General features: G+C 64.3%; 80 protein-coding genes and 1 pseudogene (1 of these 81 running past the window's edge). 44 read left to right on the forward strand and 37 right to left on the reverse strand.

The annotated features are described in order from the left end of the window. The 3 genes from mtrA to ABJ196_RS01790 form a co-directional block, all read right to left on the reverse strand. Positions 1-234, reverse strand: partial view of an MtrAB system response regulator MtrA gene (mtrA, locus tag ABJ196_RS01780; RefSeq protein WP_347304954.1) — the 5' portion only. It extends 468 nt beyond the left edge of the window; only the first 234 of its 702 coding nucleotides appear in the window; the start codon lies at positions 232-234; the stop codon falls past the left edge of the window. Positions 235-443: 209 nt separating this feature from the next. Next, the gene (locus ABJ196_RS01785; RefSeq protein ID WP_347304955.1) at positions 444-1,082 is read right to left on the reverse strand and encodes a dTMP kinase; all 639 of its coding nucleotides are present in this window, start codon (positions 1,080-1,082) and stop codon (positions 444-446) included. A 276-nt stretch (positions 1,083-1,358) separates the two neighbouring features. After that, a complete protein-coding gene (locus tag ABJ196_RS01790) occupies positions 1,359-1,709 on the reverse strand; it encodes a DUF4259 domain-containing protein (RefSeq protein ID WP_347304956.1) in 351 nt (116 codons plus the stop codon). Between the two features lie 96 nt (positions 1,710-1,805). Between ABJ196_RS01790 and ABJ196_RS01795 the strand changes: the two genes are divergently transcribed. Continuing rightward, a complete protein-coding gene (locus tag ABJ196_RS01795; RefSeq protein ID WP_347304957.1) occupies positions 1,806-2,729 on the forward strand; it encodes a hypothetical protein in 924 nt (307 codons plus the stop codon). A gap of 110 nt (positions 2,730-2,839) precedes the next feature. Here ABJ196_RS01795 and manA read toward each other — a convergent pair whose 3' ends face one another. Then, on the reverse strand, positions 2,840-4,039 hold the full coding sequence (gene manA, locus ABJ196_RS01800) for a mannose-6-phosphate isomerase, class I (RefSeq protein WP_347304958.1): 1,200 nt from the start codon (positions 4,037-4,039) through the stop codon (positions 2,840-2,842). A gap of 21 nt (positions 4,040-4,060) precedes the next feature. Next, positions 4,061-5,194 carry an exopolyphosphatase gene (locus ABJ196_RS01805; RefSeq protein ID WP_347304959.1) on the reverse strand — a complete coding sequence of 378 codons (1,134 nt, stop codon included), beginning with the start codon at positions 5,192-5,194 and terminating at the stop codon, positions 4,061-4,063. Between the two features lie 26 nt (positions 5,195-5,220). Here ABJ196_RS01805 and cobA point away from each other — a divergent pair, with 26 nt between their 5' ends. Continuing rightward, on the forward strand, positions 5,221-5,946 hold the full coding sequence (cobA, locus tag ABJ196_RS01810) for a uroporphyrinogen-III C-methyltransferase (protein WP_347304960.1): 726 nt from the start codon (positions 5,221-5,223) through the stop codon (positions 5,944-5,946). On the opposite strand, the gene ABJ196_RS01815 is transcribed toward cobA, so the two are convergent. Genes ABJ196_RS01815 through ABJ196_RS01830 form a run of 4 tightly spaced genes read right to left on the reverse strand, consistent with a single transcriptional unit; the run spans position 5,916 to position 9,633 of the window. Further along, positions 5,916-6,899: a sulfite exporter TauE/SafE family protein gene (locus ABJ196_RS01815; protein WP_347304961.1), complete on the reverse strand. Its 984-nt coding sequence runs from the start codon at positions 6,897-6,899 to the stop codon at positions 5,916-5,918. The genes cobA and ABJ196_RS01815 overlap by 31 nt on opposite strands. Before the next feature lies 1 nt (position 6,900). Next, entirely contained in the window at positions 6,901-7,686 is a 786-nt protein-coding gene (locus ABJ196_RS01820) for a CbiX/SirB N-terminal domain-containing protein (protein WP_257072036.1), read from the reverse strand. A 13-nt stretch (positions 7,687-7,699) separates the two neighbouring features. Continuing rightward, positions 7,700-7,951, reverse strand: a complete 252-nt coding sequence (locus tag ABJ196_RS01825) for a hypothetical protein (protein ID WP_257036612.1) — start codon at positions 7,949-7,951, stop codon at positions 7,700-7,702. Next, the gene (locus tag ABJ196_RS01830) at positions 7,951-9,633 is read right to left on the reverse strand and encodes a nitrite/sulfite reductase (RefSeq protein ID WP_347304962.1); all 1,683 of its coding nucleotides are present in this window, start codon (positions 9,631-9,633) and stop codon (positions 7,951-7,953) included. The genes ABJ196_RS01825 and ABJ196_RS01830 overlap by 1 nt, the downstream gene beginning before the upstream one ends. Positions 9,634-10,013: 380 nt before the next feature. Between ABJ196_RS01830 and ABJ196_RS01835 the strand changes: the two genes are divergently transcribed. Further along, complete coding sequence (locus tag ABJ196_RS01835; protein ID WP_347304963.1) at positions 10,014-11,369, forward strand: FAD-dependent oxidoreductase; 1,356 nt, start codon at positions 10,014-10,016, stop codon at positions 11,367-11,369. 211 nt (positions 11,370-11,580) lie between these two features. Here the strand turns inward: ABJ196_RS01835 and ABJ196_RS01840 are convergent, their stop codons facing one another. Both ABJ196_RS01840 and ABJ196_RS01845 read right to left on the reverse strand, forming a co-directional pair. Next, complete coding sequence (locus tag ABJ196_RS01840) at positions 11,581-12,948, reverse strand: phosphomannomutase/phosphoglucomutase (RefSeq protein WP_347304964.1); 1,368 nt, start codon at positions 12,946-12,948, stop codon at positions 11,581-11,583. A 90-nt stretch (positions 12,949-13,038) separates the two neighbouring features. Continuing rightward, positions 13,039-13,527, reverse strand: a complete 489-nt coding sequence (locus tag ABJ196_RS01845; RefSeq protein WP_347304965.1) for a DUF3499 domain-containing protein — start codon at positions 13,525-13,527, stop codon at positions 13,039-13,041. Positions 13,528-13,625: 98 nt separating this feature from the next. Here ABJ196_RS01845 and ABJ196_RS01850 point away from each other — a divergent pair, with 98 nt between their 5' ends. After that, complete coding sequence (locus ABJ196_RS01850; protein WP_347304966.1) at positions 13,626-14,096, forward strand: metallopeptidase family protein; 471 nt, start codon at positions 13,626-13,628, stop codon at positions 14,094-14,096. 109 nt (positions 14,097-14,205) lie between these two features. Here the strand turns inward: ABJ196_RS01850 and ABJ196_RS01855 are convergent, their stop codons facing one another. The 3 genes from ABJ196_RS01855 to ABJ196_RS01865 all read right to left on the reverse strand — a co-directional run bounded on the left by ABJ196_RS01855 (position 14,206) and on the right by ABJ196_RS01865 (position 17,009). Further along, a complete protein-coding gene (locus tag ABJ196_RS01855; protein WP_066485327.1) occupies positions 14,206-14,505 on the reverse strand; it encodes a WhiB family transcriptional regulator in 300 nt (99 codons plus the stop codon). A gap of 479 nt (positions 14,506-14,984) precedes the next feature. Then, positions 14,985-16,061 carry an NDP-sugar synthase gene (locus tag ABJ196_RS01860; protein WP_347304967.1) on the reverse strand — a complete coding sequence of 359 codons (1,077 nt, stop codon included), beginning with the start codon at positions 16,059-16,061 and terminating at the stop codon, positions 14,985-14,987. Between the two features lie 45 nt (positions 16,062-16,106). After that, on the reverse strand, positions 16,107-17,009 hold the full coding sequence (locus ABJ196_RS01865) for a glycosyltransferase family 2 protein (protein WP_347305023.1): 903 nt from the start codon (positions 17,007-17,009) through the stop codon (positions 16,107-16,109). A 257-nt stretch (positions 17,010-17,266) separates the two neighbouring features. On the opposite strand from ABJ196_RS01865, the gene ABJ196_RS01870 reads away from it, so the two are divergent. Continuing rightward, positions 17,267-18,775 carry an LCP family protein gene (locus tag ABJ196_RS01870; protein ID WP_347305024.1) on the forward strand — a complete coding sequence of 503 codons (1,509 nt, stop codon included), beginning with the start codon at positions 17,267-17,269 and terminating at the stop codon, positions 18,773-18,775. A 620-nt stretch (positions 18,776-19,395) separates the two neighbouring features. Here the strand turns inward: ABJ196_RS01870 and ABJ196_RS01875 are convergent. Then, complete coding sequence (locus ABJ196_RS01875; protein WP_347304968.1) at positions 19,396-20,043, reverse strand: TIGR03089 family protein; 648 nt, start codon at positions 20,041-20,043, stop codon at positions 19,396-19,398. 58 nt (positions 20,044-20,101) lie between these two features. Here ABJ196_RS01875 and ABJ196_RS01880 point away from each other — a divergent pair, with 58 nt between their 5' ends. The 5 genes from ABJ196_RS01880 to ABJ196_RS01900 all read left to right on the forward strand — a co-directional run bounded on the left by ABJ196_RS01880 (position 20,102) and on the right by ABJ196_RS01900 (position 26,439). Further along, on the forward strand, positions 20,102-21,040 hold the full coding sequence (locus tag ABJ196_RS01880) for a ribokinase (protein ID WP_347305025.1): 939 nt from the start codon (positions 20,102-20,104) through the stop codon (positions 21,038-21,040). 101 nt (positions 21,041-21,141) lie between these two features. Continuing rightward, positions 21,142-22,086, forward strand: coding sequence for an ornithine cyclodeaminase family protein (locus ABJ196_RS01885; RefSeq protein WP_347304969.1), 945 nt, complete (start codon positions 21,142-21,144; stop codon positions 22,084-22,086). Between the two features lie 175 nt (positions 22,087-22,261). Then, positions 22,262-23,434: an acetyl-CoA C-acyltransferase gene (locus ABJ196_RS01890; RefSeq protein ID WP_347304970.1), complete on the forward strand. Its 1,173-nt coding sequence runs from the start codon at positions 22,262-22,264 to the stop codon at positions 23,432-23,434. After that, the gene (locus ABJ196_RS01895; protein ID WP_347304971.1) at positions 23,435-25,690 is read left to right on the forward strand and encodes a 3-hydroxyacyl-CoA dehydrogenase/enoyl-CoA hydratase family protein; all 2,256 of its coding nucleotides are present in this window, start codon (positions 23,435-23,437) and stop codon (positions 25,688-25,690) included. It abuts the gene before it with no gap. Between the two features lie 131 nt (positions 25,691-25,821). Next, positions 25,822-26,439, forward strand: a complete 618-nt coding sequence (locus ABJ196_RS01900; RefSeq protein ID WP_347304972.1) for a cation transporter — start codon at positions 25,822-25,824, stop codon at positions 26,437-26,439. Here the strand turns inward: ABJ196_RS01900 and ABJ196_RS01905 are convergent, their stop codons facing one another. After that, the gene (locus ABJ196_RS01905; RefSeq protein ID WP_347304973.1) at positions 26,440-27,615 is read right to left on the reverse strand and encodes an acyl-CoA dehydrogenase family protein; all 1,176 of its coding nucleotides are present in this window, start codon (positions 27,613-27,615) and stop codon (positions 26,440-26,442) included. It lies immediately after the preceding gene. 114 nt (positions 27,616-27,729) lie between these two features. Here ABJ196_RS01905 and ABJ196_RS01910 point away from each other — a divergent pair, with 114 nt between their 5' ends. The 3 genes from ABJ196_RS01910 (at position 27,730) to ABJ196_RS01920 (ending at position 30,724) form a co-directional block, all read left to right on the forward strand. Then, positions 27,730-28,305, forward strand: coding sequence for a TetR/AcrR family transcriptional regulator (locus tag ABJ196_RS01910; RefSeq protein ID WP_066485294.1), 576 nt, complete (start codon positions 27,730-27,732; stop codon positions 28,303-28,305). Positions 28,306-28,431: 126 nt separating this feature from the next. Then, positions 28,432-29,910: a 3-oxoacid CoA-transferase gene (locus ABJ196_RS01915; protein WP_347304974.1), complete on the forward strand. Its 1,479-nt coding sequence runs from the start codon at positions 28,432-28,434 to the stop codon at positions 29,908-29,910. 76 nt (positions 29,911-29,986) lie between these two features. Beyond that, positions 29,987-30,724 (forward strand): DsbA family oxidoreductase, encoded by a 738-nt coding sequence (locus ABJ196_RS01920; protein ID WP_347304975.1) that lies wholly within the window; start codon positions 29,987-29,989, stop codon positions 30,722-30,724. Positions 30,725-30,829: 105 nt separating this feature from the next. On the opposite strand, the gene metS is transcribed toward ABJ196_RS01920, so the two are convergent. Both metS and ABJ196_RS01930 read right to left on the reverse strand, forming a co-directional pair. Then, on the reverse strand, positions 30,830-31,003 hold the full coding sequence (metS, locus tag ABJ196_RS01925) for a methionine/alanine import NSS transporter subunit MetS (RefSeq protein WP_347304976.1): 174 nt from the start codon (positions 31,001-31,003) through the stop codon (positions 30,830-30,832). 18 nt (positions 31,004-31,021) lie between these two features. After that, positions 31,022-32,617, reverse strand: coding sequence for a sodium-dependent transporter (locus ABJ196_RS01930; RefSeq protein WP_347304977.1), 1,596 nt, complete (start codon positions 32,615-32,617; stop codon positions 31,022-31,024). Positions 32,618-32,925: 308 nt separating this feature from the next. Between ABJ196_RS01930 and ABJ196_RS01935 the strand changes: the two genes are divergently transcribed. From ABJ196_RS01935 to ABJ196_RS01970, 8 genes are all read left to right on the forward strand, one after another. After that, positions 32,926-35,778, forward strand: coding sequence for a PD-(D/E)XK nuclease family protein (locus ABJ196_RS01935; RefSeq protein WP_347304978.1), 2,853 nt, complete (start codon positions 32,926-32,928; stop codon positions 35,776-35,778). 4 nt (positions 35,779-35,782) lie between these two features. After that, positions 35,783-39,241, forward strand: a complete 3,459-nt coding sequence (locus tag ABJ196_RS01940) for a UvrD-helicase domain-containing protein (protein WP_347304979.1) — start codon at positions 35,783-35,785, stop codon at positions 39,239-39,241. A gap of 72 nt (positions 39,242-39,313) precedes the next feature. Then, positions 39,314-39,763, forward strand: coding sequence for a hypothetical protein (locus tag ABJ196_RS01945; RefSeq protein ID WP_347304980.1), 450 nt, complete (start codon positions 39,314-39,316; stop codon positions 39,761-39,763). Between the two features lie 65 nt (positions 39,764-39,828). Next, entirely contained in the window at positions 39,829-41,196 is a 1,368-nt protein-coding gene (locus ABJ196_RS01950) for a site-specific DNA-methyltransferase (protein ID WP_347304981.1), read from the forward strand. 207 nt (positions 41,197-41,403) lie between these two features. Then, on the forward strand, positions 41,404-42,165 hold the full coding sequence (locus ABJ196_RS01955; RefSeq protein WP_347304982.1) for a 5-oxoprolinase subunit PxpA: 762 nt from the start codon (positions 41,404-41,406) through the stop codon (positions 42,163-42,165). Next, positions 42,165-43,706, forward strand: a complete 1,542-nt coding sequence (locus tag ABJ196_RS01960; RefSeq protein WP_347304983.1) for a 5-oxoprolinase/urea amidolyase family protein — start codon at positions 42,165-42,167, stop codon at positions 43,704-43,706. Before ABJ196_RS01955 ends, ABJ196_RS01960 begins: the two co-directional genes overlap by 1 nt. 4 nt (positions 43,707-43,710) lie before the next feature. Further along, positions 43,711-45,441: a biotin carboxylase N-terminal domain-containing protein gene (locus tag ABJ196_RS01965; RefSeq protein WP_347304984.1), complete on the forward strand. Its 1,731-nt coding sequence runs from the start codon at positions 43,711-43,713 to the stop codon at positions 45,439-45,441. Between the two features lie 50 nt (positions 45,442-45,491). Beyond that, positions 45,492-46,109: a GntR family transcriptional regulator gene (locus ABJ196_RS01970; RefSeq protein WP_347304985.1), complete on the forward strand. Its 618-nt coding sequence runs from the start codon at positions 45,492-45,494 to the stop codon at positions 46,107-46,109. 67 nt (positions 46,110-46,176) lie between these two features. Here ABJ196_RS01970 and ABJ196_RS01975 read toward each other — a convergent pair whose 3' ends face one another. Together ABJ196_RS01975 and ABJ196_RS01980 are read right to left on the reverse strand one after the other, a co-directional pair. After that, entirely contained in the window at positions 46,177-46,947 is a 771-nt protein-coding gene (locus ABJ196_RS01975) for a putative hydro-lyase (RefSeq protein WP_347304986.1), read from the reverse strand. Continuing rightward, positions 46,947-48,110 (reverse strand): NRAMP family divalent metal transporter, encoded by a 1,164-nt coding sequence (locus tag ABJ196_RS01980; protein ID WP_181734575.1) that lies wholly within the window; start codon positions 48,108-48,110, stop codon positions 46,947-46,949. Before ABJ196_RS01980 ends, ABJ196_RS01975 begins: the two co-directional genes overlap by 1 nt. Positions 48,111-48,353: 243 nt before the next feature. Between ABJ196_RS01980 and ABJ196_RS01985 the strand changes: the two genes are divergently transcribed. Continuing rightward, complete coding sequence (locus ABJ196_RS01985; protein ID WP_347304987.1) at positions 48,354-49,412, forward strand: RNase H family protein; 1,059 nt, start codon at positions 48,354-48,356, stop codon at positions 49,410-49,412. An 18-nt stretch (positions 49,413-49,430) separates the two neighbouring features. Here the strand turns inward: ABJ196_RS01985 and ABJ196_RS01990 are convergent, their stop codons facing one another. From ABJ196_RS01990 to ABJ196_RS02000, 3 genes are all read right to left on the reverse strand, one after another. Next, positions 49,431-50,522: a hypothetical protein gene (locus ABJ196_RS01990; protein WP_347304988.1), complete on the reverse strand. Its 1,092-nt coding sequence runs from the start codon at positions 50,520-50,522 to the stop codon at positions 49,431-49,433. An 11-nt stretch (positions 50,523-50,533) separates the two neighbouring features. After that, on the reverse strand, positions 50,534-51,046 hold the full coding sequence (locus ABJ196_RS01995) for a sigma-70 family RNA polymerase sigma factor (RefSeq protein ID WP_347304989.1): 513 nt from the start codon (positions 51,044-51,046) through the stop codon (positions 50,534-50,536). Positions 51,047-51,111: 65 nt separating this feature from the next. Continuing rightward, positions 51,112-51,501: a hypothetical protein gene (locus ABJ196_RS02000; protein WP_347304990.1), complete on the reverse strand. Its 390-nt coding sequence runs from the start codon at positions 51,499-51,501 to the stop codon at positions 51,112-51,114. Between the two features lie 235 nt (positions 51,502-51,736). Here ABJ196_RS02000 and ABJ196_RS02005 point away from each other — a divergent pair, with 235 nt between their 5' ends. Further along, the gene (locus ABJ196_RS02005) at positions 51,737-51,901 is read left to right on the forward strand and encodes a hypothetical protein (protein WP_347304991.1); all 165 of its coding nucleotides are present in this window, start codon (positions 51,737-51,739) and stop codon (positions 51,899-51,901) included. 359 nt (positions 51,902-52,260) lie between these two features. Here the strand turns inward: ABJ196_RS02005 and ABJ196_RS02010 are convergent. The 5 genes and pseudogenes from ABJ196_RS02010 to ABJ196_RS02030 all read right to left on the reverse strand — a co-directional run. After that, positions 52,261-52,431: pseudogene (locus ABJ196_RS02010) on the reverse strand (bile acid:sodium symporter family protein); the annotation flags it as partial. A gap of 128 nt (positions 52,432-52,559) precedes the next feature. Then, a complete protein-coding gene (locus ABJ196_RS02015; protein WP_340711931.1) occupies positions 52,560-53,015 on the reverse strand; it encodes a YdcF family protein in 456 nt (151 codons plus the stop codon). Between the two features lie 91 nt (positions 53,016-53,106). After that, the gene (purE, locus tag ABJ196_RS02020; RefSeq protein WP_068801577.1) at positions 53,107-53,607 is read right to left on the reverse strand and encodes a 5-(carboxyamino)imidazole ribonucleotide mutase; all 501 of its coding nucleotides are present in this window, start codon (positions 53,605-53,607) and stop codon (positions 53,107-53,109) included. A gap of 27 nt (positions 53,608-53,634) precedes the next feature. Continuing rightward, positions 53,635-54,822 (reverse strand): 5-(carboxyamino)imidazole ribonucleotide synthase, encoded by a 1,188-nt coding sequence (locus ABJ196_RS02025; protein ID WP_347305026.1) that lies wholly within the window; start codon positions 54,820-54,822, stop codon positions 53,635-53,637. Positions 54,823-54,865: 43 nt separating this feature from the next. Further along, positions 54,866-55,327 (reverse strand): hypothetical protein, encoded by a 462-nt coding sequence (locus tag ABJ196_RS02030; protein WP_347304992.1) that lies wholly within the window; start codon positions 55,325-55,327, stop codon positions 54,866-54,868. A 187-nt stretch (positions 55,328-55,514) separates the two neighbouring features. Between ABJ196_RS02030 and ABJ196_RS02035 the strand changes: the two genes are divergently transcribed. The 3 genes from ABJ196_RS02035 to ABJ196_RS02045 are packed head-to-tail and all read left to right on the forward strand — an operon-like array spanning position 55,515 to position 58,628. Next, positions 55,515-56,123: a DUF4956 domain-containing protein gene (locus ABJ196_RS02035; protein WP_347304993.1), complete on the forward strand. Its 609-nt coding sequence runs from the start codon at positions 55,515-55,517 to the stop codon at positions 56,121-56,123. Next, the gene (locus tag ABJ196_RS02040) at positions 56,113-56,856 is read left to right on the forward strand and encodes a polyphosphate polymerase domain-containing protein (RefSeq protein WP_347304994.1); all 744 of its coding nucleotides are present in this window, start codon (positions 56,113-56,115) and stop codon (positions 56,854-56,856) included. The genes ABJ196_RS02035 and ABJ196_RS02040 overlap by 11 nt, the downstream gene beginning before the upstream one ends. Beyond that, complete coding sequence (locus ABJ196_RS02045; RefSeq protein ID WP_347304995.1) at positions 56,856-58,628, forward strand: carbohydrate-binding domain-containing protein; 1,773 nt, start codon at positions 56,856-56,858, stop codon at positions 58,626-58,628. Before ABJ196_RS02040 ends, ABJ196_RS02045 begins: the two co-directional genes overlap by 1 nt. 70 nt (positions 58,629-58,698) lie before the next feature. On the opposite strand, the gene ABJ196_RS02050 is transcribed toward ABJ196_RS02045, so the two are convergent. Both ABJ196_RS02050 and ABJ196_RS02055 read right to left on the reverse strand, forming a co-directional pair. After that, positions 58,699-59,826, reverse strand: coding sequence for a hypothetical protein (locus ABJ196_RS02050; RefSeq protein ID WP_347304996.1), 1,128 nt, complete (start codon positions 59,824-59,826; stop codon positions 58,699-58,701). Between the two features lie 95 nt (positions 59,827-59,921). After that, positions 59,922-60,941, reverse strand: a complete 1,020-nt coding sequence (locus ABJ196_RS02055; protein WP_347304997.1) for a biotin--[acetyl-CoA-carboxylase] ligase — start codon at positions 60,939-60,941, stop codon at positions 59,922-59,924. Positions 60,942-61,214: 273 nt separating this feature from the next. Between ABJ196_RS02055 and ABJ196_RS02060 the strand changes: the two genes are divergently transcribed. The 14 genes from ABJ196_RS02060 (at position 61,215) to ABJ196_RS02125 (ending at position 73,952) form a co-directional block, all read left to right on the forward strand. Continuing rightward, positions 61,215-62,459, forward strand: a complete 1,245-nt coding sequence (locus tag ABJ196_RS02060) for an ABC transporter substrate-binding protein (protein WP_347304998.1) — start codon at positions 61,215-61,217, stop codon at positions 62,457-62,459. Between the two features lie 198 nt (positions 62,460-62,657). After that, positions 62,658-63,680 carry a sugar ABC transporter permease gene (locus ABJ196_RS02065; RefSeq protein ID WP_258531126.1) on the forward strand — a complete coding sequence of 341 codons (1,023 nt, stop codon included), beginning with the start codon at positions 62,658-62,660 and terminating at the stop codon, positions 63,678-63,680. Beyond that, a complete protein-coding gene (locus ABJ196_RS02070; RefSeq protein ID WP_347304999.1) occupies positions 63,677-64,516 on the forward strand; it encodes a carbohydrate ABC transporter permease in 840 nt (279 codons plus the stop codon). Before ABJ196_RS02065 ends, ABJ196_RS02070 begins: the two co-directional genes overlap by 4 nt. Next, the gene (locus ABJ196_RS02075) at positions 64,517-65,071 is read left to right on the forward strand and encodes a hypothetical protein (protein ID WP_347305000.1); all 555 of its coding nucleotides are present in this window, start codon (positions 64,517-64,519) and stop codon (positions 65,069-65,071) included. Next, on the forward strand, positions 65,071-65,256 hold the full coding sequence (locus tag ABJ196_RS02080; RefSeq protein WP_066485149.1) for a hypothetical protein: 186 nt from the start codon (positions 65,071-65,073) through the stop codon (positions 65,254-65,256). The genes ABJ196_RS02075 and ABJ196_RS02080 overlap by 1 nt, the downstream gene beginning before the upstream one ends. After that, the gene (treS, locus tag ABJ196_RS02085; RefSeq protein WP_347305001.1) at positions 65,253-66,770 is read left to right on the forward strand and encodes a maltose alpha-D-glucosyltransferase; all 1,518 of its coding nucleotides are present in this window, start codon (positions 65,253-65,255) and stop codon (positions 66,768-66,770) included. Before ABJ196_RS02080 ends, treS begins: the two co-directional genes overlap by 4 nt. 480 nt (positions 66,771-67,250) lie before the next feature. Next, positions 67,251-68,543, forward strand: coding sequence for an inorganic phosphate transporter (locus ABJ196_RS02090; protein WP_347305002.1), 1,293 nt, complete (start codon positions 67,251-67,253; stop codon positions 68,541-68,543). A gap of 25 nt (positions 68,544-68,568) precedes the next feature. Further along, positions 68,569-68,871 carry a hypothetical protein gene (locus tag ABJ196_RS02095; protein ID WP_347305003.1) on the forward strand — a complete coding sequence of 101 codons (303 nt, stop codon included), beginning with the start codon at positions 68,569-68,571 and terminating at the stop codon, positions 68,869-68,871. A gap of 270 nt (positions 68,872-69,141) precedes the next feature. Beyond that, positions 69,142-69,393 carry a hypothetical protein gene (locus ABJ196_RS02100; protein WP_347305004.1) on the forward strand — a complete coding sequence of 84 codons (252 nt, stop codon included), beginning with the start codon at positions 69,142-69,144 and terminating at the stop codon, positions 69,391-69,393. 225 nt (positions 69,394-69,618) lie between these two features. After that, positions 69,619-71,229: an acyl-CoA carboxylase subunit beta gene (locus ABJ196_RS02105; protein WP_347305005.1), complete on the forward strand. Its 1,611-nt coding sequence runs from the start codon at positions 69,619-69,621 to the stop codon at positions 71,227-71,229. Positions 71,230-71,326: 97 nt separating this feature from the next. Continuing rightward, positions 71,327-72,673: a carboxyl transferase domain-containing protein gene (locus ABJ196_RS02110; RefSeq protein ID WP_347305006.1), complete on the forward strand. Its 1,347-nt coding sequence runs from the start codon at positions 71,327-71,329 to the stop codon at positions 72,671-72,673. A 21-nt stretch (positions 72,674-72,694) separates the two neighbouring features. Continuing rightward, positions 72,695-72,889, forward strand: a complete 195-nt coding sequence (locus ABJ196_RS02115) for an acyl-CoA carboxylase subunit epsilon (protein ID WP_066485115.1) — start codon at positions 72,695-72,697, stop codon at positions 72,887-72,889. Positions 72,890-72,892: 3 nt separating this feature from the next. Continuing rightward, positions 72,893-73,495, forward strand: coding sequence for a nucleoside triphosphate pyrophosphatase (locus ABJ196_RS02120; RefSeq protein WP_347305007.1), 603 nt, complete (start codon positions 72,893-72,895; stop codon positions 73,493-73,495). A gap of 37 nt (positions 73,496-73,532) precedes the next feature. After that, entirely contained in the window at positions 73,533-73,952 is a 420-nt protein-coding gene (locus ABJ196_RS02125; RefSeq protein ID WP_347305008.1) for a DUF3151 domain-containing protein, read from the forward strand. A 115-nt stretch (positions 73,953-74,067) separates the two neighbouring features. Here ABJ196_RS02125 and ABJ196_RS02130 read toward each other — a convergent pair whose 3' ends face one another. The 3 genes from ABJ196_RS02130 to ABJ196_RS02140 form a co-directional block, all read right to left on the reverse strand. Then, positions 74,068-74,265 (reverse strand): hypothetical protein, encoded by a 198-nt coding sequence (locus tag ABJ196_RS02130; RefSeq protein WP_347305009.1) that lies wholly within the window; start codon positions 74,263-74,265, stop codon positions 74,068-74,070. Continuing rightward, a complete protein-coding gene (locus tag ABJ196_RS02135; protein ID WP_347305010.1) occupies positions 74,262-74,408 on the reverse strand; it encodes a hypothetical protein in 147 nt (48 codons plus the stop codon). The genes ABJ196_RS02130 and ABJ196_RS02135 overlap by 4 nt, the downstream gene beginning before the upstream one ends. A gap of 90 nt (positions 74,409-74,498) precedes the next feature. Next, entirely contained in the window at positions 74,499-75,560 is a 1,062-nt protein-coding gene (locus ABJ196_RS02140; protein WP_347305011.1) for a Cj0069 family protein, read from the reverse strand. Between the two features lie 303 nt (positions 75,561-75,863). Between ABJ196_RS02140 and ABJ196_RS02145 the strand changes: the two genes are divergently transcribed. Both ABJ196_RS02145 and ABJ196_RS02150 read left to right on the forward strand, forming a co-directional pair. After that, the gene (locus ABJ196_RS02145) at positions 75,864-76,721 is read left to right on the forward strand and encodes a sulfurtransferase (RefSeq protein WP_347305012.1); all 858 of its coding nucleotides are present in this window, start codon (positions 75,864-75,866) and stop codon (positions 76,719-76,721) included. 174 nt (positions 76,722-76,895) lie between these two features. Then, a complete protein-coding gene (locus tag ABJ196_RS02150) occupies positions 76,896-78,674 on the forward strand; it encodes an acetyl/propionyl/methylcrotonyl-CoA carboxylase subunit alpha (protein ID WP_347305013.1) in 1,779 nt (592 codons plus the stop codon). A gap of 402 nt (positions 78,675-79,076) precedes the next feature. Here the strand turns inward: ABJ196_RS02150 and ABJ196_RS02155 are convergent, their stop codons facing one another. The 4 genes from ABJ196_RS02155 to ABJ196_RS02170 form a co-directional block, all read right to left on the reverse strand. Beyond that, positions 79,077-82,508, reverse strand: a complete 3,432-nt coding sequence (locus ABJ196_RS02155; RefSeq protein ID WP_347305014.1) for a pyruvate carboxylase — start codon at positions 82,506-82,508, stop codon at positions 79,077-79,079. A 315-nt stretch (positions 82,509-82,823) separates the two neighbouring features. After that, positions 82,824-83,975, reverse strand: coding sequence for a bifunctional 2-methylcitrate synthase/citrate synthase (locus tag ABJ196_RS02160; RefSeq protein WP_066485081.1), 1,152 nt, complete (start codon positions 83,973-83,975; stop codon positions 82,824-82,826). A gap of 196 nt (positions 83,976-84,171) precedes the next feature. Continuing rightward, on the reverse strand, positions 84,172-85,101 hold the full coding sequence (gene prpB, locus ABJ196_RS02165) for a methylisocitrate lyase (protein ID WP_066485079.1): 930 nt from the start codon (positions 85,099-85,101) through the stop codon (positions 84,172-84,174). Between the two features lies 1 nt (position 85,102). After that, positions 85,103-86,626 (reverse strand): MmgE/PrpD family protein, encoded by a 1,524-nt coding sequence (locus tag ABJ196_RS02170; protein WP_070594183.1) that lies wholly within the window; start codon positions 86,624-86,626, stop codon positions 85,103-85,105. 221 nt (positions 86,627-86,847) lie between these two features. Here ABJ196_RS02170 and ABJ196_RS02175 point away from each other — a divergent pair, with 221 nt between their 5' ends. Both ABJ196_RS02175 and ABJ196_RS02180 read left to right on the forward strand, forming a co-directional pair. Next, a complete protein-coding gene (locus tag ABJ196_RS02175; protein ID WP_257072163.1) occupies positions 86,848-88,161 on the forward strand; it encodes a short-chain fatty acyl-CoA regulator family protein in 1,314 nt (437 codons plus the stop codon). 573 nt (positions 88,162-88,734) lie between these two features. Next, the coding region (locus ABJ196_RS02180) for an IS110 family transposase (RefSeq protein ID WP_347305015.1) at positions 88,735-89,271 on the forward strand (537 nt) is incomplete at its 3' end.

Consider the following 89,271-nt stretch of genomic DNA (forward strand, 5'->3'; position numbering starts at 1 on the left):
CATGACGATCGGCACCGAGGAGGTGCGGCGGATGGCGCGGCAGATATCCACGCCGTTCATGCCGGGGAGCATCAGGTCGAGCAGAATGAGGTCCGGCTGGTGCTCCTCAAAGGCCGGTACGGCCTGCGCGCCGTCGGTCACGGCAATGGGCTCAAGCCCCTCCGCTTCCAGGACGATAGTGAGCATCTCCGAGATTGCTGGATCATCGTCAACGACCAAAATCTTAGGGGCCACAGTAAACCTCGTCTCCTTCTCAAATGTGGCGCTGCCTGCACAGCGCCTCTATCCCGCACTGCCCACCCACTGTGGCACGCGAACTCCCGCCAACCGGCGTGGTCGCACACTGAGGGCATGCAGCGTTTCCTACCCAGTATGTCGGATCGGAGCGCCCCGCGCGATGAGCGGCGCGCGTGCCTTCCCCATGCTGGGACTTTCAGGGCCGCCTAGTTCGTGTCTTCACTGCCGGCGCCGAGAAGCGCCCGCACGGCCTCGATGACGCGGTCAGCATCGCTGGTCACAAGCCACGGCCCGCCCCACTCTGCGGCGGCCAGGCGCCGGTAGGCTGCGGCCGTATGCGCCTGCAGCGCGTCGTCTTTTTCGTATTCGTCCTTAGCGCGCGTCGCGTCCTGTGCGGCGCGGCCCGCGGCGCGCTGGGCCGCGAGCGCCGCGTCCGTGTCCAAGAAAATCTGCAGGTCCGGGTGCGGAAGCTCCAAACGGCCGAACTCCAGATCGTAGACCCACTGCACGATCTCAGGGTTGCCCTCGGCGCCGCCCAGGCGCGCGGAGGAGTACGCGGCATTCGACGCGACGTAGCGGTCAAGTATGACCAGCTCCCCGTCGCGCGGCGCGATGTCTTCGCGCGCGCCACAGCGGTCGAGCGCAAAGAGCGTCGCCATGGCGTACGGCGACTGTGTCATATCCCCCATGCGCCCATAGAGCGCCTCACGGGCGAGCTGCGCATGAATGGATACCTCGTAGCGTGGAAAGGCGATGACACGCGCCGGCACATCGAGTACCTCACACAGGCGACCGACGAGCGTGTTCTTGCCCGCTCCGTCGATGCCCTCGATGGCGACGATCATGGCGTTCCTTTCCCTGTTGTCCTGCACAGCTTTCCTGCACAGCTTTCGTGCGGATTCGTGCGCGCGGCATTTTCAGCGTGCGCGCGATATCCTCCCCGCACTATACGGCTCAACGACACCGCGTACAGCGATAGCCTCGAGCCACAGAGGGGTAGTTCACGAGAGACGTTGACACCCCCATGCGTTCAGCCTTCTGCCCTGCATACAGCGGTGTAATCCCCACTCCGGCGCACTCCGAGCGACTATTCGCCCTCGCGCGCCGTGTCACGGCGGCCCCTAGGACAAAGCCTCGGTGAAGGGCTCGAGATCCACCTCATCCTCAACAGATTCCAGCAGCTCCGCAGCCTTTTCATGTAGTTCCTCGTCGCCAGAACCGGCGAGCGAACGAATGAACGGGTATTCGATAATGATCTCCCCCGCCGTAAAAGGCGCGCCGGCCCAAATGGCGGCGATCGTCGCCGCAGCAAGGCCGTTGCTTTCCTCGTCACCAGAGGCATCGCCGCTGGCAGCAAGCATAACGGCGTCACGCACGGCCTCCACAATATCCTCATCTTCGAGGTCGGCCAGCTCATCGAGGAAGTCTGTATTCACGTCAGAGCTGAGGATGTGCTCATCCCAGGTACTCATATTCTCTCCTTTATCAAAGGTCTAGGCCAGACGGCGACCATGGTATTGTCGTTACCAACTTGTTACCACAGTCATGTCACGAGAGGAATACCGCAGGTGAAAGCCGATACGCGCCGCGCGCTCATCTTCATCATTGTCGGTGTGCTTCTTGCCGCCGGCATCGGTGCAGTTGTGTGGCGCCTCGGGGCCCCAGGGTCCTCTTCCTCTGATCCTGCCATGAATGAGGCCGTCGGCGCCGGTGACATAGACCTACGCAGCACCCAAGCTGCGGGTGACGATGTGCACGACCACGTCTACGCCACGGAAACCGGTGATAGCAGCAAGTCTGGCCGCAACGTGGCACCGCTGGCGGATGACCCTTTCTTGGCACCAAACGCCGTGTTCAACACGAAGAAGCTGGATGCCAACCCCACCACGTATTACCGCCCGGGCAATATCAGCGACGGCACCGTCCTGCCCACGTCAACCCGCGGCCCCTCGGCACGGACGCAGATTCCCGCCACCATGGCGCCTGGTGCGACTGCGGCCCCCACGACTGTCATCACCGCGGTGACGGGCGACCTGCACCCGGGCGCGCCGACTTCCATTGGTACCTTGCCCACCAATGCGCCGGCCCCCGCGCCTAGCCCACGCGACTCCACGTCCAGGTCTGATGACCCGGCTCCGGCACCCACCCATGCGCCCACGTCACAGCAGCCGACGCCGCGGCCCACCACTGTGCTCCCCACGGATAAGCCGACAGAAGGCCCCACGCGTGACGAGGACACGCCTGCTACCTCGACGGACGAGACCACTCCGGTCGAGCCCACGGAGACCACAAGCACGCAAGACACGCCGACGACCGCCACGAACGGCCACGACTCGTCGGCGACCGCCACGAACGGCCACACCTCGCCGGCGAACGAACCCACGAGCGCCGACTCGCCACAGCCCACGGCTGACTCCCCCACCGCTGAGACCACCGGCGTGCACACGACCACGCAGGCGGATCCGCAAGAGCCCACGGAGCTGGCCAACTAGCGCGCACCAAGAACGCATTCGGCCCCGCTGTCTCCCTCGTTGTCAACGAAGGAAAGGCAGCGGGGCCATGGGCGTGTGCGGCGCCGTACGCGACCGGAACGAGGCGCGAACTAGGCGCGCGCGACGAAGAGCTGTGCCGGGGCGGCGGCAGCGGAGTCAACGGTGACCGTGACGGGACCGTCCGTGGCGGGCAGCCACGCGGCCTCGCCCGGAGCCAGAGTGGTCTCACCCAGCGTCACGGTGCCGTGCGTGCACAGCGCGATGGCCGGGCCGGTGGGGTTGAGCGTGCCCGTGGCACCAGCCGGCAGCTCGTAGCGGTCGACGGTGAACTCGTCGGCCGGGGTGATGTATTCCTCGGCCACCGTGGCGGCCGCAGAAAGGCCATCGCCCAGCTGTTGCGGGTGCACGCGCGGCTCCTCGAGCGCGGCGAATTTGAGGACCTTGACGAGCTCGGGCACATCGACGTACTTGGGCGTCAAACCGCCACGCAGCACGTTATCCGAGTTCGCCATGACCTCCACGCCGAGGCCGTGGACGTAGGCGTGGAGCTGGCCTGCGTCGAGATAGACAGCCTCGCCCGGCGCGAGCTCGATGTGGTTGAGCAACAGCGCGCCCAGCACGCCGATATCGCCCGGGTACTGCTCGTTGATGTGGAGGACCGTATCCATGACGCGCGACATCCAGCCTTCCGGCACGCGCGGGGCCGCAGCGACGATGGCGTCGATGAGCTCGCGGCGTGCGGCAGAGGGAATGGTAATCCACGTCGTAAACAGCGCACGCAGGTTATCTTCCTCCGCGTCCGGGGTCTCCTCTGGCGAGAGCATGGACAGGTAGCGGTCGAGCTCCGGGCACTCGAGAGCGGCGAAGAGCTCGCGCGTGCGCGCCAGCGGGCGGAAGCCCGCCATGGCGTAGAAGGGGCTGAGCGCAATGATGATCTCCGGCTTGTGGGAGCCATCCTTGTAGTTACGCTTCGCGTCATCGAGCGCGATGCCCAACGCATTCTCACGGGCAAAGCCTTCCGTGGCCTGCTCCGGTGAGGGGTGCGCCTGCAAGGATAAAACGTCGTCGGCCGCCAAAATCTTCATGAGGAACGGCAGGCCGCCGGCCCACGGTGCGACGCTGCGCGGGTCCGCGCCGATGACCTCGTCAAGGCGCGCGCCGGTCTCCGCAATCGTCGAGGGATCCCCCGGGTGGGCGCCGTACCACAGCTCGGCGAGGGGCTGGCCCGAAGGCTCAGAGCCCACGAGCTCGGGGATGAGCGTCCGCGAACCCCAGGAATAGCGGCGTGCGGCAGGGACAATCTTGTCCATGAAGTCTCCTCTCAATCCGAGCTAGTGCTCGGAGGCATAAAAAGCTGTCGCGGCCAGGGCGCGCACAAGCAACTGCAAGGGATGTGCTGCGGCCGTAGAAGCCGTGACTGCGATATACGTGGGCGGCGTCGTTGACGCGCCAGAACCGGAATATTCAGCGGAATCCGGTTCTTCAACCGACGCCATAGGATAATCCTGACTCGGGGCACCCGCCAAGCCCTGCGGGCTCTCGGGTGCGCCATCCCAGATAAGCACCTTTGACAGTACCATTGGCGGACCGTCAAGGAAGGGATCGTAGAACGGGTCGGCGCGATCCGCGCCCTGTCCCGTGCTCTCCGCGGCGCGGCGCTCGAGCACCTCCGGGACCAGCTCCGGCTCGACGTAGGTGCCGCCCAATCCGCCTGCCGCCCACAGCGCCGCGGCGACCTGCGCCACGGCACCGCCAGTGTGGATAACGTGCGTTCCTTCCACGGCGTTGCGCAGCGCACGCGCAGGGTTGACCGCCGCGTCACGCTCCGGGGAGAGCGTCTCCAGTTCCTGGTCGAGCTCGTCCGCCAGCCCCACGAGGTACTCCGTGGTCACCGTCGCCGGCTGATGGAAGGCATGGAAGATAGCCTCCAGTCCCGCGATATAGCGCGCGGGCGAGGTTCCTTCGACCGTGGGCAGGGCCTCGATGATAAGCGTGCCCTCTGCGTCTCGAGCGTCCTCGGCCAGCGGGCCGCGCGCAGGGCCCAAGTACACGGTCTGCGCACCGCGCCGCGCGGCGGTGAGCAGCGCCTGCGAGGCCCAGTCACAGGAGCCTCGCTCGCCCAGCACGACCACTGTGTCGAGTGCGCCCACGAAGGCGGGCAGCTGTTGCGTCACCACAACGGGAACGCCGGTCTGCTGGTCCGCCACACACTGCGCGCACGCGCGCGCCACAGCGTCCGTGGGCAGCAGAACGACGGCGCGCGGTGTCGTACCAAAGAGCAAGGATTCCAGGGCAGGCGTCGCCCCCGCCAAGACGCGTACCTGGGCGCCTTCGTGCGCGACGTCGAAGAAGCGGACGGTTTCCGGGTCATAGTCGCTGGAACCGGACCAGTATCCCGGCTCCGCAGCCTCGTGAGAACCGTCTCCGCCCAGCTCGGGGCGGTCCTCCCAGTTCGAAGTATTCATGGTCCCCCACCCTATACTGATCTCCTATGACACATCCTGTGATTTTGGTAGGCGGCGGCCCTGGCGCGTGGGACCTCATCACCGTCCGTGGCCTGCGCGCGCTCGAGCAAGCAGAGGTCATCCTCGCCGATCACCTCGGGCCTGCCGCACAGCTCGAGGATTTCCTCGATACCTCCGATAAAGAGATCATCGATGTTTCCAAGCTCCCCTATAGGAAATCCATCTCGCAGGAGAAGATCAACGAGCTGCTCATCGAGCACGCTCGCGCCGGCAAGCGCGTCGTGCGTCTCAAGGGCGGCGATCCTTATGTCTTCGGCCGCGGCTTCGAGGAGTTGCAGGCGCTCACGAACGCGGGCCTTGCCTGCGAGGTCGTCCCCGGCGTCACCTCCGCGATTTCCGTCCCGGCGCTCGCCGGTGTTCCCGTCACCCAGCGCGGCGTCGTCCACGCCTTCACGGTTGTCTCCGGGCACCTCGCCCCCGGCCACCCCACGTCCCTCGTGGACTGGGAGGCGCTCGCCCGCTCCGGCGCCACGCTCAGCGTCATCATGGGCGTGAAGAACGCCAGGAAAATCGCCGAGGCCCTCCTGGCTGGCGGTCGTCCCGGGTCTACCCCGGTCGCCGTCATTCAGGAGGGCACGATGTCGGGTGAGCGCACCTTCCGCACCACGCTCGAGGGCCTGGGCGCGCTCATGGAGGGCGAGGCCATCGCCCCGCCCGCTGTTTACGTCATCGGCGAGGTCGCCGGGCTGTAGGCATACTCCCGCGCGCTTGCCGATGCCCCCTCGCGCGCAGCGTCGTCTTCTCCCTCGTCCGCTGCAGGCTCCACGGTCGCACCGTGGAGATCCGCGGTATCCGCTTCCTTGCGCGCCGCCCGGGAGGCCAGCGTGCCGCGGACGGTGAGCGTCACCCCCACCACGCCGAGGGCCACGAGGACCCACGCCGGCACATCGACGACCTTGGGCAGGTTGAGCACGACAATGGCCGTGCCCACCAAGCCGCCCAGCGCAACCGGGTTGATACGCGAGATAAGCCATGCTGCGATAGGCGCCGCAATAACACCACCCACGAGCAAAGCCGCGACGGCCGCAGCGTGCGCGACGAGCTCGTCCCACAGTCCCAGCACGAAGCCGAGCGTCGCACCCAAGGTCACGAGGAACTCCGAGGCGCTCACCGTGCCCACAATGCGACGAGGCTGCTCGCGACCGATGGCCATGAGCGTCGACGTGGACACCGGGCCCCAGCCACCGCCACCAGTGGCGTCGACGAAGCCACCCACGCTGCCCAGCCCAATGAGGAAGGGCGTCGAATGCATGCGTCCTGCCTGAGGGTCGCGGCGCACGCGGCCGCGCGAGAAGCGCCAGATAAGGTTGCAGCCAATCGCAGTGAGGATGGCCCCGGTCACCGGCGCCGCCGCGTCTGTGGAGATCCGCGACAGGACCGTCGCTCCGAGGAATGCGGCAATGCCGCCGGGCACGCCAAGGCGCACCACCGTGGGCCAGTGCACGTTGCCAAAGCGCCAATGGGAGGCACCAGAGACCAACGTGGTGCCCAACTCTGACGCATGCACGATGGCGGACGCCTGTGCTGGGCCAAGGCCCGCGAGCAACAGCACCGTCGTGGACGTGACGCCAAAGCCCATGCCAATGCCACCGTCGACCAGTTGCGCGGCGAAGCCCGCTAGTGCAATAAGAATAAGCGTGCGCATATTAATTCCTTACTGTGACAGAGGTGGCGTGTCCCCGCAACGGGAAGCGCACGGGTGCGCCTTGTCCGCTGTGGCGCGCATGAACGACACCGGGGGCGCCGCCGCGCGCACGGGCCGCGACAATGGGCGCAAGTGCCGCGCCGAGGGGCTCAGGAACGCCGCCGTCGTAGGTCTTTCCCATGCGATGCACGCCGCGCGGTTCGAGTAGGTCAAGCAACAGCCCCGGCGCGACGAAGAGCGGTAGCACCTCGGCGCTGCCGTGCGTCGTGCACTGGGCATCGACGCCGGCTAGGCCATACGGGGTGCCTGCGGCCTTCGTGGCGAAGATGCACGAGGTCGACTGCCCCGTGAGATCCCCCACGCGCACGGCCAGCCGCTCGACAGCGGCGTTGGCCTGCGCATTCGAGGAACCCACGGAATAGATCACGAGGTGCGCGCTCGGATCGTGCACGCGAGCTGCAAGCAGCGCCGCGATATCGGAACCCGTGCCCAGCACGGGCGCGACGCGCAGGTCCACGCCGGTGAGCTCAGAGGCCTCCGCCGCAACCGTGGGCACGTCCACGCGGGCGTGGTAGCCCTCGGTAAAGAGCAAGGGAACGACCGTTGCCTGCGTCTCGCCGGCCAAGGCGAGCGTGAGGGCGGCATCGGCAAGCGTGGGCGCGGTGAAGTCCAAGTACGCGGCGCGGGTAACCTCGCCGGTGAGCTCTTCGGTAGCCCGGGCGAGCTCCTCTACTGCACCGGCCGCGGCAGGGTGCCGCGAACCGTGGGACAAGACGATGATCGCCATGACGGGGAATCCTTTATGACTGGGGACGGGTGGAATGTCCGTGCCGGCGCAGGGAGTCCTGCAGGGCTTGGGCAGCGGACGGAGCGGCGGACGCCACCACGGGGGCGTCGTCTTGGCCGTGGAACATGACGGAGAAGACGCGCAGGCACGCGCTGCAGCGCCACGCGAAATCGCCTTCCTCATCCGGGAAGAGCGACTCGGACGCGCAGTACGGGCAGTACGCCGGGTGGTTGCGGTTCGGGTTGGGCTCGCGGCGGAAACGCATTACTTCAGCAGCTCCTCGTCGGCGCGCACGACCCAGTCACGGAACTGCTCGCCAGGCTTGCTGTTCTCCTTGAAGTTCGTGACGACGCGGGTGACGTACTCGCCCACCTCATCCGCGATGACCTTGTGGCCGCGCAGCTTGCGACCCCAGGCCTCCTCCCCCAGGCCGAGCGCGCCGCCCAAGTGCACCTGGAAGCCCTCGACGCGGTTACCCTCGTCGTCCGTGACGGTCTGACCCTTAAATCCGATATCGGAGACCTGCGAGCGAGCGCACGCGTTGGGGCAGCCGTTGAGCGAGATGGAAATCGGCACGTCGAGGTCGCCCACGCGCTCCTCGAGCTCATCGACGAGCTGGATGGCGCGCGCCTTCGTCGTCGTGTGCGCGAGCTTGCAGAACTCCAGGCCGGTGCAGGAGATGATGCCGCGGCGGAACTCGGAGGGTTCCGGGTACAGGCCGGTCTCATTCAGCGCGGCCTTGAGCGGCTCGATTACTTCTTCCTTGATATCGAGGAAGAGCAGTTCCTTCATGGGCGTGGTGCGGATGCGCTCGACGCCGAAGCGCTCCGCGACCTCCGCAATCGCGATGAGCTGCTCACCCGTCGCGTGACCCACGGTGGGTTTCACACCCACGTAGTAGTTGCCGTCCTGCTGCTTGTGCACGCCGAGGTGGTCGCGGTTGCCCAGGTGCGGGGCGACCGGCTCCGCGCGATCGAGCGGCGCGTCAAGGTACTCGGTTTCGAGCACCTCGCGGAACTTGTCGATGCCCCACTCTGCGACGAGGAACTTAAGGCGCGCGCGGTTGCGCAGGCGGCGGAAGCCATAGTCACGGAAGATGCTCACCACGCCGTGCCAGACCTCCGGCACGCGCTCGAGCGGGACGAAGACGCCGAGCGACTGCGCGAGCATGGGGTTGGTGGACAAGCCGCCGCCCACGAAGCAGTCGAAGCCCTTGCCGAACTCGGGGTGCTCGCGACCGACGAAGGCGATGTCCTGGATTTCGTGCGTCACGTCCTGACGGGCGTTGCCGGAAATCGCGGTCTTGAACTTGCGGGGCAGGTTCTGCACATCGTCGGAGAGCAGGTACTTCTCCGTAATCTGGTCGATAGCCCAGGTGCCGTCGATAATCTCGTCCTCCGCGACGCCAGCGACGGGCGACCCGAGGATGACGCGCGGGACGTCACCGCAGCCCATGAGCGTAGACAGACCCACCTTCTCCAGCTTCTCCCAGATAGTGGGAACGTCCTCGATCTGGATCCAGTGCAGCTGAATATTCTGGCGGTCCGTAAAGTCCGCGGTCGAGCGGGCGTAGTCGCGCGAAATCTCTCCCACGGTGCGCAGCTGCTCCGGGGTGACGCGGCCACCGTCGAAGCGCACGCGCATCATGAAGTACTCATCCTGCAGCTCGGTATTGCTCAGCGTGGAAGTGAGCTCGCCGCCCAGGTTCTGCTTGCGCTGGGTGTAAAGGCCTAGCCACTTAAAGCGCGGCGATAGGTCTTCGGCCGGGATGGAGCTAAAGCCCTGCTTGGAGTAAATGTCGATGACACGCTGGCGCGCGGACAGCCCCGGGTCCTGCTGCTTAATGACCTCGTCCTGGTTCAGCGGCTCGGTGCCGTCAATCTTCCACTGGCCTTCCGGCTTCTTTTTCTTTGCGCGGGGCGTGCGCTCGCGGGTCGCAGTCGTCATGGGGTGCTGTCTCCTGAATGCTCATCGATGCCGCCGTGTGCGGGTGGCGGTCAATTGCGCTGTGCTGTGTTTTTGTCGTTCCGGCGGCGTGGGATATATGGCCCACACCACAACTGGATTGGCAACCACGCTAGTGAAACAACATGGTTCAAACAATATAGACAGCTTGGTCTTTAAAATTCATACAGTACTACCTGCCACTTTGAGAAGAATGAAATTGCGGGACTTGCCCACCCACGCAAAGATGAGTTCAATAGGACGCGCATACCGTATGCGCCTAGCCTGGGCATTCGGCACTATGATGGATATATTTATGAACAGATACGTCTAGTTGCGCACCAAAGCACTAGACACGAGACCACTGTGGAAAGGGATCTTTCATGACTTCACCCCTGCGCGTCGCCGTCATTGGCGCTGGCCCTGCCGGAATTTACGCCTCCGACATCCTCGTCAAGAAACTCTCCGGCAACGTCCAGATTGACCTCATCGAGCAGATGCCGGCCCCCTTCGGCCTCATCCGTTACGGCGTGGCTCCGGACCACCCGCGCATCAAGGGCATTATCAAGTCCCTCCACCGCGTCATGGAAACCGAGCAGATCCGTCTGCTCACCAATATCCATGTCGGCCGCGACGTCACCGTCGAGGAACTCCAGGACTACTACGACGCTGTCGTCTTCGCGACGGGCGCCGTGGGCGACCGCCATCTCAACATCCCAGGCGTCGACCTCGAAGGCGTCCACGGCGCCGGCGAGTTCGTGGGCTTCTACGACGGCAACCCGCGTTTCAAGCGTGACTGGGACCTCTCCGCTACCGAGGTCGCCGTCGTCGGCGTGGGCAACGTTGGCCTCGACGTCGCCCGCATCCTCGCGAAGACGGGCGACGAGCTCCACGTCACCGAGATCGCGGACAACGTCTACCAGTCCCTGAAGAAGAACCAGGCAGAGACCGTCCGCGTCTTTGGCCGCCGCGGCCCAGCCCAGGCAAAGTTCACCCCGCAGGAGCTGAAAGAGCTCGACCACTCCCCGACTATCAACGTCGTTGTCGACCCGGAAGACATCGACTACGACGAAGCCTCGCTGGAGGCTCGCGCTAATTCCAAGTCCCAGGACCTCGTGTGCCAGGTGCTCGAGCAGTACGCCATCCGCGAGCCTAAGGAGGCTCCGCACACGCTACAGATTCACCTCTTCGAGCAGCCCGTGGAAATCCTCGGCGAGAACGGCAAGGTGACCGGCATCAAGACCGAGCGCACCGCCCTCAACGGCGACGGTTCTGTCTCCGGCACCGGAAAGTTCACCGAGTGGCCGGTCCAGGCCGTCTACCTCGCCGTTGGCTACCGTTCGGACCCGATCGAGTCCGTCCCGTTCAACGATGACCGCCACGTCATCAACAACGACGGCGGCCACGTCACCTCCCTCGACGGCGAGGTCGTCCCTGGCCTCTACGCCACCGGCTGGGTCAAGCGCGGCCCCGTGGGCCTTATCGGCAACACGAAGTCTGACGCCACCGAGACCATCGGCATGCTCGTCGCCGACTATGAGGCAGGCAAGCTCTCCCACTCCCACGGCGAGGACTTCACCGAGCTGCTCAAGGATAAGAGCGTGGACTACCTCACCTGGGACGGCTGGAAGAACCTCGATGCCGCCGAGCGCGCCGCAGGCGAGGCCGAAGGCCGCGAGCGCAAGAAGTTCGTCGAGTGGGAAGACATGGTCTCCCAGTCGCACAACTACCAGATCTAAGCTTCCCAGCCCTACACCACCGCCGCCCCGCGGTCCGCTTCGTGCGGACGGCGAGGCGGCGCTGAATTTTCTGCGGCCCGGTCGAGGGCACGGGGGTCGTCTTTGGGTTGTATGACTTCGGGCTGGCAGCGAGGGCCTAAGACGAAATACTCAAAGCACACACAAGCCGCCGGCCTGGAAACCAGGACGGCGGCGAGCGGCGCGATGCGAGCTACGCGCGAATGATGGCGAGGACCTCGTCAACGATTGCTTGGACTTCCGCGGCGGTCTTGGCCTCGACGTTGAGGCGCAGGAGCGGCTCGGTGTTGGAGGCGCGCACGTTGAACCAGGCCTCGGTATCCTTGAGCTGCACGGTCACGCCATCGAGCTCGTCGACCGACTCGATCTTGTCAGCCAGCGCGTCGAGCACGGCCTGCGTCGCTGCCTTCTGGTCGGCGACGGTGGAGTTGATCTCGCCGGAGGCCTCGTAGCGAGAGTAGTCCGCCATGAGCTCGGAGAGCGGCTTGTCGGACTCGCCCAGGGCCGCCAGGACGTGCATCGCGGCGAGCATGCCGGAGTCCGCGTTCCAGAACTCCTGGAAGTAGTAGTGCGCGGAGTGCTCACCACCGAAGACGGCCTTCTCCTTGGCCATCTGAGCCTTGATGAAGGAGTGGCCCACACGCGTGCGCACGGCCTTGCCGCCGTTTTCCGCGATGAGCTCCGGCACCGTCTTCGAGGTGATGAGGTTGTGGATGATCGTCGCACCCGGGAATTTCTTGAGGTAGCGCTCCGCGACGAGCGCGCAGATCGCCGAGGGGCTCACCGGGTGGCCCTTCTCGTCCACGACGAAGCAGCGGTCCGCGTCACCGTCGAAGGCCAGTCCGATATCGGCGCCTTGCTCGACGACGAACTTCTGCAGGTCGACGAGATTCTTCGGATCCAGTGGGTTGGCCTCGTGATTGGGGAACGTGCCGTCGAGCTCGAAGTAGAGCGGGCGTAGGTCGAAGGGTAGGCCCTTGAAGACCTCGGGGACGGTGTGGCCACCCATGCCGTTGGCGGCATCGGCAGCAATGACGAGCGGACGGGACTCCTCGAGCGGCACCAGGCCACGCAGGAACGCCGCGTAGTCCGGCAGCACCTCACGCTCGGTAATCGTGCCCAGCGTACCGTCGAAAGCGGGCACGCCCTCGATGAGCATGTCCTTGATGGTCTCCAGACCGGTCTCCTGGCCTACCGGCACGGCGCCAGCGCGGCAGAGCTTAATGCCGTTGTACTTGGCCGGATTGTGGGAGGCGGTGAACATCGCGCCCGCGTGGTTCAGGGAACCTGCCGCGAAGTACAGCTCGTCGGTGGACGTAAGATTCAGCTTGATGACGTCGAGGCCTTGGGAGACGACGCCCTCAGCAAAAGCCTGGGACAGCGCCGGCGAGGAAGGGCGCATGTCGTGACCGATGGCGACGGTGGTCTCACCCTCGCCGCGCAGGATGGACGCGTACGCCGCACCCGCGTCCCGAACGAGGTCTTCGTCGATATCCTCGCCCACGACGCCACGCACGTCATAAGCCTTAATCACTGCATTGAGCTGTTCACGAGTTCGCATAAGCCCCAAGTGTAGCCCCCATGTTCGGCGAACCGAACACGCGACGGCCCGGCGCCACACTTAGTCAGCGTCTTTGTGGCGAGCTTTCAGCTATTCCCCAGGCTGTCCAGGCTCCCGAGCGTCGTTCGCGTCCGCGTCGTCCGCATCCGGGACGACGTGGAGATGCGCGCGCCGCGCCGCCCGCACGTCCGCCACGCGCCGCATGCGGAAGACCGGGTGATTAGACCGCGCCGGATCCGCACCATCAAAGGTGGGCTCGTAGTCGATGGGATCGCGCGCGCCCTCATCGTTTACTTCATCCGTGACGCGTCCACCGGCACCAACGGCCTCGGCCAACGCCAGGAGATCATCGTCATCATCAAGCTCCACGCGGTCCACGCGTAAAAGCTCCCAGCCATGCGGCGCAGTAATCCGCGAGGAGTGGTGTTCGCACAGGTCCCAGCTGTGCGGATCTTTCTCCTCGCTCAGGGGACCCACGACGGCGGTTTGCTCCGCGTAGGCATACGTGAGCGTTGCTACGGCAGGGCGGCCGCAGCCAGGACGCGAGCAGTGTCGTTCGGCGGGTCGTTGGTGAGTCACGGTCCCTTAGTCTAGTGCCCGCCGGCCCAAAGTTGGGCAGGCCCGCGCACGGCGTGGTTGCCTCCGCGACGCGTGTGCGCCGCCTACAATCTACGGCCATGACCACCGCGCGCCCCCACATTCGCCCGTTCCGTGACCGGCGTGGACGCGGCGCGCGCGGGCCCCTTCTCCCCCAGCAGAGCCCGCGCTTCCGCAGCCGCTCCGAGCTTTTCGATGCCGCCGTGCTTGAGGCTTACGCACCCCTCCAGAATTCCTATGCCCGGGAGCTCTCCGGCGTGGACATCGCCGTCGACACCGTGCCACGCATGCGACTGCGAGCCGATATGACGGTTCTGCCGGACGAAATCATCGCTGACGGCCCAGTGCCGCTGGGACGTCTGCTTCCCGCCGGTGTCGACGCCCAAGGACGGCCCACACGCGCCCGCTTCGTCGTTTTCCGCATGCCCATTGAGGAGCGCACCACCAACCATGCCGAGCGCGCAGAGCTGCTGTCCACCGTGCTCACCGCGCTCGTGGCGACGTACCTCAACGTCGAGCCGCAGGATATCGACTCTCGGTTCAACTGGTAAAGATCGCGCTCTAGCAAGCCGCAGAAAAACCCGAAAATCCCCACTTAGGGGACCTTCACCATCACGCTCGCCGAGAGACGAGCGCTTTTTAAGCCGCGTACGCGGGCGTTTAGCCTATTTGGCGCTTGAGGCGGCGCCGTTCGCGGTCCGAGAGCCCGCCCCAAATTCCAAAGCGCTCGTCGTGTTCGAGTGCGTATTCCAAGCACTCATCGCGCACTGCGCAGGCTTGGCAGATGCGTTTTGCCTCACGCGTCGAGCCGCCTTTCTCCGGGAAGAAAGCTTCCGGGTCGGTCTGCGCGCACAGCGCCTGGTCTTGCCACTCTTGCTCAACAGCGCCAAAGAGTTCATCCAACGACAGCGCCGCCGCAGCAGCGCCACGGAGATTGGCGTTATTAGCCATGTCGTCCACGCCGCTTTCCTTTCTCCGTTGGTCGTGTCCGCCACGGGCTGCGCCTATAACGCGCCTGGGGGACCTTGTTCTAATTTCAAGGGCGGCGGGGGCTCTTCCTTCCACTGACGGTGATGTCGATGGAGGGTCACTGCTCCCGCCGCGCTTTCTTACACACTTGTGATTTAACCTGCCGGCACTAAATATCGTCAACCTGCGGGAGCTGTTTTTTACCTGAGAACCACGAACGCGCAGCTCGTTTTTAACATCCGCCACTTTGATCACAATAAAACCACCCAGGGGGCAAAAGCCGGGGGTACTACATCTAGTGGTGGCAAAGATCGGCACTCACAATTTCACACAATCCTCGGCGTGTCGCACCACTGCGCCGAAAAATTTTCCCCTCTTTCGACACGCAGCCCGCGACGCACACAAGGCCCAACCCGCAGCTACAGGATTGGGCCTTTGCATCGCCGCGCCCGCACACCGGGCTAGGCGTTTTAGGCGTCAGAGCTAAAGCGCACGCCGGCGTCCGGAATCTGTACGCCCGGAAAGACGCGCATGCCGCCCTGCAGCTCGCAGCGCGCACCAATGGTGGCGCCTTCGCCGATGACGCAATTGTCGATGTGCGCGTTCGCACCCACGTGGACGCCCGAGGCGAGGATGGAGTTCGTGATGACGGCGCCCGGCTCGATGGTCACTCCGTCAAAGACAACGGTGCCGTCGATGCGGCAGCCCGCGCCGATCTCCGAGCCGCGTCCCACCGCGGTACCCGAGAGCAGCAGCACGCCACCGGCGATCCCCGCCGAGGGATCGACGAAGGACTCGCCGGTGTGGCCCTCAAGGAGCGGCGACGGCGCAATGCCACGCACGATATCGGACGAGCCACGCACGAAATCATCCGGGCGGCCCATATCGCGCCAGTAGGAGTTGTCCACGTGGCCGAAGACGCGCTTGCCTGCCTCAAGCAACTGCGGAAAGGTCTCGCGCTCCACGGAGACCACGCGGTCGGCCGGGATGGACTCGATGAGTTCCTTCTTGAACACGTAGCAGCCCGCGTTGATCTGGTTCGTGGGCGGATCCTCGGTCTTTTCCAAGAACGCCGTGACCTGGCCGTTGGAATCCGTGGGCACGCAACCAAAGGCGCGCGGATCGGAGACGTTGAGAAGGTGCATGGTGAGATCTGCATCCTTCTCCTCGTGCGTGGCGAGGATGCCATTCAAGTCCATGCCAGAGAGCACATCGCCGTTGAAGACCATGACGGTGCCATGGCGCAGCTTGTCGTAGACGTTGCGAATGCCGCCGCCGGTGCCCAGAGCGGTCTCCTCGACGACGTACTCAATGTCGAGCCCGAGGTCCGAACCGTCGCCGAAGTATTCTTCGAAGACCTCGGCCTTAAACGACGTGGACAGTACGACGTGCTCGATGCCCGCGGACTTGATGCGCGCCAGCAAGTGCTGGAGGAACGGGTAGTTCGCCGTGGGCAGCATCGGCTTTGGCGTACTGATTGTCAAGGGGCGCAGACGCGTACCGCGGCCACCCACGAGGATGACTGCATCTACTGCAGGAGCAACCATGAAATAAAAAATCCTTGTCTTCAGGGATGTCTATCGCGAAAGAGTCTAGCCCTTTCGCGCCGTAGCAACGGCGTAGCACGCCCGCAGACGCAGTCCTATTTTGAGAGCCCAGCGCACAGGTGCCTGCCACCATGCTGGATGACGGTCCGCCTGGAAGCGATAGGCCGAGTCGTGATGAGCACGCAGCATGGCGCCCGCATGCGCCTGCGTGGAGTGCCCTTTGGCGTGCGTGATGATGGCCTCGGGACAAAAGACGTTCTCCCAGCCCGCCCGCGTAAAGCGGTCGCCCAAGTCAACGTCTTCGAGGTACATGAAGTAGCGCTCGTCGAAGCCGCCGATGGCCTCAAACGCATCCCAGCGCACGAGCACGCACGATCCCGACAGCCAGCCGGTAATGCGTTGGTGCGTCATGTCCGCGTCATTGCGGTAGGCCTTCGACCACGGATTGGACGGCCACACGGTACCGAAGAGCGCATGGCCGATGCCGGTGGTCAGCGTAGGAATGGCGCGGGCGGACGGGTAATTCGTGCCATCCGGCTCCACGATGCGCGGCCCCACCGCCGCCGCGCGCGGCCAGGCCTCCGCGCAGGCGATGAGCGCGTCGAGCGACCCGTCCCCGAAGGTGACGTCAGGGTTGGTAATGAGGAAGAAGTCATCGCGAATAACTCCCTCGGCAGCGAGCTCGCGCAGGCGCGCGGCGCCCGCGTTCATGCCGCCGCCGTAACCGATGTTTCCGCCCGTGTCGAGGAGCTCAACGTTGGGGCGCTGGGCCGCGGCGGCCTGAGGGACGCCATCGGTGGAGCCATTATCGGCGAGGACCACGACGGCATCGGCAGCCGTGGCGCCGGGCAGTGAATCCAGACATGCGGCAAGGTAGTCCCCCGGTGAGAATGTCACCGTGACTACTCCTAATGGCCGCTGCGACCCCGCGTGTGCATGTTTCACAATGCGGACAACTCTACACTGCACGGCACCGATCTAATACGTGACAATCGCCATGTCCGTTAAAAAGATCGGGTCCCACTCGCCTACACTGCTTCACAGTTCACCTTGTCTACCTTTTCTAGAGAAAGCGATCCTCCGTGAGCCCTGACACGCCACGCCCCGTGCGCGATATTAAACCCGCGCCGACTCGGGCTCGCAGCCTCACCCAAGCCGGTTCCACCTCCCTCAAAGTGGTACTAGCCGTCGTCGCCGTGCTCGTCATGCTCGTCTCCGGCACCGGCTATGCCTTCGTGGGACGCCTCGGTGGCGAACTCGGATCCATCGACAACCTGTCGCTGGGCGCCGGCGGCAAGGGATTTAAAGACGGCAATAACGCAGACGGCGCCATGGATATCCTCCTCGTCGGTTCCGACTCCCGCGTCGATGCTCAAGGCAATACGCTCAGTCAATCCGAGCTCGACGCCCTGCATGCGGGCGTCGATGATGGCGAGCACAACACGGACACCATCATGGTCATCCGTATCCCCAACGATGGTTCCCGTGCCAGCGCCATCTCCATCCCGCGCGACACCTACGTCAACAACGGGCCTGAGTACGGCAACATGAAGATCAACGGCGTCTTCTCTGCCCACGAGTCCGCGCGCAAGGATGAACTGGCTGCCGAAAACCTCGTAGCCGAGCAGGCTGGTGAGAAGCCCAAGTACACCGACAAGGAAGTCGCGGCCGAAGGCACGGCTGCCGGCCGCGCGGCACTCCTTGAGCAGGTCCGTGACCTCACCGGCATTGAGATCGACCACTACGCCGAAATCGGCCTCGTGGGTTTCGTGCTGCTCACCGAGGCCGTGGGCGGCGTCGACGTCTGCCTCAACGCACCGGTGCACGAGGAACTGTCTGGCGCGGACTTCCCCGCCGGGCAGCAAACCTTGAACGGCGCTCAGGGCCTAGCCTTCGTGCGCCAGCGCCACGAGCTCCCCCGCGGAGACCTCGACCGTATCGCCCGCCAGCAAGCCTTTACCGCCTCCCTCGTGTCCAAGCTTCTGTCCTCGGACACGCTGACGAATCCGTCCAAGCTCTCCAAGCTGTCCACCGCCGTCGAGCGCTCCGTGAGCTTCGATTCCGGCTGGGACATCATGAGTCTGGCGAGCCAGCTCTCCGGCCTGGCCGGCGGCAACGTCACGTTCAACACCATCCCCGTGACCTCCATCGACGGCCAAGGCGACTACGGCGAGTCCATCGTCACCGTCGACGTCGCCGAGGTGCACCGCTTCTTCGACGATCTTGCCAAGTCCTCGGAAGAGACAAGCGAATCCGCCACGCCCTCGGCCACCGACACGGGCGAAAAGCCCGTCGCGGATAACCTCGAGATCCACGTCCTCAACGCAGGCGACGTCAGTGGCCTGGCCGGTGGCGTGGGTTCCTGGCTGGAAGAAGTCGGCTACACCGTCGCCCGCACCGCCAACGCCGACCCGGGTATCTACTCCGAGTCCCAGGTTGTCGCCGCTGACCCCGAGTCTGAGACCGCCAAGAAGTTCGCTGAGCAGCTCGGCGGCCTGCCCATTACGGCCAACGCCAACCTCGACGAGAACACGCTCATCGTCGTCACCGGCAATGACTACAACGGTCCCTCCGACCAGGCGCAGACGGATGCCTCCGCCGCAGAAGACAGCACCGCCGAGGCGCCGGTTGGCACCCCGGGCGCCGACTTCGGTACCGCTGAGGTCTCCCCGGAGATCAGCGCTGGCGGGGATTCCCCCCGCTGCGTGAACTAACCGCATCGCGCACAAAGAAAACGCCGAAGGCGCCGAACTCCTCACGGGGTCGGCGCCTTCGGTGTCTCTATCTCTCTCAAGGTGTCCCCTCCGAGCGGCACTTAATGCCGCCCGCGCGGTGTCTCACGCCGCGTTGCCCCGGGACCGAGGTCATACGCTCGCCTCAGCGGCGAACGCATGCCACAGAGTATGGCTCTCGATTCTGGACGCGAGCTTATTCGCGGCTTCGTTTTCGTCTCCGATTCGCTGATAGAACAGTCAACATTCTGCAGAAGCTAGCCGCGGACCCAGCACAGCGCCGCTCGCTTCACTTTCGAGCGCGATAGGCCTCATTTTCATCAATCTCCCCTGCAACGCGCCCGATATTCACGCCCCCGGAAAACCCCAGTTAGGGCACTACGAAAACTAAAGGGTCCCCGTCGCCTGCCTCGGGGGGAGGGCGGCAACGGGGACCGAAATGCAAGGTGGGGCTTCCGAGCAACTCGGGGGGGGTGAATGCCCGGCGCCGCACTGCCTTGCACACACAGAATATCGCACCACTTAGAAAAGTGCGACATTGGCACTCTGAGCTGGGATTTTGTACGCTTCGCACAGCACACGTATAGAGCGCGACACCCACATTACAGGCGTGAGGTCACCTTCTCATTGTCCGCAATGACATCGAGCCGCTCGGCCTCGGTCAGCCCCGCCACGACAACGGCAGATCCGCCGCCTGCCAACGGCGCGAGGACAGCGTCGTTAAACGTCGCGTTATCCACCCACCCCGTAGACAGCAGACGATGCTCCTGTGGGATTGACACGACCTCGTCCAACGCCGGGGCGTCGCCCATGTACTGGTCCCCGTAGAAACGCACCGTCGGCCCAAAGTCGAGCGCGCCGGCGGGCAGCTCCCCGCCGGTCTCCGTGACGCCACGGCCAAAGGGGTCATCGTTGACCACTACCACGTCACCGCTATGTTCCGGCGCACGCTCTGGCGAGGCAAACGTGACCTCCGGGCCGACCTCCGTGTCGTCCGTGAATTCGTAGTTCACGCGCGCGGCAAGCGCTCCCAACGCAATGACGGCCGCCTGCCAGCTCACTGGCACATCGATGACAATCGTGTCTCCGGGCGCTAGCTCGAGCTCCTCTTCGAGCATGTTGGCGATCTTGCACGCCCAGTTGTCGAGAGTCTGGGCCGAGAAGTCCATGCGTGCGCCTGTGGCCTCGTTGTAGACCGTAAGACGCGGCGAAGATGGATCGCGTTCCAACAGAGTGTGCAGCAGTTTCATGGCCGCCCATCCTACCCGCCCGTCGCGCGCCGAGTTGTCCGGCATAATCGGTGTCATGATGTCCCAGACCAGCCCCGCTTGTGACCGCACAGGTTCGCTCACCGTCGTCGGTTCTATCAACGCCGATCTCTTCGTCCGCGCCGCGCGTCACCCGCAACCGGGCGAGACACTCATGGGCTCCGGCGGCGAGGTTCTCGCCGGCGGCAAGGGGGCCAATCAGGCCGTCGCGGCTGCACTCCAGGGCGCCCATGTCACCTTCGTCGGCGCGGTGGGCGATGACGCCTACACGCAGCCTGCCCTGCGCTACCTCGAATCCTCGGGCGTCGATCTCACCCACGTCGCCCGGCTCAAGGACACGACGACCGGCCTGGCGGTATGCACCGTCTCCGATGACGGCGAAAACACCATCATCGTCATCCCCGGCGCGAATGCCCACGTCGACGCCACTTTCGTCAATGATCGTGCCGAGGCCATCGCCGATGCTGACATCGTGCTGCTTCAAGGCGAAATCCCCGCAGACGGCTTCCACGCCGCCATTAACGCCGCTCGCAACGCCCGTGTCATCGTCAACCTCGCCCCCGTCGTTGAGGTCGACCGCGACGCGCTACTCAAAGCCGACCCCATCATCGCCAACGAGCACGAGGCTGGTCTTATCCTCGAGCAACTCGGCAGCCCAGCCACCAGCGAGGATCCCCATGACCTCGCGCAGGCTCTCCTCGACGCTGGCTTTGCCTCCGTGGTGCTCACGCTCGGCTCCCGCGGCGCCCTCGTCGCCGACTCCGAGGGACTCACGGACATCGCGACGCCGCACGTTACGCCCGTCGACACGACCGGCGCGGGCGATGCCTTCGCCGGCGCGCTTTGTACCCAGCTCCTCACCGGAGCCGAGCTTGCCGATGCCGCCCGCCATGCCGCCCGCGTCGGCGCCCAGGCCACGCTCACGCACGGCGCCCAGCCCTCCTATCCGGACCGCGACGCTGAGCTACCCAGCGTCTAATCCCGCACCCGCCTCGCCCTCCACCGCACCTCCTCTTCACCTGTCCTTAGGTACAGTGGCGGCCACATTTCCCTCCGCCTACCGTCACCCGAGGAGAGACCATGACGCCCCCGCCCGCAATCCCCACCACCCCGCGCATCATCGACGCCGAGACCATCGCGGCCCACGTCCGCCCGCGCGACGCCGTCGACACGCTGCGCCGTGTCCTGCGCGAGGGATTCGACCCTGCCGCCGACCACGCACGCACGGCAGTCCCCACGGAAAACGGCGAGTTCCTCCTCATGCCGTCTACCTCGTCCACCGCGTTTGGCATCAAGCTGCTCTCGGTCGCGCCCGAAGGCTACAACCCCGATCTGCCCCGTATCCAAGGCACCTACGCGTTCTTCGACGGCGAGACGTTGAGTCCCTCCGCGTTCATCGACGGGATTACGCTCACCAATCTGCGCACGCCCGCCGTGTCTGTCGCCTGCATTCTTGACCTGCTCACCGCTTCCTCGGAGCCCCTCGATGCCGTCATCTTCGGCGCCGGCGTGCAGGCCGACGCACATGCGGCCACGCTACGTGACACCCTCGAGGACACGCGTCCCGTCCGCACAACTTTTATCAGCCGCACCGATCCCGGTGACGGACGCGCCTGGCACGCTGCCGGGTCCGCCGAGGCCCAGTCCGCCACCGCCGGCGCTGAGCTTATTATCACCACGACCACGGCGGCCGAGCCCATCCTCGACGCCGCCGACGTGCGCCCCGATGCCCTCGTCGTCGCGGTCGGTTCTCACTCTCCCGACGCCCGCGAGCTGCCCAGCGAGCTCATCTCCGCCGCCCAAGTCATCGTCGAAGACCACGCGGCCACGCTGCGCGAGGGCGGCGACGTCATCCTCGCCATCGCGGACGGTGCTGCCGACGCTTCCGAGTTCCATACCTTCGCCGAGGTCGTCCGCGGCGATGTCGAGCTCCACCGCGACTCCCCCATCGTTTTTAAGTTCACCGGCATGCCGTGGGAAGACCTCGCCGTCGCCGAGGCCATCGCTGCCGCCGTTCCTTCCTAAACGCCCCCCGTTTCCTCCAACGCTCAATTCGCACCACCAAACCCGGCCCGCCCCAAGGCCGGGCTTTTCACGCATCTCGTCCCCTCCTTCCACGGAATCATTGCACACGCACGCATTGTGACGTAGGCTACTCTTCAAACTAATAGCCATTCGCTAAATGGGAGGATTGACCACCATGACTGACATCCATTTCGTCTCCGCCGCACGCTTACCCATTGGAAAATTCGGCGGCTCGCTGGCACGTTTCAGCCTGGAGGACCTCGGAGTCACGGCGGCCAAAGCTGCGATTGAGCGTTCGGGGTTTGCGGCCGCGGATCTCGACTCCGCCGTCATCGCCAACGTCCTGCCCGTCATTCCCAGCGACTTGTACATCTCCCGCAAAATTGCGCTGGGCGCGGGCATGGAGGACTCCTCCATCGCAATGAACGTCAATCGTCTCTGCGGTTCCGGCGTCCAAGCCATTATCTCCGCGGCGCAGCAGCTGCGCGACGGGGACGCCACGGTCGCACTCGCGGGCGGCGTCGAGTCCATGTCCAATGCTCCGTACTCCGTCGAAGGCGCACGTTTTGGCAAGCGTATGGGCGAGGGCAAGCTCTATGACTGGCTCACCGGAGCACTGTCCTGCCCGTTCGGCACCGGACACATGGGAGTCACAGCCGAGAACGTCGCCTCTGACCATGGCGTCACCCGCGAGCGCCAGGACGAGTTCGCGGCCGAGTCGCAGCGCCGTGCGGCCGCCGCGCGCGACGCGGGACTTCATACCGAGGAAATCGTGCCCATCGAGACGAAGAAAGGCACGTTCGACCACGACGAGCACATCCGTGAGACCACCCCGGAGGCACTCGCTGGACTCACACCCGCCTTCCAGAACGACGGCACTGTCACCGCCGGCAACGCCTCCGGCATCAACGACGGCGCCGCTGCGGTCGTGCTCACCACGGGCGAGGAGCTCGAGAAGCGCGGACTGAAGTCGTTTGGCAAGCTCGTAAGCTGGGGCATCGGCGGCGTCGATCCCACGCGCATGGGGCTGGGCCCTGTCGCGGCCGTGCCGAAGGCCCTGGAGAAGGCAGGACTCAGCCTCGACGACGTTGATCTCATCGAGTCCAACGAGGCCTTTGCCGCCCAGGCGCTCGCGGTCCAAGACCAGCTGGGCTTTGACCCCGCCAAGACGAATATCTACGGCGGCGCCATCGCCCACGGCCACCCCGTCGGCGCCACGGGTGCCATCCTCACCACGAAGATGCTCTACGCGCTGCGCCGCGAGGGCAAGCGCTACGGCCTGGTCACCATGTGCATCGGCGGCGGTCAGGGCATCGCCATCATCATCGAGAATGAGGAGGTCAAGTAAATGGCTATCCAGAAAGCCGCCGTCCTTGGCGCAGGCTCCATGGGTGCCGGCATCGCCGCGCTCTTAGCCTCCGCCGGAATCGACGTCCTACTCTTCGACATCACGCGCGAGGGCGCGCAGAAGGGCATTGACATCCAGGTAAAACGCAAGGGCTTCTACCACCCGTCGCACGTGGAGAATATTCGCCCGGCCGTCACGGGCGAGGACCTCCAGCTCCTCGAAGACCGGGACTGGGTCATCGAGGCCATCTTTGAAGACTTAGACGCCAAGCACGACCTCTACGCGCAGGTCGAGCCGCACCTCAAAGACGGCGCGCTGCTCACATCGAATACATCGACGCTGCCGCTGGCGCGACTTCTCGAAGGCATCACTCGCCCCGAGACCTTCGCGATTACGCACTTTTTTAATCCGCCCAAGATCATGCGCCTGGTCGAGCTTGTCGCCACTAACGACGACACGGCTGCGACGCTGCGCCTGGCCATCGAGCAACAGCTGGGCAAGATCGCCCTCGACTGCCGCGACACCCCGGGCTTTATCGCCAACCGCGTGGGCTGCTACTGGCTGGCCGCTGGCGTGTTTACCGCCCGCGAGCACGGCGTGAGCTACGAGCTTGCCGATGCCGCCTTTGGCCGCGCGTTCGGCATCCCCCGCACCGGAGTCTTTGGCTTGCTCGACTACATCGGCCTCCAACTCGTCGCGCCCATCTGGGGCAGTCTCGACGCTGCGCTCCCCCAGGGTGACCGCATCTTCGACGTGCCGCTGGGCCGCGACGAATTCATCGCAGGCCTCGTCGAGCGCGGGCTTACCGGACGCACCGGCGAGGGCGGTTTCTACCGCGGTCGCGACGAGTCGGTGCGCGAAGACTACTCCTATGGCCCGCGCGTGCAGCCGGACGATCCTGTCGTGGGGCTCAAGAACCCGCGCGAGGTCATGGACACCGACTCCCCCGGCGGCCGGTTCGCGCGCGATCTCTTCCTCGCGACGCTGCGCTATTGCTGCGAGGTTGCCCGGGATATCGCAGACCACGTGGGGCTTATCGACGACGGCCTCAAGCTCGGCTTCGGTTGGAAGAAGGGCATCTTCGAGCTGGCCGATGCCGTCGGTCACGAGTGGCTCGTCGCGGCTTTCGCCGCGTCGGAAGGCGGAGTGCCGGCGCTGGTGGAGGCGGCATCGGAAGGCTTTTACCCAGCTGCAGGCCAGGTGCTCTCCTCGACGGGCAATCCCGTCGAGCTGCCGGAGCGCCCCGGCGTGTTAACACTCGCGGGGCTCCGCGCGGCAGGGGCCACGGCGGTGCTCGAGCACGAGGCCGGGACCTTGCACCGCGTCGACGCCAGGGGACGCGGGATCGGCATCATCGACCTCCATACGCCACTCAACTCCCTACCCACGACAGGGCTTGCATTCCTCCGCGTCTGCGTGGAGCACGCGGCCGAGGCAGAGGATATCGACGCACTCGTGATCGGCAACGACGAGGCGCGTGCGTTTAGCGCCGGCGCTGATCTGTCTACCATCGCCAAGGCCGCGGCATCCGGGGATGCCGAACGCGTACGAGGTCTCATTCGCGACGGCTCCGAGACCATGCGGGCCCTGCGTTTCGCTCCCGTGCCCGTCGTGGGCGCGGTGCGCGGCGTGGCCTTAGGCGGCGGCTGCGAACTGGCGCTGGCCTGCGACCGCCTCCTCATTCACGCCGCTACCAAGGTTGGCTTCCCGGAACGCAACGTGGGTCTCTACCCCGGCTGGGGAGGCTCCGTCGCCATGCTCGAGCACAACCTGGAGGCTGGCCACGCCGATGCGCACCAGCGCGCCTTCGACTTCATTGCCTCCGCGACTCCCGCGCCGAACGCCTATTTCGCCCGCGACGTGGACGCCGTGCGCAAAAGCGATGTCATCCTCATGTCCCCTGACCACGTTCTTGCCCGCGCCATCGAGGAAGCCGCCGCGCTGGCTGAGGGGTACACGCCCCGCACGGACGTCTCGCTACCGCTCTACTCCGGCCAGCCGCCGCTCGACGCCGCCTGGCCGCTCGAGGACACGACGGACAATGACCACGCCATCGTGGCGCAGCTCGCCAAGGTCTACACCGCGGGCTCGCTCGACGAGCAGGAGGCCGCCGGCGACGCGAACGGCGCGGCCACGCTCTCCTACTCAGAACTCAGCGACCGTGAGGTCGAGCTCGATGTCCCCGTCCTGCTCTGGCCCGCCAACGTGGAACGCTCCGCGCACATGGCGCGCACGCGCACACCGCTGCGCAACTAAGCGGCGCGGTCCGTCTGCTCGGCGACAACGATAGCCACAACGTCCGAATAAGGCCTCAAAATTTTGAGATCCACGGTCTTATTCGGACGTTGTGGCTATTTTCGGTGGATTCGACTCGTTAGACTATCGGCGTGTCTGACTCTCCCGAAATCTCTGCATCCACGCTCTCGTCGCGCGCCAGGACCATCGTCCTCACGGTGGCGCTGCTCAACCTCGCGGGCTGTCTCGTCGAAGCGAGCATCGCCGCGGTCATCGGCTCGGCCTCGCTGTTCGCGGACGCGGCGGACTTCCTCGAGGACTTCCTCATCAATATTCTGGTCGTCACGGCGCTGGGGTGGTCGCTCGCGAGCCGCCGTAAGGCCAGCTACGTGCTGGCTGGACTCATTCTTATTCCGGCAGTCTCGGCGATCGGCATGGCCATCTGGAAGATGGTGACTCACGAGCCGCCGGAGGCCCTCGCCCTGTCGGCGACGGCCGTGGGCGCCATGATCATCAATCTCGTCTGCGCCCTGCTGCTCGCTCAACTGCGTAGCGCGGGCAGCGCGCTCACCCGCGGCGCGTGGCTCGCTGCGCGCAATGACGTGGCGGCCAACCTGCTCATCCTCGCCGCCGGCGTGGTCACCCTGTTCTGGTTCAGCGCATGGCCGGACATCGTGGTGGGCCTTGTCGTCGGCGTCATCAACCTGCGCGCAGCGAATGAGGTCTTCGAGCAGGCACGCGCCGAAGACCCCGAGTTGGAAGAAGACTAATTACTTGTACGCCGAGAAGCCCGTGATCTTCTTGCCCATAATGAGCGACTGGACGGTGTCCGTGCCCTCATAGGTGTGCATGGCCTCGATATCGGCGAAGTGGCGAGCAATGTGATTATCGAGCAGGATGCCCACGCCGCCGAGCATGTCGCGGGCATCGGCAGCAATGCGGCGCGCGGCGCGGGTGTTGTGGAGCTTAGCCATGGACGCCTGCTCTGGGGCGAGCGTGCCCTCCTCCTCGCGAGTGGAGGCCTCGCGACACAGGAGCATCATTTGGCTGAGATCGAGCGCCATGTTGGCGAGGCGCTGCTGGATAATCTGTGCCTTGGCGAGCTCGCGGCCGAATTGCTGGCGCTCGAGAACGTACTCGCGTGCCATTTCGTAGCAGGCGACGGCCGACCCCAGGGCCATCCACGCCACGCCAATGCGCGTCGCGGTGAGCACACGCGCGGTGTCTTTGAAGCTCTTTGCGTTGGGCAGCTGATTCGCGGCTGGCACGCGGCAGTCTGTGAGCGTGATGTGCGCTTGGTGGATGGCGCGCAGCGAGAGCTTGTTCTCGATGACGGTCGCTGAATAGCCCGGGGTGTCCTGCGGAACAATGAAGCCGGAGACGTCGCCGGACTCAAGGCGGGCGTAGACGATGGTGATGCCGCCAGAGGCTCCGTTGCCGATCCACTTCTTCTCGCCGTTGAGGATGAACTCATCACCGTCGCGGACGGCAGTCGTCTCCAAGGCGATGGAATCCGAGCCGTGATTCGGTTCTGTGAGCGCAAACGAGCCAAGCAGCGAGCAGTCGGCCATGTCGGATAGGTACTTTTTCTTCTGCTCGTCAGAGCCGAGCATCGCAATCGACCGCATGGCCAGGCCCGCCTGGACCGCAATGACCGTGCCCATCGAGGCGTCGATGCGCGTGACTTCCATGAGCGCCAAACCTGCCCCTAACGAGGACATATGCTCATGACCGTCGACCTTAAGACCGTCCGTCATGACGTCCTTCTCGCCCAGTAGGCGCACGAGGTCGAGCGGGTACTCCGCCTTCTGCCAGTGCTCGTTGATGACGGGGAGGCAGGCGTCGCGGAAGGAGGCCGCGCGGGACCATGTGGCGGCATCGGCAGCCGTGATGCCGTCGAAGACGCCCAGGAAATCGGTTGTAGACTCAAAAAGGTTGTGTGACATGACGCCTCCCGGCACGCTCGTGTACGAATGATTATTAGTTTGATATTGTGACGGGCACAACACACCCTGTCAAGCGCTCGACCCATTTTCCTATCCAGAAAGGCAGCCCGCGCCATGGCCAATCAGAAACGCCGCGACCAGATCTCCGCCGCAGCTCTCGCCCTCTTCGATGAGCGCGGCTACCACGCTACGGGCATGGAAGACATAGCGAAGGCGGTAGGCATGCGCGCCTCCAGCCTCTACAACCACTTCCACTCCAAGCAGGAAGTCCTCGCGGACATCTCAATCACCGCCATGGAAGACATGCTGCGCGCCAACGCGGCGGCACTCGCCGGCATCACGGGGCCACGCGAGCGACTCGCAGAAACCATGCGTACGCACATCGTTTACCACACCACGCAGGCCATGCGCGTGCGCGTGCTCACTGCGCACATTTCATCCCTCGAGGAACCGAGCCACTCCATCGTTCTCCAGGCCCGGCGCGATTATGTCGCACGCTGGATGACCGTGGTCAACGAAGGCGTGACGGAGGGAATCTTCAGCGCACCCGACGTAAAAATTGCTTGCTGGGCGCTCATCGACATGGGCCTCGGCGTGGCCAATTGGTACTCGCCAGAAGGCGCGTATTCACCAGAGCAACTGGGCGAGATGTACGCCCAGTTTGCCCTACGCCAGCTAGAAACCCCCTAGATTCAGGTCACATTTTCTGAAAAATTGTGCTTGACGCCACACCAGACTACCACTACCCTTGGCATGCAACACGCGAATAGTCATTCGCATTTCGCGGTTGAATTCAGAGCACAAGGAGCATCCCCCATGTCCACCAACAAAGTTGTATCCGACCTCTCTTCGGCACTCGACGGCCTGGAATCCGGCATGAGCATGGCCGTGGGAGGCTTCGGCATCTGCGGCAACCCCCTTGTCCTCTTGGAGGGCATCGTCGACACCGGCGTCACCGACCTCGAGGTCTACTCCAATAACCCGGGTACGCAGATCGACGACAAGCACCTGGGCCTGGCGCTGCTCTTTAACGCCAAACAGGTAGCCAAGTTTGGCGGCTCCTTCATCGGCTTCAACAAGGAATTCGAGCGTCAGTTCTTCGCTGGTGAGCTCGAGGTCGACCTCATCCCCCAGGGGACCCTCGCGGAGAAGATGCGCGCGGGCGGCGCGGGAATTCCGGCGTTTTACACCGCGACGGGTGTCGACACGGCGCGTGCGGACGGCGGCCTGCCGGTGCGCTACGCGCCGGACGGCACGCTCGTGAAGGAATCGGAGCCCATGGAAACGCGCGAGTTCACCCGCAATGGCGTCACGAAGACCTACGTGCTCGAGGAATCCCTCGTCACGGATTTCTCGCTCCTGCGCGCGTGGAAGGCGGACACAGAGGGCAACCTCGTCTTTCGTAAGACGGCGGGCAACTTCAATGCGGACGCCGCGATGTGCGGCCGCGTCACCGTCGTCGAGGTGGAAAACCTCGTCGAGGCGGGCGAGCTCGACCCCAACGAGATCGACGTGCCCGGCATCTTCGTCGACCGCATTCTAGAACTCACCCCGCAGCAGGCCGAGGACAAATACATCGAGCGCCCGACTTTCCGCACGCGTGGCGAGGGCGGCGGCCGCCCCGAGGACCCACACACCCCGGAGAAGGGCTGGTCCCGTCTCCAGATCGCGGAGCGCGCGGCGCAGGAGCTTAGCGATGGTGAGTACGTCAACCTTGGTATTGGCATGCCCACGGCGGTCTCCAATTACATTCCGGAGGGCATCAAGGTCACTCTCCAGTCCGAGAACGGCATCCTCAACACTGGTCCGTACCCGTATGAAGAAGACATTGACGCGGACCTCATCAACGCCGGCAAGGAGTGCGTCACCATCCTGCCCGGCGGCTCCGTCTTCGACTCCTCCACGAGCTTCGCCATGATTCGCGGCGGCCACGTCAACACCGCAGTGCTCGGCGCCTTCGAGGTCTCCCAGACCGGCGACATCGCGAACTGGGGCATCCCAGGCAAGAAGATGAAGGGCATGGGCGGCGCCATGGACTTGGTCAAGGGCGCCCAGCAGGTCATCGCGATTATGGACCACACCGCGCCCGGCGGCGAGTCCCGCATCCGCAAGGTCTGTGAACTGCCGCTCACCGCCAAGGGCGTGCTCACCACGATCGTCACCAACCTCTGCGTCTTCGAGGTGACTCCGGATGGCCTCGTGCTCACGGAGCTCGCTCCCGGTGTCACCGAAGCCGACGTCGCCGCCGCGACCGAGGCGGATTACGCGTCGCACCTGCCGGTCGGCGCGAGCTAACCTGCTGCGGGAATACTCGCGAGGCCCGGGGCGTCTGACTAGGTGTCATTTAATACCGAAATTTGAGAGTAACTTCATGCGCATCGACATCTGGTCCGACATCATCTGCCCGTTTTGCATCATTGGCAAGCGCCATCTTGAACTAGCGCTCGAGAAGTTCGAACACGCCGACGCAGTCGAGCTCCACTGGCACAGCTTTGAGCTCGACCCGCACTCCGCGCCCTATTCAGGAGGCAATGTCGTCGACATGGTAGCCCAGAAGTATGGCGCCACCCGCGAGCAGGCCGAAGCCAGCCAGCGCGACATCGCCCGTCGCGCCGAGGCCGTCGGCCTCACCTTCAACTGGGAGGTCGCCAAGCCCGGCAATACCCTCGCCGCGCACCGCCTCATGCACGCCGCGTGGGAGTACTTCGCAGCCCAGCCTGCCGATGCCCCCGTCCCCTCGCCCGCCGCCGTCGAAGAGGCCTTCATCACCGCCTACTTCACGGACGGCTTGGATATCTCCGACCCAGACGTGCTCCACACCGTCGCCACAGAACTCGGCCTGCCCGCGCAGCGCGCCACGGACGTCCTCAGCTCCGACGCCTACGCCGACGCCGTGCGCGCCGACGAGAACCAGGCCCACCAGCTAGGCATCAACGGTGTGCCATTCTTCCTCATCGAGAACAAGTGGGCCGTCAACGGAGCACAACCAGTCGAGCTCTTTGTCCAGGCGCTCAACCAGGTCTGGGATGAGACCCACAAGCAGCCAGAGGCGCTCAACGTCATCGGCGGCATCGACCCCGCAGCGGCCTGCGGCCCGGACGGTTGCTAGTTTCGGCCCCCTGAGGGACGGCACACGACGCAGGCGCGGGGGCATCGGAAAGCGTCCCGATGGCCCCGCGCCTGCGTATGCACAACCAGCGGTGTTCTGAGCGGTTTAAGCCACGGTATAGGCTCGATGCGACAGCGTCTCGTCATCGGTGCCCGGCGCGGTGCCGAGTTCACCGGACTCCTCGTCCTTCGTGCGGTTGAGCCACACGATGGAGAGCAGCAACCCGCCCCAGATGACGACGATGAAGAGAATCATCAAGATGATGGCGCTCGTGTTCATGATGATGCGTCCTTTCTATTAGTTCTGGGCGGTCGGGTTGGCCAGCGGATTGGGAGTGCCCTTCGGTCGACCCTTGGCAGGAACGCCGTAATCCGAGGTCTCGAGACCGTCGAGGTGCTGGGAACCGCGGAACTTGAGCAGCGGGCCCACGAGGGCGATCGCGAAGATGATCGCCATGACCGCCCAGCCGTAGAGGCCAATCTGGGACTGCATATAATCGCCGTACGGCTCCTTGATGAGGCTCATGATCTCAGTGACGAGGAAGTAGACGAGCAGCAGCGGAGTAGCCACGAAGGTAAGGAACTCCCACACCAGCCCGACGCGCAGCGCGGACACGGCGTTGATATGCTGAGCAATCTCGTTGCGGCGGCCGAGCACCCAGCCCACCATGATGAGCGCGCAGACGCAGCCGAAGACAATGCCCAGGTTATTGGTGAACTTGTCCATCACGTCGAGGGTGACGAGGCCCGACTGCGTGGAGAAAAGCAGGCACGACACGATGGCCATGACGGTGCCGGCGAAGAGAGCAGCCTTCTTTCGCGGGATGCTGAACTTATCAGCGACGCCAGCGAAGACGACCTCCATAATCGAAATCATCGAGGTGACACCAGCCAGGAAAAGCGAGCCGAAGAAGAGGAAGCCGAAAAGCCAACCAAGCGGCATGGAGTTGATGATCGTCGGGAAGGCGATGAACGCCAGGCCAATACCGGAGGAGACTACCTCGTCGACGCCCACGCCCTGTTGTGCGGCCATAAAGCCCAGTGTCGCGAAGACGCCGATGCCAGCGAGGACCTCGAAGGAGGAGTTCGCGAAAGCCGTGACCAGACCCGTGTTCGTGATGTTAGTACGCGGCTTGAGGTAGGACGCGTAGGTCACCATGATGCCGAAACCGATGGACAGCGAGAAGAAAATCTGGCCGTAAGCGGCGATCCACACGGACGGGTCAGTGAGCACCGACCAGTTCGGCGTGAAGAAAGCATTGAGACCGTCCACGGCCCCATCGAGGAAGAGTGCGCGCACCACGAGCACGATGAACATGACTGCGAGGACCGGCAGGAAGATGGACGTGAGCTTGCCGATGCCCTTGTTGATATCCGTCGCAAGAGCCGCGATGCAGATGATCCAGACGAGGACCATAACGAGCAGAATCGGCCAGACGAACTTCGCCGAGTAATTCACCGAGGTGTCTGCCTGGAGGAAGTCACCCATGAAGTACTCATCTGGCTTATCGCCCCAGCCCTGATTGAAGGACTTGACGGTGTAGATGGCTGCCCACGCGACGATGGCAGCGTAGTAGATGGCAATGAAGAAGTTCACGCCCACCTTGAACCAGCCAATCCACTCCGCCTTGGGCGACATGCGGCGGAAAGCCAGCGGCGTCGAGCCACGGAAGCGGTGACCGAGGGCGAGGTCGAACCATAGAATGGGGATACCCGCGGTCAGCAGCGCCACGATATATGGAACGAGGAACGCGCCACCGCCGTTTTCATACGCCACGTAGGGGAAGCGCCAGATATTACCCAAGCCAACGGCAGAGCCAATCGCGGCCATGAGAAACACCAGGCGTGTATTAAATGTGTCTCGCTCGGAGCGAGTCCTCACTTCATTCGACATAGAAGCCACCTTGTCTTTGTCCGGGGTTATGCCCGGAAACCCGATAGAGAGACGATGCTGGGCAAGTCCCACCCAGCTACCCACAATGAACATTTCTCTCCCAAACCGCGGGAAAGCAGTGCGCAACGTGTATGAACAGGAATCATAATCTACCTAGCGATCGATAGGTAGTGTTTTTTCAATTTTTCTGTTCCAAGACAGTCTGCGACTCGTTCAGGTCCCCAGAATTGAGCCCTTTATTAGCTCGTTCATTCGATATTCACGTCTACAGAGGCGTCTGTGTCCACACCCTCACGTAGATTGGTCGCATGACCCCTAACACTCCCTTACCGTCAGTCGGGCTACCTTCCCATGCCCCACAGCTCCTGGACGAAGTCGCACAGCTCCGCTCTGCCTCTCCCACACAGCACATCACCGTCTTGTGCGGCGCTCACGCGCGCAACGACGTTGTCGCCGCCCTCGCCGCACAGGGCCCATGGCTCAATATCGACGTTGTCACCATCCCTATGTATATCGCCACGGCGGCGCGCACGTTGAGCCCTCGCGCTCCCCTTGATCGCGCGACTGTCGCACACGAGGTCAACACCCTGCTGCGCGCAGACGCCGCCCCTACCGTCTTCCACCAACACGACCTCAACGATGTCGCTGCCACGCGCGAATCCCTCACAAATGCGGTGTGGGAATACCTCTCCTTGCCCGAGGAACAGCGCACGCTCGACGCTGACAGCGCGGACGCGACCATCGAGCTCCCGCTCGCTGTGCAGCGCATGGCGCTTGCCGTCGCGGCCTCCACCGCGCCGCGCTTCTTTACTCCCGCCGAGGCCCGCGCTCATGCGGCAGAGCAGGGAAAGGACGAGACTATCGTGGTCGCTGGGGATATCGCTTTCGACACCGGCGACGCGTGGCTGCTCGCACAGCTCAAGCCCACGGTCACCACATTCGGGCCCGAGCGGGTAGAAGACCACATCCGCGCCGCGAGTTTCGTCGCCGAAAATGACGAGGCCACCTACATCGCCACCCAGGCGAGTGCTGCCCTCGCCCGGGGCGTGCCGCTGCATGCCATGGCCGTGGCTTACTGCTCTGACTCTGTCCTCCCCTACCTGCACACGGCACTGCGCCGCGCGCATCTACCTTTCGCCGCGCCCAGCCCTCACACGGTGTCTGAGACGCCGGCCGCGCGTGCTGTCGCCATCCTCCTGCGTATGGAACCGGAGCGCATGTCGCGCCGCGACCTCTCAGATCTCCTCGACACTGGCGTCGTGGCAACCGACATCTCCTCGTTTGCCTTCGAGCAGGCGACCCGCGGCTTCGAGCCACAGCTTTTCGCCGCAGAGGATTGGACCGCGCCGCTGCCGGCAGGCCTCAAGGATTGGCAGCGAGACCGCATGGCCCAGGCCCAGCAGTGGGTACAGGCTCTGCGCGCGGACCTCGATCGCGTGTGGAACCAGTCCTCGTGGAATGACGTCGACGTCGCGCTGCGGCAGCTTCTCGCCGCGCATATCCGCAACGATCAGCGCGGCGCGGCGGAGGCCGCACTGCTCGCACTCGCGCCGCTTGAGGGACCGGTCCACCAGACCACCGCCGTTGAGGCCATCAACGATTTCCTTGAGAACTCCCTGCCCGACGTCAACGAGGGCCTTCTGCGCGTTGGCCCGCTGGAGTCGGTCGCAGGCCGCGACCTCACTCATGTCTTCATCGCCGGCGCTACCGATGCCGCCCTTCCCGGCACGTTGACGTCGAGCCCGACCTTCACCACCGCACAGACCGGAGTGGACTCGGCAACCTTCCTCGATCGTCGCCGCCGCGCCCTCGACGCCGCGCTCACCGCAGCCGCCCACGTCTTCGTTACCTACTCCCGCACGCACGTCGACGGCTCCGGCGCAAGCTCGGCCTCCCTGTGGATTCCCGTCGCAGCTGAGGATTTCGGCCCAGTCCACGCGCTACAATCGGCTGGCCAGATGCCGTTGCTCGACGAACTCGACGCCGCCATCTTGCGCGCTCAGGCAGGCGAACTCACGCCAGAGACACAGCGCTACCTCGCCATCGCATCCGCTCGCGAAGCCGGTATCCAGACCCCGTACACCGGCTACATTGGCTCCGATGTCGCACTCCGCGTCTTTGAGAAGCCCTTGTCAGCCTCCGCGTTGGAGACGTTCACGGCGTCGCCACAGCTCTTCTTCCTCGAGCGCGTCGCCGGCGGTCGCATCCTTCCGGACCAGGGCGAATCCGTCGACATCGAGGCTCATGAGCGCGGCACCATCTACCACCACATCTTCGAAAATTTCGTCCGCGACATGTGGCTGGACAATGAGGAGCGCCCCTCCGAGTACAAGGACCTCGACTGGGACGGCTCCGGGAAGGACTCCGCGAAGGAGACCATGCAGAAAATTGTCGAGCAGGAACTCGCGGTTGCCCGCCCCCTGCGCGTCAACACCGCGTCGTGGGAAGCTTTCGCCAGCCGTGTTCGCCGTGAGTGCGCCGCCTGGCTCCAGGCCGAGCGTCTCGATGCCGAAAACGGCTGGAATCCTCTTGGCGTGGAGGTCCCCTTCGGCCCGACGGATAAGGCTCCCGATGCCGCCCCGCTCGTTATCGCGCTCCCCAACGGCGGCTCCATGTCGTTCCGCGGCTCCATCGACCGCGTCGACGTGTCGCACAACGCGGACGGCAGCATCAACGTGCGCGTGACCGACTACAAGTCCGGCAAGAGTAAGTACTCCAAGCACATCGACCAGGACCATCCCACGGGCGGCGAGGACAAGGGTTACAAGTTCCAGCTCGCGCTCTACGGCGAGACCGTCCGTGCGGCTCTCGGCCGCGATGGCGCCGCACAATCAGAGCTGCTGTCGACGCTGCGCACGGAACTTGCGGGCATGATGTCGTTGACGGCGCGCTACTGGTTCTTCCTCGACGAAGAGGAACCGATCGTCTCCATCAACGTCACAGATTCCGTCCACGACACTTTGGTGGACAACCTCTCCGCCATTTATGGCTACGTCCAGCGTGGTGAATTCCCCGCCTACGACCTGTCAGGAATGCCTTTCAAGTCGGACGCTCTCATTCGCTTGTCCGTCGAGAACTCACTCACCGAAGCAACGGCGCTCTCCGCAGCTGGCTTCACTCCCTTGTCCCTGTCCCTCGCTGCAACCCCTACGGAGGCCTAAATCCATGTCCACCATCGATACCGCCATTGAGCGCGACGCCCATAGCCGCGAGCTCATCGCATCTGACACGCAGAACTCCTGGTTCGTCGAGGCCGGCGCTGGTTCGGGTAAGACGACTCAGCTCGTCGCTCGCCTCATCACGCTCCTCATCGAAGAGGGCATGCCGATTGAAAAGATCGCGGCCATCACGTTCAATACTGCGGCGGCCGCCGAGCTCACCACGCGTCTGCGTCGTACGCTCGACGAAATCTATCGCACGGGCAAGCTTGAAGATCCTCAGCGCCTCGATGATCCCTCCCGCAATCGCAGCTTCACGGCCGACGCCGCGACCGTGAAAGAACGCGCAGGACGTGCCTTGGCCGGCTTGCCCGGAGCCGCCATCGAAACCCTCCACTCTTTCAGCCTGCGTCTCCTCAAGCAGTTTCCGCTGCAGGCTGAACTTCCACCCACAGTCGAAAAGGTCGATGATGTGCAGGCGCAGTTCGCTACCGCCGTGCGTCGCGAGGGCGCCCTGGATCTGCTGACCAAGCTGGCTGAGGGCGATAGGGACGCCGCGGAGCGCGTCAACAAGCTCTGCTCTGGTGTGAACATCAGCGCCGATAACATCGCTGAGGCGTTGCAGCTCCTCATTGACAACGGCATGAAGATCTCCGACCTGTCCGACATCATCGCGTGGATGGACGAAAATTGGGGTGAACTGCCCGAGCCCGCAACCGCGGTCATCGTCGAATCAAATCCGCTGACGAACGACGACTTCATGCAGCTCAAGGAGCATGTCTTCATCGCGACAGAGCCTTTTAGCCCGAACAACGTCTCTGGTGAACCGGACAAGCTGTGGGCGGCTCTTTTCCTTCCGCTCCGTCAAAACATGGAATCCTTCGCGGCCTCTGGGGTCGATGCTGCCTTGTGGACTTTCCAATGGCCCAAGACTGGAAACTCGGGAAAGAAGGACGCCAAGGCTGTCCGTGATGAGCTCCGGCTGACACTCGACGATGCACTGGAACGACAAAAGTCTCCGGTCGTTCATGCCATGACCGTTCTGCGCCGTTTCCTGCTGGCCTTTACTCTCCAGCACGCTGCAGAACGTGCACGCAGCGGCAAGCTTGAGTACCACGACATGATTTTCCTCGCGCGCGAACTCGTCACTGATGAAGACAACCCCACGGCCCGAAACGTGCTGTCTCAGCAGTTCGCGACCATCTTCGTCGACGAGTTTCAGGACACCTCACCGTCGCAGCTCGACATTGTGCGCGCTATCGCCAGCGGGTCTGCGGATGCGCCTCATCCCGGGCACCTGTTTACCGTGGGCGATCCGAAGCAGTCGATTTACCGTTTCCGCAGCGCCGATGTCGATAGCTACATGCAAGCGCGCGAGCAAGAGAACGATGAGCGCATTCTCACGATGTCACGCAATTTCCGCTCGGCGCCGCAGGTCATTGAAGCAATCAATGGCATTTTCTCCGGCATGTTTGCTGCCCTCAAATCAGAGATGGACATGGGAGAAGGAGACGTCCCGCGCTCTATCGCCTACACGCCGATGATCGCGCAAGAGACCCCTGATGCTCCAGGAAGAACAATTTTCCTCCGCGACGTGGACAATTTGGCTGGGCGTAAGCATAACGAAAATACCGAGGACCTCGAGCACGCGGACATTGTCGCGCTCGTGAACTCCGCGCTGTCGACTCAGTACGACGACGCAGCTCAAGAATACTTCGGCATTACAAGGGCTTTGGATTACAACGACATTGCCATTATCGTTCCTACCCACAACATCGCACGCGGCATCATGTCGGCGCTCACCGACGCGGGCATCCCTTACGTCTCTGAGGGCTCAGGGCTCCTCTTCTCGGATCCCGCCATTGCAGATTTCCTGACGGTGGTGCGCGCGATCGCAGACCCCGCGGACTCCTTCACTCAGCTTGCCGCGGCGCGCACGTTCCTCCTCGGCGTATCCGACGCCGATCTCGCCGACTACGCAGCGCAGCAGGCCGCCGTGGGAGACGAAGATACTGCCCCGGAACAACTCGCGCAGCACCCCGTCGCCCAAGCGCGCGAGCGTATTGCGCAGCTAGGTTATGATTTCCGCGCGCTGCCTCTCGGCGAGATGCTCCGCGCGATCGCGAAAGAGCTGCGCCTTGCCGAAGCCGTGGCGGCGCGCGGTGACGCCAACGGGCTGTACCGCCTCGAAGCCCTCTTCGCGCAAGCAGACCTCTTTGGCCAGCAGACGGGGCTCGGCGCTCGCGCTTTCCTGCGCTACGTCGACAGTCAAGTCGAGGACGAGCACGGGCTCACCGCGCCCATCCTCGACGACGGCTCCGTCGGCGTGCGCATCATGACCATCCATGGTTCGAAGGGACGCGAGTTCCCGTTCATCATCGTGGGGGGCCGCTGCAACAAGGAGCGTCCTTTCACGGACACCTATGGGCTCACCCGTAGCGGCACTCTGTCGGCGGAATTCAAGCTCGGAGACTTTGCCACACCCCGTTTCGAGGAGGCCACGTCCTACCTCAAGCACGCGGACAAATCCGAACACGTGCGTCTCGACTACGTCGCTGCCACGCGTGCCCAGCTCGTCCTCGCCGTGCCGCTCGAGGTACCGAGCACCAAGAATGGCTACGGAAACAAGCGGGGCAAGCGTTTCCTCTATGCTCTCGACGCGATGGACGATGAGTTTGCTCCCGCACCCCGCGAGACGCTACCGAACTGGGACCGCAGCGCCCCAGCCGCGGAGCCGACGCCGGTGACGGCGGACGTGGCGGGAGCGGCGGCATCGGCAAGCGAGGCGCACGAGCGTGCCCGCGCAGCGGCCGCGGTGGCCCCGCGCATCGCCGTGACCGCCATCGCGCATGCGAATGTCGAGACCGTCGACGAGGACAACCGGTCGACGGAGATCATTGCAGACGCGGTGCAGCACACGGGTGGGCGCGTCCGGCGCTGGCTCGATGGACAGGCTTCGGCATCCGCTGCGCAGCGCTGCGTATTCCCTGGATCTCTCACGCTCGCTTCGCACGGCGCCGCATTCGGTTCCGCCGTCCACGAGGTCATGGAGCTGCTGCCCAGCCACCCGGAGCTGAGCGTCGAGGACTTGGTTCGTTCCATTGCGCCGTTGCACGATCTCGACGAGTCCGTCCACGCTGATCTCAGCGCCGCCGCGCGGTCCTTCGCGGAATCCGAGCCGTACCAGCGCAGCCTCACCGATGAGGCCTACCGCGAGCTGCCGATTATCAGCTCGCTTGACGGCACGGCCGTGGACGGTGTCATCGACGTGCTCTACCGCGACGGCGAGACGTGGGTCATCGCGGACTACAAGACGGACCGCGCCGCGACGCAGGAGACGGTCGACGCCTACTTCACCCAGCTGGACATCTACGCCCAGACGGTGGAGCGCACGCTCGGCACGCCCGTGGGGCGCCTGGAACTTATCTTCCTCACCCCGCAGGTTCCCACCGGTCAGGGCGCATAACACTCGCTATCATCGCTAAGGGTCGACCACCGTGGCCGACCCTCACCGCACTTTTCTACTCATTACTCACTCATGACACACAAAATTTTCATTGGAGACGGTCGCACGGAGACGACCTGCCCTGTCTGCCACGCCATCGTCGCCGTTGACGTCGCGCGCCAGCGCCTCGCCGATCACAAGCGCGGCGATAACAAGCTCTACAACTGCCCGCTCAACCGCGAGGAAGTCGTGCTGGTCCGCGCGAAGCCGACGAAGACGACGGTCCTTCCCACGCAGGGGCCGCGCAAGAAACGCACGTCTGCGGCGAAGAAACTCAATGCCGCCGACCGCAATGCACAGGCCATCGCTCGGTATGAGCGACGAGTCCAGCACATCGCAACCCGCCAGGCACGGTACGACGAGCGCGACTTCGCGTTCCGTGCGGCGGACTCCTTCGGGAAGGACGACCCAGCGCTAGGCGGCGAGCATTCCGTCCGCGCCAGTTCCGGGGGCCGAGTGCAGTCGAATCGGTCACGGTACTAAGCTGGGGCTAGCGGGCACGGTACGCTAAATGAAACCTCGTCGCTTACTGCCGGAAGGAAGTCGCCGTGTCCTCGTCCCTGCTTGCCGCGCTGCCCGGCATCCTCACCGCCGCACGCGAGGAGGCTGAGCAAGCGAAGGCCGCGGCCGCACCACTCACAGACGCCGAGGGCACCATCCTGCACGGCGACAACCTGCAGGCCCTCGCGGGGCTTCTCGCCGGAGGTGCGGCGGGCACGGTCGACCTCATCTACATCGATCCGCCCTTCGACTCCCGCGCGGAGTACGCAGCGACCATCACGGTGCATCTCTCCGATGGGCGCACCGTCGACATCACGCGGCCGGCGTATAAGGACTCGTGGGCGCATGGGGGCATCGGAAAGCTGAGCGCGGCGGATGCTAGCACTGCGGCTTATTTAGCGATGCTCGCGCCGCGGCTCATCCTCATGCGCGAGCTCCTCACGGAGTCCGGCTCCATCATGGTGCACCTCGACTGGCACGTGGGCCATTATGTGCGCGTGCTACTCGATGAGATTTTCGGGCGCGAGTGTTTCATCAATGAGCTGGTATGGCGCTACGGCAAGATGAGCCGGACCACGCGGCGCTTCCCGCAGAACCATGACACGATTTACTTCTACGCCCGCGACCCGCACCGCTATTACTTCCAGCCGGTCAAGGGCGCAGAGAGCGAATACAAGAAGCGCTACGCGCGGCGGCTGCGCGGAGACAAGCTCTACTGGGGCGACGTCAAGGAGAGCACGGACCGGCTCATCGCGGGCCGGGCGCGCAAGCGAGTGAAGGAACTCGGACGCGAACTGGTCGATGACGACGTGCTTTTCGACTTCGCTTCGGAGTTCAAAGTCCAGGACGACGTGTTTTACGACATCTCGATTATCAAAGGCAATGCCGCGGAGCGCCTGGGCTACGACACCCAGAAGCCGGAGAAGCTGCTCGCTCGGCTGCTCGAGGCTTCGTGTCCGCCGGGCGGACTCGTCGCGGACTTCTTTGGTGGCTCCGGCACGACGGCCGCGGTGGCGCAGCGCACCGGCCGACGGTTTATCACGGGTGATGTGGGCGCGGCGGCTGTGAGCGTCATGCGTGCGCGGCTAGGAGCGCCGGTACGTGCTCTTGTCGGCACTGTGGAGGCCCAGGTCTTTGACGCGCAGGTGCGTGCACTCAATGGATGCTTGGCTCTGGTCGACTTTGCGTATCGCGACGTCATCGCGGTCGCGGCGGCGTTGGGGCTCGACGAGGAGAACGCACGAAAACTGGCGGAGATTCATGAAGCGGAGCCGCTGGCGCTCGCGGCGGGGTGGACGGTGAGCGCCGCGGATGGCGCGGAAATCTATTCGGGGCCCGTCGCACCCGTGGAGGGACCCGGCGCGCAGGTCGAAGTCAGCGATGTCTTTGGACACCGCGCGACAATCTACCTCTAGGACATATAAGCGGCATCTGCGTTCGTGGATCCGGGGCTTATATGTGCTCAACGTAGATCATGATGTCGCGAGTGGGGGTAGTCATGCGGGCGGGCAAAGCATAACGGTCTTCACAATATGGGGTGACGCGGGCTACACTACACATCATATTGTTCAACAATCTAGCCCGGAACCTCAGGGCGTCACAGTAGAAAGGACCGGCCCCACATGAGCGCGCTGCACATTGACCTCAACGCCGACCTCGGAGAGACCACCGCAGGCACCCCCGTCGCGGACGACGCGGCAATGCTGGAGATGGTCTCCTCGGCCAACGTCGCCACCGGCTTCCATGCGGGCGACGCCCATTCCATCGCGCAGACGGTCCGCGCGGCGGCGGAGCGCGGCGTCGTCATCGGCGCGCACGTGGGCTACAACGACATGGCTGGCTTTGGCCGCCGCTTTATCGAGTACAAGCCGGAGGAGCTCGCGGACGAGGTCACCTACCAGATTGGCGCGCTCGACGCCCTGGCGCGCGCGGCCGGCACGAAGGTCTCCTACGTTAAGCCGCACGGCGCGATGTACAACGCGATCGTCCACCACGAGGCCCAGGCCAAGGCCGTCGTGGACGGCGTCAAGGCCTTCGGCGACATCCCGCTCATGCTGCTGCCCGGCGGCGTCGCCGTGGACATCGCAGAGAAGAATGGCCTGACCGTCATCCGCGAGGCCTTCGCGGACCGCAACTACAACCCGGACGGCACGCTCGTCTCCCGCACGTTGGACTACGCGGTGCTCGAGACCCCCGAGGAGGTCACGGCGCGCGTGCTCCAGGTCGCAGAGACCGGCTCGGTTACCGCCTACGACGGCACGCGCCTCGACGTCGACGCGCAGTCCATCTGTACCCACGGCGACTCGCAGGGCGCAGTCGACATGCTGCGCAACGTTGTCGCGACGCTGAAGGACAAGGGCATCGACGTGCGGAGCTTCATCTAATGCGTATCCATCCCGTGGGCACGCGCGCCCTGCTCATCGACTTAGACGGCTTGGACCAGGTCATGACGTGGCACGGCGCGCTCGAGGCCGAGCCGCTGCGCGACCAGGTGGACTGTATCGCCGCCGCGACCACGCTTCTACTGACCTTCGAAACCCCCAACGCCGCCGCCGAGGCCGCGCGCGTCCTTCCGAGCTTTGAGCCCGCCAGCCGCGCCGCCGCCGAGCCGCGCACTGTGGAAATCGACGTTCTGTACGACGGCGAGGACGTGGAAGAGGCCGCCCAACTCGCGGGAATGACCCCGGACGAGCTCATCGAATGGCACACGTCGACCGAGTGGACCGCCGCGTTCGGCGGCTTTGCGCCGGGCTTTACCTACTGCGCGCCGGCCGACCCGGGCCGCAGCCTGGCGATGCCCCGTCGCGCCACGCCCCGCACCGCCGTCCCGGCGGGCGCAGTGGGCATCGCGGGCGACTTCTCGGCCGTCTACCCGCGCGTCTCCCCCGGCGGCTGGCAGCTACTCGGCACCACCACGACGCCCATGTGGCAGTCCCAAGCGCAGCCGCCCGCACTCGTCCAGCCCGGCGACCGCGTGCGCTACCGCGCGGTGTCGCAGCTTCCGGAGCTGCTGCCGGATACGTCGCGCCACGCCGGCGCCCCGGCGCGCCTGCCGCGCCTCGAGGTCGTCGAGGCTGGCCTGCTCACCTTGTACCAGGACCTCGGTCGCCCGGGGCGCGGCAACCTGGGGGTCACGCCCTCGGGTGCGGCGGACCGCGCAGCCGCAGCGACGGCCAATATCGCGGTGGGCAACCCCCGCGGTGCGACGGTGCTCGAAAACATTGGCGGGCTCACGGTGCGTGCGCTCACCGATACCGTCGTGTGCGTCACCGGCGCCGTCGCCCGCGTCAAGCTGGGCACCATGCCGGTTCACCTCGCCCGCCCCGTGCTCGTCACAGCGGGCCAGACGCTCACCATCGACAATGCGACGCTGGGCCTACGCTCCTACGTCGCGGTTCGCGGCGGCATCGTCGCCGACGCCGAGCTCGGCTCATCCGCCACTGACATCCTCTCCGGCCTCGGCCCAGACCCCGTCCACAAGGGCGACGTCATCGGCGTGTTGCCGCGCTCGACGGCCATGACGGACGCGCAGCTCGCCAACCCGCTGCGCGTCACCGAGGAAAGCGGCCGCACCGTCGGCCGTCTGCGCTGCGTGCTCGGCCCGCGCGACGACTGGTTCCCGGCCGACGCCGTGCACGCCTTCACGGAGACCGAATGGACCGTCACGCCGGATTCCAACCGCGTGGGTCTGCGCCTCGACTCCGAGGTCACCCTCGAGCGCAACCGCTACGAGGAGCTGCCCTCCGAGGGCATGGTCGCGGGCTCTGTCCAGATTCCGCCTAACGGCAAGCCCGTGGTCTTCCTGCGCGACCACGCCGTCACCGGCGGCTACCCCGTCGTGGCGACGGTACTAGAAGAAGACATTGATATCGCGGCCCAGCTCCCGCCGGGGGCCCGCGTCCGCTTCGAGATTGTGGAGAAGTAAAAACATGAAGATTCAGACCGTGCTCATCGCCAACCGCGGCGAGATCGCCGTGCGTATTGCGCGCACCGCCCGCGACCTTGGCATGAAGTCCATCGCCATCTACTCCGAGGCTGACGCCGGTGCCCTGCACACGCAGGTCGCGGACGAGGCCTACGCCCTGCCGGGCAACACCGCGGCGGATACGTACATGAACGTCCCCGCCATCCTCGATATCGCGGTGCGCGCGGGCGCGGACGCCGTCCACCCGGGCTACGGCTTCCTGTCGGAGAACTCCGAGTTCGCCCGCGCCGTCACCGGCGCCGGCCTGACCTGGGTCGGCCCGTCCCCGGACGCCATCGACTTGCTCGGCGATAAGATTGCGGCCCGCCGCGTGGCCGAGGAGGTCGGCGCGCCGCTGGCACCGGGCACCTCCGATCCCATTGACGACTGGCAGGAGGCCCGAGCGTTTGCCCAGGAACATGGCCTGCCGATTGCGATTAAAGCGGCCTACGGCGGCGGCGGACGCGGCCTCAAGGTCGTCGACGATCTCGAGTCCATCGAGGGCGCCTTCAACTCCGCCGGCCGCGAGGCCCGCGAGGCCTTCGGCCGCGCCGAGTGCTACGTCGAGAAATTCCTCACCCACCCGCGCCACGTCGAGGCCCAGGTCATCGCGGATACCCACGGCAACGTCGTCGTGCTCGGCACGCGCGACTGCTCCACGCAGCGCCGCTTCCAAAAGCTCGTCGAGGAGGCCCCGGCCCCGGGGCTCACTGACGCCCAGCGCGAGGGCATCATCGAGGGCGCCCGCGCCATCTGCCAGAAGGTCGGCTACACCGGCGCCGGCACCGTCGAGTACATCGTCTCTGAGGACGGCACCATCTCCTTCCTCGAGGTCAACACCCGCGTTCAGGTCGAGCACCCCGTCACCGAGGTCGTCACCGGCGTCGACATCATCGCCGAGCAATTCCGCGTCGCCGCGGGCGAGGAGCTTTCGCTCACCGAGGATCCCGCCTCCCACGGCCACGCCTTCGAGTTCCGCATCAACGCCGAGGACATCCTCAACGGCTTTGCGCCCTGCCCTGGCACCATCGTCGCCTTTGAGCCGCCCACTGGCCCTGGTATCCGCGTCGACGCGGCCGTGCGCTCCGGCTCCATCGTGTCGCCGTACTACGACTCGCTCATCGCCAAGCTCATCGTGTGGGGCCCGACGCGCGAGGTTGCTCTGCGCCGCGCGCAACAGGCACTCACGGAGTTCACCATCAACGGCGTGCGCACCGTGCTCCCCTTCCACCGTGACATGGTCCACGAGCCCGCCCTCGTGAACCTCGACTCCGGCAAGGGCGTCTACACCGACTGGGTTGACCACAACTATCGCCCGGGCGGCGCCGTGCAGTCCGCGCCGGTGGAGTCCATCTACGCCCAACGCCGCACCGTCGCCGTGGAGATCGACGGCAAGCTCGTCAACATCGGCTTCCCCGCCGAGCTCTTCACCGCGCCTTCCGATGCCCCCTCCTCCGCACCGTCTACCGGCGCCGGCCCCACCGACGAGAACGCCGTCACGAGCCCCTTCCAGGCCAACCTCGTGGACTGGCACGTCCCCAACGGCGCGCAGGTCAGCGAGGGCGACGTCATCGCCACGGTCGAGGCCATGAAGATGGAATCCACCATCAAGGCCCCACACACCGGCACCATCACGCTCCAGGCGAAGCCGGGAGACAAGCTCACCCCCAGCACGGTCATCGCCACCATCGCCTAAGTCGGTGCATCCAGGCTCGGACTCCGTCGCCGTAGAGTAAGGTCAAACGCATGCTTGCTGACTCCGTGACCTCTGCCCTGCGCGAGGCTATCTCCGATGGCGAGTTCGAGCCTGGCCAACAGCTCAGCGAAATCCGCGCCGCCGAACGCTTCGATTGCTCGCGCAATACCCTGCGCGAGGCTTTCGCCATGCTCGGCGCACAAGGCTTGGTCCACCGCAAGCCCAACCGCGGCGTCTTCCTTGCTGTCCCGGACGCAGACTTCGTGCGCGATCTTTACCTGGCCCGCGCGGCCCTCGAACCCGCTGGCGTGCGGTGGGGCACATTCGACGACCCCGGCGCACTGGTCACGCTCACGACCTCGGCGCGCGAGCACCTGGATGAGCCCGGCCACGCAATGGTGTCGACTATCAACCAGCGCTTCCACCGTGCCCTCGTGGCGAGCCTGGGCAGTGTCTCGCTCGACCGCGAGATGTCCAACCTGCTCGCGCGCATGCGCCTGAGCTTCCTGCGCGTCATCCCCCGCTACCCCGATCTCCACGCCTCCCACATCGACGGCAACGTGGAGCTCGCCACCCTCATTGCCGAGGGCAAGCGCGAGGACGCCGCGGAGCTTTCCCGCGCGACGCTGCTGGGCACGCTCGACAAGATCCTCGCCGTACTCAACTAGCTCTCACTGCCAAAAGTCGGCCACATCTGCGCCGATTTTTCGCGCGTTTTAGGCAACGAGCCCTGTATTACGGCACCTGGTATTCGAGGTCCCGCGCGTTGGTCACGAGCATCGTGCCGGGCTGGTGCGTAATCGCCAGGCTCGGCTTGGACTCCATGACGATGGCCTGCGGGGTCACGCCACACGCCCAAAAGACCGGCACGGTGCCCGCTGGGATATCGACGGCCTCGCCGAAGTCTGGCTGTGTGAGGTCCGCAATTCCGATGGCGGCCGGGTCGCCCACGTGCACGGGCGCGCCGTGAACGGACGGGTAGCGCGAGGTAATCCGCACCGCGTCGGCGACCTGGGCGGCCGGGATGGGGCGCATGGACACGACCATGGGTCCGGAGAACACACCCGCCGGGGTCGTGGGGATGGTCGTGCGGTACATGGGCACGTTGCGGCCCTGCTCGATGTGCGCGACGGGCACGCCGTTGTCGATGAGAGCCGTCTCAAAGGTAAAGGAACAGCCGATAAGGAATGCGACCATGTCCTGGGACCAGTAGGCGGTGGCATCGGAAGGCTCGGAGATGAGCTCGCCGTCACGGAAGACGCGGTAGCCGGGGATATCGGTCCGGATGTCGCCGCCGGGCAGGAGCTCGGAGGAATACTGCCCTGCCTCGAGGACACCCACGATGGGGCACGGCTTGGGGTTACGCTGCGCAAAAAGCAGAAAATCGAAGGCGTATTCCTGGGGCACGGCAAGCAGATTGGCTTGCATGTAGCCGCGCGCCAGGCCCGCTGTCGTGGTGAGCGCCTGGGTGCGCGCTGCGGCGCGAACCTCTTCGGGAGTCATCATTATGCCCACAGCGCCGTGATGCCGGAGAAGGCCTTGACGCCGATGAAGATGGTGAGCAGCCAGGCCAGCAAGCCGATGCCCAGCAGCCACGCAGGGTACTTATAACCGCCCAGTAGGTCGCGGCGGCGCCAGGCGACCCACATGACGACGGCAAAGCCGATGGGAAGGATAAGGCCGTTGAAGGCACCGGCGAAGATGAGGAGCTTCTGCGGAGCGGAGTTCATGATGGCGAATGCGACGGTGCACACGACGATGAAGGCGACCGTTAGGAAGTTGCGGGTGCGCGGGGCGACCTGCTGCGTGGTGACGAAGGAGATGGAGGTGTAGGACGCACCTATGACCGAGGACAGGCCCGCGGCGAAGAGGACGACGCCGAAGGCGCGGAGGCCGAACTGGCCGGCGGCCTGGAAGAAGGCGTCCGCAGCCGTGTTCTCCTTGGAGAGGGTCACGCCGGTGGCGACGACGCCGAGGATGGCGAGGAAGAGCAGGACGCGCATGATGCCGGTGATGATGATGCCCCACACGGAGGTCTGCGTGATGTTTTTGATGTTCTCCGGGCCGGTGAGGCCGGAGTCGATAAGGCGGTGGGCGCCGGCGAACGTGATGTAGCCGCCCACAGTGCCGCCCACGAGGGTGGTGATGACGAAGAAGTCGATCTCCTCGGGCAGGAACGTATTCTTCAAGGCCTCGCCGACCGGCGGCTGGGAGACGATGGCGACGTAGAGCATGAGCAGGATCATGATGGCGCCGAGCGCGGCGACGAGACGGTCGAGAGCCACACCCGCGCGCTTGGACAGGAAGATGAACACGGCGATAGCTGCGGCGATGATGCCGCCCCAGCGCGCGTCGATGCCGAGCATGGCGTTGACGCCCAGGCCCGCGCCGGCGATATTGCCGATGTTGAAGACGAGGCCGCCGATGAAGACGAAGACCGCCATGACCCAGCCGAGGCCCGGCAGGACGGTGTTGCCCAGCTCGTTGGCGCGCAGGCCGGAGACGGCGAGGACGCGCCACACGTTGAGCTGCACCGCGATGTCGACGAGGATCGACAGGAGGATGGCAAACGCGAAGGCCGCGCCCATCTGGACGGTAAAGACCGAGGTCTGGGTGAGGAAGCCCGGTCCGATGGCCGAGGTGGCCATGAGGAACATGGCGCCGGCCATGGCGCCGATGCCCTTGGGCGGATTCTTCTGGACGGGCGTTGCGGTTGTTTCCGTTCTCACGATGAGCTCCTTTAAGTGATGGGGGTCGCAGCGGTGTGTGATGCCGATCATCATAGGGGTTTGTTCAACAATCTGTAAATAGGGTGGGGCGGGCCACTCCCCCGCTGCGTCGAGAACCAGGGTGCGCGGCGGCGACGCGGACCTGAATCGCGCAGGCGGGCGCAGTGCGATTAACTTAGAGGCATGGCAAAAAAGGACGCGATCGATATCACCACCCTCATGGGCAAGTCCTCGCGCACCTACGCCACGCGCAAGGTCACCCAAGAGATGATCTCCGCGCGCACCCACGTGGCCATCGCGCTGTGGGATATCCCCTGGAAGTCGGCACCACACGGCAAGCTCTACGGTTGGGTCATCGCGGTCGAGGCAGGCGGCAAGCGCCGCTTCGTGCGCACCGGCAAGACGATGGACGCGGACCCCTACCCCCGGGTCTTCGCCGAGTTCGAGCGCGCGGTGAAAAGCGTTCCCAAGCCCATCTGGGTCGTGGTGGGACGCCGTCAGGCGGCGCTGGGCACGCGCATCCGCCGGGCGGGCTACCTCGTCACCGGCTCGTTCGCGGACGAGAATAAAGCGGGCAACCGGGCACGCGGACTGCGCAAGCAGCACGAGGCCCAGGCCGTGCGCCGCTCGAAGAAGGAAGGCGAGCGCCCCGCCAAGCAGGCGCCGGCGGTCGAGGCGCCGCCCACGCATTGGCTCCCCAACCGCTCGCGCTTTGCGGGCCGGGGCCAGCAGGTGCGCATTGCGACGGACGCGTCCTCGGACACGCTGTCTAAGGGCGCGATGTGCTTCGTCGCCTCCAATGGCGACTACCAGCTGCGCACGCGCATGACGAAGGCGGGCACGGACGAGCTCGAGCTGGAGACCATCACGCTCGCCCTCAAGTACGCGCTGAAGAACGGCTTCGAGCGCGTCATCATCGAGTCAGATTCCGTCGCGGCACTCGAGGCCGTGGACAATATCCTGGCAGGCGGACGCGGCGCGAAGTCGCGGCGCACATGGCGCGGCGTCTCCTCGGGCGCACGTTCGCGCTTCCAGCAGGCGTGGCGGGACTTCAACAAGCAAGGCAAGGCGACCATCGGGCGCGTGCTCGGGCATGCGGGCGACCCGCTCAACCACGCCGCGGACCGCATCGCGTACCTGGGTCTGCGTGCCTCGAATTTCCCCGAGAAGGAGTCGCGCGCGACCGCGTGGAAGGAAATCGACAATATCCTGCGCCAGCTGCCCGGCAAGCTCGCACGCTAGCCTTCACGGCGCCCGCGGTTAATTCATAAGCTCGTAGTCGCAGCCGATGTCGAAGGTCTCGTTGCGCGCAGGCTCGTCCGCGTAGGCGACGTCGAGCTTCGAGTAGAGCTTCGCGTTGTAGCCGCACTCCTGGCGCTCGCGCACAGTGACGGTGACGGGCAGCTGCGTGAAGCCAGACTCCGCGCAGTTGGGGTCACAGTCGTTGATAAAAGCCGTGCCTTCCGCGCGGGCGGAGTCGGCGCCCCAGTTCGACCACTGGAGGTCACGAACGAGGTAGTTGTTGTCCGCGCAGGCGAGCGAAATCAGTTCGGGGCCCTCGAGGCCAGTCGCGGCGACGCAGCCCAGGATGGCCGTGGCCTCGACGCGGGTGGTGACGTCCGGGGCGACGAGACCGTGGACCTCGACGATCTGGCCCGTGGACGGCAGGACGCTGAAGCTCACGTGGTCCGCGTCGCGGTAGACGGTGACGAGCGAGTCCTGGCCCGCCGTGATGTCCGCGCTGCCCAGCTCGTTGCCGCCGGCCGCCGCGAGGTTGTCATAGACGAGCTTCTGCTGCGCGGAGGTCAGCCCTGGGTGCAGAAGAAGCTGGAGCGAGCCGAGCGCAGCGTCGCCATACGTGGCGACGGCGAGGTCGCGCAGGGCGTCGGCGGAGGGGGCATCGGCAAGCTGGGCGAGCGTGATACGGGGCGAGGGGTCGAAGTCCGCGAGCGCGGCGGAGGTGCCCTCGGTGCGGGTAAACTGGCGCAGCTGGCCGGCGTGGACCTCGTATTCCGTGGTGACGGTAGCCTGGCCGTCGCTGTCCATGCGCTTCATGTACTCCTGACCGAGGGCCGGGGCGTCCGCCTGGCTTGCCGATGCCGCCGCCGCCTGCGCGAGCACCTCCTCCGCCGTCGCCTGGGGCGTGGCGTTATTGCTCAAGCCCGGAATGACGGCGACGCCGAGGGCAAGCACCGCGACGGCCGCGGCAGCGACGAGAAAGGGACGGCGCTTCTTCTGGGCAGGTTGTGTGAAACGTTCCAGGAGGGCGTCGGCGCGCTCCTGCTGTTCGGGGGTGAGCGACTCGTCGGGGACGGGGTTAGCTGCAGCGAGTTGGGCGAGAGGATCGTTCATGACGGTTTTCCTTAGTGGGAGCCGGCGCGGTCGAGGGCGCGGGCGAGGCTGGTGCGCGCGCGGTGAAGACGCACGCGGGCGTTCGTGGGAGTGAGATCGAGGACCTCGGCGAGCTCGGCTGGCGTGAGGCCCTCCCACGCGTGGAGGGTGAGGATCTCACGCTCAGCGGGACTGGGAGTAAGCAGCGCACGGTTGATATCGAGGTTCAGGTCGCTGTGGCTCGCAAAATCCTCGGCCTGGGGATCCGCCTCCGCCTGCTCGAGATCCACGAGCCGGGGACGGCGCCCCTGCGTGCGATAGTGTTCGCGCACGACGTTGCGGGCGACGCCGTAGAGCCACGGGAGGACGCTGCCTTCAATCTGGTCGAAGTTAACCCAGGCGCGCTCGAAGACGTCGGCGGTGAACTCCTCGACGTGCTCGGCGGGCGCGCGGCGCGCAAAGAACGCGCGCACGGCAGGGTAATGCGCCCGGAAAGCCTCGCTAAAGGCTTTCCGGTGCGCGGCGGGGAGATAGGTGACGGACACTGACTGCTTTCTTGAGGTGTACCTATGGTGTTGTCGCGGCGTGAGCTGTCGGCCGCGTGTGCGGTTTAGCTGCGGGCCGTCTTGGCCGTGCCGTTGCCGGCGTCGGCGAAGCGCGCGGTGGTCGTCGCTCCGTTCTCGCAGGTAACAGTGTACGTGTGGTAGCCGTCCGCCGGGCCGGGGCCAATCTGCTCCGGCGCGGTGATCTCGCCCATGAGGTAGCCAGCATCTGCCGCCGGCCGCAGGACGGCGTGGGCACCGAAGCTCGTGGTGAGGTCCGCGCGTGTGCTGTTATCGGGGCACGTCGCGGTGAACGTCATCTCCATGCCAGGCTTGAGGATATCCTCCGTGCCAGCAGTCATGGCGGGGGTATCGTTCGCGCCCGTGGCAATCGCTGCCCCACCCGCGGCAAGGACGGCGACAGTGGCGGTGGTGATGGCGATGATTCCCTTTTTCATGAGAGGACTCCTTCTTCTCGTGGTGGTGCTTCGTACTGGCATTCTTTCCCGCCGGAAGCCTTTCACCCTCCTTGTGGTTGTTTGGGCGCACAGCGTTACAACGAGCCCTGCATTTCTCTGGCTATTCGTTGCATTTGCTTGCCACAGTGAGCGCAACCAGCGGAAATACCTAAGCGCGGCACCTACCAGTACCACACCAGTTTCGGGCGACTCGTCTTCGAAGCAACAAGTAACCATGGTGATTCTGGCCCCCGTTTTCGCCCTCAAGGACGGCGTGATCCACCCCATGGGCATGATGGAAGGCCGCTACGAGGGGACACTGAATCTGGCCGTCATGCCGCTCGATCAGATCATGCCGACGCTGCGTCTCGATTCGGTGCCTTTAACTCCCCAGACATAGGACAGCCCCCAAGAAAGGCACCGCCGCTCAGCTTTCGACGTTCGATAGAGGTTGCGCTCCCCATCGACGGAACCGAGCGGCGGCATGTCCTGGCGGGCCCCAATACACCGCCAAGTAAATGGAATGAACCCTTGCACGAAGGTTCATTAAATGGTGGGGTGAGTTAAAATATGCACCATTTTGACGTAATACGAAAGGATTTCACGGCGCCGTTATAAAAAAGTTACTTAAACAATCGGCGCGAACAGGGCCTTTAGGTGCACGTTCAATAGATTGATAGAAATGGGGGCGGAATGCGGGGGTGAAAACGTGCGCCCCACAGTCTCACCCTGTGGAATTGTTATGCACTCAGAGGCATTTTATACCGACTGCGCTTCGCGCTCCCGCGCGGGCACCGTTGCCCGCACGCGTCGCCCATCGAGACGACACACAAGAAAGGCATAGATAGCGCCGTTAACGTTGTGCATGACGGCCGCGCATGCCCCTGGCAGGGCCGCCTCGGGCGCAAAGAACTGTGCGGCCATACCGGAGTGTTCAAGGCATGCTCCTAGGAAAGGTTTCAACACATAACAGGACCATGCATGGGTGGCAGTGGTATGACAATTACGCTAGGCGTGGCGTGCAACACCGATTAGTGCGAAATGTAACTTCGCACAATTTACGCCCTCGACAGGGTGTGTACTAATTTCCGAAAGAGGATCCGCCCGGCCGAATGCGGGGTCGCGACAATTTCCCGCGCATAGTTGACCAGGCGCTGATCAAAGGGGGTGGGAGCTGAAATGACCCGGGCCGGAATACCCAAATGCCAGGCCCACAACCGCGTCCTCAGTACATGAAAATTGTTAGTTACAACGATGAGACGGCCAGCCCCACCGGCAAGTCGCCACGCATTTTCAAGATTCTCATTCGTCGATGTCGCCTCGTTATCTTCGATCACCCCATCAAACCCGTGCTCCTCGAGGTAGCGACGCATGGCGGGCGCCTCGCCCCTACCGCTGACAATGAAAGTCTGCCCAGGTACCGCTGCGGCCATCGCCGCACGCAAACGCTCCTCGAGCAATATCCCTGGACGCCCGCGCTTGACGCGCGAGCCGAGAACAACGATAGGATCCACGGGGATAAGCATAATCGTTGCGCCACCAGGCAAAGAATGGACACATGCCAGTGAGTCCGGCGGTGCGTACGGCGCATACGCGAAGAAAGCGCTACTCACCCATTAACTTGGCGCGGAGGTTCGCGTCTTTCTGCTCGACCTCGGCAGCCATATTCGCCTGGTAGTCGACCATCTTTTGCAGAAGCTCTGCGTTGCCAGCGGACAGGATGCGCACGGCGAGCAAGCCGGCATTCTTGGCACCGCCAATGGAGACGGTCGCGACGGGTACACCTCCGGGCATCTGGACGATCGAGAGCAGGGAATCAAGTCCGTCCAAGTCTTTAAGCGCACGCGGAATACCGATGACCGGCAGCGGCGTCGCGGCTGCGACCATGCCTGGCAGGTGGGCGGCGCCACCGGCGCAGGCGATGATCGCTTTGAGGCCGCGGGTATGCGCCGACTTGGCGTAAGACAGCATCTTCTCCGGGGTGCGGTGCGCGGAGACCACGCCTACCTCGAAGGGGATGCCGAAGTCCGCGAGGACCTGGGCGGCGGGTTCGACGGTGGGCCAATCGGAATCGGAGCCCATGATGAGGCCGACCTGTGCGTTCATGTTTTGTCTCCTCGGAAAGTAGTCGTGTTAGGCCTGGTCAGCCCATTCGGCGTGGACCAGGAAGTTCGCGGCGAGCTTTGCGTCGCGGCGGGTGGCGGCGACGGTGGCGGCATCGGCAGCCGCACCGGTGAGATTGACGTGGCCAATCTTGCGGCCCGGACGGTGGCCCTTGCCGTAGAGGTGAATCTTGGCGTTGGGGAAACGACGAGCGACCTCGACGACGCGCTCGGCCATGGGCATAGCCGGATCCTCGTCGGCGCCGAGCACGTTAGCCATGACGGTGATGGGCGCGGAGGCAGACGGATCGCCCAGCGGGAGATCGAGGACGGCGCGCAGGTGTTGCTCAAACTGGCTGGTAATGGAGCCTGCCTGGGTCCAGTGGCCCGTGTTGTGGGGGCGCATGGCCAGCTCGTTGACGGCGATATCCTCTGCGCCCTCGTGGTTGGTATAGGCGAAGAGCTCGACGGCGAGCACGCCCGTCACGCCGAGCTCGGTGGCGATCTGCACGCCAAGGTCCGTGGCACGCTGTGCGAGCTCGGGAGCGAGATCCGGAGCGGGCGCGATGGCTTCGGCGCAGACACCGTTTTCCTGCACGGACATGGTGATCGGCCAGACCTTGACCTCACCAGAGGGATTGCGAGCGACGAGGATAGACAGCTCGCGGGTAAGCGCCACCTTCTTCTCCGCCATGAGCGGGGTGCCAGCCTCGAGCAACTCAGCGACAAGGGACTCGAGCTCAGTCGGGTCCTTGGGGAACCACACGCCGTGACCGTCATAGCCGCCGCGGCAGGCCTTGAGGCAGACGTTGCCGTCGACCTCGTTCCAGAAGTTCTGGGCATCCTCCACCGAAGAGATGGCGGCGAAGGGCGGCACTGGTGCGCCGAGCTCGCGCATGCGGCGGCGTTGCACCAGCTTGTCCTGGGCGTTAATGAGAGCGCTCGGGGCGGGCTGGACGCTGTAGCCAGCGTCGAGCATGGCAGAGAGGGCATCGGAAGGCACGTGCTCGTGGTCGAAAGTGACGGCGTCCGAGCCCTCGGCGACGGCGAGACAGTCCGCGGTGGAGTGGTAGTCCCCCACCGTCACGGCGGGAATGACCTGGGCCGCGGATGAGTCTGGGGCACCGGCGAGGAGCTGGAGTTTGATTCCTAATTCAACGGCCGCCGGTTGCATCATGCGCGCGAGCTGGCCGTCTCCGATAACGCTTACTGTCTTAATCACGCCCTACATCCTACTAGCCGCCCTCCGTGGCCTTTTATGGCTAGCGCCACAGCGGCGAGCTGTACTGCTCCAGCTCGGAGGCTACGGCGCGCTCGATGCGCTTCGTGCGCGGCAGATCCGGGAAATACAGTGCCCGATCGTAGCCGCGAATAGCAAGCGAAATCCCGCCGCGGCGGCGGCGCACGCCCACGACATCGGAAAGCGGAATGGAGTCAATCTTCGTGCCGGTCCGCGCGATAATGCGCGTCGTCGTAAGGATGAACCGACGGCGGCGTGCGCGATAGACCGGCAGGACAAAGCGCCACAGCACAAGGATGCCCCAGAGCACCACCACGGCGTTGCGCACCGTTGCTTCAAAGCCATGTGCGTCCAGGTAGCCAATGCCGATCCAAGCGAGCCCCGTGATGAGGATGAGCTCGAGGACAGGGAAGATGAGCGAGCGATACGGCGCCGTCACGTCGACGACGGGATACTCGCCCGGACGCATCTTCATGAGATTCATGACTCCACATCCTAGACGTCTCTCGCCCCAACAGCCGCACCCTGCAACGCTCACAGGAGCCATTCAGCGAATCTCCTGAGCAACTCTGCGGCAATTCCACAGGCAGGTGGAAGGAACCAAAAGTGTCCTCTCACATCTCAGCGCCGCATAGTAAAGAGCAACACCGAGTTAGAAAGGTCTGCTTCCAATGAGCACCGATACCGCAATCATGATGGGCGTCGACATCATCGCCATCGTCCTCCTCGTCTTTGCCGTCTACCTGCCCCGCCACCAGCGCGCCGATCTGGTTGTCGCTTTCATCGGCGTGTTGGGCGTCTCCCTCATGCTCGCCGACATGGAAGTCTCCGCCGGCGTGGGCCTGGGTCTCTTCGGTGTCCTGTCCATCATCCGACTGCGCTCCTCCGAGATTTCCCAGACCGAGGTCGCGTATTTCTTTGCAGCGCTCGCTACAGGGCTCATCGCCGGCTTGTCGGTTGAGGTCAACCCCATCGCCATCGGCGCCATCATCCTCATCGTCCTCGCCCTCGTCATCGTCGACTCCCAGCTCATCTTCGGCGGCTACTTCGTCCAGGAGATGACCCTCGACCACGCGCTCACGGACCAAGATCAGCTCAAAGATGAGCTGGAAGACATGCTCGATGCCCACATCCTCGGCGTGACCACGCACCGCGTCGACATCGTCAACGACACGACGTGGGTGCAGGTCCGTGGCCGCCGCAGCCCGCTCGAGCGCCGCAAGGACACCACGGCGAAGCACGCCGAATCCGCGCACTCGGAGTTGGCTCATGTTCAGTAGATTCGACTCCATCACCCTCGACGACATGAACACCGAGGCCCGCATGATGACCCGCGTCGACCGCAAGTACCTCCTCCACACCGACGAGCTGCGCGCATTCCTCGACGAGGTCCCCGCCGATACCCGCGTGCTGGAGATCAATGGCAAGCGCCAACAGCGTTACGTCACCACCTACTTCGACACCCCGGACCTGCTCTCCTACCGCATGACTGCGCAGACGCGCCGCCACCGGTTTAAGGTGCGCCAGCGCACCTACGTCGACTCCAACCTGGGATTCTGCGAGGTGAAGACCCGCGGTCCGCGCGGGGTCACGGTCAAGCACCGCGTGCCCATCGCGCCCGCGTACGCCCACAGCGGCAGGCTCGCCCCCGAGGCGCTGGATTTCCTTGATGAGGAGCTCAACCCCCAGCTCGTGGGCCAACTCAGCCCCAGCGTCCACAACACCTATCTGCGCGCAACGCTTCGGCCCAGCGGTGTCGGCCGCGCCACCATCGACACGACACTGACGTGGCGCTCAGAGCGCTCCAACCAGCACCTAGGCAACTGCGACGTCGTTTTCATCGAAACAAAGTCCGGCGCCCGCCCCTCCCCGCTCGACAAGATTCTGTGGGGCCTTGGCCACCGCCCCACCCGTGTCTCCAAGTTCGGCACCGGCATGGCCGCCATGCACCCGGAACTGCCCTCGAATAAATGGAACCGCGTCATCAACAACTACTTTAAGGACACTCTGTAATGAAGAAGCCCCTCCTCGCTTCCATCGCGACCGCCACCGCAGCGATTATGCTCGCCGCGTGCTCCCCGCAGGCCGCCGAGATCACTCCCACGGCCGAGTCCTCCTCCTATGACACCGCCCACCCGCCGTCAGCTTCCGAGGCCGCCGACGAGAACTCCGACAACACAGTGACCAAGGACGACGAGTGGTCCATGGATGATGCCCAGGACCTCACCGGCACCGCAATCACCGAGATCACCGAGGCCGGCTTCTACCGGATTACCGGCGCCGCGGGCGATATCACCGTCAACGCCCCGGAGGACGCGCAGGTCGTGCTCGTGCTCGATAACGCTAAGGTCGGCTCCATAACCGTCAATTCCGCCGACGATGTCGCCATCTACGTGGAGGGCTCCAACACCTCCGGCGCCATCTACTCCGAGGCTGACCTCACCATCTCCGGCGAGGGAAGTCTCACCACCACCGCGGACGAGGACAGCATCGTGTCCAAGGATGACCTCGTGGTTCTTTCCGGCACGCTCAACGTCACCGCTGGCGATGATGGACTGAAGGGCACCGACTCCGTCACCATCAAGGGTGGCGACATCACGGTCAATGCCCAGGGTGACGCCGTGAAGTCGAGCAAGGAGGATGACGAAACGAAGGGCTGGGTCCGCATCCAGGACGGCACTCTTCACCTCACCGCGGGCGATGACGCCATCTCCGCGGCCACCGACGTCATCCTCGACGGCGGCACGACCGAAATCACCTCCGCGGACAAGGGCATCAACGCCGGCACGTACATCCTTTCCGACGGCGGCAACGTCACCATCGACTCCGAGGACGACGGCCTGCATTCTGATGGCGGCCTGCGTCTTACCGGCGGCATCTTCACCATCGGCGCGGTCGATGACGGCGTCCACGCCGAAGTCGCGGCCGTTCTCGATGGCGCGAACCTTACCGTCACCAACTCTGAGGAAGCCCTCGAAGGCGGGCTTATCACCATCTCCGCCGGTGACCTCAACCTGACTTCGAACGATGACGGCATCAACGCCTCTGGCTCCACCACCGCCGAAGCTGGCGCCAAGGCCATCGCCGCCGCAGAAAAATCCGCAGATAACGAATCCGCCGACACTGACACTGACACTGACACCGACACCACCACTAACACCGGCACCAAGGACCAAGCGCAGCCCGGCCAGCCCGGCCAGATGGGCCAACCTGGTGAAGGTGGCATGGGCGCTGGCATGGAAGGTGGAATGGAGTCCACCGGCGAACAGCTCACCATCACCGGCGGCACCGTCACCGTCAACGCGGGCGGCGACGGCCTCGATTCCAACGGCGACCTCACTATGTCTGGCGGCACCGTGACGGTGTGGGGCCCGACCGACGGCGGCAACGGTGCGCTCGATACCGCGGGCAGCCTCACAGTCACTGGCGGCACACTCCTCGCCGTCGGCTCCTCCGGCATGGCTGAGGCTCCCAGCAGCACCGACGGCCAGGGCTGGATTTCCGCCAGCGCCTCCGGCTCCGCGGGTGACGCCGTCACCATCACCGACGCCAGCGGCAACGAGGTCGCCACCTTCACCACGACGAAGGACTTCGGCAACGTCGTGTACTCCGCCACTGGCATCACCAACGGCGAGAGCTACACCGTCTCCGTCAACGGCACCGACACCGCAGTGACTGCGGGCGAAGCCGCTGAGGGCGGCATGGGCGGTGACCCCGCTGGCGGCATGGGTCAGCGACCCGATGACAGCACCGCATCGAGCAATGGCCTGTCGTCGCAGGCTTAACGTCCCCTCACGAATTCATCCCCGCACCGCTCTATCGTGAGTGTGGCGGGGATGCTGCGTTTCAGGCGTGCTACCCCACCGACACATCGACGGGGTAGGCACGCAGCTTGCCCAACGGCAGGCTGGCGTCGCTGGGCCACCACGACTGCGTGGGGTCGTATGTGAGGTTCACGTGTTGATCCTTATATCCAGACCACTCGCCGTGGTTGTCTAAGCTCACCATCTCTTGGTTGGGGCGTGTCTTTATGGCTCCTCGGTCACCGACCGACCTGCCCGTCAACGACTGCGGGCTATCGAGAACCAACACCCAGAGCGTCAAGTCCGGGGACTCACCATTCGGCGTCGGCTGCCCCTTCATGACTTCCCGCGCCGTCATCTGCTTAATGGTGCCACTGAGCACGTTCTCACCTTGAGGCTGGCTTTCCTGCGCAGTAGCAGTATTCGCTGCTGTCTGGGCCGGGCCTGCCGATGCCGCTCCAAGCCCCGCGTTGCTCAGTACCGAACGGTCCGATACGTCGACGAAATTCGCGGCAGTGACCCCCAACTCGTTCGGATTCTGGATCTCGACTTGCTCGGCAGTTTTCACAAGCTGGGAACCCTGCATGCCGATCTTCGTCGCATAGGATTCCGGACGCAGCGAGTGCCATTCGATTTGATAAATCCCACCGTTACCTACCGAGAGGCCATAGCGTCCACCGCCCGCGCCGGCAGCACCCCTGATGAGGACGTCTTCGGAGACCACCGGATTCGCCGGATTGGCCGCACCGTTGATGACAACGACGGGGCTGACGTCGTAGTTGCAATCGCACAGGAGCAGCTCCGGCGAGTTGTCCCCCGTGATGTCAGCGAGCGCATACTGGTAGCTACCGCTAGCTCGTGAAGTCCGCAGGCTGTAGTCGTAGTTGAAGTTCACCGAGCGTGGATTATCAAGGATGCGCCCGTACGCCTCGGCGAGAGAACCTTCACCCGACGGCGCTGGCTGCGCGTCCTGTGCCACGCCCTCGCTGGGGTCGACGGCGGACGCCGAAGGAGCGCTCTCGCCGGGCTGTTCCGACGGCCGCACCGTGATGGTGCTCGTGCGCGGCTCAGAAGAACCGCCCGCGCTGCACGCCCCGACGGTGAAAGCTACGGCTATCAGCGCTGCAGCCGACAGCATGCGCGAGGAACAACGGAAGGATAAAAGAGAACGTCGAGCCATGGCGAGACACCTTTCCGCGCAGTGCGCGCGAATGAGGGGATAGGAAGAGAAAGACTCTCTTATCCTATCCCCTCGTAGAAGACGCAGACTCGAAATTAGTCGGTCGGGCGCAGGTGAATGACGTCACCGGCCGAGTAGTATTCGCCGCCCACGTTGATACGGCCGTCCTCCGCAACGCCTTCCACGATGCCGGTGACATCCCCGGTCGGGGCTTCGAGGCGCACATTGAGTCCAATCGACGAGCAGACCTTGCGGTAGTCATCCATGAGCTGCGGATCCTGGTTCTCCCACTGCTCGATACGGTGGCGCAGCGCCTTGAGGATTGCGATAGCCACCCCGGTGCGGTCATCCTCACGGCCGGCGAGCACGAGCGAGGTAGCCGTGGGAACCGGCAGCTCCTCTTCCGCGATGGAGACGTTAATGCCCATGCCGAGCACGACGCGTGCGGACGGCGCCTTGCCGCCCTGCGTCTTCGGCGCCACCTCAGCCTTATTGATTTCAGCCTTATTGACCTCAGCCTTGGTGATTTCGGCCTTATTGACCTCAGCCTTGTTGAGCTCTGCCTTATTGACTTCAGTCTTCGGCGCGACCTCGGCCTTGGACACCTCGAGCTTGGAGGCTTCCGTCTTCGGGACGACCTCGGCCTTATTAATCTCTGCCTTATTGACCTCAGCCTTATTAATCTCTGCCTTGTTCATTCCACCGGACTTGAATGTGCCCGACTTGAAGGCCTTGCCCACGGGACCGGCTTCGGCGAGGATGCCGCAGAGCTTCTTGCCATCGAGCAGCACGTCGTTGGGCCACTTGAGAACCGTGCCGGGGATCGCGTCGGTGACGGCCAAACCGGCGGCGAGAGGCAAGGTGCCCAGATGATCGAGGGACTCAGGAAGCAGAAGAACAGAGAAGGTCACCTGCGAGCCCTTCGGCGCGGTCCACACGCGGCCCAGGCGGCCCTTTCCGGCGGTCTGCAGATCGGTGAGGCGAACAGTGCCATCAGTGACGTCGGTGGCCTGCATCAGATCGGTATTCGTCGAACCGGTTTCCTCGACGTAGTCGATAACGGCATAGTCTTCAGCGAGTTCGGTGCGAATGCGCTCCAAGTCATAAGTGCTCATAGCCCTTCACGTTACCCGCGTCAGTCCATGCGGACCGAACAAGCCACCGGCGAATCGCTGGGGCGAATCTCTGGTCGCGGGCGCTGGTCACGACGGCCCTCCTTCGAGTGTCGACCCGCCGCCCTACGCAGCCGGTTCAGGCGCTCCCCACCCTCGCGCATGAGGGGTATGCGCGTTACCCCCATTGAGCCCGGAAAACCACAAAAAGCGGCCACGGGCGCTGTGGGTGTTTTACCTTTGAGACAACTGTTGTTTCTGAAAGGTGAAATCTCCATGAAGAAAACTATCCTCGCGACCACTGCGGCACTCGCTCTGGTGCTCACGGGCTGCTCGAACTCGTCCGATGACAGCTCCCAAGCAGCACAAGAGGGCACGGGCGAAGGCGGCCGCGGCCCCATCACCTTCGCGATGGGCAAGAACGATACTGACAAGATCCAACCCATCATCGAAGCGTGGAACAAGGAGCACCCGGACGAGGAAGTCACCCTCGCCGAGCTTGCTGGTGAGGCCGACGCACAGCGTGAGACCCTCGTTCAGTCCTTGCAGGCTGGCAACTCCGATTATGACGTCATGGCACTCGACGTCGTGTGGACTGCAGACTTTGCCGCTAACCAGTGGCTGGCACCGCTTACGGGCGACCTCGAGGTCGACACCGCAGACCTGCTGCCGGCCACCGTTGAGTCTGCGACGTACAACGACACGCTCTACGCACTGCCGCAAAACACCAATGGCCAGCTGCTCTTCCGCAACGCGGAGCTCGCCCCGACCGAGGTCAACAAGTTCGACGACTTCACGTCCGCATGTGAGGCACTCAAAGAAGGCACCAACTGCCTGACCACGCAGCTCAAGCAGTACGAGGGCCTCACCGTCAATACAGCCGGCTTCATGGAAGGCTGGGGCGGCAGCGTCCTCAAGGACGACGGCTCCGTCAACGTCGACTCCACCGAGTCCAAGGAAGGTCTCCAGGCCATGGTCGACGCCTACGAGGATGGCGTCATCTCCAAGGACTCCACCGCCGCCACGGAGGAGGAGACCAACCTCGCATTCACCGAGGGTAAGACCGCCTTCGCCATCAACTGGCCGTACATGTACACCAACGCCGTCGACGCAGGCGTCCAGGTTGAGGTCTCCCCGCTCGTGGGCAAGGACGGCGTGGGCGTGTCCACGTTGGGTGGCTACAACAACGGCATCAATATCAACTCCGAGCACAAGCAGACTGCACTGGACTTCATGAAGTTCATCGTCAACGAGGACAACCAGAAGTCCTTCGCTGAGGCTTCCTTCCCGCCGGTCCTCGCGTCCATCTACGACGATGAGGAACTGATCAAGCAGTTCCCGTACCTGCCGGCACTCAAGGAGTCCCTCGAGAACGCCGCACCGCGTCCGGTCTCCCCGTTCTACACCGCCATCTCTAAGGCCGTGCAGGATAACGCTTACGCAGCCCTGACCTCCGGTGCCTCCGTCGACGACGCCACCGCCGACATGAAGGCCGCCATCGAGCAGGCGCAGCAGGGCTAATTCACCGTCCTCGCAGACGCCTTGCCGCCCCCGTCGTGGGGGCGGCGTTCGCGTTTTCCACACGCTTTCCTCGTCCCTACGGTCCGCAATTCGCTGAAGTCACACTTTCACGCGATAGGATGAAGCGTCACAAGGATGCCGCATCGCCCCGGCGTACGGAGCGCGTCATCATCACACAAGCTAGAAAGGCCCACCGCTGTGGCAATTTCCACGCCCCAAGCCTTAAAACGCAAGACCTACGGCCAGGCCGCCGGGCTCATTGCGCCGGCACTTATCGTGCTGGCCATCGTCATCGGCTACCCCATCGTGCGCGCCATCATGCTCTCCTTCCAGGGCAACCGGCGACTTGATCCCTCCACCGGCGTCTTCGTCGAAGGACAGTTTGCGGGTCTCGAGAACTACCTCTACTGGATCAACAACCGATGCATGTCCGGCACGGGAGTGGTGAGCGCCTGCCCGCCGGGGGTTATCGCTACGGACTTCTGGCCCGCCGTGCGCATCACGATCTTCTTCGCCGTCGTCACGGTGCTGCTCGAGACCATCCTCGGCATGGTGATGGCACTCATCATGAACGGCGAGTACAAGGGCCGTGGCCTCGTGCGTGCGGCCGTGCTCGTGCCGTGGGCTATTCCTACGGCCGTGACGGCGAAGCTCTGGCAGTTCATGTTCGCGCCGCAGGGCATCGTCAACTCGCTGTTGGGCACGCACGTCGCGTGGACCACGGACCCCTTCTACGCGCGCTTGGCCGTCATCATCGCGGACGTGTGGAAGACTGCGCCGTTTATGGCGCTGCTCATCCTCGCCGGCCTGCAGATGATCCCCAGGGACGTCTACGAAGCGGCCCGCGTCGACGGCGCCACCGCGTGGCAGCGCTTCACCAAGATCACGCTGCCGCTGGTGAAACCGGCGCTCATGGTGGCCATCCTCTTCCGTACGCTCGACGCGCTGCGCATGTACGACCTGCCCGTCATCATGATTTCCAGCTCTTCGAACTCGCCCACCGCAACGGTGTCGCAGCTCGTGGTCGAGGATATGCGCCAGGGCAACTTCAATTCGGCCTCGGCACTGTCCACGCTCATCTTCCTGCTCATCTTCGCCGTCGCCTTCATTCTCATCCGCTTCCTCGGCGCTGACGTGGGCGGCACAGCGGAAAAGCGCGCGCAACGCCGCCAAGAAAAAGCGGCGAAGAAAGCTCAGGACAACCAGGAGGTAGCAGCATGACCGGCAACAAACCGTGGAGCACCGTCGGCCACTACGCCGGCATCCTCTTCATCATGTTCTGGGGCCTTGCGCCCTTCTACTGGATGGTCGTCACGGCCTTGCGCGACCGCGCCCACACGTTCGACACCACTCCGTGGCCCACACACGTCACGCTCGACAACTTCAAGGACGCGCTCGCCACGGACAAGGGCAATGACTTCTTGGGCGCCATCGGCAACTCCCTGCTTATTTCGCTCGCGACGACCGCCGTCGCCGTGGCGGTGGGCGTGTTTACGGCCTACGCCCTCGCACGCCTCGACTTCCCCGGCAAGGGCTTCGTCACGGGTATCATCCTCGCGGCCTCCATGTTCCCAGGCATCGCGCTCGTCACGCCGCTCTTCCAGCTCTTCGGCGATCTCACGTGGATCGGCACCTACCAGGCGATGATCATCCCGAACATCTCTTTTGCCTTGCCGCTCACGGTCTACACGCTGCTCAGCTTCTTCCGGCAGCTGCCGTGGGAGCTCGAGGAGGCCGCCCGCGTCGACGGTGCGACAAAGGGCCAGGCCTTCCGCCTCGTCCTCCTGCCGCTCGCCGCACCGGCACTCTTTACCACCGCGATTATCGCGTTTATCACGACGTGGAACGAGTTCATGCTCGCCAAGCAACTGTCCACCACGGACACGGAGCCGGTGACCGTCGCCATCGCGCGCTTCAGCGGCCCCTCGGCCTTCGAGTACCCTTACGCGGCGACGATGGCCGCGGGCGCACTCGTGACAGTGCCACTCATTATTATGGTGTTAGTTTTCCAGCACCGTATCGTGGCGGGGCTTACCGCCGGAGGAGTGAAAGCCTAGATGAGAACGAGTCACACAGCGCTTGCCGTCGGCACCTTCGTCGCCGCTGCACTCGTCGTGACTGCGTGCAGCAGCGGCGAGGAATCCGTGGAGACGTCGGCGCCCGCTTCCCCCGCGCCGAGCGTACACACCAGCGCCGCGTCCCCAACGAGTATGGCCCCGCCTACCGGTGCCCCCGCTGCGGCATCAGTCCCCGCCGAGGCCTCGGCCCCGGCCGACGGTGGAAATGAGGGGGCATCGGAAAGCCCAGCCCCCGCGGCACCGTTGACGAATCCGCAGGGCGCAGAGGCCACCGCCGAGGGCGCCCCGGCCCCGCAGATCCTCAGCCCTGCGGAGCTGAAGGGCAAGGACATCGAGCTGGCCTCCGGGGAATACCTCGTCATTACGGGCGCAGAGGGTCTCGACGCGACGATCGCTGATCCTGCCGTTGCCGTCTTCAGCCCGGCCTACGAGCAAGACGGCACCCAGTTCAACGCCGGCGTCGGCGGACTCACCGCAGGCACCACCGAGGTACGGCTCTCTGACGGCACGATCTTTAGCGTGACGGTGCGCTAATGCGCCGCGCGCTTCTGTGGGACTCGGCGCTGGGCTTCGTCGGCTTCTTCGCGGCCCTGGCCCTTCTGCAGGCCATCCTCAATCTCTTCCAACCCTCCCCTGCCCTGTGGCCCGGCCTCTTAGCCGGAGTCCTCGTGGCGCTCGAGTGGGCGCTGTGGCGGGCCAAGCGAAAGGATCTTCAATGAGCTGGTTCCACAACGCCATTTTCTACCAAGCCCTACTCCACGCCTTCAACGACTCGAACGGGGACGGCATGGGCGATCTGCGCGGAGTGACGGACAAGCTCGACTACCTGGAATGGCTGGGCGTGGATTGCCTCTGGCTGCCGCCCATGTTCGACTCGCCCATGCGCGACGACGGCTACGACATCGCGGACTACCGTTCCATTAACCCGCGCTACGGCACGATGGCCGATTTCGAGGAGCTCCTAGAGCAGGCGCACGCGCGCGGCATCCGCGTCATCACGGACTTGGCACTCAACCACACCTCTGACCAGCATTACTGGTTCCAGGAGTCCCGCCGCGATCCCACCGGCCCCTACGGGGACTACTACGTGTGGGGCGACGATCCCACGCGCTACCCGGAGATCCGCATTATCTTCACCGACCACGAAATCTCCAACTGGGCGTGGGACGAGGAACGCGGGCAGTATTACTTCCACCGCTTCTACTCGCATCAGCCGGATCTCAACTACGACTGCCCGGCGGTGCAGACCGAGGTCTTCGACATCGTGCGATTTTGGATGGACAAGGGACTCGACGGCTTCCGCCTCGACGCCATCCCCTATCTCTTCGAGCGCGACGGCCAAGGCGGCGAGTCCCTGCCCGAGACTTTCGCGTTTCTCGAGCGACTGCGCGCGATGGTCGATGCGGAGTATCCCGAGGCCATGATGATCGCCGAGGCCAACCAGCCGCCGCGCGAAACTATGGAGTACTTCGGCAGCGGCAACCGCGTCCACATGGTCTTCAATTTCCCGGTGATGCCCAAGATCTTCGAGGCCGTCGCCACCGGCAGCGCCGAGCCCCTCTACGACATCCTCGACGAACTGCCGCCCCTGCCGGCTGGCTGCCAGTGGGGCACGCTCCTGCGCAATCACGACGAGCTCACCCTCGAGATGGCCAGCCCCGCCGCGCGCACCCGGATGTACGACGCCTATGCCAAGGACCCGCGCGCCAAGGCGAACGTGGGCATCGCACGCCGTCTCGCCCCGCTCATGGAAGGCGATCGCCGCAAGATTGAGCTCCTCTTCTCCCTGCTTATGACGCTGCCGGGTGCGCCCTTTATCTACTACGGGGACGAGATCGGAATGGGCGACGACGTCTCCCTTCCGGATCGCTATGCCGTCCGCACGCCCATGCAGTGGGAACCAGGCCCCGGCGCCGGCTTTTCCACCGGCGAGCCTGTGTGGCCCATCGTCGGCGGCGAGGGTACTTCCGTCGCGGAGCAACAGCTTGACGATGCCTCCGTGCTCATGACCGTCCGAGGGCTCATCGCCCAGCGCAAGGCGCACCCCGAACTCGGCACGGCGCCCTATGAAGCGGTCGAGACTGGCGTCGAAGGCGTGTTCGGCTTCCAGCGCGGCGATCTGCTCTGTCTCCACAACTTCACCGACGCGGACGTCGACTTGGGCCCGGTGGAATTGGGTCCCTATGGCTACGCGTGGGTGCCGATCGAAGAAATTGGGGACGGAGCCGTATAGGCGCCCAGCCGTCACATCCTCGTCCTCGATTGGCGCACCCCTCATCCGTCGGCTATTCTTCGCGACTGCTAGCGCGCCATGCTGGCATGAATATGTGATGCCATGTCTGCGCGTGTTCGGAGACTATCACCGTGGCTCACGGTCACGTAGAACGCCTCGAACGGCCGTTTTGGGGCTTGTGAGCGGTGAAAAACGAGTCTACTTTATCACCAAGACGGAACTATGTGACGCTTCCCTCAGGCTTAAATGAACTAGAGGTTAACTCCAGTTGTGCTGCGATTTAACACCTGTTCCCCTAGGGTCAAATGAGCACACATTAGAACCACTACTGCAGGTCAAACCAACTTTTAACTGCAGACATGCCAGCGGTCTAAGCTTCAAGCTGTACATACTCTTCGCGTATTTCCTGCGCTTCACACCTGCATCGAACCGGGAAGCCGCAACAGAGCCATCCCGCCGTGCAAGAAAGAGAACTCCGCCGTGACAGCGACTCTGCTCATTCTCGCCATCGTGGTCATCACCGCGTTGGCTTTTGACTTCACCAACGGTTTCCACGATACGGCCAACGCTATGGCAACCTCGATTGCCACCGGTGCCCTCAAGCCGTTCACGGCAGTTGCCATCTCCGCCGCTCTCAACCTCGTGGGCGCATTCCTGTCCGTCAATGTCGCGGCGACGGTCGCCAAGGGCATCGTCAACCTTGACTCCTACGACCTCTCGAGTGCCACGGACGGCGAGAACCTTCTCATCGTCGTCTTCACCGGCCTCATCGGCGGCATCTTCTGGAACCTGTTCACCTGGCTCCTCGGCCTGCCGTCCTCCTCCTCGCACGCTCTGTTCGGCGGCCTCATCGGCGCGGCCTTCGCCGCCATGGGCTCTGGCGGCGTCGCATGGTCGTCCATCCTGGGCAAGATCATTGTCCCGGCCCTCGCCTCGCCGGTGATCGCAGCCCTCGTGTCCGCCACCGCAACGGCCCTCGTCTACTGGGTCACCAACACCATCCCGGACAAGACGAAGAACGAGCACTTCCGCCACGGCCAGATTGTCACCGCCTGCCTCGTCTCACTCGCACACGGCGCCGGTGACGCACAGAAGACCATGGGCGTTATTTTCCTCGCACTCGTCGCTGCTGGCGAGGCCGTCTCCGACCAGCGCATCCCGACCTGGGTCATCGTTGCCTGTGCTGTGACCATCGCGGCCGGCACCCTCTCCGGCGGCTGGCGCGTCATCCGCACCCTAGGCAAGGGCCTCGTTGAGATTGAGTCCCCGCAGGGCATGGCCGCTGAGGCCACCTCCGCCGCCATCATCCTCACCTCCGCCGCTGGCGGTATGGCGCTGTCCACGACGCACGTGTCCACCGGTTCCATCATGGGTACCGGCATCGGCAAGAAGGGCGCCGAGGTCCGCTGGGGCGTTGCGATGCGCATGGTATCCGCCTGGCTGATTACCATCCCGTGCGCCGCCGCCGTCGGCTTCGCTTCCTGGTGGGTCGCAACGGGCATCTCCGCGGCTACGACCACCACCGTGGGCGTCATCGTCGACTTCATCATCCTCATCGCCATGGCGGCCATCATGGTCATCCGTGCCCGCATGAACCCGGTTGACGCCAGCAACGTCAACGACGAGTGGGACCCGAACGCCGAGTCCGTCGACTCCTCCCTGGAGCCCAAGGCCCCCGCTGCCGTCGCCAACGAAGGCGCTGTGACCACCGCAGCCGCAGCCTCCACCATCAACGACCCGGCCTCCCACGCTCCGCAGGCTGACAACCGGTAAGCACTGTTAAGAAGGTAACCCACTCATGACTGCCGCATCTATCGCCATCGCCATCCTCCGCGTCGCCGGGCTCGCGCTCATCTTCGGCGCCGGCATTCCCCTCCTCTTCGCCCTGGGCATGCGCTGCATGACCGGCGACCCTATCCGCAACGACCAGGGTGTCATCGTCGGTGACACCGAGGCCTCCACGCAGATGAAGGTACTCGGCTGGACCGTCTACGCGTTCCTCGCCGCCGTCATCGTCGTGGCCATCCTGTGGATCTCCAAGGGCACGCTGGAGCATTACTTCGGCTGGGAGCTCTTCGGCAACCTCGGAGGCTCTCACTAGCCCTCTTCAACGACACGCCGCGTGCATATTTATGTGCATGCGGCGTTTCGCCGTTTTTCACCACCTCCCCCCACGCACAGTCCCCACGAAGTGAACAGCAGGTAAACATAACGTTAATGAAAACTTTGGCTGAACATAGGTCTGCATGTATAGTGGGTACATACCAACTAAGTGCCGTCCGAGCGATACCGCTCGGACGTTCTTCCCCTAGAAGGGGATGCACACATTCCCGATGATCTACACCCGACGATCTACAAAGGAGGTTCGACAATGAATACGATCACCACCCTGCTGGACACGTTATCCTCAGCCTTCGGTGGCTCCACAGTCACTGGCCTTGATCTCATTCAGGAGAGCCCAACCGCCGCCCGCGTCGCCGAGCACCTGCTCGCGCACGACCTAGTCCCGGCCACCCCGACTGAGACTATTTCCGCATTCGAGTCTGTCACTGGCCGCGCTCCCCGCACCGAAGAGCTCGCAGTGACGGAAGGCTTCCTGTCCAGCTTTGACTGGGCTGCATAAACGCCCCACCCTCAGCGACCCCGCACAACCTTTCCAAGGTCCGCGGGGTCGCTTTTTATATGCGCCCAGCGGGCCCACCACCCAACCCGCACCACGCCACCAGACCACTCCAAAATAATTTTTGAGTACTTCCTCACGTTTGAGCTGCGAAAACTAGTTTCGTGATCCAAATCACCGGTGTGGCGGTGTGGAAAACCGCCGGTCGTGCCAGTACGATTTCCAAACATGACCATTTCCTCACATTGGACGGAACTCGAAACCACGGCAGATACCACGGCCGCGAAGATTGCTGAGCTCAAGCGTCGCCGCGAGGCCGCCCAAGCACCCATGGGCGAGAAGGCGCACGAGAAGGTACACGCCGCCGGTCGCCTTACCGCGCGCGAGCGCCTCGACTACCTCCTTGATGAAGGCTCGTTCGTAGAGACCGACATGCTCGCCGTGCACCGGACGACGGACTTCGGCATGGGGGCCAAGAAACCCGTGACGGACGGCATCGTCACCGGCTGGGGCACCATCGACGGCCGCGAGGTGTGCATCTTCAGCCAGGACGGCACCGTCTTCGGCGGCGCACTCGGCGAGGTCTACGGCGAAAAGATGGTGAAGATCCAGGAACTCGCCGTCACCACCGGCCGCCCGCTCATCGGCCTCTACGAGGGCGCGGGCGCCCGCATCCAGGACGGCGCGGTCTCCCTCGACTGGATTGCCGCGACCTTCTACCAGAACATCAAGGCCTCCGGCGTCGTCCCGCAGATCTCTGTCATCATGGGCGCCTGCGCCGGCGGCAACGCCTACTCGCCGGCGCTGACCGACTTCGTCGTGATGGTGGACGAGAAGTCCAAGATGTTCGTCACCGGTCCAGACGTCATCACGACTGTTACCGGCGAGAAGGTCACGCAGGAAGAGCTCGGCGGCGCCAAGGTCCACATGAAGGAAGCGGGCAACTCGCACTACACGGCCTCCTCGGACGAGGAGGCACTCGACTGGGTCCACGATCTGGTCTCGTACCTGCCGTCGAACAACCGCCAGCTCGCTCCCGTCGAGCCCTACGAGGAGCTCGATGAGATCACCGCGGACGACCTCGTTCTCGACGAGATTATCCCGGACTCCCCCACCCAGCCCTACGACGTCCGCGACGTCATCGAGGCACTCACGGATGACGGCGAGTACCTAGAAATCCAGGCAGAGCGCGCCGAAAACGTCGTTGTCGCCTTCGGGCGCATCGAGGGCAAGACCGTCGGCTTCGTTGCTAACCAGCCCATGGTTTACGCCGGCTGCCTCGACATCGACTCTTCGGAGAAGGCCGCACGCTTCATCCGCACGTGCGACAGCTTCAACATCCCGATCGTCCTCCTCGTCGATGTCCCGGGCTTCCTGCCGGGCTCGGACCAGGAGCACAACGGCATCCTGCGTCGCGGCGCGAAGCTGCTCTACGCCTACGGCGAAGCCACCGTCCCGAAGATCACCGTCACCATGCGCAAGGCTTACGGCGGCGCGTACTGTGTCATGGGTTCCAAGGGCCTGGGCGCCGACGTCAACCTGGCATGGCCGACCGCACAGATCGCCGTCATGGGTGCCTCCGGCGCTGTGGGCTTCATCTACCGCAAGGAGCTCAAGCAGGCTCGCGAAAAGGGCCTCGACGTCGCCGAGCTCGCCAAGTCCTTCGAGCGTGAGTACGAAGACCACATGCTCAACCCGTACAAGGCGGCCGAGCGCGGCCTCATCGACGCGGTCATCCTGCCGTCGGAGACCCGCTCCACCATCGCAAAGAACCTGCGCCTCTACGCGGACAAGAACGTTGCCCGCCCGGCCCGCAAGCACGGAAATATCCCGCTGTAGATCACACGGAGCAACAACCGGCAGGACCACACCAGCGCGCACCGCTTGGCAGCGCTGATGCGACCCCTGCCGGTTCCGGCTTGTAAACTAAGGCGTTATGACTGATCTGAAAACCACTGCAGGCAAGATTGAGGACCTCGGTAATAAGATTGCCGAGTCCCGCTCGCCACTCGGCGCAGATGCCGGTACCCCGGCGGCCCGCACGCGGCTGGATGCCCTCATGGACGACGGATCCTTCGTGGAAACGGACGCCCTCGCCCGTCACCGCTCCAAGGATTTCGGCCGCGAGCACGACCGTCCCTACACGGACGGCGTCATCACCGGCTACGGCACCATTAACGGCCGCAAGGTCTGCGTCTACTCGCAGGACGCCACGGTCTTCGATGGCACGATGGGCGAGGTCTACGGCGAAAAGATCATCAAGCTCTACGACCTAGCGCTCAAGACCGGAGTGCCCATGGTCTCCATTGTCGAGGCCGGCGCCCCTCGTGCCCAGGAGGGCATCGTCACGCTCGCCATGCAGGCACGCATCCTCGAGCGCGTCACGCGCGCCTCGGGGCTTATCCCGCAGGTCGCCATCCAGGTCGGCGAGCTCGCCCCGCTGGCCACGCTCGCTCCGGTCATGGCGGACATCGTGATCGGCGAGGGCGGCCACCTTCACGCCGCGAATGCGGACGAGGCCATCGCCGCCGCCCGCACCGTGCTGGGCTACCTGCCCTCCAATAACCGGGCGGAGGCCCCGCGCACGGACGCCGCCCTCCAGGCAGGCTCCATCGCGGAGAATATCTCGGAGTCCGACCGAGCGCTCAACGCGGCCATCGCGGACAACGGATCCTTCGAGATGAGCGACATCGTCGACGCCCTCTTCGATGACGTCCTCGAGCTCCAGGCAGACGTGCGCGGTATCTCCACCGCATTCGCCCGGCTCGAGGGCCGCACCGTCGGCCTTATCGCGACGGCCGGCGGCTTCGACGAGGCCGCCGCAGAGAAAGCCGCCCGCTTCATCCGCCTGTGCGACTCGTTCAACACGCCGATTATCGAGCTCGTCGACACCCCGGAGCTCACCGCGCAGCCAGCACGTCTGTCCAAGCTCGTCCACGCCTACGCCGCGGCGACGGTGGGCAAGCTGACGGTCGTCCTGCACCGCGCGTACGGCTCCGGCTACGTCGTTATGGGCTCCAAGGATCTCGGCGCGGACCTCGCCTACGCATGGCCCACCGCAGAGATCGCCGTCGCTGACGCCACGACGCTGGCCAGCACCCTGGGCGTCGAGGAGACCGAGGCCGCGGAGTTCCTCACCCCGTACCAGGCCGCCGAGCGCGGCCTTGTCGACGCCGTCATCGAGCCGGCCGCCACCCGCGGCTACCTCATCGAGGGCCTGCGTCTCCTCGAGCGCAAGATCGTCTCGACCCCCGCCAAGAAGCACAGCAATATCGTTCTTTAGAAACTACCCAAGGAGGAAGCTATGAACGCTCCCGTCATCCAGGTCCTGCGGGGCAACCCCAGCGACGACGAGGTCGCGGCTCTCACCGCCGTCCTCACGCAGCTCGACGCGGACGCCCGCGCCAAGGCCGCGCAGACGAAGCAGACGCGTGATCTGTGGACCGAGCCGGGCCACCGGTTCAACCCGTCCGCGTTCCGCAACGTGCGCTACTACTAAAGCATGCGTATCATTCTCGCTTCTCAGTCCCCGTCCCGCGCAGCGATCTTGCGCGGCGCCGGGGTCGAGCCAGTTTTACGCCCGGCAGACGTCGACGAGCGTGCCATAGAGGCTGAGCTTGCCGATGCCGCCCCCACCGAGGTCGTCGCAGCCCTCGCTGCGGCCAAGGCTGAGGCCATCGCGCCCGAGTTCCCGGACGACGTCGTCATCGGCGGCGACTCCATGTTGCTCCTCGACGGGCAGCTCCAAGGCAAGCCGCTCACGGAGGAGCGCACCGTCGAGCGCTGGCGCGCCCAAGCGGGCAAATCCGCCCAGCTGCTCACTGGGCACTGCATCCTGCTCGGCGACAAGCGCTACGTGGAGACCTCCACGACAACGGTGCACTTCGCGCAGGCCTCTGAGGCCGACATCGCGGCCTACGCGGCCTCGGGCGAGCCACTCCAGTGCGCGGGCGCGTTCACGCTCGAGGCGCTCGGTGGCTGGTTCATCGACGCCATCGAGGGCGACCCCTCCTCCGTTATCGGCCTGTCCCTGCCCGTCGTGCGCCGCGCGCTCTACGAGTTTGGGGTCAACGCCTCGGAATTCTGGAATCTGCCGCGCAATTAGCCACGCGACTCCCTGCATCCTGCGTAGAGTGGCGGGCATGGAAATGAAAGACATGCTTGCCCCGGATCCCATCTTGCTGCCGGAAGACCCCGGCCACGACGTCACCGACCTTACGCAGGGCGCCGTCGAGCACCCCAACTCCCCGCTCGTGTGGGCGCTGCTCGCCGAAAAGGAGCTCGCCCGCGTCCGCGAGGACGAGGCCCTGCCCACCGCCTACATCACGGCCTACGCGTTGGCGCGCACGGGCTACCACCGCAGCCTCGACCGCCTGCGCGGCAACGGCTGGAAGGGCTGGGGCCCAGTCCCCTTCGCCCACCTGCCTAACCAGGGCGTCCTACGCTCGTGGGCCGCACTCGCCCACGCCGCCCAAGCCATCGGCGAGACAGACGAGTACGACCGTCTGCGCCAGATGCTCTCCGACGCGGACCCGGACTGCGTGGCGCAGCTGCTCGACTAAGGCGCGCTCCACGCGCGACAGAAAGGGTCCCCTGTGTGGCTTGACGGATACCTCGAGCAGTGCGGAAACCACCTCGACGACTTCCTCGCGGAGGCCACGTGCCCACGGGGATGGTCTACGCCGCGGCGAGCCTCACGGCACCACGCATGCCGGACCAGACGATGACGGCACCCTCACGGCGAGCAGCGCCGTGCGCAGGGTGACCAGAGCCGACGTCGTTGATGAATCCCTCGCCATCGAGGATGGAGATGACGCGGCGGTTGACGCCGGCCTTCTCCACGATGGAGGTGGCGACGGCATCGGAAGGGCTCATGACGGCGCCGGCCGCAACGCCGCGGCGTAGAGCAGCGGCGGGAGGATGACCTCGAGGATGAGGTCGGGCTCGAGGTCGAGCTCCGGGACCGGCGTGACGATAGCGACGACGACGCTCACCACGAGCAGCATGATGACTGCCACGACGATTTAAAAAGCACCTCCCGATCATACGGGAGGTGCGGGTCATCGCCAGATTGCTAGGTTCTCGCGTTGACCGTGACGGCACGTGCGCTACGCGTTGGCCGCCTCGACGCGGGAGATGGCTTCTGCAGCAACCTTCTCCTGGATGCCCATGTCGAGCTCCGAGGTGAAGCCCACGCAGGAGCAGTTGATCTCGCCGAGGACGTAGGTGTCCTCGCCGTTCTCGTCGTCGGCGAGCATGAAGTCCGCGGTCCAGATGAGCGGGACGTGGCCGGTCTCGCCGAGCTTCTCGGCGATGACGGGGCGGGCGCGCTCAAACATGGCGAGCAGCTCCGGCCAGGCTTCCGGCTTATCGTAGGTGTACTTCGCGCCAGAGAAGAGCGTCGCGGAGAAGTTGTCGCCGCCCTCAGCCGGCTTCTTATGGACGATGAAGACCGGCTCGTTGCCCACGAGGAGGATGCGGATTTCGCCTTCGACGATGCGCGGCATGAAGCGCATGTCGACGAGCATGCCGTTGTCGCCGATGATGTACTGGTCGCAGAAGTCCATGAACTCGCCCAGCGTGTAGTCGTGCGTCTTGTTGTCCACAGCCTCAGTGCACTTGAGGGTCGTGTCGAGCGGCAGCGCGGTGCCCGGCTCGACGGAGGCAGCCAGATCTGCGTCAGCGAGGCGAACGCGCCAGATGCCCTCACCTGTGGAGCCGCGGTTCTGCTTGAGCACACGCTCACCGAAAGACAGGGAAGTGGGGAAGGTCTCGTGGAAGTCGGAGACCTCATAGTAGGCCGCAGTGTCTTCCGGCACGAGCGGGGTGTCGTTGAGCTTAACCAGCGCGTCCTTGGCACCGTAGGCCATCATGTCGGCCGGGGTAGACATGCCCACGAGGCCGGCATCCGCCAGCTTGGTGAGCAGCTCGAAGTAGCCCTTCTCGCCGCCGGGGATGTTGCCGGGGTTGACGCGCGAGATGTAGGCGTCAAAGTTCTGGGAGACGCGCTCGAAGATCTCGTCCGCGTTGTCCGGGTGGTAGTAGATAACCTCCGAGTCCCATCCGTTAGCCTTGATGGCCTCCACGATGGGCATGGTGTCCTTGCGGTGGCCGTCCGGTCCCTTGTCGGAGCCGCCTTCAACCTCAAAAACCACGATTGCCTTGTGCACAGCAATTTACCTTTCGTCACTGGGAAAAATTGTTGTGGGCACGTAAAGAGAATTCCTCCGGCCCTCGCCTAAAAATTACCTGAGTACGCGCATTTCTGCGCGCTAAAGAAACCGTGATTAACCCCACCTACGCATGACCCATGCGCCCCACCTGCACTGTTGTTATAACCAGTCCCCCACGTGTATCCGAGACCACATTATATTACCCCTTGTTGGGTATCGCGGTATTGTAAAAGGGCTAAAGACTACGCTAGGGAATTCGCCCCCAGCCCGCCCTGAATCAACAGAAAGGTCACCAGGACCATGATCGAGACCGACCCGAATCCGTCGTTCCAGGACTACGCCGTTCCTTCACGCATGGTTTCCGCGCCGTGGCTGTCCGCCCGCTTGGGCATCCCCGGCCTGCGCGTCATCGAGGTCGATGAAGACAATCTGCTCTACGACATCGGCCATATCCCGACGGCCACGCGCATCAACTTCCAGACAGATCTGCTGGACAAGCTCACCCGCGACATCATAGGCCCCGAGGATTTCGCGGCGCTCATGCGCTCGAAGGGCATTCACCGCGACGACACCATCGTCGTCTACGGCGACAAGAACAACTGGTGGGCCGCCTACGCCCTGTGGGTCTTCGAACTCTACGGCCACCCGGACGTCCGCCTCCTCGACGGCGGCCGTGACGCCTGGATGAACGAGGAACGCGATACCTCCTACGCCGTCCCAGAGCACCCGGAGTCCGAGTACCCCGTCACCGAGCGCGACGACGCGGACCACCGCGCCTTCGTCGCCGAATTGGGCGACGCTTCCCTCGTCGACACCCGCCCCACCGAGGAATACCAAGGCATCGCCACGGAGTTCTCCCCCAAGGGCGATTCTGCCTACGGCACGACCATCCGCCACGGCCACATCCCGGGCGCCATCAACCTGCCGTGGTCGCTCGCCGTGCACGCCAACGGCATCTTCCGCTCCCGCGCCTCGCTCGACGAAGCCTACGCGGACCTCAATCCAAAGAAGGACACCATCCTCTACTCGCACCTCGGCAGCCAGGCAGCCCACACGTGGTTCGTCCTCAAATTCCTCTTGGGATTTGAGAAGGTCCGCAATTATGACGGTTCCTGGGCCGAGTGGGGCAACATGGTCCGCATGCCCATCGAGCGCTAAACCCTTCACACCACCGAACGAGCCCTTACCGACACGCCGCACCGTTTTTAACCGCGACAAAAGTGCAGGTAAGGGCTTTGTCGATCAAATTTCTAGAAACCTGACGGATCGCTCATGTTTTTGTGTGCGATAATAGTCCGAGCACAAACAAACTAGGAAGGTTTTAAATAAGCCGTGACTGTTGAAACCAAGAAGATCACCAAGGTGCTCATCGCCAACCGCGGTGAGATCGCCGTGCGCGTCATCCGTGCCGCACGTGACGCTGGAATTGCCTCTGTCGCCGTCTACGCCGAGCCGGACGCGGACGCCCCGTTCGTCGCGCTCGCCGACGAGGCCTTCGCCTTGGGCGGTCAGACCTCTGCCGAGTCGTACCTCGACATTGCCAAGATCCTCGACGCCGCCGCGAAGTCCGGCGCCAACGCCATCCACCCGGGCTACGGCTTCCTCTCCGAGAACGCCGAGTTCGCCCAGGCCGTCCTCGACGCCGGCCTCATCTGGATTGGCCCCTCCCCGCAGTCCATCGCCGATCTCGGCGACAAGGTGACGGCCCGCCACATCGCGGAGCGTGCCGATGCCCCCATGGCTCCAGGCACCCCGGACCCGGTTAAGGATGCCGCCGAGGTCGAGGCCTTCGCCGACCAGCACGGCCTGCCCATCGCCATCAAGGCCGCCTTCGGCGGCGGCGGACGCGGCATGAAGGTCGCCTACGAGCGCGACGAGGTCGCCGAGCTCTTCGAGTCCGCTACCCGCGAGGCCACCGCCGCCTTCGGCCGCGGCGAGTGCTTCGTCGAGCGCTACCTCGACAAGGCCCGCCACGTCGAGGCCCAGGTCCTCGCCGACCAGCACGGCAACGTCGTCGTCATGGGTACCCGCGACTGCTCCCTGCAGCGCCGCTTCCAAAAGCTCGTCGAGGAGGCCCCTGCCCCGTTCCTCACTGATGAGCAGCGCGCCACCATCCATGAGTCCGCCAAGCGCATCTGCCGCGAGGCTGGCTACTACGGCGCCGGCACCGTCGAGTACCTCGTCGGCTCCGACGGCCTCATCTCCTTCCTTGAGGTCAATACCCGCCTCCAAGTCGAGCACCCGGTCACCGAGGAGACCACCGGCTATGACCTCGTGCGCCAGCAGTTCCGCATCGCCGAGGGCCAGCCGCTGGAGATCACCGAGGATCCCACCCCGCGCGGCCACGCCTTCGAGTTCCGCATCAACGGCGAGGACGCCGCCGCGGGCTTCATCCCAGCACCGGGCACCATCGTCCAGTACTCCGAGCCCGCCGGTCCCGGCGTGCGCGTCGACTCCGGCGTCAAAGCTGGCTCCGTCGTGGGCGGCAACTTCGACTCCATGCTCGCCAAGCTCATCGTCTGGGGCGAAGACCGCGAGCAGGCCCTGCAGCGCGCCCGTCGTGCCCTGGCCGAGTACACCGTCACCGGCCTGCCCACCGTCATCCCCTTCGACCGCGCCATCGTCGAGGACCCCGCGTTTACCGCAGAAAACGGCTCCTTCGGCGTCTACACCAAGTGGATCGAGGAAGAGTGGGTCAACGGCCTGCCGCCGTACACCGATCCGGACGCCGACGCTGGCGCGTCGGCGGAAGACAACGAACCCGGCCAGAAGTTCGTCGTCGAAATCGGCGGTCGCCGCGTCGAGGTGGCCCTGCCGGGCAATCTCTTCTTCGGCAACACCGGCGGACGTAAGAAGACGAAGAAGCGTCGCGGTGGCGGCGCCAAGGCAGCCGTCTCCGGCGATACCGTGGCAGCGCCCATGCAGGGCACCGTCATCAAGGTCAACGTCGAAGAAGGCGCCGAGGTCAATGAGGGCGACGTCGTCGTAGTCCTCGAGGCCATGAAGATGGAAAACCCCGTCAAGGCCCACAAGTCTGGCACCGTAAAGGACCTCAAGGTCGAGACCGGCACCCAGATCAACAAGGGCGAGCCCATCCTCGACATCAAGTAGGACATCCCACCCTAGCGGCATCGCTTGCCGATGCCCCCTCACCCAAGCCCGCCGCATGGTTCACACCGTGCTGCGGGCTTAGGCATATTCGCGATGCAACGCACTCCACCAGGCAACACAATTCTGTCGCTCTCCGGCCTGGTAACCGATGGACTTATGCCAGCGAACTCATGCACAGCGGATCTATCCCTTTACACCGGCAAGGCCGTCACGAGACTCGGTCCCCTGCTGTCCTCCGGTTGTACTGCTTGGGTTTCCTCGAGCTGCTCCGCACCGTTCCTCCCCCAAACGTCATTGTGCGCCTGCAGCAACGCCGTCGGCGGGCCCTCGGCACGGATAAGGCCCGTTGCACCATGGAGGTGCAACGGGCCTTGTGTGTGGACGCTAGACGGTCACTACTGCCTACTTAATGACAGCGATGAGGTCTCCGCCCTCTACCTTGGTGGCCTTGCCAATGGCGACACGCTCGATGACGCCATCCTTGGTTGCGGAGATGGAGGCTTCCATCTTCATGGCCTCGATGACGGCCACCTGGTCGCCAGCCTTAACCTCGTCGCCCGCGGAGACGGTCGGGGTGACCACACCAGCGAACGGAGCGGCCACGTGGCCCTCGTTGCTCGGGTCGGCCTTCTCGACGGAGGCGACGGTGGATTCGACGTTATTGTCGCGGACCTTCATCGGGCGAATCTGACCGTTGACCGTCAGGACAACGTTGCGCATACCCTTCTCGTCGGCCTCGCCGAGTGCATCGAGGCGCACAGTAATCGGCTTGAGGTCAGCGCGGTCGTTGGATCCTTCAGGGAAGTAGTGAACCACGTACTCGTGGCCTTCTTCCAGACCGTAGAGGAACACGGTGTCGGTGAGGGCCTCCGTGTTTCCGTACTTACGACGGAACTCGTTGAACTCCTCGAACTGCTTCGGGAAGAGCAGGCGGTTGAGGGAGTCGCGACGCTCCTGCGAGTTATCCGAGTCAAGGTGCGGCTGCTCTTCAGCGGGCACCTCCTTGACGGTTACCTCGCCCGGCGTACGGCCTTCGAGGACACGGTCGCGCAGCTCCGGCCAGCCGCCCGGAGGAGTGCCGAGTTCGCCACGCAGGAAGGCGATGACGGAGTCCGGGATGTCGTACTTGGACGGGTTAGCTTCAAACTCGGCCGGGTCCACGCCAGCGCCCACAAGCTGCAGGGCGAGGTCGCCCACGACCTTGGAAGACGGGGTGACCTTGGTCGGACGGCCGAGCATCTCGTTGACGGCGGCGTAGGTGTCCTCGATGACCTCGAAGCGGTCCTCGAGGCCCAGAGCGGTCGCCTGAGCGCGCAGGTTGGACAGCTGACCCCCCGGGATCTCGTGGCGGTACACGCGACCAGTCGGGCCAGGAATACCCTTCTCGAACGGCTTGTAGAGCTGGCGGACAGCCTCCCAGTACGGCTCCAGGTCGGAGACGGCCTTGAGGTCGAGGCCAGTGTCGCGCGCGGAGTTGGAGAATGCCGCGACGATAGCGGACAGGGACGGCTGCGACGTCGTACCGGCCAACGGAGCGGAGGCACCGTCGACGACATCGGCACCGGACAGCGCCGCCGCGTAGTAGGTCGCCATCTGGCCGCCCGCAGTGTCGTGGGTGTGGACGTGCACCGGCAGGTCGAATTCCTTGCGCAGTGCCATGACCAGCTTAGAGGCAGACTCCGGACGCAGCAGGCCCGCCATGTCCTTGATAGCCAGCACGTGTGCACCGGTGCCCACGATTTCCTCGGCGAGCTTGAGGTAGTAATCCAGCGTGTAGAGCTTCTCATTCGGAGAGCACATATCGCCGGAGTAGGCCATGGCAACTTCGGCCACGGACTTGTCATTCTCGAGGACAGCCTCGATAGCCGGACGCATCTGGCTCACGTCGTTGAGGGCGTCGAAGATACGGAAGATATCGACGCCAGACTTGGCGGCTTCGTCCACGAAGGCGTGGCACACCTTGTCCGAGTACGGCGAGTAGCCCACCGTATTGCGGCCGCGCAGCAACATCTGAATATTCTGGTTCGGCATGGCCTCACGCAGCAGATCAAGGCGAACCCACGGGTCCTCCTTGAGGAAGCGCATCGCGACATCGTAGGTCGCTCCGCCCCACGCCTCCACCGAGTAGAGAGACGGGGTCATGCGGGCCACGGCCTCCGCGGCGGAGACGAGGTCAGTACCGCGCACACGGGTGGCGAGCAGCGACTGGTGCGCGTCACGGAACGTCGTGTCCGTAACGCCGAGAGCCTGCTGATTACGGATCTTTTCTGCCCAAGCCTTCGGACCCAGCTCAAGCAGATCGTCACGAGAACCACGCGGCAGCTCAGAGTTGCGATCAAATTCTGGGAGCTTGTCGAACGGACGAAGCGCGGTCGGACGCGCGCCATTCGGCTTGTTCACGGTGACGTCCGCGATGTAGTCGATGATACGGCCAGACTCGTCCACAGCTGGCGGAGCCTTGAGCAGGTCCGGGTGGGACGAGATGAAGCTGGTGTCGACGCGGGTCTCGGTGAAGTCCGGCTCGCGCAACAGGGCGCGCAAGAAACCGATATTGGTGGCAACGCCGGCGACGGTGAACTCGTTGAGGGCACGCTGCGCGCGGGCAACGGCTTGCTTGAAAGTCACGCCACGGCAGGTCATCTTCACCAGCAGGGAGTCGAAGTTCGGCGAAATCTCGGCGCCGACGGCGGTAGCGCCATCGAGACGCACGCCCGCACCACCCGGCGAACGGTACGTGGTCAGGGTGCCGGTATCCGGGCGGAAGCCATTGTTCGGATCCTCGGTGGTAATACGGCACTGGAGTGCCGCGCCGGTGATGTGGATATCCTCCTGGTGCAGACCAAGCTGGTCGAGGGAAGCGCCCGCAGCAATGTGCATCTGCGACTTCACGATGTCGACGCCGGTGATTTCCTCGGTGACGGTGTGCTCGACCTGGACACGGGGGTTCATCTCGATGAAGACGTGGTTGCCGCGCTCATCCACGAGGAACTCGACGGTGCCAGCGCCCTCGTAGTTGATGTGCTGGCAGAACTTCACGGCGTCCGCACAGATGCGGTCACGCAGGTCCGGATCCAGCGTCGGAGCCGGAGCGATCTCCACGACCTTCTGGTGACGACGCTGCACGGAGCAGTCACGCTCGAAGAGGTGGACGACGTTGCCCTGGCTATCGGCGAGGATCTGGACCTCAATGTGCTGCGGCTTAATCACGGCGGTCTCAAGGTAGACGTGGCCGTCGCCGAAGGCAGCCTCGGCCTCACGGGAGGCCTCCGCGCACTTCTCGCGCAGCTCGGACTCGTTCTCGATGAAACGCATGCCGCGTCCGCCGCCACCTGCGACTGCCTTGACGAAGATCGGGTAGGTGAAGTCCTTGGAGTACTCGACGAGCTTGTCCAAGTCAGTGGACGGCTCGGAGTCCTTCAAGGTCGGCAGGCCCGCTTCCTGAGCGGCGTGCACCGCAGCGGCCTTATCGCCGGTGAGGTCCAAGGTCTCCGGAGTGGGGCCAATGAACTTGATTCCGGCCTCATTGCAAGCACGGGCAAGGTCGGCGCGCTCAGAGAGGAAGCCGTAACCCGGGTAGATGGCATCCGCGCCCGACTTCTTGGCGGCACGAATCACCTCATCAATATCGAGGTACGCCTTCACCGGGGCGCCCTCAGCGCCAATGCGAACGGCTTCGTTGGCGAATGCACGGTGGAAGGAGTTGCGATCCTCACGTGGATAAATTGCCACGGTCTTCGCGCCGATTTCGAAAGCGGCACGGAAGGCACGGACAGCAATTTCGCCGCGGTTGGCTACAAGCACCTTGTTGAACGTCGGTAACGCGGTGGCAGTCACTGCAGTAGGTTCCTTTCGGATTGTGGTCATTGGTTCACGCTGCTACGGGGTGGTTCAGAAAACCAATGCCAGCACGGGTGATCCACATCTCAGATTAGTAGTGCGTGATGCACGATGCGAACACGATCCCACATTATTGGTACTAAAGGGGGTAAAACGTCCCATAGGCCGGACGCCCGACGTATTAAGTCTGGCGCCGGCCGGGGAAATTCAGGGGCAACGGAGGAGTGTAGGGGGTTCCGTCACCGATAGGTCATAGGAAACGTCGTTCCCTCCGGGGTGACGCCAGGAATGCCCCAGCGCCACAGACGGCGATTAGAACTGCTTCGGCGGAACGGAGCGCTGAGCCTCACCGTTGTAGGCAGACAGCGGGCGGATGAGCGAGTTGTTCTCGTTCTGCTCCACGATGTGTGCGGTCCAGCCGGTGATACGGGACATCACGAAGATCGGGGTGAAGAACTCGATGTCGAAGCCCAGGATGTGGTACGCCGGGCCCGTCGGGAAGTCGAGGTTCGGCTGAATCTTGATGGAGGTGTTGTCGTACATGGTCTTTGCCATGATTTCGTACATCTCCACCCACTGCTCCTGGCCGTGCTCCTTGGCCAGCTCGCGGAAAGCGGCCTCCATGGTCGGAACGCGGGAGTCACCGTTCTTGTAGACGCGGTGACCGAAGCCCATCACGAGCTCCTTGTTCTTGAGCTTGTTGAGGGTCCACTCTTCGGTCTTCGCCGGGTCGCCAACCTCAATGAAGTTGTGCATGACGGCCTCGTTCGCACCACCGTGCAGCGGGCCCTTGAGGGCGCCGATAGCACCGACGACTGCGGAGTAGGTGTCGGACATCGTGGAGGTGATGACGCGCGCGGTGAAGGTGGAGGCGTTGAAGGAGTGCTCAGCGTAGAGGATGAGCGACTTGTCGAAGGCCTCGATGTCGGCGCGGGAGTTGGCCGGGGAGCCCTCTTCCTCACCGAAGACCATCCACAGGAAGTTCTCGGCAAAGCCCTTCTTACGCGACGGCTGGATGTAGCCTTCACCGCGGCGACGACGGATGTCGAGCGCGATGATGGTCGGGATCTTGGCCATCAGCTCGAGAGCGGTACGACGGATGTGCTCGGAGTTCTTGGTGTAGGCCTCCGGATCCTGAGCGCCGATGAAGGAGATGGCGGTGCGCAGGACGTCCATCGGGTGGCAGGACAGCGGCATCGACATGATGAGGTCGATAAGGTGGCGGTCCAGGTGGCGCAGAGCCTTCTCACGTGCAGAGAAGCGGATGAGCTCCTCCTGAGTCGGAAGCTCGCCGTTCCACAGAAGGTAGGCAACCTCTTCGAAGGAGCAGTAGCGTGCCAGCTCCTGAACGGGGTAACCACGGTAGGTCAGGGAGTTGGTCTCCGGGACGACCTTGGAGACGGCGGTCTCGTCAACGACGACGCCGTACAGGCCCTTGCGGATTTCGGGGGTGTTCTCAGACATTGTGTTCTCCTTGTGCTTGGAAAAGTGTGTGGGACGAAAGACGCCACAAACCGTGGCGCGGTTCTTTTACTTGGATTGAAGGAACGACGTTCCAAGGAAGGTTCGCCGCTGTGCGCTCGAGGCGCGGGGTTTCGCGCTTCGAACGCAGTGGCTCGTCATACCGGCGAAGCGCCGGTCGGCAGGAGCCGGGGTGTTTTTACTCGAAGGTCGGCTTGTAGGAGTCCTTGGAGTAGGTGAACACCGCCTGGTCGAAGGCGTTGTACTCGTTGTAACGAACAAGTTCGTACAGGCGAGAACGGTGCTGCATGCGCTCGAGCCACTCGGTCTGGTTGCCCTCTTTCTCCATGAAGCGGAGGAACTCTTCGGTGGCGCCCATGGCGACACGGAAGGTGGACACGGGCCAGATGACGGCGTTGTAGCCCAGGTCCTCGATTTCCTTGGCGGACAGCAGCTCGGTCTTGCCGAACTCCGTCATGTTCGCCAGGAGCGGGGTATCGACGGCGGCACGGAACTTCTCGAAGTCCTCCTTGGAGTAGAGGGCCTCGGTGAAGATCATGTCGGCGCCAGCGTCGGCGTAGGCCTTGGCGCGTTCGATGGCGTCGTCGATGCCGTGGATGCCAGCGGCGTCCGTACGGGCGCAGATGATGAAGTTGGGGTCGCGGCGCTCGTTGACCGCGGCGGAGATGCGGCGGACCATGAGGTCGGTCGGGACAACTTCCTTGCCGTCGAGGTGGCCACAGCGCTTCGGGTTGACCTGGTCCTCAAGGTGCATGCCGGCGAGGCCAGCGTCCTCAAGGGCCACCACCGTGCGAGCCGAGGACATCGGCTCACCGAAGCCGGTGTCAGCGTCGACGAGGACCGGCAGGTCGGTGGCGCGAGCAATCTGGCCGGAGCGGTGGGCGACCTCAGTGAGAGTGGTGAGGCCGATGTCCGGCAGGCCCAGGTCGTTAGCGAGGACGGCGCCCGAGATGTAGACGCCTTCGAAGCCGCCGATGTCCTGGATAAGACGCGCGGTGAGCGGGTTGAAGGCACCCGGGAGGCGGGTCAAACCCGGCCCCTCCAGGGAGGCGCGGAACTCCGCGCGCTTCTCGGCGTTGGTCTTGGTAGAACCAAACAGTCCAGCCATGTTAGAAAATTCCTTCCGGCTTCTTGGGGGCCTTCGCGAGGTGGTCCGGGGTGACACGGACGTTGAGCTCGTTCAGGTCGGTGAGGTTCTCGAGGTCCTGGACGGCGGCGAGGAAGCGCTCCTGCTCTTCCTCGGAGACCTTGCCAGCGGCCAGCTTCTTGAACTTGTTGATGTACTCCTCGCGGCCGAACGGACGGGCGCCGAGCGGGTGAGCATCAGCGACGGCGCGCTCGTCCTCGATAACGGTGCCGTCCTTGAAGGTGATGACGGCCTTGCCGCCGAACGCCTTCTCGGAAAGGTCGTTGGAGTGGTAGCGGCGGGTCCACTCAGGATCCTCGACGGTGGAGATCTTGTGCCACAGCTCGATGGTCTCCGGGCGGTGCTTGCGCTCGTCGGAGTAGGAGTGCTCGTAGTCCCAGTCGCCGTCCTCAAGGGCAACGGCGAAGATGTACATGATGGAGTGGTCGAGCGTCTCGCGCGATGCGTCCGGGTCCATCTTCTGCGGGTCGTTCGCACCGGTACCGATGACGTAATGGGTGTGGTGCGAGGTGTGGAGGACGATGGACTCGATGTCCGCCAGGTCGCGGCCCTCCTCGGCGAGGCGCTTCTTCAGCGCGAAGGCCATGTCGATCTGGGCCTGTGCCTGGTACTCCGCGGAGTGCTCCTTGGTGTAGGTGTCGAGGATGGCGCGCTTTTCTTCGCCCTCGGCCGGCAGCGGGATGGTGTAGGTGCGCTCCGGGGAGTGCAGCATCCATGCGATGAAGCCGTCCTCACCTTCCCAGATGGGAGCCGGGGCGCCCTCGCCGCGCATCGCGCGGTCGACAGCCTCGATGGCCATCTTGCCGGCGAATGCCGGAGCGGAGGCCTTCCAGGAGGAAATCAGGCCCTTGCGGGACTGGCGGGTCGCGGTGGTGGTGTGGAGAGCCTGGCCGATGGCCTGGTAGATGGTGTCGACATCGAGGTTCAGCATGGTACCGATACCAGCGGCGACGGACGGGCCGAGATGAGCGACGTGGTCAATCTTCCACTCGTGAAGGCACATGCCCTTGACGAGGTCGACCTGGATCTCGTAGCCGGTAGCGATACCGCGGATGAGGTCCTTGCCGGTGAGGCCCTTGTGCTGTGCGACGGCAAGGATCGGCGGGATGTTGTCGCCCGGGTGGGAGTACTCGGCGGCGAGGAAGGTGTCGTGGTAGTCGAGCTCGCGGACGGCGGTGCCGTTGGCGAGTGCGGCCCACTCGGCGGAGTACTTACCATCAACACCGAAGACGGTGGACCCGTTGCCGCTCGCATCCGAAGAATGAGGATGCGACTGAGCCATGACGCGGGCGGAGGTGACCGGGCCGCGGACGACGGACGCCATAGCAACGGAGGCGTTGTCGATGATGCGGTTGATGATCATGTCCTTGGTGTCGGCCGGAACCTCAACCTTGTCTGCGGCAACCTTGGCGATCTTGTAGGCGAGGTGCTCCTCAATCGGGAAATCCTCGGCGGACTTGTGGGTGCGTACTTCGTGATTAATCACCGGAATTTAAACTCCTTTTTAAGTGTGGAAGCGTGGAGTGCATCGCAAGGAAAGCGAGCGACGCACTGTGGCACCGCGTTGTTGCGATAGCAATCACATTACGTTTTTCAACGCGCCCCAGGCCACAAGTGACGTTTGCGTAAATTTGTGGCATTATTATGCATAGTCTGTAAAACCTGTAAAACTCGCAGGCAGGACGCAGATCTAAAGGAGCACCACCCATGAGCAAGCACTACGCGGGGGCACGAATCCACGCGCTCCGCAAACAACACGGGCTAACGCAAGTCGCCATGGCCAAGAGTTTGGGGCTATCCACGAGCTACCTCAACCAGCTCGAAAACGACCAACGGCCGCTTACTGTGACCGTGCTCATGAACCTGTCACAGCGCTTTAATGTGGACCCCAGCTACTTCTCCACAGAAAAAGATTTGCATGCCATCACGGAGCTACGCCTCCTCTTCCCCGGCGCGGATGAAGACACATTGGCAGACCTCGCCGGCCGGTTTCCTGAGCTGATGCCGGGACTCACCCGCGCCGCCGCCCTCGTTCCCCGCGAGCAAGAAGGCCCCTTCGAAGCCGTCCGCGAGTTCTTTTACAACGCACACAACTACATCCATGAACTCGACGTGCTCGCCGAGGAGCTCGCCGGCCAGCTTGGCCAGCGCGTTTTCCGTCGGGCTCGCCTTGCCTCGCGCCTCGAAGAGGAACTCGGCGTCACGGTGCGCTTTGGCCGCACCGGCCCTCGCCGCGAATTCGATCCGGTCCGCCGCGAGCTCAATCTGCGCGGCGGCCTCACCGAAGCGCAGCTGGTCTTTGAGATGTCTTTGCAGTACTGCCTTCTCGCCTACCAGGATCTCTGCGATAACTTGGTCTCCGAGTTGCCCGAAGGCGTCGCGCGCGACATCGGCAGGCTGGGCCTCGCCCAGTACTTCGGCGCCGCGGTGACCATGCCATATAACGAGTTCCTCGCGAAGGCGGAAGAGTCCCGGTATGACATCGACATGCTCGCCGGTGACTTCGGCACCGGATTCGAAACCACCGCCCAGCGCCTGTCCACCCTCCAGCGCCCCGGCAACCAGGGCGTTCCATTCTCCTTCATTCGCACAGACCGCGCCGGCAATATCTCCAAGCGCCAGTCCTCCACGAGTTTCCACTTCGCCCGCTCCGGCGGCACCTGCCCGCTCTGGATCGTCCACCGCGCCTTCGAGACCCCCAACCGCATCACCCGCCAGGTCGCCTCCATGCCCGATGGCCACACCTACCTCTGGATTGCCCGGCACGTCCAAGGCACTGCCAAGTCCTTCGGCACGCCGCGCAAGGAGTTCGTGGTGGGGCTTGGCTGCGACATCACGCAGGCCGATCGCCTTGTTTACGCGGACGCCCTCAACCTCTCCCCCTCCGCCGCCACGCCTATCGGCCCCGGCTGTCTCGCTTGCCCGCGTACCGACTGCCCACAGCGCGCCTTCCCGCAGCTAGGCCGCACCATCCGCCTGAATCTCAATACCACGGCGGAGCAGGCATACGACACCATTTAAGGCGCAGGCTCGGCACGCTTGCGCCAGCGTGCCGATGCCCCCTTTTTCTTTCCGCTCGCACGAGCGTTCTAGGCCCCGAGCCTCCATGTCACCTGTCCGCGAGAAACTACTTGTGTTCCGCGCGAGAGAGCATCCGGCCTCTTTCCCTATCCCGGAGACCGGGCTTCGTCCGGAACACCTCTCCTCTCGAGTTCTCTCGACCCGTGCCCTGCGCAGGAATGCGCAGGGTGTGCCCCATTACGTTGTTAGCAGTTCCACCCCAGGGCACCGAAGATTCATAGTCCGTCCACCCGAGTGGGCGGGCTATGTTTATGTCCGTTCCCGCCGTCCGAAAGGACAGTGGAACTAGTCGCTGGCTTCGGTATGGCTTATTCCTGTCCCTGTTAAGAAAATGATCCGGGGGGTGATGCCGCCGAAGACAGTGACATACTCGAACTGCTAATAGGAACCTGACCCGGCCCAGGCGGCACGAGGTCTCACAGTAATGTGGATGCCAGCGCAAGTATGTCCGACCCCCCAGCGATGAAGCGTAAATAATCCAACTCCCTTTTCATCGCTAGGAGGCACCAACTCATGGCCTATGACTTCGTCATTGGAATGGACGTCGGCAAATACTTCCACCACGCCTGCGTCCTCGATCTCCAGGGCCGACAAGTCCTATCCAAACGCATCAACCAGCACGAAGGCTCGCTACGCAAGCTCTTCGGCAAATTCCTGGCCAATGACGCCAAGGTCCTTGTCGTCGTCGATCAACCCAACAACATCGGCAGGCTCACCGTCGCAGTCGCCCAAGCAATGGGAGCCGACGTTCGCTACCTCCCCGGGCTTGCCATGCGACAGCTTTCACGTATCCACGTCGGCAACTCCAAGACCGATGTACGCGACGCCTACGTCATCGCCCATGCCGGCCTCAACCTTCCGGATGCCCTGCGTAGTGTTGACCGCGTGGAGGAAGTCTTCCTCCAGCTGAAAGTCCTCAACGGTATCGACGAAGACCTCGCCCGGGCCTACACACGCCTGATCAACCAGATGCGATCCGCACTCGTGGGCACCTACCCCGCATTCGAACATGTCCTGCGTGGGCAGATGATTCACCGCAAGTGGATCCTC

Source organism: Corynebacterium sp. SA-MJD20WY100, from assembly GCF_039822565.1.
GTDB classification, from domain to species: domain Bacteria; phylum Actinomycetota; class Actinomycetes; order Mycobacteriales; family Mycobacteriaceae; genus Corynebacterium; species Corynebacterium phoceense_A.

Excerpts from the sequence above, each read along its gene's own strand:
- ABJ196_RS02005 (WP_347304991.1), top strand. The coding sequence starts at position 51,737 with ATGGTGATTCTGGCCCCCGTTTTCGCCCTCAAGGACGGCGTGATCCAC.
- ABJ196_RS02120 (WP_347305007.1), top strand. The coding sequence starts at position 72,893 with ATGCGTATCATTCTCGCTTCTCAGTCCCCGTCCCGCGCAGCGATCTTG.
- cobA (WP_347304960.1), top strand. The coding sequence starts at position 5,221 with ATGACACATCCTGTGATTTTGGTAGGCGGCGGCCCTGGCGCGTGGGAC.
- ABJ196_RS01870 (WP_347305024.1), top strand. The coding sequence starts at position 17,267 with ATGCTCGTCTCCGGCACCGGCTATGCCTTCGTGGGACGCCTCGGTGGC.
- ABJ196_RS02070 (WP_347304999.1), top strand. The coding sequence starts at position 63,677 with ATGACCGGCAACAAACCGTGGAGCACCGTCGGCCACTACGCCGGCATC.
- ABJ196_RS01915 (WP_347304974.1), top strand. The coding sequence starts at position 28,432 with ATGTCCACCAACAAAGTTGTATCCGACCTCTCTTCGGCACTCGACGGC.
- ABJ196_RS01980 (WP_181734575.1), bottom strand. The coding sequence starts at position 48,110 with ATGGCCGGCGCCATGTTCCTCATGGCCACCTCGGCCATCGGACCGGGC.
- ABJ196_RS02115 (WP_066485115.1), top strand. The coding sequence starts at position 72,695 with ATGAACGCTCCCGTCATCCAGGTCCTGCGGGGCAACCCCAGCGACGAC.
- ABJ196_RS02130 (WP_347305009.1), bottom strand. The coding sequence starts at position 74,265 with ATGAGCCCTTCCGATGCCGTCGCCACCTCCATCGTGGAGAAGGCCGGC.
- ABJ196_RS01895 (WP_347304971.1), top strand. The coding sequence starts at position 23,435 with ATGGCTATCCAGAAAGCCGCCGTCCTTGGCGCAGGCTCCATGGGTGCC.
- ABJ196_RS02160 (WP_066485081.1), bottom strand. The coding sequence starts at position 83,975 with ATGTCTGAGAACACCCCCGAAATCCGCAAGGGCCTGTACGGCGTCGTC.
- ABJ196_RS01930 (WP_347304977.1), bottom strand. The coding sequence starts at position 32,617 with ATGTCGAATGAAGTGAGGACTCGCTCCGAGCGAGACACATTTAATACA.
- ABJ196_RS02080 (WP_066485149.1), top strand. The coding sequence starts at position 65,071 with ATGCGCCGCGCGCTTCTGTGGGACTCGGCGCTGGGCTTCGTCGGCTTC.
- ABJ196_RS01990 (WP_347304988.1), bottom strand. The coding sequence starts at position 50,522 with ATGAACGATCCTCTCGCCCAACTCGCTGCAGCTAACCCCGTCCCCGAC.
- ABJ196_RS01885 (WP_347304969.1), top strand. The coding sequence starts at position 21,142 with ATGACGCCCCCGCCCGCAATCCCCACCACCCCGCGCATCATCGACGCC.
- ABJ196_RS01935 (WP_347304978.1), top strand. The coding sequence starts at position 32,926 with ATGACCCCTAACACTCCCTTACCGTCAGTCGGGCTACCTTCCCATGCC.
- ABJ196_RS02095 (WP_347305003.1), top strand. The coding sequence starts at position 68,569 with ATGACTGCCGCATCTATCGCCATCGCCATCCTCCGCGTCGCCGGGCTC.
- ABJ196_RS02000 (WP_347304990.1), bottom strand. The coding sequence starts at position 51,501 with ATGAAAAAGGGAATCATCGCCATCACCACCGCCACTGTCGCCGTCCTT.
- ABJ196_RS01880 (WP_347305025.1), top strand. The coding sequence starts at position 20,102 with ATGTCCCAGACCAGCCCCGCTTGTGACCGCACAGGTTCGCTCACCGTC.
- ABJ196_RS01960 (WP_347304983.1), top strand. The coding sequence starts at position 42,165 with ATGCGTATCCATCCCGTGGGCACGCGCGCCCTGCTCATCGACTTAGAC.
- ABJ196_RS02075 (WP_347305000.1), top strand. The coding sequence starts at position 64,517 with ATGAGAACGAGTCACACAGCGCTTGCCGTCGGCACCTTCGTCGCCGCT.
- ABJ196_RS02175 (WP_257072163.1), top strand. The coding sequence starts at position 86,848 with ATGAGCAAGCACTACGCGGGGGCACGAATCCACGCGCTCCGCAAACAA.
- ABJ196_RS02050 (WP_347304996.1), bottom strand. The coding sequence starts at position 59,826 with ATGGCTCGACGTTCTCTTTTATCCTTCCGTTGTTCCTCGCGCATGCTG.
- metS (WP_347304976.1), bottom strand. The coding sequence starts at position 31,003 with ATGAACACGAGCGCCATCATCTTGATGATTCTCTTCATCGTCGTCATC.
- ABJ196_RS01920 (WP_347304975.1), top strand. The coding sequence starts at position 29,987 with ATGCGCATCGACATCTGGTCCGACATCATCTGCCCGTTTTGCATCATT.
- ABJ196_RS01850 (WP_347304966.1), top strand. The coding sequence starts at position 13,626 with ATGACCACCGCGCGCCCCCACATTCGCCCGTTCCGTGACCGGCGTGGA.
- treS (WP_347305001.1), top strand. The coding sequence starts at position 65,253 with ATGAGCTGGTTCCACAACGCCATTTTCTACCAAGCCCTACTCCACGCC.
- ABJ196_RS01905 (WP_347304973.1), bottom strand. The coding sequence starts at position 27,615 with ATGTCACACAACCTTTTTGAGTCTACAACCGATTTCCTGGGCGTCTTC.
- ABJ196_RS01985 (WP_347304987.1), top strand. The coding sequence starts at position 48,354 with ATGGCAAAAAAGGACGCGATCGATATCACCACCCTCATGGGCAAGTCC.
- ABJ196_RS01965 (WP_347304984.1), top strand. The coding sequence starts at position 43,711 with ATGAAGATTCAGACCGTGCTCATCGCCAACCGCGGCGAGATCGCCGTG.
- prpB (WP_066485079.1), bottom strand. The coding sequence starts at position 85,101 with ATGGCTGGACTGTTTGGTTCTACCAAGACCAACGCCGAGAAGCGCGCG.
- ABJ196_RS02030 (WP_347304992.1), bottom strand. The coding sequence starts at position 55,327 with ATGAATCTCATGAAGATGCGTCCGGGCGAGTATCCCGTCGTCGACGTG.
- ABJ196_RS02040 (WP_347304994.1), top strand. The coding sequence starts at position 56,113 with ATGTTCAGTAGATTCGACTCCATCACCCTCGACGACATGAACACCGAG.
- ABJ196_RS01970 (WP_347304985.1), top strand. The coding sequence starts at position 45,492 with ATGCTTGCTGACTCCGTGACCTCTGCCCTGCGCGAGGCTATCTCCGAT.
- ABJ196_RS01785 (WP_347304955.1), bottom strand. The coding sequence starts at position 1,082 with ATGATCGTCGCCATCGAGGGCATCGACGGAGCGGGCAAGAACACGCTC.
- ABJ196_RS01890 (WP_347304970.1), top strand. The coding sequence starts at position 22,262 with ATGACTGACATCCATTTCGTCTCCGCCGCACGCTTACCCATTGGAAAA.
- ABJ196_RS02105 (WP_347305005.1), top strand. The coding sequence starts at position 69,619 with ATGACCATTTCCTCACATTGGACGGAACTCGAAACCACGGCAGATACC.
- ABJ196_RS02100 (WP_347305004.1), top strand. The coding sequence starts at position 69,142 with ATGAATACGATCACCACCCTGCTGGACACGTTATCCTCAGCCTTCGGT.
- ABJ196_RS02125 (WP_347305008.1), top strand. The coding sequence starts at position 73,533 with ATGGAAATGAAAGACATGCTTGCCCCGGATCCCATCTTGCTGCCGGAA.
- ABJ196_RS01840 (WP_347304964.1), bottom strand. The coding sequence starts at position 12,948 with ATGCGAACTCGTGAACAGCTCAATGCAGTGATTAAGGCTTATGACGTG.
- ABJ196_RS02110 (WP_347305006.1), top strand. The coding sequence starts at position 71,327 with ATGACTGATCTGAAAACCACTGCAGGCAAGATTGAGGACCTCGGTAAT.
- ABJ196_RS01875 (WP_347304968.1), bottom strand. The coding sequence starts at position 20,043 with ATGAAACTGCTGCACACTCTGTTGGAACGCGATCCATCTTCGCCGCGT.
- ABJ196_RS01825 (WP_257036612.1), bottom strand. The coding sequence starts at position 7,951 with ATGCGTTTCCGCCGCGAGCCCAACCCGAACCGCAACCACCCGGCGTAC.
- ABJ196_RS02035 (WP_347304993.1), top strand. The coding sequence starts at position 55,515 with ATGAGCACCGATACCGCAATCATGATGGGCGTCGACATCATCGCCATC.
- ABJ196_RS01790 (WP_347304956.1), bottom strand. The coding sequence starts at position 1,709 with ATGAGTACCTGGGATGAGCACATCCTCAGCTCTGACGTGAATACAGAC.
- ABJ196_RS01945 (WP_347304980.1), top strand. The coding sequence starts at position 39,314 with ATGACACACAAAATTTTCATTGGAGACGGTCGCACGGAGACGACCTGC.
- ABJ196_RS02060 (WP_347304998.1), top strand. The coding sequence starts at position 61,215 with ATGAAGAAAACTATCCTCGCGACCACTGCGGCACTCGCTCTGGTGCTC.
- ABJ196_RS01820 (WP_257072036.1), bottom strand. The coding sequence starts at position 7,686 with ATGGCGATCATCGTCTTGTCCCACGGTTCGCGGCACCCTGCCGCGGCC.
- ABJ196_RS02045 (WP_347304995.1), top strand. The coding sequence starts at position 56,856 with ATGAAGAAGCCCCTCCTCGCTTCCATCGCGACCGCCACCGCAGCGATT.
- ABJ196_RS01975 (WP_347304986.1), bottom strand. The coding sequence starts at position 46,947 with ATGATGACTCCCGAAGAGGTTCGCGCCGCAGCGCGCACCCAGGCGCTC.
- purE (WP_068801577.1), bottom strand. The coding sequence starts at position 53,607 with ATGAACGCACAGGTCGGCCTCATCATGGGCTCCGATTCCGATTGGCCC.
- ABJ196_RS01940 (WP_347304979.1), top strand. The coding sequence starts at position 35,783 with ATGTCCACCATCGATACCGCCATTGAGCGCGACGCCCATAGCCGCGAG.
- ABJ196_RS01815 (WP_347304961.1), bottom strand. The coding sequence starts at position 6,899 with ATGCGCACGCTTATTCTTATTGCACTAGCGGGCTTCGCCGCGCAACTG.
- ABJ196_RS02145 (WP_347305012.1), top strand. The coding sequence starts at position 75,864 with ATGATCGAGACCGACCCGAATCCGTCGTTCCAGGACTACGCCGTTCCT.
- ABJ196_RS01860 (WP_347304967.1), bottom strand. The coding sequence starts at position 16,061 with ATGGTTGCTCCTGCAGTAGATGCAGTCATCCTCGTGGGTGGCCGCGGT.
- manA (WP_347304958.1), bottom strand. The coding sequence starts at position 4,039 with ATGGACAAGATTGTCCCTGCCGCACGCCGCTATTCCTGGGGTTCGCGG.
- ABJ196_RS01835 (WP_347304963.1), top strand. The coding sequence starts at position 10,014 with ATGACTTCACCCCTGCGCGTCGCCGTCATTGGCGCTGGCCCTGCCGGA.
- ABJ196_RS01805 (WP_347304959.1), bottom strand. The coding sequence starts at position 5,194 with ATGAATACTTCGAACTGGGAGGACCGCCCCGAGCTGGGCGGAGACGGT.
- ABJ196_RS02055 (WP_347304997.1), bottom strand. The coding sequence starts at position 60,941 with ATGAGCACTTATGACTTGGAGCGCATTCGCACCGAACTCGCTGAAGAC.
- ABJ196_RS01910 (WP_066485294.1), top strand. The coding sequence starts at position 27,730 with ATGGCCAATCAGAAACGCCGCGACCAGATCTCCGCCGCAGCTCTCGCC.
- ABJ196_RS01830 (WP_347304962.1), bottom strand. The coding sequence starts at position 9,633 with ATGACGACTGCGACCCGCGAGCGCACGCCCCGCGCAAAGAAAAAGAAG.
- ABJ196_RS01955 (WP_347304982.1), top strand. The coding sequence starts at position 41,404 with ATGAGCGCGCTGCACATTGACCTCAACGCCGACCTCGGAGAGACCACC.